Source organism: Streptomyces sp. NPDC006335 (assembly GCF_040612795.1).
GTDB lineage: Bacteria > Actinomycetota > Actinomycetes > Streptomycetales > Streptomycetaceae > Streptomyces.
Genome location: NZ_JBEXQX010000011.1, coordinates 56,817 through 168,971, shown reverse-complemented (window position 1 = coordinate 168,971; position 112,155 = coordinate 56,817). Strand labels below are relative to the sequence as shown.

The following is a 112,155-nucleotide window of genomic DNA, read 5'->3' as shown; positions in this document are numbered from 1 at the left end:
GCGTGGCGAACTGGCCGGAGAACTGGCCGGCGCCGACGATGCCGAGGGAGAACGTCATGAAGTGCGTGCCCTTCACTGGTCGCGGGATCACTGCGAGAGGATCAGGTTGATCTGGTCGTTGGTCTGGTCGAGGCCGCTCACGGACTTGCCGTTGCCGAAGATGTCCTGCATGGCGGGGTGCATCAACGCGTAGACGTCCGCCGCGTAGTTGGTGATGGGGTAGGAGAAGGTCGTGAAGTCCTTCTTGTCGGCCACCGGCTCGGTGAAGGCGGTGACGTCGATCCCCTTCTTCCTGTAGGCGGCCACGGCGGCGGCGGTGCCGTCAGGTGTGGCCGGGAAGACGACGCCGTAACCGCCGACCGTCTTCTGGCACTCGTCCGACGCCAGGTACTGCACCCACTTGCGCGCGCCCTCCTTGTTGCGGGCGTTCTTGGTGATGGAGTCGGCGAGACCGTTCATCATGGTCGCGCGCTTGCCGGTGGGGCCCTCGGGGGTGACGGCGGTGCGCATGTCGAGGCCCTTGAACCCGGCGTACGTCGAGATCATCCAGGCCCCGTCGAAAGCGGTCGCCGCCTTGCCCGCCGCGACCTGGGTGTTGGCCTGGTTGGACTGGGAGTTGTAGTCGGTGAAGGGCGCCATGTAGCCCTTCCTCGCCAGTCCGAAGTACCACTCGACGGCGGACTGGAAGACAGGACTGTCGTACCGGTACTTGGTGCCCCAGCGCTTCTTGTCGGTGTAGCTCCACCCGGCGGAGGCGGTGAAGTTGCTCCACTGGGTCTGGCCGTCGCCGTCCCCGCCGCCGTTGGTGGCGAGGCCGTACACCTTGACGTTGTTCTTGTCGAAGCCGGGTTCGTCACCCCGCTTGCCGTTCTTGTCGACCGTGAGGTGGGCGATGACCTTCTCGAAGGTGCCGCCGTCCTTCGGGTTCCACGCCAGGTCGTTCAACTGCGCCGCGGTGAGCCCGGCCGCGTCGGTCATCTTCTTGTTGTAGAAGAGGGCGACGGTGTCCCAGTCCTTGGGGGCGCCGTAGCGGTGGCCGTCCTGGCCCAACCAGTTGGCCGCGAGCCCGGGCTGGTAGGCGGAGTCGTCGATGCCCAGGTCGTCGAGGGGTTCGAGGACCTTGAGGTCGGCGAACTGGCCGAACTTCTGGATGTGGTCGGTGAACACGTCCGGCTCGGTGCCCGCGATGAAGCTCGCGGTGAGCTTGGTCCAGTAGTCGTCCCAGCCCAACTGGGTGATCTTCACGTGCAGTCCGGGGTTCCGCCGCTCGAAGTCCTTGGCGCAGGCCTGGTAGGCGGGCTGCTGGTTGGAGTCCCACAGCCAGTACGTCACCGTGTGCGAGGAGGACCCGGCGGAGCCGCTCCCGGCGCACCCCGTCAGACAGAGGGCCAGGGTGCCGGCCAGTGCCGTCAGCGTACGAAGTCGCATCACGAGTCCCTCACTTGATCCCGGTGAAGCTGATGGTGGACACGATGCGCCGCGCGAAGAACCCGAACAGCACCAGCATCGGCAGCGCGGCGATGAGCGTCGCCGCCATGAGACCGGACCAGTCGACACCCGACTGCGGGGTCTGGGCCCGGAAGATGGCCAGCGCGACGGTCAGGACGCGTGAGCTGTCGCTGTAGGACACCATCAGCGGCCAGAAGTAGTCGTTCCAGGAGGTGATGTACGTCAGCACGGCCAGGGTCAGGACCGGTGCGGACGCCATCGGCAGCAGCACCCGGAAGAAGATCCGCACCTTCCCGGCGCCGTCCAGCAGGGCGGCCTCCTCGACCTCGCGGGGCACGTTCATGAAGAACTGCCTCAGGAAGAACACCGCGAACGGCGTCATGAACATCGTCGGCAGGGCGATGCCCAACAGGTTGTCGATCAGGCCGAGTTCCTTGATGAGCACGAAGTTCGGCAGCAGCGTGAAGATGGTCGGCACCATCAGCCCGGCGAGGAACAGCGCGAACACCTGGTCGCGGCCCCGCCAGCGCAGTCGGGCGAAGGCGTACGCGGCCATCGCGGAGAAGAAGATCTGGCAGACGGTGACCAGGGTGGAGACGATCACCGAGTTGAGCAGATAGCGCCAGAACTTCAGCCCGCCGCCCGCGCCGCCCTGCGCGATGGCGTCCTTCGTGGACTCAAGGCCCAGGGCGCGGGCGAATCCGGTGCCGGTCGGGTCCACCGGCAGCGGGTCGGAAGCGTGGGCGGCGAGCCCGGAGTTGGTGGACAGCGCGGTGCGCAGGATCCAGTAGAACGGCAGCAGGGTCACGAGCACGATCGCGCCCATCGCCGTCCAGGCCAGGACGCGGCCGGGGGAGAGGGGGCGGCGCCCTGTGGGCCGTACTCGTGTCGTCGTGGGCCTGGTGGTGGTCACGGCAGCCATGTCGACTCCTTCCGGGTCAGCCGAGATCGGTCTGGCCGGCCCGGGTGAGCCGGTACTGCAGGACGGTGATCGCGCTCAGTACGACCAGGAGGGCGACGGACATCGCGGACGCGTAGCCGAACTGGAAGCGCCCGAAGGCCGATTGGTAGATGTAGAACTGGAGCACGTTGGTCGCGTTCGCCGGGCCGCCCGCGGTCGTCACCGCGACCGTGTCGAACACCTGGAACGAACCGATCACCGTCATGATCAGGACCACCGCCAGCACCGGACGCAGCAACGGCATCGTGATCCGCCAGAACATCCGCCACTCGCTCGCGCCGTCCACCTTCGCCGCCTCGTACATGTCGTTCGGGATGGCCATGAGCCCGGCGAACAGCAGCAGCGCGGTGTAGCCGACGTGCCGCCACACGTTGATCAGGGCGATCGTCGGGATCGCCCAGGTCTCGTCGGCGAGGAAAGGGATACGGTCGAAGCCGAGCCCGGCGATGATCTCGTTGCCGATGCCGAGCTGGTTGTCGAGGATCCACAGCCAGACCAGACCCGCGACGACGTTCGACATCAGATACGGCGTGAGCACGATCCCGCGCAGCAGAGGGGACTGTGTCAGGCGCTGGAGGAGCACGGCGATGGCGAGGGCGGACACCGTCTGGACGCCGATGTTGATGACCACGTACTCCACGGTGACCTTCAGCGACTCCCAGAAGATGGGGTCGTGGATCATCCGGTCGTAGTTGGCGAGGCCCACCCACTCCGCCGGGGTCAGCAGGTTGAAGCGGGTGAAGCTGAGATAGACGCCCCGCAGCGTCGGCCAGAGCAGGAAGACCACGAAGCCCACCAGGGCCGGGGCGATGAACACCGCGGCCAGGCGCCCGTCGCCCCCGCTCGACCCGCCTGCGTCCCGGTCCCTGCTCGGTTCGGTCGGTGCCCCTTCGGCGCCGCTGAGCGGCAGACGCGACGGAGGGCTGCTGGAGGCGATGGTCATCGGGAGACTCCCTCGTCTGCGTGGCTCGTCCTCGGCCACTTACTTTTGCTGCGAAAGAATCCAGGCGTCAAGAGCCCTGCAAACATCTTTTCTGGACCGCTTCCGTGGCCATAATGTGGTCACGTTGCTTTTATGGTGGAAGAAATCATGTGGGAGTCTGATCTCCATGACCGCAGTTGCCGCCAGCTGGCTACCCCTGAGCGCCGGTGAGCGCTCGGTGGCGATCGAGGTGCTCGTCCACGGCCCGCTGTCGCGCACCGAACTCGCCCGCCGCCTCGACCTCTCCGCGGGCAGCCTCACCCGGCTGACCAAGCCGCTCATCGAGTCGGGCCTGCTGATCGAGGTCCCCGAGGCGGGCACCCCGGCCGAGGTGCGCCAGGGGCGCCCGTCGCAGCCCCTCGACGTGGTCGTCGAGTCCCTGTCCTTCATCGGTTTCAAGATCACCGAGGACATGGTCTACGGCGTCGTCACCACGCTCCGGAGCGAGATCGTCGCCCGCCACGACCGGCCCCTCGCCAGCCACGACCCCGTCGAAGTCGCCGACCTGCTCGCGGAGATGACGAGCGAACTGGCCCGCGCCTACCCGCGGTTGGCCGGTATCGGCATCGGTGTCGGCGGCTTCGTCCAGGAGCGTGCGGTGGTCGGCGAGTCCCCGTTCCTGCACTGGCGGGACGTCCCCCTCGGTGAACTCGTCGAGGAGCGCACGGGATTGCCGGTGGTCGTCGAGAACGACGTCGCCGCCCTCGTCGAGGCCGAGACCTGGTTCGGCGCCGGACGCGGCCTCGACCGCTTCGTCGTCCTCACCATCGGCGCCGGCATCGGCTACGGCCTGGTCCTCGGCGGCCGGCGCGTCCCCTACGCCGAGGAGGACCGGGGCTTCGGACGGCACTGGATCATCGACCCCAACGGGCCGCTCACGCCCGACGGCAACCGCGGCAGCGCCGTCTCCCTGCTCACCATCCCCAACATCCGCTACCAAGTGCAGGCCGCCACCGGCCGCGACCACACCTACGAGGAGATCCTGGCCCTCGCCGCGGCGGGCGACCCCATGCCGGCCCGTGTCATCGACGAGGCCGGGCGTGCCCTCGGTGTCCTGGTCGCCCAGATCGCCAACTTCGCCATGCCGCAGAAGATCATGCTCGCCGGTGAGGGCGTCGGGCTGATGGACGTCGCGGGCAAGACCGTGGAGGACACCGTCCGCTCCCACCGGCACCCCCTGGCCACCCCGATCGACCTGGAGACGAGAGTGTCCGACTTTCACGACTGGGCCCGCGGGGCCGCGGTGCTGGCGATCCAGGTGCTGGTCCTGGGGACGGCCGAAGTGTGAACCGGGCCACACCCCTTGACAGCTGGACGTGATCAGTAACACGGTCCGGTATGTCCTTTTCTGGTGTGATTAACTCACGGCGCCTTCACTTCCGGAGCCGTATCATTCACACCATGTCCACCACTGTTGAACCCGTGACCGATCGATCGGCCGACGAGGTCAACGAGGAGATCCGGGCCCTGTGGCGCCGGGCGGGCGGGACACTGAGCGGCGAGCAGCGCGAGGAATACCAGCGTCTCGTCCTGGAGTGGGCCGCCGCCGCTCCGCAGCCGGTCCGGGCGGCCTGACCCCGGCGACCGCCGCGGGGCATCACCGCCCCGACCCTGGGCACCCCTGACGGAATGGGCCCTCTCCTCGCACTGGCCTCGGCGGTCTGCTACGGCATCGTCGACTTCACCGGCGGTCTGCTGTCCCGCCGCGCCCACTTCGCCGCCGTCACCCTCCTGGGCCAGATCGGCGGCCTGCTGCTCGCGACCACCGCCGCGCTCCTCCTTCCCGCCGACGCCGTACGGCCCGTCGACCTTCTGTGGGGCGCGCTCTCCGGTGTCGGGAGCGGCGCCGCCATGCACTTCCTCAACCGCGGCCTCAGTCACGGCGCGATGAGCGTCGTCGTCCCCGTCAGCGCCGTCACCGGGGTCGGCCTCTCCGTGGTGTGCGGAGTCATGCTCGGCGACCGGCCGACCGCCGTGGCCTGGCTGGGGATCGTCCTCTCGGCGCCCGCCCTCTGGATGGTCTGCGGCGGCGGCGAGGACGACGGCGGGGGTGTTCCCGACGGACTGCTGGCCAGTGCCGGCGTCGCGCTCCAGTACATCGCCCTCGCCCAGGCCGGAGCCTCCAGTGGACTGTGGCCGGTGGCCGCGGGGCGGGCGGCCGCCGTGCTCGTGCTGCTGCCCGCGGCGGCACGTCACCCTCTGCGGCTGCGCCTGCCGCCCGCGCGGGCCGTCCAGGCGGTCCTCGTCGGAGCGGGCGCCGCCCTGGGACTCATCCTCTATCTGCTCGCCGCCCAGCGGCAGTTGCTGGCCGTCGCCGTCGTCCTGGCCTCCCTCTACCCGGCCCTCCCCGTGATCCTCGGGCTCGCCCTCCTGGGTGAGCGGCTGAGCCGGAAGCAGGTGGTGGGCCTCGCGGGAGCGGGGTTGGCCACGGTTCTGCTCAGCCTGGGATGACCCCGGGTCTCAGCCCCACGTGGCCGAGTAGTACCGCTGGTACGCCTTGCGGTCCTGCTCCGAGCGGATGTACCGCGTGGCCACCAGCGCGATCAGGCTTCCCCCGACGACCAGCAGACCGGGCCCGACGTTCCGGGTGTCCGTGAGCCGGCTCAGCAGGGGCGTGCCCTGCGCCCCCTGCACCGCCGCCGCGGAGCCGGGCGAGGCGGCACCGGGAGCGACCGAGCCCTGCGCGGAGGTGGCCGACGGCGCGGGTGAGGGCCCGCCCGCGGCGGCGGCCGGGTTCGACACGATCAACTGCATGCCGAGCTCCGTCAGGGCCTTCGTCACGGGCTGGAAGAACGTCGTACCGCCCTGGGTGCAGTCACCGCTGCCGCCCGAGGTGATGCCCAGTGCGATCCCCTCGGAGAACATCGGACCACCGCTGTCCCCGGGCTCCGCGCACACGTTGGTCTCGATCAGCCCGGTGACCGTGCCCTCCGGGTAGTTCACCGTCGAGTTGACGCCCGTCACCTGACCGTCCCGCAGCCCGCTCGTGCTGCCGCTGCGGAACACCCGCTGCCCGATGGACGGATCGCCCGCGCCGGTGATCTGCACGCCCTTGCCGTTGCCGATGAACACGACGCCGGCGCCGTCGCCCGCCTTCCCGTCGGCGTACTGCACCAGCGAGAAGTCGTTGCCCGGGAAGCTCTGGGCGACCGTCTTGCCGAGTTGGTTGGTGCCTCCGGTGTCCGCGAACCAGGTCGAACCGGTGGGACCGCAGTGTCCCGCCGTGAGGATGAAGTCGCTCTGGCCGTTGGTCACGTTGAAGCCCGCCGAACAGCGTCCGCCGGTCGACAGGATCGGCTGCGCCCCGTTCAGGCGGGGGGTGAAGGTGCCCTCGGTGCGCTCCATCCGGACGAAGCCGCCGATGCCGTCCGCGACCTTCGTCATCGCGGCCCAGTCGGACGCCGAGACGGTGCTGTCGCCCTGCACCACCACCTCGTTGGTCCGGTAGTCCATGGACCAGGCGGTCCCGGCGACCCGGGGCGCCGAACGCAGCGTCTTCGCCGCCGACTTGAGCTCGTCCATGCTGTGCCCGACGACCTTCGCCTTCGCACCCGCCCTGCGCACCTCGGCGGCAGCCTGCTCGTCGGTGACCGCGACGACCGCCTTGCCGTCGGCACCGATCCAGGTGCCCGCGGTACGGGAGGTGCCGAGCCGCGACACGAGCTCCGCCCCCGTCTGGCCCGCCTTCATGGCGTAGGTGTGCGGCACGGCGGTGGCCGCGGGAGGCTCGCTCGCGACGGCCCGCGTGACCATCACACCTCCCAGGAGGAGTCCGCCGACTGCCGCCAGCCGTGTCACTCGCCGGACGACCCGTCGTCGTGCGTGCCTCATGCATGGCTCCCGAACCCGAACAAGCGGTGTCTGCACCGCGGGGCCCTCCGGTCGTTGAGCGCCCTCCTTGCATACGCGGCCGGGGGCGGGGGCGTTCACGACGGCGGGGGTTCGTGTACGACGGGATCTTGCTGAGGCGCCGGGGCCCGTTGTCTTCCGGGACCTGTCAAAGGGGCGTAGGCCGGTGAGCCGGACGACCAGGCCCGCTCTCTCTTCGGGTAAGACGCCTCACAGGTCCGGGAGTTGGTCAGGCATGCTGCATCGATGTGTGCTGACAGAATTCCCGCTGACACCGAGCGTCAAGACCGCCGTCGTTGTCCGGTGACAGGAATTGGCTGCATGTGCAGACGTAGCAGTACAGAGGGCCGCCGGGATCGTAATCCGCGTCACGCAGGCGGGCGTCGGCAGCCTCGCGTACCGAACGGCTGTGATTCTCCAACTCGGCGAAGTCGGCCTCGTTCTGCTTGAACGCTTCGCGTTGACCTTCAGTAAGGTGCGGCGGGTCCTCGGGGCTAGGCGTGTGCACCGCCCAGTGGGCCGTGTGCCGTGGAGTGAATTCAGCGTTGTGTTCGGCTGCGGCCTGGGCGGCGGCCTCCTTGGTGGGGAAGAGCATGACAACGTTGAGGTCTTCCTCCGGGCAGTACACATCCCACTTGGTTCGGGACGTCATCGGATACACCTCCGTGCAGAGCTGTGCCGAGCTGCTGGGCCGAAGGGAAGAAGTGGCAGACAGTTGCCCGGCCTGAAGGGTGGTTCGCGGAAACGCGTGACGGGCACCGAGGCGTAGCAGTAAGCCCTCGGCTGAGCCCAACTCCATTGTCCGACCAGTCATGCGGGCCTGCCACTTGGGAAGTGGTCCGCAGGAAACGGTTTGCCATGTGCAGAAGCGAGTTGGCCGGGTCTCCGCAGACTGGGGCCACGATCCCGCGGTACGGCCCAGTACGGCGGCCGCCGCCGAGCCGGTGCCCCTGTCCGGCCGGGGGCGGTTCGCGCCTCACGGCGGGCCATGCTCCGGACCGCAACTGTGCGGTGGGCGGAGGAGTCGCCAGTGGGTCGCCGGCAGGGCGGTGACGCAGTGGCCCTGGCCGTGTCTACGGTGACCGCCTCGGCAGTTCACCGGCGGTGGCCTCGCCATGGACAGCGGTCCGGGCTCATCGCGCCCCCGCTCATGGCGTGAGTCTGGCGGCCACGGCGTCGAGGATCCAGTCCAGGCCGGTCGCGAAGGAGGTCTCGGCGTCCACGTCCGTACCGTCGTGAACGGCCTTCGACAGCGCCGGGAAGCGCCCCGTGGCCAGCATCCTCGTCACATGGGGGCCGGAGGCGCGCTGCCAGTCGCGCTTGGACAGGCCCGTGGCACGCTCGGCGCGCAGGTTCGCGATCTCGCGCCTGATCGCGCCCGTGAAGTAGGCGCTGACGGTTTCCACCGCGCGCATGACGGTGTCGATGTCGGCAAGGCCGTCGAGGGCGGCCAGCGTGGCCTCGGTCACGGCGAGGCCGTTCGGGCCCAGGCTCGGGCGGCGGCCGAGCAGGTCGGCCAGCCATTCGTGACGTAGAGCGGCCTGCCTGGTGCGGTGGGCGAGGACGTGCAGCGCCTCCCGCCAGTCACCGGGCTGCTCCTCGGGGAGGATCTCGGCCTGGACCTCGTCCACCATGAGGTCGAACAGCTCCTCCTTGGTGGAGATGTATCCGTACAGCCGCATCGGGCCGGCGTTCAGCCGGGCGGCGACCTTGCGCAAGGACACCGCCTCCAGGCCACCCTCGTCGGCCAGCGCGACGGCGGCGGCGACGATCCGTTCCCGGTCGAGCGGCACGGGGCGAGCCGGCGGCTCCGGCCGGTCCCACACAGTCATGGTCACACCCGTTCAGTCATGGTCACGCCCGTTCCGTTCCGTTGCGGTACATCCTATGAGGCCAATACAGTGTATCGACATGAGACATCGTATCGCCGTAGTCGGAGGCGGCCCGGGCGGACTCACCTTCGCCCGTGTCCTGCACCGCCTCGGTCACCCCGTCACCGTGCTGGAACGCGATCCCGGCCCCGACGCACGCCCTCCGGGCGGCACTCTGGACCTGCAGGAGGGGCTGGGCCAACTCGCGCTGGACAAGGCGGGGCTGGCAGCGGAGTTCGAGGCACTGTCCCGCCCCGAGGGGCAGGCCATGCGGATCTTGGACACGGACGGGACCGTCCTGCGCGACTGGCGACCCCGCCCGGACGAGCGGGCCAATCCCGAGATCGACCGCGGGCAACTGAGGGACCTGCTGCTCGGCCCTCTCGACGTCCAGTGGGGCCGGGGCGTGGCACGGGTGGTGCCAGGGACCCGGGACGGCGTACAGGTTCATTTCGAGGACGGGCGGCAGGAGACGTTCGACCTCGTGGTCGGCGCGGACGGCGCCTGGTCCCGGGTCCGCCCGGCGGTCTCGTCCGCGACCCCGCACTACACCGGCGTCACCTCGGTCGAGACCTCCCTGGACGACGTCGACACCCGCCACCCCGACCTCGCCCGGCTGATCGGCGACGGTTCCCTGGCCGTGTATGGCGTGAACCGCTCCCTCGTCGCCCAGCGCAACAGCGGTGGCCACGTCAAGGTGTACGCCAAGTTCCGCGCACCGGTCGACTGGCACACGGACCTGGACCGGGCGGACGTCGAGGCCGTGAGGTCAAGCCTGCTGGCCCTGTTCGACGGCTGGGCCGCTCCCGTCCTCGAACTCCTCCGCCACGGCACCACTTTCGTCCACCGCCCCTTCTACGCCCTGCCCGTCTCCCACACCTGGGCCCATGTGCCCGGGGTGACGCTGCTGGGCGACGCCGCCCATCTGATGCCTCCCCTGGGGGCGGGCGCGAACCTCGCCATGCTGGAAGGCGCCGAACTCGCCGAGTCCCTCGCCACCGGCCTCGATGATCCGGACAACGCCGTCCGCGTCTTCGAGGAACGCATGTGGGCACGGGCCGGCAGATGGGCGAAGATCACGACGGCCGGTCTGGAACGCCTCGTGAGCCCCGACCCCGCCGAAGCCATCGCCCAGTTCGACCAGGTCCAGCCGTCCTGACCGCCGAGGGCGAGAGCATCGGCGCCGAACAACGCGTCCCACAGGAGCCGAGAGGCCGTCACGCCTCAGCGACCGGAGGGGGCCGCGCACCGCACGCATCCTGTTGGCACGCGTTGCCTAGACTTCCGTCATGGACGACACGCCGCTGGAGCGGCTCGGTGCGGGCAAGTACCTGCTGCTCACCAGCTTCCGCAAGAACGGTACGCCGGTCGCCACCCCCGTGTGGGTGGTCCGCGACGGGGACGCGCTCGGCGTGTGGTCGGCCGCCGACGCCTGGAAGGTGAAACGGATCCGGGCCCGCGCGGACGTCCTCGTCGGCCCCTGCGACCTGCGGGGCAACCCGACCGGCGATCAGATCCCGGCCACGGCGGAGATCTGCGACGCGGCGACCACCGCCCGCTACCGGCAGCTCCTGGCCCGGAAGTACGGCATCCTCGGTCGGCTCTCGCTCCTCGGCAGCAGGCTGCGCCGCGGGACGGACGGGACCGTCGGGATCCGCGTGACCTTGTGACGTGCGGGGCCCGGACACACCGGACCCCGCACTAGGGACTGCTCACCTGGCGCCGTACGGCGTCGTGCTCACGGCCGGTCGAGCACCGTCCCCGTCAGCACCGGCCTGTCGGGCAGCGGCTCGGCGTTCCGGTCGGTCAGCGCGACGCGCATCGACTCGGCCGACTCGGCCACCTGGTCCTGGACCGTCGGCACGACGAAGTCCACGCCGGTGCTCCCGGGCGGGATGTTCAGCCACACCCACAGGCTCGCGTCGGACAGCGGCCGCTCGGGGTCGGGCACGTCACCGGACCACTCCTGGAGCCACTGCGGGTCCACGTCCTTGGTGGACAGTTCGGTGCCCTCGGTGACCGGAAGCACCCGTACCGGCTCCCAGAGGTCCACCGCCGTCGGCGCGTCGATGGACAGCCGCCAGGTCAGCGTCTCTCCCTCGGTGACCCGGTCCGCGACCGGCGACAGGGTGATCACCGGTGCGGGATCGTCGTTCTCGACGGTGACCCCGCCCCGGTGCTGACCGACGACGGAGTTGTGCACGGCCTTGACGGCGATGTCGTGCTCCACGTCGTCGCCGTAGGTGGTGTCGCCCTTGACCTCGACCGGTACGTCGATCGCGTGGCTGCCGGGGCGCACCGTCACCAGCTTGCTCTTGGACCGGCCGCTGTCGGGGTCGAGGACGTACACGCGGACCTGGCCGCTGCCGTGCCCGGAGATCTTCACCGGGACGCGGTAGGTACGGGTGCCGGAGTCGCCTTCCTTGACGATCGTGCGGCCCACGTCGACGCGGGGGAGTGCGGCCGCCTTGACCGCGGGAGTGCCCGGCGCCCAGCCCCAGGCGTCCATCAGCCAGGCCCGCCCGGACCGCGAACGGGGCGTCAGCTCAAGGGACTTGACGTGCCGGAGATCGAGCCCGGCCCGGGTCGCCGCCGTGAGCGGGACGCGCAGTTCCTGCGCCCAGTAGGACGCGGTGCGCGCGGAGCCCGGCAGGCCCGCCATCTCGACCCGGCCCAGCTTCACCCGGCGGTTCGAGGAGTCGGTGACGGACACGTCGAACTTCGTGCCGGTCGTGTTCGGCGGTACGAAGACCCGCAGCGCGAGCTTCTTGGAGCCGTGCAGGGAGAGCGGCTTGGTGGGGGTGACGCGTGCAGCCGTGCCCGGTGCGGACCACTTCAGGTCGACCGCGCCGCGGCCGGTCTCCTTCTCCGTCTCCCACGACGCGAAGTGCGGGGACGAGCCGGGGGTCTCCGGGTCCAGACAGGCCACGGCCGGGTTCGGGTCGATCGCCGAACACAGCCGGGCGCCGGTCACCTTGGCCCCGGCGTTCGGCAGGAAGCCGCCGCTCCGGTGGCCGCCGACCGCGTGGGTGAGCACCCGCGCCGGGTCGGCGGACGGGGCCCGCCTGCCGGAACCGTCGAGCAGCGGAAGCACCCGGTCGTCGTCGGCGACGAACAGCCGGGCGGCCGCGGCGATGTAGGTGGAGCCCGCCTTGTGCTGCTGGGCGGCGGTCAGCCGGGTCGCGGCACCCGGCGAGCAGACCGGGTCGGGCTGCTCCTCGGGGTCGGTCCCGAAGTCGTCCTCGGCCGGGGCCTCGGCCTCACCCGGGGTCCACTCGCTGTTGAAGTAGTTGTGGTTGGCGCCGACCATGTAGACCGCGCTGTGCAGCGCGCTACCCCGGCTGACGCCGCGCGTGCCGTCGACGAACTCCTCGCCCTGGAGGTCCGACACATCGCCGTCGCAGCCCGGCAGCAGGGTCACCGACGGCACGTCGGCGACCGGATTCTGGCCGAAGATCGTCGGTCCGACGAGCACGGTCCCGCGCACCTTCCAGCGCACCGGCCCCCGGTAGCCGTCCTCGGCGGCGGGCGGCGGGTAGAGGCTGTCCATGGCGGCCCGGTTGACGCCCTCACCGCCGCGCGAGTGGCCGACGAGCAGGACCCGGGAGAGGTCCGCCTTGGCCGCCTGGCGTACGACGGCCGGGGCGGTGGAGCGGTGCGCGGTCCAGTCGGCCCAGCGGGCGAGGTGCTGCCGTACCAGCGAGGAACGCGCCTGCGCGCCGGCGTCCTCGGCCTGCCAGTCCTGGGCGTTGATGCCGTTGGCCGAGATCGACACCGTCACATAGCCCTGCGAGGCCAGGAGTTTCTGGTCGCGCAGGTAGCCCTTGTCGCTGGGGATCGGCTTGTAGCCGTCCGCACAGGGCCAGTCGATGGTCACGTCGCCCTCGCTGCCCGGCTTGTAGCAGGTCGCGTGACGGCCGTGCAGGAACAGCGCGAGCGGCCGGCTGCCGGTGGCACCCTTCGGCGCCACCACCTGGGCACGCATCTCGACCGGGGCGGCGAACCCCGGCAGGCGCACGGGGGCGAGGTCGTACTGGCCGCTGACCGTGCGGTACGAGCCGGGCTTCCCGGGGTCGACCCCGTTCGCCGGTGCCTGTGCGGGGAGCCGCACGCCGCGCGCGTCGGACGCGCGCGGCTCGTCGGCCGCCGCGTCCAACCGGCGTCCCGCGGCGGTGACCTGCAGGTCCGTCAGTTCCGTCGACGCGGCCTTGTCGAGGGCGAGCCGGAAGGTCCGCCCGTCCTTCGCGGGTCTCGGCACGCCGAGCAGCCGGTCCCCGGTACGGAACTCGACGCGCGCGTCCCCCATGGGCACGGCCTTCGGCGCGCGCCAGACCAGCTCACGCGCCCCGCGCTTTCCGTCGATCCGCCACCCCGGCGGAAGTCCGTTGTCGTTCGTCGCGCTCAACGGGCCCGCTTGGGAAGGCTGTTGAGCCTGTGCCAGTCCTGGCGAGCCCGCCAGAGCCGCCAGTACCGCCACGGCGGTCACACATATTCGCCGGGCACGGATCAATGGTTCTCTCCTCAAAACCCCGTGCGCAGACGTCCCGTCGGTCCCGGGCGCCTCTCGCGTCCCATAGGAGGGAGGAGGAGTGTCTGTGGGTTGTCTGTGCGGGGCCGTCGTCTTCGGGTGAGCGATGCGATCAAGCCAGTCAGGTCGCGGGGACTAGCGGATCACCCGACGGGGGAAGCGCTTTCCATGAGCCGAACTCCCCACCTCCGCGCGGTCGTCGTCGGTACCGGCCACCGCGCCCAGTTGTTCACCCGCGCCCTCGCGGCACGCCCCGGCCACCGCGTCGCGGCCCTGTGCGATCCCAGCCCCACCCGCATGGCCTTCCACAACCGCCTGCTCGCCGAGGCCGGGGAACCCGCCGCCGCCCAGTGGGAGCCCGAGAACTTCGCCGATCTGCTCGGCAAGGAGGGCATCGACGAGGTCGTCGTCACCACGGTCGACGCCGAGCACGACCGCTACATCGTCCCCGCGCTGCGGGCCGGCTGCCGGGTGGTCACCGAGAAGCCGATGACCGTCGACGCCGAGCGCTGCGCCCGCATCCTGGACACGGTCGGGGCCACCGGCAACTCCCTCACCGTCGCCTTCAACTACCGCTTCAACCCCGTGCACGAGGCGGTCCGCGCCCTGCTCGCCGACGGTGCGGTCGGCGAGGTCCTCTCCGTCCACTTCGAGTGGCTCCTCGACACCCGGCACGGAGCGGACTACTTCCGCCGCTGGCACCGCGAGAAGCGGTACAGCGGCGGCCTGATGGTCCACAAGGCGAGCCACCACTTCGACCTGGTCAACTGGTGGCTCGCCGACGAACCGCAGGAGGTCTTCGGCTACGGGCGGCTCGCGTTCTACGGCCGTGAGGCGGGCGAACGCCATGGCCTGCGCCGCGACTACACCCGGGCCCACGGCGCGGGACCGGCCGCCGACGACCCCTTCGCCCTCGACCTCGCGGCCGACGACACCCTGCGCGCCCTGTACCTCGACGCCGAGCAGGACGACGGATACCTGCGCGACCGCAACGTCTTCGACGGGCCCGTCACCATCGAGGACGACATGGCACTCCTGGTCCGCCACGCCCGGGGCACGACGATGACGTACCACCTCACCGCCTACTCCCCCTGGGAGGGCTACCGGGTCATGTTCAACGGCAGCGCGGGCCGGCTGGAACTTGAGGTCGAGGAAAGCCGCTGGCAGGCGCCCCGGACCAGGATCACCTCGGCGAGCGGCGCGCTGCACGGGGACACCGCGGCCGACCACGCGGGCGGCGCGCGCCTCACCCTGCGGCCCCTGTGGCGGCCCCCGGTCGACGTGCCGCTCGTCACCGCCCACGAGGCGCACGGCGGGGGAGACCCACGCATGCTCGACGCGCTCTTCGGGCCGGTGGACCCCGGTGCGGGACCCGCGAGCCAGGACGCCGGTGCCGCGACGCATCCGACGGCCACCGAACGGGACGGCGCACTGGCGCTGGGCGTGGGCCTCGCCGCCAACCGGTGCTTCGAGACGGGGCGGCCGGTGCGGGTGCGCGACCTGATCCCCGGGGCCTGGTGAGGGCCGGGACCCCGGGCGTCCGCCCGGGTCCGACGACGCGTCAGCTCCAGGCGCGGTAGGGCTCGTCGATCAACTGGAAGACCGGCTCGCCGCGGACCGGGTCCTTGGCCGTCGACATCCGCACCCGGTCACCGCTGTGGATCGCGGCGGGCGGGCCCATGACCCGGCCCCGGACGACGAAACCCTCGGCCAGCTCGATCAGCGACACATTGCGGGCGGCGGGGGTGTTGCGGTGGACCACCGTCGAGTGCCGGACGGTGCCCACGCCCTCGCTGCGTTCCGTGCGCAGGTCGCCGCCCTGGCAGACCGGACACAGCAGCCGGTGGTACATCGCCGTACCGCACCAGGTGCAGCGCTGGAAGAGGATCGCGTCCGTGGCCGGGGCGGCGGGCTCGAGTACGCCCGTCCCGGAGCCGGCTGCCTGACGAGCAATGCCTGAGTGGTGGTACACGCTGGTCAACTCCCTGCGCTCGGCCGGAATCCCACGTGCTCGGGTAACCGTGCACGGACGTGCGCGGCTCCCGTGCCGCCGTGCACGACCGTCAGCGTATGGCACTGAGTGTCAGTCGTAAAGGTACTGCGTACCCTCATCTTCCGTCGGAGTGAGGAACGCGTGATCCGCTGCCCTCCCGGTGGCTGTCAAAGGCCGCATCCGAACCGCCGAGCCCACGGAGCGCCGTACGGCCGGTGCGGCTCAGTCCCGGTCGAGCGTGGACTCGATCTCCTGGACCACCCGCCACAGCGGGGCGCCGCGGCGGGAGACGATCACGACCACGTCCTCGGGCGGCCCGTCGGTGGACGGCGCGCCGGGCGCCCCGAAGGCGGTCTGCACATAGCCGAGCGCGTGCTCCACCGCCTGCTCGGCGTCGCCCTTCCCGTCCGAGCGCAGCCAGGAGCGCAGGGCGTTGTTGTGGGCCGCGGCCACGGCGGCGGCGATCACGTCGGCCCGGAGCGTTCCGTCGTGCAGCCCCTTCAGGCGCCCGCGCAGGTACTCCGCGAAGGAGCGCTCGTAGCGCCACACCACGGACAGCTCGTAGGCGCGCAGGCCGGGCACCTGCTTGGTGAGGCGGTAGCGCTGCACGGAGAAGGTCGGGTTCTCGGTGTACATGCGTAGCACCAGCCGGACCGCCTCACAGACCCGTTCCAGCGGGTCGCAGCCGGGGTCGCTCGCGGCCAGGAAGGCCGTCATGTCGGCCAGGCACCGCTCGTGGTCGGGGAAGACCACGTCCTCCTTGGACGGGAAGTACCGGAAGAACGAACGGCGTCCGACCCCGGCGAGCGCGACGATGTCGTCGACGGTGGTCTGCTCGTAACCCCGTTCCAGGAACAACTGGAAGGCGGCCGCGACCAGCGCGTCCCGCATGGCGGGCTTGGTGGAGCTCATGGTCGCGAACGTAGCACCTGAACCGCCGATATGGCACTGGGTGCAGCCCATTGAGGGAACTGAGTGCCGTTCCTCGCATTGTCGGGCGACCGCCCCACCGCATACGATCGGCGCCCGCCCGCCGAGGAGTCCCGCATGCCCCACCGCCCCGCCCTGCTGTACGTCACCGACCTGGCCTACCAGGCCCGCGGGCGCCGCTACTGCGACGAGGACATCCTCCTCACCTCCCGCCTGAGGGAGGACTTCGACCTCGCCCTGTGCCACCCACGGGACGCCGCCGCGCTGGCCGGCGGCTTCGACGCCGTCGTCGTCCGCAACAGCGGGCCGGTCCTGGCGTACCAGGACGTGTACGACGCGTTCCGCGAGCGGGCACTGCGCAACGGCACGCGCGTGTACAACCCCCTGACCGGCAAGGCCGACATGGCGGGCAAGCAGTACCTGCTCGACCTCACGGCAGCGGGACATCCCGTCATCCCGACCGTCGACCGGGCCGAGGACCTGGACCGGCTGCCGCCGACGGACCGGTATGTAGTCAAGCCCCGACTCGGCGCCGACTCCATCGGCCTGCGGATCGTGTCCGCCGACGAGGTACGCGACCACATCGACGGACAGGTCCTCGTCCAGCCGTGCGTCGACTTCGCCTACGAGGTGTCCTTCTACTTCGTCGACCACGACTTCCAGTACGCCCTGTACGCCCCGCACCCCGACCGGCGCTGGGCCCTGGAGCCGTACCGGCCCACCCCCGAGGACCTGGAGTTCGCCCGGCGCTTCATCGACTGGAACGCCCTCGGCCACGGAGTCCAGCGCGTGGACGCCTGCCGGGCCCCGGGCGGCGGACTCCTGCTGGTCGAACTGGAGGACCTCAACCCGTACCTCTCCCTGGACGCCCTGGACGACACGGGCAGGGACTCCTTCGTCGCGGCAATGAAGGCATCCCTGCACGGGTTCCTCGCCTCCTCGCCCCGGTGAGCGGCAGGCCCCGGGAACAGGGCGCAAGCGCTGAACTCCCGGGCCCGCGGCGCCGTATCACTGGCTGGGGGACGGCCCAGACCCGTGTGCGCGGGGCGGAAGGAGACCAGGATGCCGACACCGTCCGACCGAGGGGCACCGCCGGACAGGACGCCCCTCGAACCCATCCGGGTGCTGCGTCCACGCCGCACCGACGCGCTGGCGGAGCTGATGAAGGACATGCCGCCCCGGGCGGCCGTCGGGTACGAGTCCTTCGCCCTGCCCGGCCCGCCGTCGGGAACGGAGGACGCGACCCAGGAACTGCCACCCGTCAGGAGCGGCCGCGACCGCACCCGGAGCTCCCGTGACATCCCCCGGGGGCGGGTGCCGGGACTGCGCCGCACGGCGATCGCGGCGGCCGTGACGGCGGCCGCGGTGATCGGCTTCGGCTCCGCGCTCCTGCTCGCCGACCGCGGACGGAGCACCGTCGAGGCCGCCCCGCAGCCGACCGCGACCGCCTCGGCGACTCCCACCACCGCCCCGCCGGCTGCCGGCGCCCCCGACCCCGACGGCTCCGGCACCCTCCGTCAGGGAGACAGCGGCCCCCAGGTCACCGACCTCCAGGAACGCCTGCGCCGCATCCCGAACGTCTACGACGACGGCCCCACCGACGGCACCTACGGCACCACCCTGACCGCCGCCGTGGCCCGCTTCCAGCTCTGGTACGGCATCCGCGGCGACGAGGACGGCGTGTACGGCGACGACACACGGCGGGACCTGGAGTCCCGAACCGGAGGCTGATGCAAGAGGATGGTGGCCATGGACGCCTTCATCGACCGGCTCGACCCCGACATGTGCGTCGTGACCGCCGCCACCGACGGCGACCGCGCGGGCTGTCTCGTCGGATTCGCCTCACAGTGTTCGATGGAGCCCGTGCGGTACGTGGTGTGGCTGTCGAAGGCCAACCGCACCTACCGGGTGGCCCGCACCGCGGACCGTCTCGCCGTCCATCTGCTCACCCGCGAACAGCACGGCCTCGCCGAGCTGTTCGGCGGGGAGACGGGGGACCGCACGGACAAGTTCGCCCGGGTCCGCTGGCGGGAGGAGGCCGGCGGGGCCGTCGTGCTGGAGGAGGCCGCGGCCTGGTTCGTCGGCACGGTCGTGCTGCGCGTCGAGGGCGGTGACCACGTCGGGTTCGTCCTGGAACCTGAGGCGTGGGGCGCGCGCGAGGACACCGAGGGCAAGCTGCTGCGGCTGTCCGACGCGACGTCCATCTCGCCCGGCCACCCGGCGGACTGACCCCGGCCGGGGGCATCGGACGCGGCCCGGCGGCTACTCCGGCGCGGACGGGACCCGGATGTCCACGACACAGACGTCGTCGCGCCGATCGCCCCCCAGCACCGAGGCGAGCAGCGGGGCCAGGGATCCGGGCTCGTCCGTGTGGTGGGCCGCGACGGCGGCGGCGAGCCGGTGAAGCCCGTTGTCGATGCCCTCCGAGGGCCTTTCGACCAGGCCGTCGGTGTAGAGCAGGACACGGTCACCCGGCTCCAGGAGACAGCGCGCCTCCTGGAAGTCCGGATCGGAGCACGCCCCCAGCAGCATGCCGAGGGGGCGGTCCAGATAGCGCACCTGTCCGTCGCGCACCAGCAGCGGTGGCGGATGGCCGGCCTGGGCCCAGATCAGGCAGTGCTCGGCGGGGTCGTAGCGGGCCAGGACCATGGTCGCGGTGCCGTGGGAGTCGCGCGAGTGCAGCAGCAGGGTGTTGAGACGCGAGAGCGCCCCGGTCAGTGACGAGCCCGTGATGACCATGCCCTTGGCGGTGAAGCGCAGTTGGGCCATCGTGGCCACGGCGTCGATGCCGTGCCCGGCGACGTCACCGACCACGAACAGGGCGTCGCCGTCGGGCAGTTCGATGGCGCTGAACCAGTCGCCGCCGACGTGGATCCCCGACTGGGCGGGCAGGTAGGCCACTTCGACGCGCAGGCCGGCGAGGCCGACCGGCCGGGTGGGCAGGGGCAGCAGCGCGTGCTGGAGACGGGCGGCCAGGGTCCGCTCGGCGTGCAGCACCCCGTGCTGCGTCACGATCGCCTGCTCGCTCTCCACGAGGGCCAGTTCGGCGCTGCGCTGCGCGGTGAGGTCCTGGACGAAGCCGTGCACCTCGACCGGTTCGTTCCCGGTGTCCGTCACGACCTCGGCGACCATCCGCAGATGGCGGACCTCGTCCCCGGCCCGGATCCGGAACGGGACGTCGAACTGGAGCCCCGAGCGCACGAGTTCCTGCACGGCCTGGGCCAGCACCGGCGCGTCCTCGGGCAGCGCGAGCCCGGCGAGGTCGGCCAGCGGGACCGGTCCGAGCGCGGGGTCCCGGTTCATGACGAGGAAGGTCTGCGAGGACCAGCTCCCCTCGCCGGTCACCAGGTTCCAGTTCGCCCAGCCCAGGGCCCCCAGCCGCTGCACGTCCGCCAGGCGCTGTTCCTGCCGGTCGGAGGAGTCGTGGCGGACCCAGGTGACGACCAGGGCGCCACCGAGGCGGGCCGCGTGCACCGCGTACGTGGACAGTTCGGCGGCGCCGTCCACGACCTCCTGGTAGGCGAACGGCTCGCCCTCGAACGGCTCGCCGGTGGCCAGCGTGCGCAGACAGCCGTGCCACAACGCCTCGTCCGCCATGCTCGGGAAGCTCTCCAGGATCCGCCGGCCGAGCAGTTGCCTGCCGGTGCGGCCCACGACGTCGATCGCCTCCTCGGTGGCGGCGTCGATGCGGTAGTCCTCGACCTCTCCGGAGGGGCCGCGCAGCGGCGTGAGCAGCATCGCCGAGCCCGGCAGCGTGTCGAACACCGGCTGCACCGCGGCGGCCGAGGCGGCGGCGCTGTGCTCGGGCCGGGTGCCGAAGGACCGCAGCCAGCCGGCACAGAGCCGGACGACGGCCCGCAGGAGCTGCCGGGCCTGCGGTGAGAAGGGCCCGCTCCGCGCGCGCAGGACCCCGAGGCAGACCTCGGCCTCGTCGCCGGCCGGCACCGGCAGCCAGGCGCGGGAAAGCCAGCGCTCGGGCGGGTCCCCTATGAGCAGGTGCCGCTCCCGGTCCGTGGCGAAGTCCTCCAGCCAGCGGGGTTCCCCCGCCCGGAGCGCTTCGAGCGCGGGGACGCCCGTCAGCGGCGGAACCCGCGTCCACTGGGCGGCCAGGGTGGCGTCGATGCCGGCGTGGCCGATCAGTTCGAGCCCTCCGGCCGGCAGCGACCGGAAGAGCAGCACCGCGTCGGCGCCGACGTCCGCCGTGAGCTCCTCCAGGAGGCAGCCGGCCAGGTCCTGGGGGGTGGCCACGTGGACGAGGGCCTTGCCGAGGCGGCCGAGCACGCTGAAGCCGTCGTCCAGCTCGCAGGTGTCAGGCCCGGAGGGGACGGCGGTGTCCGACGGGAGGGACCGAGGACCGGCCGGACCGGGGATCGCGGACAGCGGTGCGCCGGGAAGGTCGTCGCCGTCGCGGGGGTCCGTGGGGGCGCCGAGCGGGGGCAGGGCACCGAGGGTGATCCAGCACTCCTCGAGCAGGGTGCGGTTGCCGGCCTTGGCACGCTGGATCAGGTCCTCGCCGGCCGCGTCCGGGGTGCACCCGGTCAGCGCCATGACCGCGCCCTTGGCACGCTCCAGCACCGCAGAGGTGGCGGCCTGGTCCCGCAACCGGTCCATCTCGGCACGTTGTCTGGCCACGACCTTGGCCAGTGCGGCCATGTCGGGTGCGGTGCCGGCGTGCGCAGGGCCGGTCGACTCGCTTGTCACGCCTTGAGCATCGCACATGGGCCAGGTGCCGATCGCACTGTTGGGAACACGCATCCCACACACCGGTGACCCCACCGGTTGACGAAACCGGGCGGCCCACCGGTTCCTGGCGGGGTCAGTGTTCGGGCGGTGGGTAGAGCCACCTTCGCAGCAGTCGGCTCAGCAGGGGCATCACCAGGTAGGTGAGCAGCGGCAGCAGGACCACCGGGAACACCGCGGCCCGCAGCGGCAGTGGCCAGGACGCGGTGCGGGGTGCCACCAGCCACTGGATGAGCAGGGTGCAGGGGAAGGCACCGAGGAACGTGGTCAGCACCATCTTCCAGCGGACCGGGGGCCGCACGGTGGTGCCGGGCAGACTGAACCAGGTCTCCATCCCGGTCGTCGACTGCCGTTCACTGCCGAGTTCCGTGGCGATGTCGTCGATCCTGGCGTGCCAGTCAGCCCGCTCGTCCGATTCCAGCCAGGCGGTGAGCCGGCGCGCGTCGGACCAGCGCAGCACCGCGTGGAAGCGGTGGCCGTCCTCGGGACGCAGCCAGGACACGCCCTCGTTGCCGGGGAACTGTCTGGCGCAGTGGGTGATCCCTCGCGTCCAGCGCTCGAACTCCCGCTCCCGGCCGGGACGCACCTCCCAGGTGAGGACCGTGGTGACCGGGTCGCCGTGGCGTACGTCGGTGGTGCTCATGTTCACCACGGGTCCCACGTACGGCGCGGGTCATGCCCGGCGGGGTGGGTTCAGCGCCCGTGGTGGTGGTCGACCAGGGCCTGGGTGACCGCGCGGATGCTGCGGGCGATGTGCTGGAGCTGGAGCACCTCGGCCGCGTACAGCTTGATCGTGTGCTCGATGACCGACTCCGGCAGCCCGAGCGAGGGCAGGTCGGCCCGGGCCGTCTGCAGGGCGGTGCGGGCGACCCGGATCTCGTGCTGGACCTGGATCTGTGCGTGCCGGGCGAGGAGCACGGTGTGCCGCGTCAGGGCCGGATAGCTCGCGTACCGCGCCGGCACCAGCTCGCGCAGCCACTTGGCCGCGGAGCGCTCCCAGTCGTAGCTGCCGGGTGTCTTGACCTGGCACGGCCAGTCCGGGCCGAGACGGGTGGTGGTCCGCGTGGTCGTCAGGGGCATGGTGTTCGCTTCCGGGTGTGCGGCGTCGTGCGGGTGTTCCGACGGATTGGGCGGCCCCGGCCTAGGGGATGACCGGGGCCGCCATGGGCTCGCGTGCAGGCGAGGCCCTACCGAACACCCCGGGCGCCGACGCGGGTAGGTGACGACGACTGGGGATGTCCGTGAAGGAGCCCTCTCGGGCGGTGTGGGGGTGGGGACGGGGACAGGGGTGCGGACGGTCCCGGAGCGGTCCCGGGGTGATCCGTGAGCAGTATTTATATATGCCGACCGCTTGGCAAGGCGTATGAAAACATTCATGCTCGATTTATTACGGATGGCCCCGTTGTGAAGGCGTATGACCGGGGGTGGGTGGGGTCAGTCCCGCAGGAAGAACTGGTGCTGGTCGGAGATCTGCTCGTACTCCTCCAGCCGTGCCTGGGTGCGCTCCGGGTCGGCGTCGGTCATGGCCTGGAGCAGGGCGGCGGCGATCACGCCGGGCGCCGCGTAGGAGTCGAAGACCAGCCGGGAGCCGGTGCCGGTGGAGAAGAGGACGTCCGCCTCGTCGGCCACGTGCCCGAGCGCCAGATCGGTGACGAGGGCGATCTTCAGCCCGGCGCTGCGGGCGACCCGCAGGGCGGTCAGGGTTTCCTGGGCGTGCCGCGGCATCGAGAACGCGAGCACCCAGGTGCCGCCCGCCTCGCGCGACTGCAACAGGGCGTCGTAGGCGACGCTGCCGCCGCGGGTGACCAGCCGTACGTCGGGATGGATACGGCGTGCCGCGTAGGCGAAGTACTCGGCCAGGGACGCCGAGATGCGCAGGCCCAGGATGGTCAGCGGGGTCGACTCGGACAGCTTGCGGCCGAGTTCGATGACCTGGTCGGGGTCGGCGAAGTCGCGGCGCAGGTTCTCCAGGTTCTCGATCTCCGCGTCGACCGCGGCCTGGAGTTCGTTGCCGCGCGACTCGTCGTCGGTGACCGGTCCGCCGGCGAGGGTGCCGAGCGCGATGGACTGGAGCTTCTCCCGCAGGGCGGGGTAGCCGCTGAAGCCCACGGCCGCGGCGAACCGCGTCACCGAGGGCTGGCTCACGCCCACGCGCTCCGCGAGGTCGGTGATGGAGAGGAACGCCGCCTCGGTGATGTGCTCGATCAGGTACTGCGCGATGCGCCGCTGCCCGGGGGAGAGCCGGGGCCTGTCGAAGAGCGTCCTGAGCTGGGAGGCGGGCGCCGCCTCGGTTTCCGGTGCGGTCTTGCCCGAGGTGATCGCGGATGCCTGTGCGCGTGCCTGCTGCGGCGATGACACCGAGGCGCCTCCTTTGTCTGCCACGGGGAGTCAACATAGCCCACACCCCCCGGTGACCAGCGCTTGTGGGAAAGCGGTCGGCGGGCGCCGATCGGGACGGGTACGCCGCGCCCGAGCGGGAACCCGCCGCTGGGCAAGGCCTTCGACGACACCTGAGGAGCAGCCCCGTATGACGGTCCCCGAGGAAAACCGGCGCAAGACCGGCACCACCGACCGGCTCTTGGACAACCACCACGAGGAGAGCGGGGCCCCCGCCCCCGGCGGCAGCGGCCGCACCCTGCGCGAGGCGTTCGAGGAAGCGCGGGTGGAACCCGACGACTTCGCCCAGGAATGACACCGCACGGGACACCAGAGCTATCGGCAGGTGAGAGGCAATGGGTGCGCTGAGCGCGCTGGAACAGGCAATGGAGCACGGGTGGGAGGCGCTGTGGGCGCGGGTCGTCGACCGCGAACCCGTCGAACTCCTCGACGCGCTGCGCAACGAGTGCGACAGCAACGTGGTCGTGTGCAGCGAGAGCAGGGTGGTGGTCCCGAACGCGTACGACGTCGAGCTCGCCGACTTCGCCTACGACGAACTGGTGCGCCGGGACAGCGATGTGGGCCAGGAGCTCACGGACAGTCTGGCCCGGCACGGTGAGCGGCAGGGCTACGAATGGGCGGGTCCGCTCACCGTGCACATCTCCAGGTCCGACCAGGTGCCCAACGGCCGTTACCGCGTCACGAGCGCGGCGATGCCGCACGTGAGCGCCGAGGGATTCCAGCAGGCGCCGCGCTGAGCGGACGCGGGCCACGCCCGCCGCGGTGGTCATCGGCGGTAGATCGTGATCGAGTGACCGACCTCGTCGACGGGACGGCTGGTGTCGATCAACTCGGCCAGCCTGCCCTTAGCCTTGGCGACCGAGGAGTCGGAGACGACCAGCAGCCCGCGCACGTCGTCCACCGGCACCTCGCGCGGATCGCCCGCCTCGATGCCGTAGGAGGCGGGCACGCCGCTGCCCTTGTAGACGAGCCAGATCCGCTCGTCCGGGTACCGCTCGCGCAGCCGGTCGGCGAGCCGGCCGAGGTCCTGGCCCCAGTCGACGTTGGAGTCGTGCAGCCGCAGATGGGTGCGGGCCGGTCCGCCGAACGCCTCGTTGGAGTACGGCAGATAGTAGGGAAAGGTCCGCACGGAACTGACCGCGACGAACAGCACCAGCGCCCCGGTCACGACCGTCGCCCAGCGCCGACGCACCGCCAGGACACATCCGGCGGCCACCGTCAGGAACATGGGCAGGAAGAGCGTGTACCGGGTGCCGAAGTCGCGTGACCCGGTCATGGCGGCGGCGAGCAGCACCCCGGCGGGCACGAGCAGGTACGGAGCGGCGGGCCGCAGACGTCGTACCGCCAGGAGCACCACGGCGCCCGCGACCCACAGCACGAGCAGGCCCAGCGGGGTCTTCACCAGGAGCGCGGCCGGCAGGTAGTACCAGAGGTGTCCGGTGTACAGCCGCCCGAACAGGAAGCCCTCCCAGGGGTGGTTCTCGAAGCGGAACTGGACGCGCATCCCGTCCGCGTAGGCCTGCGGGAACGGCAGCAGATCGACGACGGTCCCCCGCAGCCCGCGCACCACCGGCACCTGGTCCTGTGCGGCCCCGCGCAGCCGGGGATCGACCACGAGATACGACGCCCATACGACGGCGACGGCGGTCAGTGTCAGGACCGCGGCCCCGGCGAGCACGCGCAGCAGTCGCCGGCGGGTCTCTTCACCGCGACACGCGGTCCACACCGAGAAGGCGGCCAGGCCCAGCAGGACCGGCACGGCGGGCAGCGCGCTCATCTTCGTCGCCAGGGCCGCCCCGAGCGCCAGACCGGAGAGCGGCACGTACCGGCGCGGGCGCGTGCGGGCCCGCCACAGCAGCCACACCGAGGTGAGCAGGAAGCCGGCCATGGGCACGTCGAGCGTGGCCAGCGAACCGTGGGCGACGACGTCGGGGGAGAAGGCGTACAGGGCGAGTGAGGCGAGGCCCGCCGCCCGTCCGGCGAGTTCGCGGGCGAAGGCGAACACGACCAGTCCGAACAGCAGGGTCAGCACGATCACCGGGAGCCGGGCCCAGAACATCAGCTGCCAGGGGTCGTTGCCCGACTCGTACAGCAGATGGGGGCCGAGGTCGATCTGGGGCCCGTCGAACGCGGTGTCCACGTGCGGGTCGGCGATCGCCACCCCGGCGGCGATCACGAGCTTGCCGAGCGGCGGGTGTTCGGGGTTGTAGCGGATGCCCAGACCGTGCAGGTACTCGGCGGCCGTGGCCACGTAGACCGGTTCGTCGATCGTGGGGGTCTGCTGCACGGCGGTCGTCACCATGACGGCCGCCATCTGCGCGAGCAGCACGACGACGAGGAGCGGCACCAGCCACCACCGTGCCGGTCGCGGTCGCCGCACCTCGTCGTCGCGGGTCCCGGACTCGGGGACCGTGTCCAGGACCGTCTGCTGCTCGCTCGCCATCATCCGCCCCGCGCTGAGGCCGGCACGGCGGCGGGAGCGATCCGGGGGCACCTCATGGGGGCCACTCTCGCATCAGCTCCCGCCCCGCGGGCGTCACCGCTTCAGGAGTCGTACCGACAGACCTTCCGCCGTGTAGACGGGTACGGCCCGCAGCGTGTCGGAGTTCAGTTCGACGCGGTCGAACTGGCCGCGCAGGCCGTGGGAGCCGAGAACGCGGACCGTGTGGCCGGCCTTCGGCGGCCTGTGCGCGTCCAGCTTCAGCGACAGCACACTGCCCGCGCCGAGCACCGCGCGCCGGGTCACCTCCAGGACCGGCTCCTGGCCCGAGCGCAGCGTCAGCTCCAGCGCGCCGGCCTCCTGGCTGTAGGTGCCGTGGACCTGGAGGGACTTGCCGCCCAGCGTCAGCCTGCCGCCCTGTACTCGTACGTCGCCGTGGCCGAGCGCGTGGGCCGAACCGGCGACCAGCCCGCCGTCCTTCAGCACGGTCCCGCCGGTGTACCGGTTGTGCCCCGTCAGGGTGAGCGTGCCGCTGCCCCTCTTGGTCAGACCGCCGCAGCCCTCGATGTCGTTGCGCCAGGCGTCGGCCGCGTGGAAGCCGCCCGAGGCCGCGTCCAGCGTGACGGTGACATCGGAGTCGAAGGAGCCGTAGCCGTCCGCCGCGGCGAACAGGTTGAGCCGGCCCCACTGCTCGAAGCCGTCCAGCAGGACATAGCCCGAGGGCAGTCCGGTGGTCCGCAGCACCTCACGGCGCTGCGCCGCGTCCAGGTACGGCAGCCGCGTCTCCAGCAGCACCTCGGCGCCCTTGGGCACGTCGAAGGGCTGGTTGCCGCCGTCCCGGTGCAGCACATAGGTCAAGCGGGGCTTGACGGAACGGGCGTTGGCGTCCCGGTCCGCGTACGCGTCGGCGGCGTCCGAGTGGGCGTAGGCGAAGAGCGTGTCGGCCGTGGTGCCGGTCTGTTCGGTGAAGTACTTCAGCGCCTGCGCCCGCGCCGCGGCCTTGAGACCGGCGTTCGCGGGGTCGGCCAGCGTGGCGGCGGCCAGCGCGGTGGCCATGATGCGGCCGCCCATGACGTCGACCGTCGAGTGCATGCCGGACATGATCCGGGTGTGGCTCAGCTCGAAGGCGCGCGTCACCAGTTCCTGGAAGCGCTCGGGCACGGCGTACGCGAAGGCCAGGCCCGCCAGGTGGAAGGCGTTGGTGTGACCGCTGGGGAAGCCGCCGTCGTCCACCGGGGAGGTGCTGCGCTGACGCAGGAGCTGGGGGGCGACGACCACCGCCGAGTCGTAGACCGGGTAGCCGAGCGCGTCCTTGGCGCCGGTGTCGACGACCTCGCTGTTCTCGTTCATGCGCCACGGGCGCGGGTACTGGAAGGAGTACTTGGCGGGGTTGCCGGAGGCGTACGGGCCGCGCACGGTGTCGACCAGCTTGGCCACCTGGCCGAGCGAGGAGTCGTAGGAGCCCGCGCCGAGCGCCGAGCCCGCGGGGGCGTCGGCCGGGACCGCGTCGCTGATCGTGGTCGGCGGGGTGGTGTCGGGCGCGCTGGTGATCGAGGTGACCGCCTTGGCGCCGGACCGGTAGAGGCCGGCGAGCGGACCGAGGCCGCCGATCATGGCGTAGCTCTGGTGCTGGCGGTCGTAGAGGAAGGCCTCCTTGGCCTGCGCCTCGGTGCGCGCCTGGGTGACGCGGGCGCAGTAGCGCATGTTGGCGCGGAGTATCGCGGGCCTGAGCGGTGTGCCCGTGTTCCAGGCGTCGCCGGTCTTCCACACCCGGGCGAAGCCGCCGAGGGCCCGCACCACGGCGTTGGTCTCGGCCGTCAGGTTCGCCATGACGTTGGACTTGTAGTCGTCCACGAACGCGACCGTGGCGGTGGCGGCCTTGGCGTCCGCGGCGCCCAGCCAGGAGGCGAAGGTGGGCGCGGCCAGGACACCGGCCGAGGCACCGAGGGACGTTTTGAGGAATCCCCTTCGCTTCATGGCGCGTTCGGTGAGCGGCGCGGGGGAGTGCTGCCCGGCGGATGACGGCATGGGTGTGCCTCTCTCTGGAGTTCTGCGGCCCTGCGGCCGGGGAGGGTGGTGCGGACGCGACTCATGATGCGCCTGACGGCCTGTGCGCCGAACGCGCTTTCTGAAGTCGTACGAGCGAAGATCTACGGGCGAGTCATGTCGGATCGGCGCGGACTCGGCGTCCGGCGGATGTCACAGAAGTGAACGGGCCATCGCCACCGCGCCGTCCACGGGCGGTGCCCGCAGGGGACGCGGGCGTGCCGACGGCACGCTGTCGGCCAGCGCCGCCACGAAGGCGTCGTGCAGCGAGGGCTGGGCGAGGACGGTACTGCCCGCGACCACGACGTCGTCGACCATCACCCCGCGTGCGGCGAGCCGTTCGACGAGCGCGGCCAGAGCGCGGCCCGCCTCGGCGATCACGGTGCGGGCGAGCGGGGAGCCGCCCTCGGCGGCGGCGAAGACGGCCGGTGCGTGGCGGCCCCAGTCGGCGGAGGCGGACGTGGCGTGCTCCAGTGCGGCGCCGAGCGCGGGTACTTCGGGGACGTCGAATCCGGAGAGCAGACCGAGTGCCAGCGGGTCGGGCTCCTCGCCGCGGTCGTGCGCCGCCCATACGGCACGTACGGCCTCGCGGACCAGACCGGCGGCGCCGCCCTCGTCGCCGAGGAGCGCGCCCCAACCGCCGACCTGGACCGGTGTGCCGTCGGCGAAGCGGCCCACGGCGACCGAGCCGGTGCCGGCCACCAGGCCGACCCCCTTGTCCAGTCCCGCGGCGGGGACGAGCAGTTCGGCGTCGCCCACGACCAGGGCGGGCGCGTCGAAGTGCAGTTGGAGAGCGGTGCGGATCTGCGCGCACTGGCGCGGGGTCTCACAGGCGTGCCCGCCGACGGCGAGGGCGGACGGGCGGGCGCCCGCGGGAAGCGCCGCGGCGGCCAGCGCGGCCAGCCAGCCGGCGGCGGCCACGGGGTCGTGCGGCCGCCAGCCGCTGCTGGAGCGGACGTGATCGGCCACCAGGGCGTCGCCCGCGAACGCGCGGAGCTGTGTCTTGGTGCCGCCCACGTCGATGCCGACAACCAGGGGTGCGGTGTCCTGCACGGAACCTCTTTCGTCGTTGCGCTGTGTGCTGCGACGGTGGGCGAACCGTGCCGGAGGGCAAGGAAGTTGGGCTCTAGTGAAGCCCCGGGACGGGCTTCTGACGGACCACGGCAGGCGAGTACCGTGACGTTCGTTAGGAAGTTAACTAACGAAGTACAGTGCGTGTCAATAGGCGTCACGCGCCCGGCTTCCCGGACCCCCCGTCCCGGGCGGGAACGCAGGACGCCGAAGCAACCCGTCGCCGCCTCCCGCCGAGCCGCTCGGCCCGGGAGACCGGCCTGTGACCTGGGGGAAGTGTGGAACACGACGTGGCGAGAGCCCCCCGTCTGACCGAGAGCGCAAGCGCCGTATTCGCCGTGCTCGCCCAGGCGGGCACGGCGACCCGGCCGCAGCTCGCGAGCCTGGCGCGCCTGTCCAAGCCGACGGTCTCCTCGGCCGTCGCCGAACTGGAGGGCGTCCACCTCGCGGCCCACTCCGGCACCTCCTCCGGCGGTACGGGCCGCAGCGCCGCCGTGTACCGCCTCGGCCCCGCCGCGGGCGCCGTGCTCGCCGTCGACCTCGGCCCGGCCCTCACCCGGGTCCGCGGCTGCGCCCTGGACGGCACGCTGCTCGCCGAGGCCACCGGCCCCCGGGACGAGGCCGCCGACGTGGTCCGCGACGCCCTCTCGGCGCTGCCCCCCGACGCCCCGCTGCGCACCATCGTCGTGGCCGTCGGTGACGTCACCGCGCCGCAGCGGATGCGCCCCGCCACCGCCAAGGCCGGACCCGTCTTCGACGCCATGACCGTCGCCCTGCCCGCCGGGGTCCCCGTCCACCTGGAGAACAACGTCAACTGCGCCGCCCTCGCCGAACTGCACGAGGGCGCGGCGCGCGGCCGGCACACCTTCGGCTACCTGCGGATCGGCGTCGGTATCGGTCTCGGCATCGTCGTCGGGGGACACGTGCTGGCCGGGGCCAACGGCGCCGCCGGAGAGCTCGCCAGGCTGCCCTACCCCTGGGACGACGGCCTGGAGCCCCGGCACGAGGCCCTGGAGGAGTACATCGGGTCCCGCTCCCTGCTGCGCCGGGCCGCCGAGGCCTGGCCGGACACCGACGGCAGCTGCCCCCGCACCGCCGAGCAGCTCTTCGCCCGGGCCGCGGAGGGCAGTGCCGCCGCCCGCGCGATCGTCGCCAGACACGCCGTGGACGTGGGCCGGCTGGCCGCCGCCGTGACCGCCGTACTGGACCCGGGACTGCTCGTGCTGGGCGGCAGCACCGGTGCGTATCCGCAGCTCCTGCCCGGTGTGCGGGCCGAGCTGGAGCGGCTGAGCTGGCCCACCGAGGTGGTCAGCAGCCAGGTCGGTGATCTCGGCACCGTCGTGGGCGCCGCACGGCTCGCGGTCGCCCGAGGAGTCCAAACCGTGACCCAGGCGGCGCGGACGAAGGATTGACGGTTTCGGACTCGGTCTGCCAATGTCCGGACAAGCGCTTTCTAAGTCGGCCGGGACGCCGGCTTGGGCGAGCGTCCCGCCCGTACTCGACGTACGGCAACCGCACGAGGGCGAGCCCGTGCGGTGACGGCCACAGCGGCCGGGGACCCTCACCTGTCAGGATGACGCGGCCGGGCGAGGCCGCGCCCTCGGAAAGCAAACCTCCTGCAAACTGCACCAGTGCCGCCTCGGTCGGCGCCGTGCTCCGTCCCCTACGACGAAAAAAAGGGATCGAAGATGACCACTGTGGGTGTGCGGCGCTCTAGCCGTCTCGGCCGCGGCGGCATGCGCCGCCTGGTTTCCCTCGCTGCCGCCGCCTCGGCGGGTGCCCTGCTGCTCACCGCCTGCGGGGGCGGTGGCGACTCCGGCGGGACCTCCAAGTCCCTGACGTTCTGGATCTCCACGGTTCCGGGGCAGGACGCGGGCTGGAAGAAGATGGTGGCGCAGTACAAGAAGGAAACCGGCGTCAACGTCAAGCTCGTCAACATCCCCTACGACGGCTACACCACGAAGCTGCACAACGCCGCGCAGGCCAACTCCCTGCCCGACGTGGCGACCGTGCCGGCGCTGGACCCGATCTGGTCGAGCAAGCTGATCGACCTCAAGTCCATCGCCGACAACAAGACCAACAAGATCAACGGCAACTTCGTCGCCAAGGACTCGTCCGGGAAGGTGCTGGCCATCCCCTCGGACGTCACCGCGTCCGGCATGTTCATCAACAAGTCGCTGTTCGAGAAGGCCGGCGTCTCCTTCCCGACCTCGCCGTCGAAGACCTGGACCTGGACCGACTTCATCGCCGCGGCCAACAAGGTCCGCGACAAGACCGGCGCCAAGTACTCCCTGACCTTCGACCAGTCGCCGTCCCGGCTGCGCGCCATGGTGTACGAGATGGGCGGCAAGTACGTCCACGCGGACTCCGCCGGCAAGTTCTCGGCGGACGCGGCGACCAAGAAGGCCGTGAACACCTTCGTCGGCTGGAACGACGACAAGACCATGCCGAAGTCGGTGTGGACGTCCGGCGCCGACCCGTCCGCCATGTTCCAGAGCGGTGACGTCGTCGCCTACTGGTCCGGTGTGTGGCAGGTGCCCGCCTTCGCGGACAGCATCAAGAAGTTCGAGTGGGCGAGCGTCCCGACCCCCGCCCAGCCGGTGCAGGCCAGCGACGTCAACAGCGGCGGTCTGACGGTGGGCTTCAACAACAACGGCGACGCGGCCAAGGCCGCGACGAAGTTCCTGTCCTGGCTGTACGAGCCGGCCCACTACCAGGCGCTGTGCGAGGCGTCCGGCTTCCTGCCGGTCGAGAGCGGTCTGAACCCGAAGTACCCCTTCAAGTCCGAGGCGGCACAGGCGGCGTTCAAGCTGTACAACGAGTCGATCCCGCTCTACGCCCCGATCTCCGGCTACTTCAACACCGCGCAGACCAACTGGGTGCTGAAGGGCAAGAGCCTCACCGAGGACCCGACCAAGACGGAGCTCGGCAAGGCGATCAACGGCCAGCAGTCGGCCGACAAGGCCCTGCAGAACATCGTGGACGGCTACAACCAGCAGGTCGGCGGCTGATCGCGGGCCGCAGGGCCGGGCGGCCGGGGTCGCGATCCCACCGCCCGGCCCCGGCGCCCGCGTGAGGCCGGGCTCATGGCGTGAGCCCGCAGGAATCCATTCCACCAGCACGGAGTCAGGAAGATGACAAAACGCGCCTCGGACGTGTCCGTGAGCCCGCCCAGGAGACGCAGTAAGTACACCCTTGCGCCGCTCGTCCTCATCGCGGCCAACGTCGTGCTCTTCTCGCTGTTCTTCGTCTGGCCGGCGGTGATCGGGCTCGTCTACTCCTTCACGAACTACACGGGTGTGGGGGCGTTCCAGTTCGTCGGACTGGACAACTACAGCAACCTGTTCGGGGACTCCACGTTCTACGACGCGCTGTCCCGCACGCTGCTGTACACCGTGCTCGTCGTTCCGCTGAACTTCGTGCTGTCGCTGCTCGTCGCCAACCTGGTGGTGAGCAAGCAGGCCAAGGGCGCGTCGATCGCCCGGGTCGTCTTCTTCGTGCCGTGGCTCATCTCGCCCATCGTCGTCGGTGTCCTGTGGCGGTGGCTGTTCGGTGAGAACTTCGGACTGATCAACTACGTCATCGAGAAGTTCGGCGGGAACGCCATCGCCTGGCAGTCGAACGCGGACCTGTCGCTGGGCGTCGTGGTCATGGCGGGCGCCTGGTGGGGAACGGCCTTCTCGATGCTGCTGTTCATCGCCGCGATCAAGAACGTGCCGGTGTCGTACTACGAGGCCGCCTCGCTCGACGGCGCGGGCCCCTGGCGCCAGTTCATGAGCATCACCCTGCCGAGCATCGCGCCGACCTCCTTCATCGTGATCCTGCTCAACACGATCAACGCGATGAAGGAATACCCGCTCTTCCTCGCCCTCAACAACGGCGGACCGGGCACCTCGAACAACCTGCTGGTGCAGTACATCTACCAGACCGGCTTCAAAACGGGCCAGATCGGCTACGCGAGCGCCGCGTCGTTCGTGCTCATGCTCATCCTGATGGCCGTCGCGATCATCCAGTTGATCGTCAACCGGCGGATGGAGAACCGATGACCACCACAGACCTTCCCCGCCCGGTCGACGCCGGTCCCGGACGGGCCGTCTCCAAGAAGCGGCCCCGCAGAGCGAGCAACGGTGGGCTTCGGTCGGCGGTGTCCGCGACGACACTGCTGTGGATCCTGGCGGCCCTCTACGGTCTGCCGGTGCTGTGGTTCGTCCTCAGCTCCTTCAAGCCCGCCGGGGACCTGTTCTCCCTTCCGCTGACGGTGCTTCCGCACAACCCCACCCTGTCGGGGTACAAGGCGGCCTGGGACAGTGCCAACTTCTCCCAGTACTTCATCAACACGACCATCGTGTGCGTGATCACCACGGTCCTCACCGTGGGAGCGAGCTGCTGCACCGGGTACGCGCTGGCCAAGTACGACAACAAGTGGCTCAAGGCGTTCTTCCTGTGCATCCTGGCCACCACGATGCTGCCGTCCGAGGTCATGCTCGCCCCGGAGTTCCTGGTCGTCCGTGACCTCGGCCTCTACAACTCCTTCGGCGGCATCATCCTCCCGGCCGTGCTCACCGCCACCGGATGCTTCATGTTCCGCCAGTTCTTCCTGACGGTCCCCGACGAGCTCATCGAGGCCGCCCGCATCGACGGCGCCCGCGAACTGTCGATCTTCCTGCGGATCATGGTGCCGATCTCCCGGCCCATCATGCTGACGCTCGCCATCCTGTCGTTCCAGTGGCGGTGGAACGACTACATCTGGCCGCTGCTGATGCTCAACGACCCCGACAAGTTCACCGTGCAGATCGGCATCCAGAGCCTCGTCGGCGCGCAGAACATCAACTGGTCGGTGCTGCTCGGCGGATCGGTCATCTCCATGATCCCGCTGATCCTCGTCTTCCTGGTGTTCCAGCGGTACGTCATGAACGCCGACATCAACGCCGGACTGAAGGACTGACCTTGCCCCACCCGCTCGACCACGAGTTCGTCCGGTCGGCGGCCCGCGCCGCCGACCGGTCGGCCGCACCCCTGGCGGCCGACCCGGACATGGAACCCGTCGGCGTTCCGCACCGGGGTCTGGCGCGGCGGGTGAAGACCCTGATCGCGGCGTACCGTTCCCCGGACTCGGCACTGCACGGCAGCGGACGGGCGGTCGCCGCCGCGATGACCCACCTCCGCGCCCTGCGGGCCGTGCAGACGCCCTCCGGTCTCTTCGCGGGCGGCGACAACGTCCAGTCACCGCCCGACTCCGCGTTCACCGTCAACGACGTGTGCGACGCGTACGTCCTCGCCGCCGACGCGGGACCGGGACTGGCCGAGGTGACGGCCGCGCTCGCCGAGATCGCCGGCGCTGCCACCGTCCCTCTCCTGACCGGTGGCGTGCACACCCCGAACCACCGCTGGGAGCTGAGTGCGGCCCTCGCCCGGCTGCACCGGTCCTTCCCCGACGACCGGCTCCTCGCCCGCGCCGAGGAGTGGCTCGCCGAGGGCGTCGACATCGACACGGACGGCCTGTACTCGGAACGCAGCGCCGTCTACGCGTCCATCGTGACCAACCCGGCGCTGCTGTTGCTGGCCGAGGTCCTCGGGCGTACCGACCTCCTGGACGCCGTCGAACGCAACCTCACCACGACCCTGGACCTGATCAGGCCGGACGGCACGGTGGAGACCGTCCACTCGCGACGGCAGGACCAGAATGTGTCGTTCGCGCTGTGGCCGTACCTGCCGCACTACCGGCTGCTCGCGATCCGTACCGGCCGGGGCGACTTCGCCCGCGCGGCCCGCCTGGCGGCCGCCGACGGCATCGACGACCCCGACCTGCTCGCCCAGACCCTCCTCACCCCGGATCTGTGCCGCGCGCTGCCGGCCCCGGACGCGGAGAAGCTCCCGCGCGACCGGTTCCTGTCCACCGCACGCCTGGCCGCACACGTCTCGGCCACCGCGCACACCGTGGTGTACGGCGGCTCCGACGTGCCCGAGCACCGGCGCATCCGTTCGGGCCTCGCCTGCAACCCCACCTTCCTGCGCATGTTCGCCGGTGCCGCCGTCCTCGACGCGGTCCGCCTCTCGCGGGCTTTCTTCGACCTGGGCCCGTTCCGTGCCGCCGCCATGGAGCAGCTCGCCGACAACCGGTACCGGCTCACCCAGACCCTCACCAATGCCTACTACCAGCCGCTCCCGAAGGACCGCAGGCGCGACGACGGCGCCTACCGCCTGGTGGACGAAGGCCGCTTCTCCGCGGCGATGGCCTTCCCCGACCGCCCTCAGGACGAGGTCTCCCACACGACCCGGGTCGAGGTCGACCTGCGGGACGACGGGGCCGACCTGCGGATCGACATCAGCGGCCCACCGGTGCCCTGGGCCCTCGAACTGACCTTCCGGCCGGGCGGCGAGCCGCAGGGCGCCGTACCGCTCGGCGACGGAAGCTGGTGCCTGACCACCGAGCCGTCGACCTACCGCGTCGGCGACGACGAGATCCGGGTCGAGGCCGCCGTCGAGACGGGCGAGCCGCTCGTCGGGCCGGACCGGACCGACGTACTGCGCTATGACCCGGGCCAGGACTACACGGTGGTCGGCGGCACCGACGCGACCACCGGAAACCGCGTCTACCTCGGTGGGCACGGACCGCAGACACTGACCCTCACCCTGCGCGCCACGACCGTCCCAGGCATGAAGGACTGATTCCCGTGCACCTCCCTCGTCAGTTCGGCCCGCTGCACGACCTGCCGGACACCCCGGAGGCCTACGACGAGGTCCTCGCCGACGTCACCGAGCAGGCCCTGTCCCGGCTGACGCCCGAGGGCAACCTCGAACACCCCGACTGCGTCGACGACATCGGCGACACCTCGCTGGGCATCACCTCCCTGCTCGCGTTCGCCTGGCAGCGCGGCAAGGACCCGAGGCTGCCGGAGGCGGTCGGCCGCAGTCTCGGCTTCCATCTGCGCGAGCGGGTGTACACCGACGACAACCCGGGCTACCCGAACCTGAAGGTGCGCAACTCCGGGCTGCCGTACGCCCGTTACACCCTGGCGGCGGGCGCCCACCCCGTCGGCGACTGGCCGAGTACGGTGTGGGCGCTGCTCCAGGCGGTCAACGTGCTGGACGCGGCGGAGGGACTCGTCGACGACGACCAGCGGGCCGAACTCCTCGACGTGGCGCGCGGATACTGGCGCTGGCTCACCGAGGCCACCTTCTTCAACCCCCAGGAGGCCGGCAACCAGGCGATCGGCTGCGTGGTCGGCGGCCTGATGCTGGCGGCCCATCTGCAGGGTGCGGAGGCGAAGTCGGTCCGCGCGCGGGCGCTGCGGCTCTACAGCGAGGAGATCCGCGCCCACCGGGTCACGGACCGCGGCGCGGCCCTGCCGCCCGAGCACGGCGGTGCCTACGACAACAACTACGGCCCGATCTCCCTGTCCTTCCTCGCCCAGGCCCACCGGGTCAGCGGCGAGGAGGTCTTCGCCGAGGACGGCGACACCCTGGCCCGCTACATCGACGCCCGGCTGACCAACGGCGGCTTCGACAACGGCGGCCCGCGCTACAGCGAGCAGCACTCCGCCTTCGAATCGGTCCTGGGCCTGCGCTACTTCGGCGCCCGCATCGGCGCCGACCTCGGCCGCTACCGGGGCGACTCCCGCTGGGGCCGGTACGCGGTCAAGGCGGACGGGGGAGTGGACGGCCACTTCGCGTGGATGCTGGTCTGGCAGATCCAGGACACCACGCGCTGGCACCGCGAGCCGTCCACGGCGACCTCCCGCCACCAACTGCGGGGCGGCGGTGTCTCGGTGGCCTTCGACTCCCACATGACACCCGCGGTCGTGGAGGCCGCCGGCACCTACTACCTGCCCGCGGCCGTCAACCGCCAGCACGGCTTCGGTCCGGTCGCCGACGGCTTCCTGATGTGCCGCCCCATGGGCGAGGTCCGGGTCCGTGACCTGCGCGCCGACGGCCTCGTGGCCAAGCTGGTCACCAAGCCGGTCGTCGGCCGCGACCACGTCCTGCGCCACATCCAGTCCCTGTACGTCACCGACGGCACCAGCCTGTGGACGGCGGTCGCCGTGGAACGCCTGCCCGGCACGCCCTACCTGCTGGCCGGACTGCCGTACGCCGAGGACGACGGCGACAAGGTGCGCCGGACCGCCCAGGGCGAGGTGGCCTCCGTGGGCGCCCTGCGGCTGACCCACCCCGAGGCCGAGGGCGTCGACCACTTCGACGCCCGCTCGGCCACGACCCAGGAGCAGGCCGCCTTCGCCCTGGCCGCCGACCCCCGCGGCTACGGCAACCCCGACGAGGGCTGGCGCCACCTGGTCAGCTCCACGGCCCTGGAGGCGGACCCGGTCCCGGACGCGCCGGACGACCTGCACGCCTTCGCCGTGCGCTACGGCCCCGGGGGCACCTTCTCGGCGACCTTCACCCGCGACGGCGCCGGACTGACGGTACGCACCGAGGCGTTCACGGCAAGGATCGGCGACCCGGCCGGCGACGAACACGGCGAGCCGGAGCTGACGCTGTCCGCCTGCTGAGGAACCGGGGCCGGGCCGACTTCACCTACCGGTGTCCACGCGCGGCAGCGCCGTCACCGGCACCACCAGGTCGGCCCGGTCCCGGGTCGCCGCCACCAGCTCCGCGTTGCGCTGGTCCGAGCGCGTCACCCACGCCACCGCCTCGGCGTGGGTCTTGCCGAACTCCTCGTGCCGGGCGACCAGTCGGCGCACCCGCTCACCCTCGTCGAGGGCGCAGAACCACACCTCGTCCAGGGCGGGCCGGACCCGCCTCCACGCGCCGGTGTCGAGCAGCAGGTAGTTCCCCTCGGTCACGACGAGCCGGGCCGTGGGCGGCACCGGGATGGCCCCCGCGAGCGGCTGCTCCAGCACGCGTTCGAAGCCGGGCGCGTACACGACGTCCTCGTCCGTCTCCTCGCGCAGCCGCCGCAGCAGGGCCGCGTACCCGGCGGCGTCGAAGGTCTCTGGTGCTCCCTTGCGGTCGCGCAGCCCGAGCCGGTCCAGTTCCCCGTCGGCGAGGTGGAAGCCGTCCATGGGGACGTGCGCCACCCAGGGCTCGCCCGGGCCGTTCAGGGCCCGCACCAGATGCTCGGCCAGGGTCGTCTTGCCCGCACCGGGGGAGCCGGCGATGCCGAGGACGGCCCGCCTCCCCGGCTCGGCGAGGGAACGCGCGCGGGTCACAAGGTCGTCGAAGGTCAGCGGCACACGCCGAGTGTGTCATTCGAAGACTTCGGGTCGGCCAGGCACCCTGGAGGGCGCAAGGGGGAGAAAGGAGCCCCAGCCGTGCCCCAATACCACGACGAGTCCGGCGCCCCGCACACTTCGGGCGCTTCCGACGCCTCCGACGAGGCGCAGATCCGAGCCCTCATCACCGGATGGGCCGCGGCCGTCCACCGCGGCGACCTCGCCGGTGTGAGCGCGGACCACGCCCAGGACATCGTGATGTTCGACGTGGCGTCGCCCCACCACGGCATCCGGGGCCTCGCCGCCTACCGTGCGGCCTGGCCGCCCCTCCTCGCGTGGCAGGCCCAGGGCGCCCGCTTCGACATCGAGTCCCTGCACGTCACCGCGGGCACGGACGTCGCGTACGCGCACGCCCTGGTGCGCTGCGGCACCCCGGAGGAAATCGCCGCCCACCCCGGATTCCGGCTCAGGCTCACCTTCGGCCTGCGCAAGGAGCGCGGCCGCTGGCTGGTGGCCCACGAGCACCACTCCTTCCCGCACGACTGAATCCGCCTGTTGGCGCGGCGTCTGACAGGGAACCGGGTTCTGTATGACGGAGCTCGGTCTGCCAGAAGAGATCAAGGCCTGCCTGTTCGACCTCGACGGGGTCGTCACCAGGACGGCCGTCGTGCACGCGGCCGCCTGGAAGGAGATGTTCGACGCGTTCCTGCGCGCCCGCGAGGGCGAACATTTCCGGCCATTCGACGACCACGACTACGACGAGTACGTCGACGGTCTGCCGCGGGCCGACGGTGTGCGCACCTTCCTCGCCTCCCGCGGCATCGAACTGCCGGACGGGAAACCGGACGACCCCCCGGGCGCGGAGACGGTCCACGGCCTCGGCAACCGCAAGAACGCCCTCGTCCTGGAGAAGATCCGCACGGACGGCGTCGAGGCCTACGACGACACCCTGGCCTACATCCGGGCCGCCCGCGCCCAGGGACTGCGCACCGCGATCGTCTCGTCCAGCGCCAACTGCCGTGACGTGCTGCGCGCGATCGACGCCGAGGACCTCTTCGACGTACGCGTCGACGGCGTGGTCGCGGCCGAGCGCGGGCTGCCCGGCAAGCCGCGCCCCGACACCTTCCTCGCCGCCGCCCGCGACCTGGGCCTGGACGCGCCCCGGTCCGCCGTCTTCGAGGACGCCCTCGCCGGCATGGACGCGGGCCGCTCGGGCGGTTTCGGATACGTCGTCGGCCTCGACCGGGTCGGACAGACCGACGCCCTGTACGAGCACGGCGCGGACATCGTCGTGAAGGGCCTCGCCGAGCTGGGAGGAGGCGCGTGATCTCCCAGCGTTCCTACACCGTCGAGCCCTGGGCCGTCCGCGAGACCTCCCTCAACCTCGACGTCCTGGCCCAGAGCGAGTCCGTGTTCGCCCTGTCCAACGGCCACGTCGGCTGGCGCGGCAACCTCGACGAGGGCGAACCCCACGGCCTGCCCGGCTCCTACCTCAACGGCGTCCACGAACTGCACCCGCTGCCGTACGCCGAGGCGGGCTACGGCTATCCGGAGTCCGGCCAGACCGCCATCAACGTCACCAACGGCAAGATCGTGCGGCTCCTCGTCGACGACGAGCCCTTCGACCTGCGCTACGGCCGTCTCGTCGCCCACGAACGCAACCTCGACCTGCGCCGGGGCGTCCTGGAGCGGTCCTGCGAGTGGATCTCGCCGTCGGGCTCGCGGATCAAGGTGCGCTCGACCCGGCTCGTCTCGCTCACCCAGCGGGCGGTCGCCGCCGTGGCCTACGAGGTGGAGCCCGTCGACAGCCGTACCCGGGTGGTGATCCAGTCCGAGCTGGTCACCAACGAGAGCCTGCCCGGTCCGAACGGCGACCCGCGCGCCTCCAAGACCCTGAAGTCGCCCCTGGAGCACGAGGAGGGCTTCGCCGTCGGGACCCGGCTGCGCCTGGTGCACCGTACCCGGCACAGCGGACTGCGGGTCGCCGTGGCCGCCGACCACGTGATCGAAGGACCGGAACGCACCACCACCAGCAGCGAGGAGACCGTGGACCTCGCCCGGCTGACCGTCACCTCCGTCCTGGAGCCCGGGCAGCGGCTGCGCGTGGAGAAGCTGGTCGCCCACGGCTGGTCGGGGGCCCGCTCCCGGCCCGCGATGAGCGACCAGGTGGACGCGGCCCTGGCAGCGGCGGCCCACAGCGGCTGGGACGGACTCCTGGACGAACAGCGCTCCTACCTCGACGACTTCTGGGCCCGCGCCGACGTCGAGGTCGACGGCGACGAGGAGATCCAGCAGGCCGTCCGCTTCGCCCTCTTCCACGTGCTCCAGGCGGGCGCCCGCGCGGAGCAACGGGCCATCCCCGCCAAGGGCCTGACCGGTTCCGGTTATGACGGGCACGCCTTCTGGGACACGGAGACGTTCGTCCTGCCCCTGCTCACCTACACCGAGCCCCGTGCCGTGGCCGAGGCCCTGCGCTGGCGGCAGAAGACGCTGCCCGCCGCCCGCGAACGCGCCGCGCAGCTCGGCCTGAACGGCGCCGCGTTCCCGTGGCGGACCATCGAGGGCTCGGAAGGATCGGCGTACTGGCCCGCGGGCACCGCCGCCTTCCACGTCAACGCCGCGGTCGCGGACGCCGTCGTGCGCTACACGGAGGCCACCTGCGACAGGGACTTCGAACGCGACACCGGCGTCGAACTCCTCGTGGAGACGGCCCGGTTGTGGCGCTCGCTGGGCCACCACGACCACCACGGCGTCTTCCACATCGACGGCGTCACCGGGCCCGACGAGTACAGCGCGGTCGCCGACGACAACACGTACACCAACCTCATGGCCCGCGCGAACCTCCTCGCGGCCGCCGAGGTCTGCGGCCGGTACCCGGAACAGGCCGCCGCGCTCGGCGTCGACGACGAGGAGAGCGCCGCCTGGCGGGACGCCGCCGAGGCCGTCCACATCCCCTACAACGACGAACTGGGCGTGCACGAACAGAACGCCGGCTTCACCCGCTACCAGCGCTGGGACTTCGACAGCACCCGCGCCGACCAGTACCCGCTGATGCTGCACTTCCCCTACTTCGACATCTACCGCAAACAGGTCGTCAAGCAGGCGGACCTGGTGCTGGCGATGTACCTGTGCAGCGGCTGGTTCGAGGAGTTCCACGACGAGGAGCAGATCGCCCGCAACTTCGCCTACTACGAACCCCTGACCGTGCGGGACTCCTCCCTGTCGGCCTGCGTCCAGGCGGTCGTCGCCGCCCGCGCGGGACATCTGTCGCTCGCCTACGCCTACACGGCCGAGGCGGCGCTGATGGACCTCGCCGACCTGGCGAACAACACCCGCGACGGGCTCCACATCGCCTCCCTCGCCGGCACCTGGACGGCGCTCGTCGCCGGGTTCGGCGGTCTGCGCCGCGACGGCGACTCCCTGCGCTTCGCGCCCCGTCTGCCGGAGCGGTTCAGCCGCCTCGCCTTCAACCTCCAGCTCCTCGGCCGCTGCCTGCGCGTGGAGATCGGCCCGGACAAGGCGACGTACACCCTGATGTCGGGCGCGCCGCTGACGATCCGCCACCACGGCACCCCGCTCACCGTGAACGGCGACGGGCCCGTCGTCCGCCCCGTCCCGGCGCCGGGGGACCGCCCGGCCCCGGAGCAGCCCCGGCACCGCGCCCCGCACGCCCGCTGACCGGGACGGGCGATCCGGACAGGCGCCGCTTGGCCGAACACCGTCCTGCACCCCCTCCGGCCTCGGGTTAGGTTGTCCGTGCCTTTTCAGGATCGGACCAAGTCCCCGCGGTACACGGGGTGAGGGGTGGACGATGGCCCACGGTGACAGTGCCCTGCTCGTCGGGGGCGACCGACGCACACCGTCGGTCGCCTCCGACGTCTTCCGGCGGGCCGGGGGCTCCTGGCCGCTCGCGGCGGTGGCCGCCGCCTTCACCCTGGCCCAACTCGTGCTCGTCCGCCCCGGCCTGGGTCTGGGCTGGGACGAGACGGTGTACGTCAGCCAGGTCGGCACCCAGGCTCCGGCCGCCTTCTTCAGCGCCCCGCGCGCCCGCGGCGTCTCCCTGCTGGTGGCCCCCGTCGCGAGCTGGTCGACCTCGACGGAACTCCTGCGCGTCTATCTCGCCGTGCTGTCAGGTCTCGGCCTCTTCCTGGCCCTGCGCGCCTGGCGCGGCCTCTTCCCGGTCCGCGTCCTCGCCGTCGGCGGCGCCCTGTTCGCCTCCCTGTGGATCACCGTGTTCTACGGTCCCCAGGCCATGCCCAACTACTGGGTCGCCGTCGGCGGGCTGGGCGCGGTCGGATGCTTCCTGCGGGCCCGCGAGAATCCCAGGTTCCTGTGGGGAGTCGTGGCGGGTGTCTGCCTGATGGCGTGGATGCGGCCCACCGACGCCGTGTGGGTCACCCTCCCGCTGTTCGTCGTCGCCGCCGTCGGCCGCAGCATACGGTCCGCCGTCGCCCTCGTGGCCGGGCTGGTGGCGGGCGGCGTGCAGTGGGTGATCGAGGCGTACACCAGCTACGGCGGCCTGGCCGCACGCCTGCACGAGGGCTCCCGTGTCCAGGGCGGGCTGGGCCCGCAGTTCGCCGTCGACGACCAACTGCGCAGCCTCGGCGGCCGGTCCCTGTGCCGACCCTGCACCGGGCCGCTGCCGGACCCCGCCGTCATGGCGTGGTGGGCCGTGCTCCCGCTGCTGGCCGCCGTCGGACTGGTGATCGCGGTCCGGGCCCGGCGCACACGGGTCTCCCTCGTCCCGCTGGCCTGCGCCGCGACGGCAGCCGTGCCCTACCTCTTCCTGATCGGGTACGCCGCCCCGCGTTTCCTGCTGCCCGCCTACGCCCTGCTCGCGATCCCGGTCGCCGACGCGCTGTTCCACCTGGCGACCACCCCGGCCGGCCGGTGGCGTCCCGTCGCGGCGGTGCTGCTCGCGATCGGGCTGACGGGCCATCTGGCGGTGCAGTACGTCGTCCTGGAGCGCACGGTGAAACGCGCCACGGGCCACCACCGCGACTGGGCCCGCACCGCGGCCGAACTGAACCGCCTCGGAGTGCGCCGGCCCTGTCTGCTCTCCGGTCACCTGTCGGTCCCCGTCGCGTACTACGCCGGGTGCATCTCGGCGGCGGCGGCCGGCCACAACACCAACATCACCGAGTCCGGGATCGTCGGGGCGACCCGTCGTATGCCCGTCGCCGTCCTCACCCGGCCCGGGGGCGCGCCACCCGCCTACGCCCGCGACTGGCCCACCGTGCCCGCCGCCGGGATGGACATCCACGTCGCACCGAACGTGAGCGGCCACGGGCCGACCTGACGGCTGTGCGGATCGCCGTCGCGGGCCCCCGGAGACGCGCCTTCCGGCAACTCGCCTGAGGGCCGCCGGCCTGGCCGTCGCCGTGTGCCTGGCCCGGCGCCACCGGCCCGTGCCCGGCGCTCGCCCAGCGGGGCGCTACGGCCCCTCCGCGCCCGAAGGCGAACGCGGCCGCATCTTCAGCTTCGACGTCGCAGGGGGACTCCACGAGACGATCGGCTTCCACGCCGAGGGATCCGGATCGCCGTACGCCAGGGGCGCGTTGAAGAAGTTGTTCCGCAAGGGACTCGACCGCCGTGAGGCCGCCCTCACCGCGCTCCAGGCGCTCTACGACGCGGTCGACGACGACTCCGCGACCGGCGGCCCCGACATCAACAAGATGGTCGGACAGCGCCGCAACCGGCCGGACAGGCCGAACGCGACGCCCTGACCGGGAGCTTTCCCGACTCGTGGGAAAGACCTGTCACGGGCTTTACTGCACATGACTTGCAGGTACCGGAGGATGGCACAAGGCTGCTGAACGCGGCCGTACCCACTGAAGAAGGATCCTCCGCCCGATGACGGCCGCCCCTGACTCCGCTCCGCCCCTCCTCCCCGCCACCGCCCCCGCGAGGGGCTCGGCATGGCACCGCGTCCGTGGCTCCATGACGCGGCAGGAGTGGGTCAGGGCGGGCGGCATGGCCGCGGTCGTGGTGGCGCTGCACGTGATCGGCTGGTTCACGCTCGTCGCGATCGTCGCCCCGCACCACTACGCCGTCGGCGAGAAGTCGTTCGGCATCGGCATCGGCGTGACCGCCTACACGCTCGGGATGCGGCACGCCTTCGACGCCGACCACATCGCCGCCATCGACAACACCACCCGCAAGCTGATGGGGGAGGGCCAGCGGCCGCTGTCCGTGGGCTTCTGGTTCTCGCTCGGCCACTCCAGCGTGGTCTTCGTCCTGGCACTGCTGCTCTCGCTGGGCGTGAAGGCCCTCGCGGGGCCGGTGCGCGACGACGACTCCCGCCTGCACGACGTGACCGCGTTGATCGGTACGACCGTCTCGGGCGCGTTCCTCTATCTGATCGCCGCGGTCAACCTGGTCGTCCTGGTCGGCATCTGGAAGGTGTTCCGGCGAATGCGCTCCGGCCGCTACGACGAGGCGGCGCTGGAGGAGCAGCTGAACAACCGGGGCTTCATGAACCGCCTGCTCGGCCGTGTCATGAAGTCGATCACCAAGCCGTGGCAGATGTACCCGCTCGGCCTCCTCTTCGGCCTGGGCTTCGACACGGCGACGGAGATCGCCCTGCTGGTCCTGGCCGGATCGGGCGCGGCCTCCGGGCTGCCCTGGTACGCGATCCTCACCCTGCCCGTCCTCTTCGCCGCCGGCATGTCCCTCCTCGACACGATCGACGGCTCCTTCATGAACTTCGCCTACGGCTGGGCGTTCTCCAAGCCGGTCCGCAAGGTCTACTACAACCTCACCATCACCGGCCTGTCGGTCGCGGTGGCCCTCCTCATCGGCACGGTCGAACTCCTGGGCCTGCTGGCCGACAAACTGGACCTCCACGGCCCCTTCTGGACCTGGATCAGCGGCCTCGACCTCAACCTCCTGGGCTTCGTCATCGTGGGCCTGTTCTTCGCCACGTGGATCATCGCCCTGGCGGTGTGGAAACTCGGCCGGATCGAGGAGAAGTGGACAGCGGGGCCGGCGGACGGGACAGCGACGCAGCAGGCAAGCACGCCTTGACAATTCCAAAGTGTCAAGGCGTACTTGCCTCATGCCCTTACCTGATCTGGACGACCTCATCGCCGAAGTGGACCGCACCTGCGCGACGGCCCACCGCTCCGGCGCGCATGAACAGCCCGACTGGCTCGCCCTGTTGACCAGTGCCGCGCATCTGTCCGGCCAACTCCAGGCTCTGGCCGACGACCTGGTCGAGGACTACGTCGAGCACTGTCGGATGCACGGCGTCTCCTGGGCCGACATCGGCTCGGCGCTGGGCGTCACCCGGCAGGCCGTGCAGCAGCGCTTCCACGCCCCTCACAAGCGCTACGGCCCCGAGACGATGTCCGAAGAACTCCAGGCCGCCATGACCCACGTCAAGCGGGCCGCCGTCCAGCACCGCAACAACTACATCGGCACCGAACACCTCCTGTTCGGCCTCACTGCCGAGCCCAACAGCGCCACCCGGATGCTGGAGAGCGCGGGCGTGTCCCCGAGCGCCGTCCACGAGGACGTCGGGGCCCGCCTGGCCATGGGCGCCTCCCAGGCGGCCGAGCGGATCGCCTGGACCCCCTACTCGCGCAAGGCGATCGCCCTGGCCGAGGCGCGTTCCGAGGAGGCCGGCGCCGGGCGCATCGGCTGCGACGACCTCCTCGTCGGACTCGCCCTGGTCGGCCGAGGGGCCGCGGCCGCCGTTCTGAAGGGCGCGGGATTCGAGCACTGAGCCCCTCCGGCCCGCACGCGTCGGCTCAGGCCCGCACCCTGAACTCCTTGCGCCACTTGGTGAACTGCTGTTCCGGATCGCCGGTGTACGACCACGGTGTGCGGGTGCCCCGGCGGTCCAGCATGCGCAGGAGGGGGACGGCGACCTCCGGCAGGCCCGCGTGGCAGGCAGCGTGGGCCAGGTAGTTGAGGTCCCGCAGCTCGCCGGGGGCCACGGTGTGGTCGGCGCGGCCCACGATCCAGCGCTCCCAGGTGCGCCGTACGTCACTGATCGCCCCGTCGTTCTTCCAGTGCTGACCCAGCCCGACGGACGTGCGCCTGTCCTCGGCGGCGTCCGTCGCGGTCCGGTACTCCTCGACGCGCGCGTACTGCACCAGCACCGGCAGCGCGGAACCCGGCGGCGCCACGCCGGCCGCGTCGCGGGCGAAGTCGTACATCAGGCCGTTCGAGCCGTGCCAGCGGGCCGAGTAGTAGTGCAGCACCTGGAGGTGCCCCTCGACGCTGTACGGATCCCGCCCGTGCAACTCGTCCCACCAGCGCCCCAGTTCCTGCCGCCGTACCCCGGCCGGGTACAGCCTGGCCACCGAGATGAGGGAGATCCACGGCGTCGGGTCGTCCACGAACGCCTCGGACGCCTGGAGGCAGGCCATCACCGCGGCGTCGACGCGCCGCTGGTCGATCGGCACACCCCGGCCCGCGGCGATGGCCAGGTTGAACGCCCGGGCCGTCTCGGTGGCCGCCCGCAGCACGAGCGCGTCCCCGTTGTGCGGCTCGGCCGCGAGCCACGACTCCACCGTCGAACTGCCCGCGCAGGCCTGGGCGAGCGTACGCACCCGGTGGCCCCGCGAGAGCCAGTCGGGCCCGGTGGCACGCAGCAGTTCACGCAGGCCCTGCCAGCGGCCGATGACGATGTCCTGGCGGGCACTGGTGAGCGGGAAGTCCCCGCAGTCGGGATCGAATTCGGGTGCGAAACGGTCTCTCGCCATCGCACTACCCCTCAGAAGTCGGTGGGGAGACCCTCGTGGACGAGCGCGGGCCCGGACTCCCCGCCGTCGGGCACGTAGTCCGCCTCGACCGTACGGCTCGCGTCAAGTCGCGCCGGCCGGTAGTAGTCGCTGCCCCGCCTCCAGTACCAGAACATCGGGACCAGCCCCACGGCCAGCCCGCCGACGCCGATCGTGATCGCCGCGGTGCTCAGCTCGCCCAGCGACTCGACGAAGATCCAGAACATGAACAGCGCGCCCAGCAGCGGCCACAGCCCGCCGAGCAGGAAGTCCGTCGGGGACTTCAGCAGCATCTTGCGGTACGCGACGACGACCGCGAGGCCGCTGAGGCCGTAGTAGACGGCGATCTGCAGACCGATCGCCGAGATGGCGTCGGACAGGATGTCACCCACCGAGCCGAGGGCGTTGGAGGCGATGAACATCAGCAGCGCCACCGTGCCGACCACCACGATCGCCACCCACGGGGTGTTCCAGCGGCGGTGCACCTTGCCCAGCGCGGAGGGCATCGTACGGTCCCGGCCCATCGCGAACAGGGAGCGCGTGACCTGGATCAGCGTGGTCTCCAGCGTGGCGATGGTCGACAGCATCACCGCGACGATCAGCAGCTTGCCGCCCCAGCCCGGCCAGACCTCCTCACCGAGCACGGCCAGCACGTTGGCGTCGTTGTCCTCGATCTGCCGCGAGGTGAGGATGACGTTCACCGCGATGGTGAACACCTCGAAGAGGAGGAAGACGATCCCGACCCCGATGAGCCCGGCGAGTCCCGTCGTACGGCGGCTGTTGCGGGTCTCCTCGCTCAGGTTGCTGGTGACGTCCCAGCCCCAGTAGTAGAAGGCGGCGATCAGCGCGCCCGAGGCGAAGCCGGCCATGCCGTCGAAGTGGCCGAAGCCCAGCCAGGACCACTCGAAGGAGCGCGCGTTGCCCGTGTGGAAGAGGGCGAGGACGGCGAACAGGGCCAGTATCGCGAGCTCCACGCCCGACATGACGAGCTGGGCGCGCACGGTGAGCCGGGCCCCGCCGAGCACCACGAGCAGCATCAGCACGAACCAGGCGGCGCCCACGACGGTCGACAGGGCGGTGTTGTCCGCGAGGTCCTGGTCGAAGAGGGCCAGCGTCATCGAACCGGCGGGCAGCGAACCGGCCACCATGAAGATGGTCGCCGAGATGACCAGCGCCCAGCCGGAGACGAAGCCCAGGAAGGGATGGAGGGTGCGGCCCACCCAGGAGTAACTGGCGCCGGCGTTCACGTCGATCCGGCTGAGATAGCTGAACGCGAGCGCGATGCCCAGCATGGGTATCGCGCAGTACAGCAGAGCGGCCGGACTGGCGAGGCCCACCGAGCCGACCAGGACCGCGGTGGTCGCGGCGATCGAGTACGCCGGCGCGCTGCCCGCGACGGCCATCACCACGGTGTCGAAGGTACCGAGGGCATTGGCCTGCAGCCCTCTGCCCCTGCTGATGCTCATGGTTGTGCTGCTTTCCGTAGGGCACGACGCACGGCGGAGGGGGCCGCGCGGCGCAAAGGGGTGGGGGGTGGCTCCGCCCCGGACCGTGAGAGGGATGGCCTCGGGCAGGGGCGGTGAAGACAGGAACCCGGTAAGAGAGGAACCAAGGGCGCGGAAGACCGTGCGGCCGCTGCGTGGACGACCGGTCACTCCGTGTGTGCGAGTGATGATAGTCCTATTCCTTGACCCTTCAAGATTAACTGGGGGGTAACCTTCCGGCTGTGGAATGCCTTACTCCGGCAGCCGTTTGAGGTTGGGGAGCGCATACGGGGAAACGCGGATCAGGACATCGCACCGAACCGTACGCGACGCGTGAGGGAGGCAGCCCATGGGCACCGAACCGACACCTGCCGAGCCGATGGCCGACGACGCCTACCAGCCCACCGGGACCAACGAGGAGCAGGAGGACGCGGCCCCGCTGGACCTCCAGGACGCCCTCGACGAACGGACCTACGACGACACCCTCGACGAGGGCTACTCGCCGCCCGAGAAGCCCCTCGGCGTCACCCGGCACGGCACCACCGCCGCCGAGCAGCACGAGGGCGAGACCCTCGACGAGCGCCTGGCCCAGGAGGTGCCCGAGGGGACCGAGCCCCTCGGCGACGAGATCGGCGACCTGCCCGGCGGCGAGGGCGAACCGGTCGACCCGCAGGCCGGTGCCGACCGCGCGGGACGACTCGTCGCCCCGGACGAGGGCGCCCACTCCGTCACCACGAAGGACGAGGTCGCCACCGACGTGGGCATCGACGCGGGCGCGGCCGGCGCGGAGGAGGCCGCCGTGCACGTGGTCGAGGACCCCGATGGGCTCTGACGGGAGTCAGTCCCCGATCCGGTCGATCTGGCGGAGCTTGTTCGTGGCGTCCAGGGCCGCGACCTTGTAGGACTCGGCGAGCGTCGGGTAGTTGAACACCGCGTCGACCAGGTAGTCGACCGTGCCGCCGCAGCCCATCACGGTCTGCCCGATGTGGATCAGTTCGGTGGCCCCGGTGCCGAAGCAGTGCACGCCCAGCAGGGTGCGGTCCTGCGGGGACACCAGCAGTTTCAGCATGCCGTGGGAGTCACCGATGATCTGGCCGCGGGCCAGTTCGCGGTAACGGGAGATGCCCACCTCGAACGGCACGCTGTCCTCGGTGAGTTGGTCCTCGGTGCGCCCGACGAAGCTGATCTCCGGGATGGTGTAGATGCCGATGGGTTGAAGGTGGTGCATCTGCCCGACCGGCTCGCCGAACGCGTGGTAGGCGGCCGACCTGCCCTGTTCCATGGACGTGGCCGCCAGCGCCGGGAAGCCGATCACGTCTCCCACGGCGTAGATGTGCGGCACCTCGGTGCGGTAGTGCTCGTCGACCGTGATCCGGCCGCGCCTGTCGGCGCTCAATCCGGCCTTGTCCAGGTCGAGTTCGTCGGTCATGCCCTGCCGGCCGGCCGAGTACATGACCGCGTCGGCGGGGATCTTCTTGCCGCTCTCCAGGACGGTCAGCGTGCCGCGCGGGTGGCGCTCGACCGCGGCGACGGTCTCACCGAAGCGGAACGTCACGGCGAGGTCGCGCAGGTGGTACTTGAGCGCCTCGATGACCTCGACGTCGCAGATGTCGAGCATCCCGGCCCGCTTCTCGACGACCGTCACCTTGCTGCCGAGCGCGGCGAACATGGAGGCGTACTCCATGCCGATGACCCCGGCACCGACGATGACCATGGAGCGCGGGACGCGTTCGAGGGCGAGCACGTTGTCGGAGTCCATGATCGTGCGGCCGTCGAACTCGACACTGTCCGGCCGTGCCGGGCGGGTGCCGGTGGCGATGACGATGTTCTCCGCGCTGAGCAGCCGCTCGTGACCGGTGACCTCGCGCAGGGCGACGGTGTGCGGATCGACGAAACGGCCGGTGCCGGCGTAGAGGGCGATGTGGTTGCGGGAGAGCTGGCTGCGGATCACGTCGACCTCACGGCCGACCACGTGCTGGGTGCGCGCGGTCAGGTCGGAGACGGTGATGTCCTCCTTGAGCCGGTAGCTCTGGCCGTACAGGTCGCGCTGGGTGAGGCCGGTCAGGTACAGCACCGCCTCGCGCAGGGTCTTGGAGGGGATGGTGCCGGTGTGGATGGAGACCCCGCCGACCATGTCGGGGCGGTCGACGACGGCCACCCGGCGGCCCAGCTTGGCCGCGGCGATGGCGGCCTTCTGGCCGCCCGGACCGGATCCGATGACGAGCATGTCGAAGTCGGGCACCCTCGGAAGTCTGGCAGCCGCCGGGGCTCTTCCGATAGGGCGAGCGGTGAACCGGCCGGACTCCACGTCGGCACAGGGGACGGGACGTGGCCGGAGGGGGCGGGGACGCGCGGCGGACGGCGACAGCTCAGGCGGACTTCACCGGGTTCCGGCAGGCCGTCGCCCACCGGCTCCGGCAGCACCCGGGGGCGAGAGCGAGCCGGTCGCCCGGATCGTGCCGCGCGCCCCGCTCGTTCCGCCCGGATTCCCGGACTTCATGTCCCCTGCCCGCGTGGCCCGGCCGGCACGTAGACCGCTGGAGGAGCGTGCCGGCCGGGGTCGAGTGTGGGCGGGTGACCCGGGTCGAGGCGGGCCCGGACGGGGGCGGGTGACCTGGGTCGAGGCGGGCCCGGGCGGGGGCGGGTGACCCGGGTCGAGGCGGGCCCGGACGCGGGACACTCCTGGCACGAGGCGGCACTCGAACCGGGCACCGGCCACCGCCGGGCATGACGGCGTGGGCGCTTCAACAGGCGTGCGCAACCGGGGAGTTCGCGATCTGCGCGCGGGTCGCCGACGCCGAGGGCGCATCCAGCCGCCGGCGCAGCCGTGGAATCGGGGCGGCTTCGCCACCCGTTCGCCCCTGCGGTGCCCCCGTCGTCGGGGAGCCGTCCCTCGGCGCTGGGGGCGTCCGGCCGTCCCTGGACGGCCGAACACCCGCTACCGGCTAGGGCAGCAGCTTGTCGAGTGCTGCCGCGCCCTCCGCCTCCAGCTTGCGCCGGGCCCATTCGAGCGTGCGCGGGGTGATGTCCTTGCCCGAGGCAAGGACGAGGTCCTCCGGCGACACTTCGGTGCCGGTACGGGCGTGGAGCAGGTCGTCCGGGGTGGAGTGGTCCTCGGACGGCCCGGACACGTCGGGCTGTGACGTCGGCATGATCTCTGCTCCTAGGATCCGGATCACTGTGCGGCCCCGGTGCTGTCAACGGGTCCGATATCACCATTCAACGCGCGGGCCGACCCTGCATCCCGAAGGGCCCGGAGCGGACCCCGGATCTCCGGTCGTCGTGCCCGAGCGCCCGGGATGCCCGGATGATCGGGAAAGCGTGTAATGGGAGTACTGCTCTCCCGGGTCCGGCAGGGAAGGCGATGCCATGTCCGGTACGCGAAACAAGCCCAAGGGCGGTCTGCGCGGACTGGGGGAGTGGTGCGCCCGGCACTTCGTGATCGTCCTGGTCGCCTGGCTCGTGGCACTGGTCGCCCTCCAGACCCTGAACCGGTCCTTCGGCGGGGACTACTCGGACAACTTCTCGCTGGCCGGGGTCCAGTCGCAACAGGGCCTCGACGTGCTGAAGAAGCACGATCCGGCGGCCGGCGGCTACAGCAGCCAGATCGTGCTGCACGACGGTGACAAGGCGCTCTCCTCGCTCGACTCGCAGGTCTCCACGACCGTCACCGACCTCCAGAAGCTGCCGCACGTCCTGTCCGCGCAGAACCCGCTGTCCACGCCCGCCTCGAAGACCGGGCCGCTGTCCTCGGACGGGAAGACGGCGTACATCACGGTCCGCTTCGACGTCCAGCCCTCGACCCTGGGCGACGGCTACCTCCACGGGGTCGACGACGCCGTACAGCCGCTGCGCGCGGCCGGGGCCGACGTCGAGTACGGCGGGCCCCTCGGCGAACTCGCGCGGCCCGCCGCCGACGACAGGGTGAGCGAACTGATCGGGTTCGCCGTGGCGATCGTCGTCCTGCTCGTCGGCTTCGGCAGTGTGATCGCCGCCGGAATCCCGCTGGTGACCGCGTTGATCAGTGTGATCGGAGGGCTGGCCTGCCTGGGGCTGCTGGCCTCGGCGTTCACCTTCGCGACGGTTTCGCCCACCCTGGCCACGATGATCGGACTCGGCGTCGGCATCGACTACGCGCTCTTCCAGATCACCCGCCACCGCCAGAGCCTGATGGACGGGAAGGATCCGGTGCGCGCGGCGGGCGGGGCCACCGCCACCAGCGGGCGGGCCGTGCTGGTCTCCGGCTGCACGGTGATCATCGCCCTGGCCGGCCTGTCCGCGTCGGGGGTGTCGTTCATCGGGAAACTCGGTCTCGCCGCCGCCGTGACCGTCGTCTCCGCCGTCCTGGGCGCCCTGACCCTGGTCCCCGCCCTGCTGGGCCTGATCGGCAACCGGATCGACCGCTACCGGGTGCGCCGACCGGTCGCCGAGACCGGCGCCGCCGAGGGCGAGAGCCCGCAGGGGACCTGGCACCGGTACGCCCAGCGGGTCGAGCGGCGACCGTGGCGCTACCTGGCCGCGGGCGTGGCGGCCGTCGTCGTCCTCGCCGTCCCGGTCTTCTCGCTCCAACTCGGCCACATCGGCGACGGCGCCGACCCCACCTCCTTCACCGACCGGCGGGCCTACGACCTGATGACCGACGCCTTCGGCCCCGGCTCCAACGGCCCGCTCACCGTCGTCATCGACCAGACGTCCGTACCGTCCTCCCAGCGCTCGGCCCTGTCGTCCAAGGCGCAGAAGACCCTCGACGACGTCTCCGGCGCCGCCGCGGTGACCACGCTGACGCCCACCAAGGACGGGGACGTCCTGCTCGCCACCGTCTACTCCCGGCAGTCCCCGCAGAGCGCCACCACCACCGATCTCACCAACCGCCTGGTGGACACCACCCTGCCCGCCGCGGTCTCCGGCACCGACGCCAAGGGGTACGTCACCGGCACAACCGCCGCCCAGGTCGACTTCCGGGACATCGTGTCCAGTCGGCTGCCGCTGATCATCGGCGTGGTCGTCGCCCTCGCCTTCCTGATCATCCTCGCGGTCTTCCGCGGACTGCTCGTCGCCGTGAAGGCGGCCGTCCTCAACGTCCTGTCCATCGCCGCCTCCTACGGCGTCGTCGTCGCCGTCTTCCAGTGGGGCTGGGGCGGCCCCGCGCTCGGCGTCTCCGGCAAGGTGCCCATCGAGAGCTATGTGCCGATGATGATGTTCGCGATCATCTTCGGACTGAGCATGGACTACGAGATCTTCCTGCTCTCCCGGGTGCACGAGGCCTGGCTGCGCACCGGCGACGCCAAGGCCTCCGTGGCCCACGCCCTGGAGATCACCGCCCGGGTCATCACGTGCGCGGCACTGATCATGGTCAGCGTCTTCGCCGCGTTCGTCGTCAGCGACAACATCGTGGTCAAGATGCTCGGACTGGGCCTCGCGGTGAGCGTGCTGATCGACGCGACCGTCGTACGGCTGCTCATGGTCCCCGCCGTGATGACCCTGCTGGGCCGGCACGCGTGGTGGACGCCCCGGTGGCTCGACCGCCTCCTCCCGCACATCGACGCCGAGGGGGAGCAGGAGGGGGAGGGGGCGGTCAGCGGGGTTCCGGGGCCGCGGGCGCGAGAACGAGCATCGTGACGTCGTCCTGGAGCTCCGGGGCGTAGCGGACGAGGTCGGCCCAGACCCGCTCGACGAGCTCCGGCAGGTCACCGGCGAACCCGGCGATCCGGTCGAGCAGCGGATAGAAGGCCCCGGCGGCGTTCCGGGCCTCCCAGACGCCGTCCGAGGCCAGGAAGAGCCGGTCGCCGGGCCGCAGCGGGACCGTGATCCCGGCCGGTGGCGAGGCGTCGGCCAGGCCCAGGCCCAGCGGGGTGCCCACCGGGACGTCGAGCTCCACGGCCCGCCCGTCGCGCAGCAGGACCGGGCCGGGCTGCCCGCACGCCACGATCCGCACGACCGTCGCGCCGGGGCCGAACTCCAGCACCACCGCCGTCGCGAACAGCTCCGAGTGTCGTACGCCCGCGGAGTCCACCACCAGCCTGCGGTCCAGCCGCGAAACGACCGACTCGGGATCCGGCCGGTCCAGCACCGCCTCCCGGAAGGCCCCCAGCAGGGAGGCGACGGTGGCGACGGCCGACAGCCCGTGCCCCTGCACATCACCCATCACCGCCCGCACCCCGCAGGGGCCCTCCCGCACGTCGAAGAAGTCACCCCCGACCAGCGTCCCGCGCTGCGCCGCCCGGTACAGCCCGGCACACCGCACGCCCGCCACCCGCTCGGGCAGCGGCGGCACGACGGCCCGCTGCGCGGCCTCCGCGACCGCGCGCTCCGTCACGAGCTGGGCGTCGCGCCGGCTGCGGACGAACGACACGACCACACTGAGCGCGGCGACGAAGCCGACGGTCAGCAGATCGGTGCTGCCCGGATCGTTCAGCCGGAACACCGGCACGTTCAGCACGACCAGGACGAGCCCGCCGAGCACGGCGGTCGCCAGCGGTCCGTACGACAGCACGGCCAGCGGCGGGATGGCGCCCAGCAGGAACCCGATGTCGAGCGGACTGGGGCTCACGAGGGTGGCCACGCACACCCCCGCCAGCAGCGCGGCGGGCAGCACCCGCACCCAGCCCGGCGGCGGCGCGCCCCGCAGCCAGCTCCGCCGGTCCCGGTCGCGCAGTCGGCTCACACCACCACGCTGCTACGACCGGACCGGCCCCGCACCCCGAACCGTGTCCGGAAGAGCCGTACGCCTTCTCTCACGCGGGGGGTGAGGCCGATGGTACGGACCATGGGAGCCGCGGCCCATACGTCGGACAGCGTTCGATCCGGTCTTGAGGGCTGGTCAAGTGGCGTGCGAGGAAACGGAGTTGGTTGCGAAAAGTCGGTGGACGCCGTCCCGGGGATCCCGTAGCGTGAGCCGCCACGCCCCGAGACCAGCGGAAGGAGGCGAGTGCCGTGCAGTCCACCACCCTTCAGCGCTCCCTCCCCGTCGTTCCGGCGTGCCGCGTCTGACCGGGAGCGCTCCCCGCAGTACGCATCCCGGAGGAATCCACCCATGACCGATCTGGTCATCCGCGCCCTCGACGAGCGCACCGCCCCTCTCTTCGACGCCCTTCCCGACCCCCTCGGCGCCCGCGAGTCCCACCGGCTCACGCACCACCGTCCCGACTGGAAGCGCGTCGCCCTGCGCGACGGCGAGGTCGTGGCACGCGGCGCCTGGTGGGGCGGCCCCGACGACACCGCGCCCCTGAACATCAACTGGTTCGACGTGGCCGAGGGGGAGGAGGAGGCCGGCGTCGAACTCCTGCGCACCGCCCCCTGGCAGGTCGAGCTGGAGATGAACCTGCCCGCGGGCTGGCGCGAGCACCCCGGGCTGCGGGCCGCCGCCGAGACCCGCTTCACCGCCGTGCACAAAGCCGGGTACGAGCTCCTGGTCGAGCGGAACCTGTACCGGTGGACACCCGAGCACGGGCTCCCCGAGCGGCCCGGACGGCTGGAGTTCCGGCCCGAACCGGACGACGCGGTCTTCTTCGACCTGCTGCGCCGCATCCACTCCGCCACCCTCGACGCGCACGCCCTCAAGGCCGTCGCGGAGGGCGGACTCGACCGGGCCGCGCAGGAGGAACTCGACTTCTTCCACTGGTGCCCCTCGCCCCGCGAGTGGTGGCAGGTCGCGTACACCCCGCAGGGGGACGTCGCCGGGATCCACATTCCGGCCCACAACCCCTCGGGGCCCTGCGTCGGGTTCATCGGGGTCGTGCCGGAACAGCGCGGCCACGGCTACGCCTACGACCTGCTCGCCGAGTGCACCCACTATCTCGTTGCGCAGGGCGCCGAGTTCGTCTCCGGCGCCACGGACCGGGGGAACTTCCCCATGGCCGCGAACTTCACCAAGGCGGGCTACCCGGTCGTACGCGAACGCCTCAACTTCGACCGGTCGTCGAGGTGATCGTCGACTCGGCGCGGGAGACATGGCGGGGTTCGAGGGCGAGGCCCGCCGCCGTGTGTCGCTGATCGCACCGGACGGCCCCGTGCCCGAGGTGCGTGTGCCGGGGCCGGTCCGGGAGGGGCGGCCGCTGCCTGCTCCTGTCGTCGTACGGCGGCCCGTGCCTACGCCGTCGCCGTCCCGCCGCCCAGCAGGGTCTCCGCCTCGACGAGGATCTCGGTGACCCGCAGGCCGAACGTGGCGTCGCACGGGTGGGCCAGGCCGGTGCGTGCGGCGGTGAGCAGGCCGTCGGCGGCCCGGAGCAGGGCGGGTACGACACCCTCCGAGGACTCCGGGAGCAGGGCGACTCCGCCCGCGCCCCGCAGTTCGACCCCGACTCCCGCAGCCGCGGGCGGAGCGGTGAGACTCAGCGTCAGGGTGCTCGACGCGCCGCCGCTGTGCGTGAGAACCAGGTGAACCGTGTCCCCGGGGCCGTGCGCGGCCGCCGCCACCTCACGGACCTCGCCCAGCACCGGCAGGAGCACCGACAGCGCGTGCGGCCCCACGTCCCACAGGGCGCCCTTCTCCTGCCGCCACGGGGAGTCGGCGAAGGGGCTCTCGTCGGTGAACACCGACCCCAGCCATTCGGCCCGGCCCGTGAACCAGCCCGCCACGCCCGCCTGTTCACCGATCCACGCCTCGGTCTCGGCGAGGAAGCGTGAGGTGAAGAAGACCACCGAGGCGACCCCGGTCTCCTGGACGGCCTCGACCACCGCCCGGCCCTCCTCGACCGTCGTGGCAAGGGGCTTGTCCAGCAGCAGATGGCAGCCCGCCCGCGCGGCCCGCGCCGCGAGACCGGACTGCACGGCCGGCGGCAGGGCGACGGCGACGGCGTCCACGTCGGCGAGCAGCGCGTCGACATCGTCGTAGGCGCGTGTGCCGTGCTCGTCGGCCAGTTCCTTGGCGGCTTCCGGCCGACGGCCCCACACGCCGGCGAAGTCCAGCTCAGGGTGTGCGCCGAGCGCGGGGGCGTGGGCCATCCTGGCCCAGGGACCGGTGCCGAGCAGTCCGATGCGCATGCTGCCGCCTCTCACGTCGTACCGCCGAAGCTCATGGTGACCGGTCTGGATCGGCTGCCGGTCGAGGCGAGGGTGTCACACGGACGCCGCGGACACGCAACCCCGTCTCGCCCCCGGTCCGACAGAAAGCGGCGGTCTCCGGCATTCAGCACTCCCGTCGCTGAATGCGTTCTCATTCTTCTATTGGACCTTCGGCAGGTGCGACGGCCAGGCTGGTCACAGCCCGGATCCGCGTGACAGGCGAAAGAGGTGCACGGTCATGCCCACACGCCGTATCGGTGATGTCGAAGTGAGCTCGATCGGGCTGGGCGCCATGCCCATGTCCATCGAGGGACGGCCGGACGAGGAACGCTCCATCGCCACCGTCCACGCCGCGCTCGACGCGGGCGTGACCCTGATCGACACCGCCGACGCCTACCACCGGGACGCCGACGAGGTCGGTCACAACGAGACCCTGATCGCCAAGGCCCTCGCCTCCCACGACCGGGGCGGTGACGTCCTGGTCGCCACGAAGGGCGGGCACTTGCGTCCCGGGGACGGCAGTTGGACGCTCGACGGCAGCCCCCGGCACCTCAAGGAGGCCTGCGAGGCCTCGCTGAGCCGGCTCGGTGTGGAGGCGATCGGGCTCTACCAGTTCCACCGCCCCGACCCCCGCGTCCCCTACGAGGAGTCCGTCGGCGCCGTGCGCGACCTCCTGGACGAGGGCAAGATCGTCCAGGCGGGCATCTCGAACGCGAATCCCGACCAGATCCGCCTGGCCAATGAGATCCTCGGCGGCCGACTGGTCTCCGTGCAGAACCAGTTCTCCCCGGCCTTCCGCTCCAGCGAGCCGGAACTGCGCCTGTGCGACGAACTCGGCATCGCCTTCCTGCCCTGGAGTCCCCTCGGCGGCATCACCCGGGCGGGTGAACTGGGTTCGGCGCACGCTCCGTTCGCGCAGATCGCCGAGAAGTACGGGGTGAGCCCGCAGCGGGTGTGCCTGGCCTGGATGCTCGCCAAGTCGCCGGTGGTCGTGCCGATCCCGGGCGCGAGCCGCCCCGAGACGATCCGCGACTCGCTCGCGGCTGCCGAGCTGGTGCTCGACGCGGAGGAACTCGCGGAGCTGGACGCCGTCTGACCCGCGTTCCCCCGTGCGGGCTGGCCCGGCATTCGCGGTGTCCCTAGGATGGACTCCCTGTCCTGCCAGGCCAGTTGGCGGCACAAGCTGGGGGAATGATGAGCACCGGTAAGAACCTGTCCACGTCGATCGACGCCTCGGTACCCACGGCCGCGCGCATGTACGACCACTACCTCGGCGGCAAGGACAACTACGCGGCCGACCGGGCCGCCTGCGAGCAGCTCGACAAGGTCGTGCCGAGCACCCGCAGGCTCGCCGTGAACAACCGGCGCTTCCTCCAGCGGGTGGTGCGGACCCTCTCGACGGAGTACGGCATCCGGCAGTACCTGGACCACGGCTCAGGCCTGCCCACCCAGGACAACGTCCACCAGGTCGCCCAGCGCGTCGACCCCACCACCCACGTGGTCTACGTCGACAACGACCCGATGGTCCTCGTCCACGGCCGGGCGCTGCTGCAGCAGGACGAGCGGACCACCGTCATCCACGCGGACATGCGCAAGACGGACGAGATCTTCGGTCACGAGGACACCCAGCGGCTGATCGACTTCTCGCAGCCCGTCGCCGTGCTGTTCAACTCGGTCATGCACTGCATCCCCGACAGCGAGACGGACGGGCCGGCCGCCCTGGCCCGCCGGGTACGCGAGCGCCTCGCGCCCGGCAGCTTCATGGTGATGTGCCAGCTCGTCAGCGAGGACCCCGAGGTCCGCGCCTTCGTCACCGACTTCATGGACCAGGCGACGCATGGCAACTGGGGCCGGGTCCGCCAGGAGAAGGACGTCGCCGAGTGGTTCGAGGGCCTGGAGATCCTCGACCCGGGCCTCGTGGAGGTCTCCACCTGGCGCCCCGACACCGACGTGGCCCCCCGCCAGCTCACCCACGAGTGGATCGAGTTCGGCGGCGTCGGCCGACTCGTCTGACCCGGCGCGGCGCACGCCCCTGGCAGGGACGAGAAGGTCCGCGTGCCAGGGGTGTGCGTGTGTCCGCCAGGACCCCTGCACGCTCCGCACGGGTTCGGCGAGAAAGCCAGGTCGACGAGCATGAGGAACGCCCCCGGACAAGCGCCCGGCGTGGGCGGGACCGCCGTGGGCACCGGGCCCCGGAGTTGGTCCGGGCAGCAACGCGCGGTACCTCGCCTCCCGAGGCTTCGAGGTCGACGCCGTCGATCTCTCACCGGCCGCCGTCGCCTGGGGCAGGGAGCGTGCGCACGAGACGGCGGCCGACGTCCGCTTCGTGTGCGGCGACGCCTTCTCCCTGTCGGGCACCGAACTCCGCGACACCTACGACCTGATCTGAGACTCCGGCTGCTTCCACCGTCTGCCGCCGCACCGCCGTATGAGCCACCTGGCGTTTCTCGAACGACACCTCGCGTCCCACGACCGCTTCGGCATCGTCTGCTCCGCCGACGGGGCCGTGGGATCGGGCCTGCCGGACGCGGAGTTCTACCGGCAGGGCCGACTCGAGGGCGGGCTCGCCCACCCGGCCGGGTCCTTGCGACGGATCTTCCGCGACCTGACCGAGGTCGAGCCACGGCGCATGCGCGACGAGCCGCCCGAGTCCCCCTGCTTCGGCGAACCCTTCCTGCGGGCGGGCCTGTTCGGCCGTGATGTCTGACGAGGGCTCTCAGTCGCCGTAGCGCTGCTCCATCGTCCGCTCCAGCATCCGCAGGGACTCGCGGGGTTCGAGAGCGTCGTCCGCCAGCCGGTCCAGGGCGAGCCGGTACTCCTCCGTCTCGTCCCGGTCCTCCAGGAAGTTGGCGCTCTTGATGTGCTCCAGGTAGACGACGTCCGGGAGGTCGAGCCCGCCGAAGCGGAGGTAGGTGATCGGGATGGCGGGGGCGGAGGCGTTCGTCACGTCCAGGGGGATGACCTGGACCGTCACATTGGGGCGCTGGGCCATCTTGATGAGGTGGGCCAGCTGTGCCCGCATGACATCCCGGCTGCCCAGCACCCGCAGCAGCACCGACTCGTCGATCACCGCCCACAGTTGCGGGGCGTCCTCGCGCAGCAGCAACTGCGCGCGCCGCATGCGCAGTTCGACGCGTCGCGCCACCTCGCTCGCCGCCGCGGCCGGCAGACCGCGCTCCACCACCGCACGGGTGTAGTCCGGGGTCTGGAGCAGACCGGGGACGTACTGGATCTCGAAAGTACGGATGGCCGCGGCCGCCTCCTGGAGCCCGACCAGCCGGTCGAACCACTCGGGCATCAGCCGCTTGTCGTACCGCTGCCACCAGCCCGGGTCACCGGCGCGCTGGAGCAGCTTGAGGAGCACCGAGGACTCGTAGTCCTCGGTGCCGTACAGCTCCAGGAGGGCGCGCACATCGCTCTCGGACGGGGGCCTGCGGCCCTTGCCCGACTCGATGCGGGACAGCTTCGCGGGGCTGAACCCGAGGGCCCGGGCCGCCTGGTCCTGGGCGAGCCCGGCATCCTCGCGGAAGCCCGCCAACTGCACGCCCACCAGCATCTTCAGCAGGGTGGGAGCCGGCTCGGTACGGTCCAGGTACGGTTCCAGGCGGGAGATGCGGTGGGACGCGGCAGACATCCTGACTCCCAGTAAACCGGCACAGAGACGACTCACACTATCGCACGCAGCGTGGCCGTACCGCATCATTCCGTAGACACCGGTGTCGGCACGGGAGTTGGAGCCTGGCGCGCCCCGGATGTCCCGCCCCTCACAGCAGGTGGTCGAACTCCCCGTCCTTCGCGCCGGCGAGGAACGCCGCGACCTCGGCCGGTGTGTAGACCAGCGCGGGGCCGTCGGGATCACGGGAGTTGCGCAGCGCGACGGCGCCGTCGACCAGTGAGGCCACTTCGACGCAGTTGCCCTCGGCGTTGCTGTGACGGCTCTTGACCCAGCGGGCGTCGAGCGAACTCGCCCGCACTCCGTTCTGCACTGGTGGCACTGCAGTCTCCTTGCTTTTCACGATCTGTGCCGGGCGTAGTGCCCGGCCGTGCGGGGCGGGGGCGCACGACCGCAACCTCCGTGGCCCCACCCGTCGTTCGCGCAATTTCTCGTGCAATTGCACGCGGGCGCCTTCAGCGTGGATAATAGCTCCGGCGTCAACCCCTGCGGTTGCGCCCCGTCTTGACGTCGCATCAAGGAGATGCCGTGTCGTCACCTGCGAACCAAGTGCTCCGGCCGCCGAGCCAGGCCGCGCCGGAGGTGGTTGACGCGGGCCCGGCCGGTGAGACCGCGCGGCGTCCGGGCCCGGCCGACGCGCCGCGGAAACCGCCGACGCTCGGCTCTCCCGTCTCCGCCACGCTGCTCGTCAGGTGCAGCGCGGAGGGATTCGCCCGGGCCCGCGCCTTCACGCGAGAGACGCTGAGCCGGTGGTCCCTGGACCATCGCAGCGACGACGCCACCCTCGTGATCACCGAACTCGCGGCCAACGCCGTGGCCCACGCGGTGCTCCGGCCCGCGGCGGGAGGTGCCGCCGAGGTGTGGCTGGGGTTGTCCTTCGACCCCACCCATCTGCTGGTGACCGTCTCCGACCCCGGTGACGAGCCGCCCGCGTACACCCCCTGTGACGTCACCGCCCTGCGGGAGAACGGCCGAGGCCTGTACATCGTCGACGCCCTGGCGCAGGAGTGGGGCTGGACCTCCCGGCCCCCGGCCGGCAAGACCGTCTGGGCCAAGCTGTCGACCGCCCCTCCTCCCTGACATGACCGCCGCGGAAAGGTTTCACGCCATGCGCACCGCTCCGGACCAGCCGAGCAACGAGCGCACCAGCTGCCCCGTCCCCACGACCGGGGTGGCGCGAACCACGCCCCTCGCGGCGCTGAGCCGGGTGCCCTGGGGCGAGATCCAGGACTCCACCGGCTGCGCCGCCGCCATCCCCCTGCTCCTCAACAGCGTGGCCTGGGGGGACGCCGAGACCGCCGGCGCCGCACTCGGCGACCTGCGCAGGCGCATCTGCCAGTACGGCTTCGTCGTGGAGCAGGCCACCGCCGCCACGGTCCCCTTCCTCTGGGAGCTGGCCCAACTGCCCCAGGTGACCTGCCGTGCGGAGATCATCCAACTGCTCAGGAGCATCGCCGGCGCCCGCCAGTGGGAGAGCACGGCGGCGGTCTACCCCAAGCTGCTCAACCACCGCGAGAACCCGGTGGTGTGGGAGCGCCGGGCCCGCCAGGCCGTCCGTGCCAAGAGCGGTGCCCTCAGTCGGCTGATGGCCGACGACGACAGCGAGATCGCCCACGCCACCACGGAACTCGCCCGCACTCTGGACGAGTAGGAGCGCACGCCGCCACCTGGTGTACTCCTTGCCGCCGAGGGGGAGAAAGCGCTTGCCCTCCACACGGCAACCGGAAGGACCACCGACGATGGCATCGTCGCTGGAAAGACCACTCGACCACCGCTACCGGGGCGAACACCCGATCCGCACGCTCGCCTATCTGCTCCACGCCGACCGCCGCCGACTGGCCGGTGCCGTCGCGGTGTTCACCGTCAAGCACAGCCCGATCTGGCTGCTGCCCCTGATCACCGCGTCCATCATCGACACCGTCGTCCAGCACGGGCCGATCAGCAGACTCTGGACCAGCACCGGCGTCATCCTGTTCATCCTGCTGGTCAACTACCCCCTGCACCTCCTCTACGTCCGCCTGCTCTACGGCAGCGTCCGCCGCATGGGCACCACCCTGCGCTCCGCCCTGTGCACCCGCATGCAGCAGTTGTCCATCGGCTACCACTCCCGGGTCAGCGCCGGGGTGCTCCAGGCCAAGGTCGTGCGGGACGTCGAGACGGTCGAGCAGATGGTGCAGCAGACCGCGGAGACCGGGCTGGGCGCCACCACGGTGCTGATCGGCGGACTGGTCATCATCGCCGTACGGACACCGGAGTTCGTGCCCGTCTTCCTCGTCGTCGTGCCCGCCGCCGCCCTCGTCGTGGCCCGCCTCAGGGCCCGGCTGCGCACCCACAACGAGCACTTCCGGCACGAGGTCGAGACCCTGTCGTCCCGGGTCACCGAGATGACCCGTCTCATCCCGGTCACCCGCGCGCACGGCCTGGAGGGCAAGGCGCTGCGCCGCATGGACGGCACCCTGAGTCGACTGCTGACCTCCGGGATGCGCCTCGACCTCGTCAACGGCCGCTTCGGCTCGCTGGCCTGGGTCGTCCTCAACGTGGTCGGTGTGCTGGTCCTCGCCGGCGCCGCGCTGGTGTCGTACTACGGCGTCTGGGGCGTCACCCCCGGCGACGTCGTGATGCTCAGCGCCTTCCTGACCACGCTCACCAACTCCACGACAACGTTGGCAGGGCTCGCCCCGGTCATCACCAAGGGCCTGGAGTCCGTCCGTTCCGTCGGCGAACTGCTCCAGGCGCCCGAACTGGAGGACAACGAGGGCAAGACGAAGGTCGACTCGGTGCGCGGGGCCGTCGAGTTCCAGGGCGTCGGCCACGCGTACGACCACGGGAGGCCCGCCGTACGGGACTTCACCCTCTCCGTCAGCCCCGGCGAGACCGTCGCCCTCGTCGGCGCGTCCGGCGCGGGCAAGTCGACCGTCCTCAACCTCGTCATCGGCTTCATCCGGCCCACCTCGGGACGGCTGCTGCTCGACGGGACCGACATGCACACCCTCGACCTGCGCACCTACCGGCGCTTCCTGTCCGTCGTACCGCAGGAGTCCATCCTGTTCGACGGCACGATCCGCGACAACGTCGCCTACGGCATGGACGACGCCGACGAGCAGACGGTACGCGCGGCGCTGCGGGACGCGAACGCGCTGGAGTTCGTCGACCGCCTGCCCCAGGGCCTGGACACCCTGGTCGGCGAGCGCGGGGCCAGGCTGTCCGGCGGGCAGCGGCAGCGCCTGGCCATCGCCCGGGCCCTGATCCGCGACCCGCGGGTCCTCGTCCTCGACGAGGCGACCTCGGCCCTGGACACCCGCTCCGAGGCGCTCGTCCAGCAGGCGCTCGCCCGGCTGCTGCGCGGGCGTACGACCTTCGTGGTCGCGCACCGGCTGTCGACCGTGCGGGGCGCCGACCGGATCGTGGTGATGGGGGAGGGCCGGATCCTGGAGACCGGCACCCACGAGGAACTCCTGCGCCGTGGCGGGGCCTACACCGCGCTGCACGCCGGACAGGTCGTCTGAGGCGGACCGGTCCGCCGGCTCTCAGGCCGCGCTGCTGCGCGGCACCCGGCGGGGGCACGCCGAGTCGTGGTCGGTGCCGCAACTCGTCCACCAGCGTTCACAGCACGCGGTGTTGAGCTCGGCGCGGACGATGTCGTCGGCGGCCCCCGCACCGGCCTGCCCGTCGGGGCCGCCGACCCGGCCGCGCATTTCAGCCAGAGCGCGCCGCTGGTCGCGGAGCACGCTCTCGCGCACGACCGCGATCACCGGGACCAGGCTGGCGGCGGCGAACAGACACGCGATCCACGGCGGGCCCTGGCGCAGTGCCAGGACCGCTGTCCAGGCGAGTCCGGTGCTCGTCGCGAGATAGAGGGCACTGAGGAGACCTGCGGAGCGGTTCATGGGCGTATACCGTTCATGTGCGAGGGATGCCCCTTGTTCAACGGTTTGCGGCCCTTCGGGAAGCGGGTCCGCCCACACGGTATTGCGCCAATCGCGTACCGGGGAGCGGCGGATGGGATTGGGCCGGTGCGGAGGGGGCATACGCAGCGAAAAATTCGAGAGAGGGGCGTTCGTGCTCGTTCCGGACCCGAAGGCCGTCAGAACCCTGCTGACCCGCTATGCGTCACTGCGGATCGCCCAGGCGGAGAGGGAGACGCCGGCGACGGCTCGTGAGCTGGAGGACGTCAGTTACACGCTGTGCGTCATGATGGGCACCACCGATGTCCGCGAAGCGGTCGCCAGGGCCGACGCCCTGCTGCCGGCCGTCGGATGCGTGGACGTGGAAGGTGAGAGCAGCCTGCCGCTGGCAGGGTGAACAACACGCCGGACCCGGCGGGCGGTCAGCGGCGCGCCGCCGCCGGGACGGCGTCCTTGGCGTGGAAGGCGGCGCGATAGGCCTGCGGGCTGGTGCCGACGACCCGGCGGAAGCGCTCCCTGAACGCCGTGGGGGAGCCGAACCCCGCCTGCCGCGCGATCCGCTCGACCGGGTGGCCGGTGTTCTCCAGCAGGTACTGGGCGCGCCGCACCCGGGCCCGCAGCAGCCATTGCAGCGGCGTACTGCCCGTCTGCTCGCGGAAACGGCGGCTGAAGGTGCGCTCGCTCATCCCCGAACGGGCCGCCATCGCCCCGAGGGTGATCTCGTGGGCCAAGTTGTCCTCGATCCACTCCAGCAGCGGCTCCAGCGTCGACCCCCGGGGCACGGGCGGGTGGTCGGACACGATGAACTGGGCCTGTCCGCCCTCCCGTTCGAGCGGCATCACCGACATCCGGGCGGCATGGGCCGCGACCGCCGACCCCAGGTCCCGGCGGATCATGTGCAGACACATGTCCAGGGCCGCTGCCGCACCCGCGGAGGTCAGGATCTGGCCGTTGTCGACGTACAGCACGTCCGGCTGGACCTCGACGGCGGGGAAGCGCCGCGCCAGGTCGTCCGCGGCCACCCAGTGCGTGGTGGCGCGCAGGCCGTCCAGGAGCCCGGCCGCCGCGAGCACGAACGCGCCCACGCACACGGACGCGATCCGGGTGCCGGCCGCCGCGGCCTCCCGCAGCGCCGCCAGGACGCGCGGGGAAGGCGGTGGGGCGGTGGGGGAACAGCCCGGCACGATGATCGTGTCCGCGTCCGCGAGGGCCTCCAGCCCCTGTCCGACCCGCAGGGTGAAACCGCCGTCCGCGCGGACCTCCGCGGACTCGGCGCACAGCCGGACCCGGTAGGCGGGGCGGCCGTCGGGAAGCTGGGTCCAGTCGAAGACCTGCATGGGCGCCGCCATGTCGAACGGCACCACGTCGTCGAGAACCAGGATCGCCACGGAGTGCATGACGGCCACGATAGGCGGATTCCCGCCACCGGCACGACCAGGGAACCGGACAGAAACCCCTGCCGAGGCGGTTGGCGGGAACCCGTTGGAACCTGTCGTTTCAGCCTCTGTGTGATCACCCGGCGGCTTCCTAGCGTGGACGGGCACCGCCGACCGCACCGGAGAGGGACCCGCCACCCCATGACCAAGTTCCTGCTGACCCTGCACGTCCTCGCCGCCATCGTCGCCGTGGGGCCGGTGACCGTCGCGGCCAGCATGTTCCCGCCCGCGGCCCGCCGGGCGCACGCGGAGGGGGCCGGCCTCGGCACGGTACGGCTGCTGCACCGCATCTGCCGGGTCTACGCGGGCGTCGGCATCGCGGTCCCCGTCCTCGGCGTCGCCACCGGAGCCGCGATGGGCGTCCTGGGCGACGCGTGGCTGACCGCGTCCATGGCCCTGACGGCCGCGGCCGCCGGAATCCTCGTCGCCTTCGTTCTGCCCCGGCAGGGCGAACTGCTCGACGAGCTGACCGGACAGGGGAGCGTCGAACGCCGTGCCACCGCCCAACTGGCCATGTTCACGGGCGTCTTCAACCTTCTGTGGGCGACCGTGACCGTCCTGATGATCGTCCGTCCGGGGTCCACCACCGGCGCATGACCGCCCGCGCGCCGTCAAGCCCGACACCGGAATTCGCACGTCGGTGCGTGGAGGCGCCTAGACTCGTCAGCCGTGCCCATGCGCGTGGGCCCGCGAAAACGAAAGGCGCGTTGACGGGTGTTCCAGGATTCCCCCATCTACGACCGACTCGTCGCCGAGCGCGGCGACGTCCCCGCTCTGACCCGCAGGGAGGCCGAGCGCGTACGCAGGGAACTGGAGTACGTCATGCGGCCGCTGCAGTCCCTCATGCCCCCGCCCGTCCCCGAGCGGCCGGCCTCGCCCGGCCAGGGATGGGTGCCCGCCCTGCCCCCGGCCGCCCCCCGGCCCTACTGATCCGGTCCGGTCCTACTGAGCCGGCCCGGTCCTGCTGATCCGGTCAGGACCTATTGATCCGGTCTCAGGAGACCGTGCTGCTCGCGCCGTTGGTGCGGGAGCGCGGTTCCGGGCCGGGCCAGCCATTCGGCGATGCCGCGCGCGATCGGCTGGCCCGTCTCCACCTCGACGAAGCCGAACTGCCCTGACTGGTTGCACTCCAGGAACCACCAGGTCCCGTCCCCGTCCTCGGCGAAGTCGAAGGCCCCGTAGGCCAGTTCGGCCGCCCGGAGGTAGTCCCGGACGGCCGCGGCCACCCGGGGCGGGACCTCGGCGGGCTGCCAGGACGAGGTGGGCGGGGCGAACCGTACGTCCACCTCGTCGTCCGCCCCGGTGGCCTTCCGGGCGGCCAGCAGCGTCTCGCCCACGACGGTCAGGCGTATGTCGGCCCGTTTGGCCACCCGCCGTTGCAGCAGCGTCGGGCCGAACGCGACCGCCGCGAAATCGGTGTCCGGCGCGACCCGGCTGGTCGGCACCGCCCGCGGCGGGTCCTGCGGGTGCGCCCCGGAGACCGGCTTGACCACCAGATCGGGATAGCGCTCGGCGAACTCGCGGGCGGCCTGCGGGAACGTCGTCACGATGGTGGCCGGGACGGGCAGGCCGCAGCGCTGGGCGAGCCGTAACTGCCAGGGCTTGTGACGGGCCCGGCGGGCCGCGTCGGGATGGTTCATCCAGCGGGCGTCACTGCCACGGAGCATGCCGTACAACGCCTGGGCGGACTCCTCGGTCAGCCACTCGGAGGGCGCGGCCGCCCGCGCCGCGGGGGTGCCGGGGCGGCGGACCCAGATCGAGCGCAGCCCGGAGATGCCCACCAGACGGCCGCCGACCGACAGATGGCCGCGGAAGGAGCCGTGCACGTACTCCCCGGACAGTGCCACACCGTCGGTCAGGTCGGCCGGGTCGAGCCGGACCACCGGTACCCCCGTGGCGTTGAGGTGCACCACGACCATGTCGGCCGTGACGTCCTCTTCGCAGGTAAGAATCAACACGGTCATCGAACGCCGGCCGTGTTCAGTCGTCGAAGTGAGTCTTGGAGCCCGCCGTGCTCGTGGTGGTCCCCAGTTCCCTCAGCAGCGCGTGGTCGCGGGCCGCGACCCGGCCGTCCATGAGCACGTTCAACTGCAGCCCGGAGTCGTAGACGTACGGAGTGGTCGCCTCCAACGTCGCTGCCGGACGTGCGTAGTTGAGCGCGAACGGTTGCATCGTCTCTCCCTCGCCGGTACTGCCTCTCACCGACGGCCTCTCCCCACGACGCCGTCGGGTCAGCCGACTTGCTTCGGCTTCCAGAGACTTATACGAATCGAACGAGTGATTGGTTTCCTTACACTGCGTAATCAGGGTCGGCGGACCGGCTCCCCGTCCCGTGCGTCGAACCGCAGTGCCGCCCGATCGGCGGGGGAGCCGCGCAGGGTGCGCAGGGCGAGCAGCAGGACGCCGATGTCGTCCAGGTACACCGGATCGGGCACCAGATCGGTGGGCAGGACGAAGTACAACAGGGCACCCCAGAAGACCCAGCGGGGCCCGGTGGGAAGTCCCGCCCGCCGCAGACCGCGCCGGGTCCTCACCAGCCGCACCAGCAGTCCCACGGCCACCGCCAGCGCCAGTGCCGCGAGCACCACGGCGACGACGATCAGTGCTGTGGTCGTATCCACGGGCCGACCTCCTCCTCCGGGCGCCGAACCGCCCGCTCCCTGACGGATTCCCGCATCCGGCCCCGCTATGGCTCACCGGGGCCGCACTCACACCCGTGGCTCATCCGAGTGGCACGCCGCCGTGCACCCGCTTACGAATGGGTCATCTCAATGTCGCGGTCGCACGACGGGGGCGCGTGGGAGCGACCGCCACTCTTTGTCTGGAGCACAGCATGACCACCGGCCCGACAGCAGCTCACCCGAACGAACCCGGCATACCGATGGACCGGTCGTACGGCGATCCCGTCGGCGACCTGGTGCGTGCCGCCGTGGCCGACCGTCCCCTGGAGGACGTCGTCCACCTCATCACCCTGATGGAACAGTCGCCCGAATACGCGCAGTCCACCGCCGCCGCCCTCCGTGCCGTCGGCGTGGACCGGTCCGTGGAGGACGTCACCCGGCTCGTCGCCCTGCTGACCCGGCCGCCACGGGACGCGGACAGCGCCGACGAGGCGATCCGGGCCGCCGCCGAGTCCCGTCCCGTCGAGGACGTGACCCGTCTGGTGGCTCTGTTGAACCGGTCCGAACTGCAACCCCACTGCGGACAGGAGGCGGTGCGCGCGGCGGCGACCGGCAGGCCCGTCGAGGAGCTCGTCGAGCTCATAGGGCGCCTGGCGACGGAAACGGCCCCGCAGCCGGCGCCCGAGGCGTACGAGCCGTACGACGAGGAGTGGCGGCCCGAACCGGAGACGCCGGGAGCGAGCGCCTTCCCGGCCCCGCCACCGCATCCGCCCGCGTCGGGCCCGCCCCGAAGGGCATCGCTCTGGCCGGGCAGGATCGCCGCCCTGGCGCTGCTGGTCTGCGGTGTCCTGTGCTTCCCGGCGGACCCGGACGGGGCATCCGCGCCGGTGTACGGGTTCGCACTCGCCGTGTCGCTCCTGTGTGTCCTGCTCGCCGTGCTGACCCTGTGGCCCGTCCTCCCGGTCCTGGCCCTCGCGGTCGTCGTGCCGGCCGGGGTGGCCGCGGGCCAGTTGCTGAACGGACAGTTCCGCTCGGCCGGGCTGGCCCGGGCCCTGGAACTTCCGCTGGCGCCGGCCTGGATCGCGGGGACGGCGGCCGTGTGCGCGTCACTGGCCGCGCTGACCGCCCTCGTGGTGCATGTCGCGTCGCCCCCGCCACCGGAGCGTGTCCAGGCGCGGCGACGGACGGCGGAGGCCATCCGCGAGGCGGCGGACGCTCCGCTGGCCCGCTAGTCGCTCCCCAAAAATCTGCGTGGGCCTACGAGCCGCCCCTCTCCCGGAGCCCGCTGAGCACGCGGTCCGGGGTGAGGGGCAGCTCGCGCAGGCGTACGCCGGTGGCGTGGAAGACGGCGTTGCCGATCGCGGCCGCCGTCCCCACGATGCCGATCTCGCCGATGCCCTTGCTGCCCATGGGGTTGAGGTGGGGGTCGTCCTCGTCGATCCAGTGCGCCTCGATGTCGGGCACATCGGCGTGCGTGGGCACGTGATACGCGGCCAGATCCGATTCGGTGAAGTCACCGAACGCGGCGTCCATCGTGCTGCCCTCGGTCAGCGCCATACCGAGCCCCATGGTCATGCCGCCCACGAACTGGGAGCGCGCCGTGCGGGCGTTCAGGATGTGCCCGGCGGCGTACACCCCCAGCAGCCGGCGGACCCGGGTCTCACCGGTGACCGTGTCCACGGCGACCTCCGCGAAGTGGGCGCCGAAGGCGTACCGGGCGAAGGGGCTGTCGGCGTCGGCCCGCCCGGCCGTGTCGGCCCGGACGTCGATCCCCTCCGGCGGCAGCGGCCCCTCGGCCAGGCGCTCCGCGAGCCGCGTGCACGCCTCGTGCACCGCCCAGCCCCAGGACGCGGTGCCCGACGAGCCGCCGGCCAGCGACGCGGCGGGCAGGTCGCTGCTGCCCACCTCGGTCCGAACCCGGATCACCGGTACGCCGAGCGCGTCCGCGGCGACCTGCGCGAGCACGGTCCGCGCGCCGGTGCCGATGTCGGTGGCGTTGATCCGTACGAGGAACGTCCCGTCGGGCAGCGCACGCGCCACCGCCGTGGACGGCTGCACCAGGACGGGATACATGGCGGCCGCCACCCCCGCCCCCACCAGCAGCGGGCCCTCGGTCCGGGAGCGCGGCCGTGGGGCACGCTCGGACCAGCGAAAGCGCCGGGCGCCCTCGCGCAGACACTCGACCAGATGCCTGCTGCTGAAGGGCTTGCCGCTGTCGGGCTCGGTGGCCGGCTCGTTGACGATCCTCAACTCCACCGGATCCATGCCGAGTTCGACGGCCAGCTCGTCCATGGCAGACTCCAGCGCGTACATGCCGGGCGCCTCGCCGGGGGCCCGCATCCAGGACGGGCTCGGTACGTCGAGGGGCGCCACGCGGTGTGCCGTACGGGAGTCGGGGGCCGCGTACATCACCCGTGCGGGCACCGCGGCCTGCTCCACGAACTCCTTGATCCGCGAGGTGTGGGTGGTGACCTCGTGGATGAGGGCGCTGAGCCGTCCGTCGGGGTGGGCCCCGAGGCGCAGCCGGTGCAGGGTGGGGGCGCGGTGTCCGACGACGGAGGGCAGGTAGCGGCGGGGTAGCGCCAGGGTGACCGGCCGTCCGGTATGCCGGGCCGCCACCGCGGCGAGCACCACGTCCGGGCGGGGCGTGCCCTTGGACCCGAAGCCGCCGCCCACATGCTCGGCGTGCACGGTGACGCGGTCCTCCGGGAGGTCGAACAGGCCGGCCAGGACGGTGCGGACGGTCGTGGCGCCCTGGGTGGAGGTGTGCACCGTGAGCCGGCCGTCGTGCCACTCGGCCGTCGTCGCGTGCGGTTCCATCGGATGGTTGTGCAGCGGGGGCACCCGGTAGTCGGCGTCGATCCGGACCGGGGCGGTAGAGAACGCGCCCTCGGGGTCGCCGTGTTCGCGGGTTCCTGGGTAGCCGCCGTTGGCCTCCTCGGGCGCGTACGCGTCCGGGTGCGTGGCGGTCAGGGTGACGTCGTGGTCCTCCACGGCGTAGTCGACGTGGACGGCGGCGGCACCGGCGCGGGCGGCTTCCAGGGTCTCGCCCACGACCAGGGCGACGAACCAACCGCGGTGCGGGACACGGGAGTCGCGCAGCACGGCGAGGGTCGGGTCGTCCGGGTCGGACAACCTCGGCGCGTTCTCGTGGGTGAGCACGGCCAGGACTCCGGGCAGGGCCAGAGCGGCCGCGGTGTCGACGCCGGTGACCCGGCCCCGGGCGATCGACGCGGGCACGGGCCAGGCGTGCGCGCGGCCGGGACGGGGCTGTTCGGCCGCGTAGCGGGCAGTGCCGGTGACCTTCTCGCGGCCTTCGCGGCGCTCGACGGAAGCGCCCAGGGCGGTGGCGGTGCCGTGCGCGGTCGCGGTGCCTTGCGCGGTGGCTTCCATGCGTCCTCCTCAAGCCCTGGCGGCCGTGGTGAGCCGGGTCAGGACGTCCAGGGCCAGCGAGCGTGCCAGGGGCACCTTGTAGCCGTTGTCCCGCAGCGGTTCGGCGGCGGAGAGCTCCAGGTCGACCGCGTGCTCGAACGCTGCCGCCGTGGGCGCGGCGCCCACCAGGGCCTGCTCGGCCCGGCGTGCCCGCCACGGCCGGTGCGCCAGCGCGCCGAAGGCGATCCCGGCATGGTCGACCACCCCGTCCGTCACCCGCACCACGGCGGCCACCGAGGCGAGGGCGAAGGCGTAGGACGCCCGGTCCCTGGCCTTGCGGTAGGCGGACGGCAGCCCGGCCGAGGCCGTCGGCAGCAGTACCCCGGTGATGAGTTCGCCGGGCAGGATCTCGGTGTCCCGCTCCGGATGGTCCCCCGGCAGGCGGTGGAAGTCGGCCACGGGGACGCTCCGGGCGCCCTCGGTGCCGTACAACTCGACCTGGGCGTCCAGCGCGGCGAGCGCGACCGCCATGTCCGAGGGGTGCGTGGCGATGCAGTGCGGGGAGTGTCCGAGCACCGCGTGGTCGCGGTGCACGCCCTCGCGGGCGCCGCAACCGCTGCCCGGGGCCCGCTTGTTGCACGGTTTGGAGACGTCCTGGAAGTAGGGGCAGCGGGTGCGCTGGAGCAGGTTGCCGCCCGTGGTGGCCGCGTTGCGGAGCTGCCCCGAGGCGCCCGCGAGCAGGGCCTGGGAGAGGGCCGGGTAGCGGGCGCGGACGGCGGGATGGGCCGCCAGGTCGCTGTTGCGGACCGTGGCGCCGACGCGCAGTGAGCCGTCCGCGAGTTCCTGGACCTCGTCCAGGGGCAGTCGGCTGACGTCCACGAGCAGCTCCGGCCGTTCGACGCCGAGCTTCATCAGGTCGACCAGGTTGGTGCCGCCGCCGAGGTAGCGGGCGCCGGGCCGGGCGGCGAAGAGCTCCGCCGCCTCCTCGGGGCTCGTGGCCCGTACGTAGTCGAAGGTCCTCACCGGATCACGTCCTCGACCGCGTCGACGATGCGTGGATAGGCGCCGCAGCGGCAGAGGTTGCCGCTGAGCCGCTCGCGGATCTCGTCCCGGTCCAGCGGCACCGGATCACCGGCCGGGGTGTCGCCGGTGACGCGCGAGGGGTGGCCCGCCGCCGCCTCGTCGAGCATGCCGAGGGCCGAACAGAGCTGGCCGGGGGTGCAGTAGCCGCACTGGAAGGCGTCGCGGTCCAGGAAGGCCCGTTGCAGGGGGTGCAGTTCGTCCCCGTCGCCGCCCAGGCCCTCGACGGTGCGGACCTCGCTGCCGTCCAGGGCGACGGCGAGCAGCAGACAACTGTTGACCCGGCGCCCGTCCACCAGGACCGTGCAGGCCCCGCACTGGCCGTGGTCGCAGCCCTTCCTGGCACCCCACAGGTCCAGATCCTCGCGCAGTACGTCCAGCAGGACGCGCCGGTGGCCGACGAGGAGGGTGTGGGGTTCTCCGTTGACGGTGAGCTTCGTCTCCGAGCAGGTGGCGCTGTCGTTGTTCTCGCCGCTCATGATGACGGTGACCTTCCGGACGGACCGAGGTGCTGTCCCCACCGCGTATCCACAGCGGGCCCTCCGACACCTCCGGTCACGCCGGGAAAGGACCCCTCCTAAGCTGGCCTGATGAACGCCGACGTGCTCCGCGCCGCCTACGGGGCCTTCGCGGCCGTCGTGCGCCCCCTCGGGGACGAGGAGTCCTGGCGGCCCACCGGGTGCGCGGGCTGGGCGGTGCGCGACCTGGTCTTCCACTGTGCCGGGGACGCCCAGCGGGCCCTGGTCGCCCTGCACACGCCGGCGGCCGGACCACCCGACCGGGACGCGGTGACCTACTGGCGGGACTGGGCGCCGGACCCGGTCGGCGCGGCCCACGGCCGACGCTGGAACCGGGTGAGCGCCAGCATGTTCCTCGACTTCCGCCAGTTGCGCGACCTGTACCTGGAGACCGCCGCGGCCGTCGTGAACGCCGTCGCGGACACCCGCCCGGGTCTGCGGGTGTCGACCCAGGGCCATGTGCTGACGGCCGGTGACCTCGCGCTCACCCTGGCCGTCGAGGCGACCGTCCACCACCTTGACCTCGTCGCCGACCTGCCGGAGGCGGCCGGACCGTCCTCGGCGGGCCTGGCCGCTGTGCGCGCCACCCTGGACGGCCTCCTCGGCCGGCCCGTCCCGCTCGACTGGAGCGACGAGCACTACGCCCGCGCCGCCACCGGGCGCACACCGCTCACGGACCCCGAACGCCTCGCCCTCGGCGCGGACGCGGACCGGTTCCCGCTCTTCAGCTGATCCGCCGGTCCGGGTCCTCGTCGCGGGCCGCGGGCCGCAGCGTGCCCTTCCAGCGTCCGAAGGTCTTCGTGAGCTGCTGCAACGGCGAGGTGGCCTCCGGATCCGTCCGGGGCTCCGGTGCCGGGGCGTTCTCGCGGTAGATCGCCAGCGCCTCGTTGGCCCGCTCCGCGGCCTCCCGGTACAGGTCCCGGGACTTCGTCATGGCCTCCAGCGCCTCGGCGTACATCGCCACGAGCGCGCGCTCCCGTTCGAGCTCCTCCTCCAGGGTCAACAGTTGCCACTGCTCCCGCAGCGCGGTCACGGCCGCCTCCCCACCGTCCGGCAGCGGCTTGGGCATCGCGGCGTACCGCGTCACGGCCGCGATCAGCTCGGTCGGCTCCGAGCCGTCGAGGAACACACTGCGTACGGCGAAGTCCTGGCTGTCGTACCCGGGCGGCACCGGCGTCCCGGGCAGCACCACGGCACCGCCGCGCGGCACCTCCACGCCGAAGTCCTTCACGGCCCAGTTCAGCACCCGCAACTGGTGCGGCTGCGCCCGGTGTTCGACGACCCGGTGGCGCAGGCTCGGCGGCAGCATGTCCGCCAGCGGGCGCCGGCCGCGCTGATCGGTGGTCATGGCCTCGTGGACGACGACATGCACCGCCCAGCTCCGGCGCACGGCCTGCCGGAGCACCCGCCGTACGTCCTTGTCCTCCCCGGGCAGCACGCTCAGGTCCCGCAGCCGCAGACCGGTGGCGGCGTCGCGGTCCCAGAAGACGTCGTCGCTGTCGGGCCAGAACATGGTCGCGGGAGAGGGCCACCGCAGATCCCACGGCGCTTCCGCCTCGGCCGCCAGCACCCACTCCTGTCCGCCGCTCGACACGGGGGCGAGCGAGAGCCGGGCCCGGACGGTCACCTCGTCGGCGACGCGCCAGCGGGCCTCGAAGATCCGCTCCGGAGCCTCCCCGGTCTCGGACGGCTCCTGGAAGTCGTCGAGGGCCGCACTCTCCTTCAGTCGCTCCAGGTTCCGGCGCAGGACGTCGGCCGCGTCGGATCCGAGATGGCGGCCGCGGGCCAGCCAGACGGTGGAGGGTGCCGTGGGGTCTGCCGTGGGAGTGCTTGACATGGGTCCATCTGTGAGAGGGGGTGGTGCGTGCCAGGGCCAAGTATCGTCGCCGCCGACCCGTACGGACCAGGCGGGGTCCGGCAGGCGGACACGCCCGGGGTCCGGTGCGCGACCGCACCGGACGCTCACCATGATCTGCCCCGCGCACACGGGGCGCACACGCTCCGCACCGACCAACCGCTGTTCACTCGTGCCCAGTTCGCGACCCGGCACGCCAAAATGACCTGTCGAACAGGGCCCGCCCACCATCCGCATTGGGGCGGGCCCTGTTCGCCGTCCGCACCCGATCCCGCGTTTCGGCTCGCTGAATATATCGGGAGCCGATATATTCGTGTTCATGGCACCGAGGAACATGACACAGGCGGCGTTCTTCGTACTGACCGCCCTCGCCGACCAGCCGCGGCACGGCTACGGCATCCTGCGCGAGGTCGAGGAACTCTCCGAGGGGGCCGTGCAGATGCGTGTCGGCACCCTCTACGGCGTACTGGACCGGCTCACCGCCGACGGACTGATCGTGCTGGACCGCGAGGAGGTGCAGCAGGGCAGGCTCCGGCGCTACTACCGGCTCACCGACGAGGGGACCGCGGCCCTGGACGCCGAGGCGGAACGGCTGGCCGCCGGAGCGAGCGCCGCGAAGAAGCGGATCGCCGAAGGGCGCCGCGACCCCGCGAGCGCTCCCGGAACCACCGACGTGCCCGTCACGGGGCCCGGACTCGCCGGAGGCATGGCATGACGACGCTGCTCGAAGCCCGTTACCGCACCGTCCTGCGCCTGCTGCCCGCCTACTACCGGCGCGAGCGCGAGGAGGAGATGGTCGAGACCTACCTGTGGGACATCGACCAGGACACCCAGGAGCAGAGCCGGCCCACCCTCGGTGAGGTGGCGAGCATCGTCGCGCTGGCCGTGCGCAGCAGGCTCGGCGCGGGCGGAGCGCCCCGCCGGTACGCCGTGCTCGGCTCCGCCGTCCGCCTCTTCGCGCTCTTCGCCGTCCTGCTCCAGGCGGCCTCCGCCGTGGTCGACCGGGTCCTCGGACTGACCTGGGCGTCGACCCGCGGCGGGCGCCAGTGGGACATGTTCACGGACGGATTCACCGGCCACGGGGTGTGGGCCGGCGTGGGCGCGGTCACCCAGTGGTTCCTCCCGCTGCTGTGGACGGTCGCCTACTTCGCCCTCCTGCACGACCACCGCCGCCTCGCCCAGATCTCGGCCCTGGTCGCGGCCCTGCCGACACTCTGGCCACTGGCCGATCTCTGGGCCCGCGACTTCGCTCCCTCGGACTCCGCGTACGTCGTCGCGGCCGCCGTGCTGGCCTGGGCGTCGGCGCTGGCGCTGTGCGCGGCCCACCACCGCGACGCGCCCCCGTCGGCCCTCCCCGCCGGCGCGCCCGGCCTCGTCTTCGCCGCCTGCTGTGTGCTGATGGGCGGCTCCGTCGTGGCGCTCCCCGGCGGGGTCGACACCGTCTGGGCGCTCGTCACGTGCTACCTGGTGACGGCTCTCGCCTGGCTGCTGTACCGCGTGCGGGGCGAGAGGCGCGTCCCCGCCGGAGAGGCCGCCGCCCTCGCGGCACTGGGGCTGCTCCTCCTGGCCGTCCGGATCACCGCGGTCTACCCGTGGCTCGACCTCCTGCCGGGGGCACTGCGCGTGGGTGTCCTGACCCAGGCGGCGGCCCTGGTCGCGCTGACCGCCGCGCTGGTCGTCGTGAGCGGACGTGACCTGCTCAGCCGTGGTACGTGATGTACCCGTTGCCGTCCCGGTCGTTGGCGCTCTTGGTGTACGCGTGGGTGTCGGCGTGCGCGCCCGAGGGCTTGTAGAGGTAGATCGTGTCCTTGTCGTTGTTCCACATGAAGTTGCAGTTGTTGCGGTAGACGACGTTGCTCCCGTCGGAGTCGGTGCCGCGGCCCCCGCGCAGCTTCACGTAGTCGCCGGGCTGGAGCGTGTGGTTCTTCGTGAACGTGAACTTGTTGCCGGCGGCGTCCTTGACGACGTACCCCTTGAGGTTCACGGTCGCGCTCGACGAGTAGTTCTTGATCGTCAGGTACTCCTCGTCGGTGTTGCCGGTGGCGCAGCTGTTGGAGTCCCGGCCCGGGGCGTCGTACTGGACGCCCTTGATCTTCAGCGCCGACGAGTACTCGGCGGCGTGGGCCGGGACCGCGGCCAGCACGGTCAGCGCGCCCGCGGCCGCGGCGACGGCTATGTGTCCTCTGCGCATGGAAAAGCCCCCCTGTGAAGGTCTCGTGAAGAAGACCTGGAGCGTATACGGACGCCGAGCGCCAGGGGGGCTTTTCGGTTGAATCAGTAACCGACTCGGAACGTGGCGTCCTGCTTCTCCGTGGTGGTGGAGATCGGGTCGATGCGCAGGACGTAGTTGGAGTGCCGGATGTAACGGGTCGGGTTGTTGTACGAGCGGAAGGAGGCCCAGCTCGCGTCCGCGAGGCCCGCCGTGCGGTAGAAGGTGGCGTCGCCGGCGAAGGTCGACGTGCCGTCGTTGACGTCGAGCTGGAGCGCGTAGTTGTAGTGCCGCAGGTAGCGGTCGGGGTAGTTGACGGACCGGAAGGACACGCCGGAGCTGTCGGCGAGACCCGGGACGAGGGTCCACAGGGAGTCCTTGTACGGCTCGATCGGGTACTCGTCGATGCGGCCCGCGTAGTTGGAGTGGCGGACGTAACGGGCGGGGAAGTTGTAGGACTTGAGCCGGTTCCAGGCCGGGGCGCCCCACTTCGCGAGCAGGTTGTCGTACTCGGCCGTGGTGATCGTGGTGATGCCGCAGTGCTTGGAGTTGACCGGCTGGGTGTAGGTCTTCTGGTCGAGGGCGGTCCAGGTGCCGGAGGCCAGGCTGCTGGACTGCCAGGCGTAGAAGACGCCGTTGGGGGTGTAGGTGTCTCCCCACAGCCACCAGTTGCCGGTGGTGAGGGACTTGACCACGGTGGGGGCCTCGGTGCCGCCGTGGGCCACGCCCGCGCTGTACTCGGTGAAGCTGCCCGGGTTCAGGGTGGTGGATCGGGCGCTCACCAGCGTCTGGTTCTTCTTGAAGAAGAGGTAGTTGTAGCCGTTCACGCCCACGGCCATGTCACCGTCGATGACGTCGTAGCCGGGGTCGAAGAAGACCTGCGGGGCCGAGGCGGTGACGAAGTCGCTGGTGTAGTTGACCATGATCACGTTGTGGCCGCTGGAGTTGACCGAGGAGTAGATGACCGCGTACTGGCCCCGGCCCGCGTCCCAGAACGCCTCGGGCGCCCAGCTGTGGGTGGCCATGTCGTGCAGCTTCAGGCGCCGGTAGCCGGTGAAGGTGCGCAGGTCGGCGGAGTCCCAGACGTGGATGTACTGGCTGTTGTAGTTCCAGTCGGTGCCCTTGAGGTCGGTGGCGAGCACGACGAAGGTGCCGTCCTGCTTGCGCATCAGGAACGGGTCGCGCAGACCGAGGGCGCCGGCGGTGGGGGTGACGAGCGGGTTGTTCTGGTTGAGCGGCGTCCAGTTGAGCCCGTCGGGGCTCACGGCCAGGTGGAGGCCGTAGTCGGTGCCGTCGCCGAGTTTGGTGGACTCGGTGAAGTAGACCATCGCGTACGCCGAGTCGGCGGCGTGGGCGGTGCCGGAGCCGAGGGCCAGGGCGAGCGGCACGGCGGCCGTCATGCCCAGGAGGCCGCGGCGGGACAGGTGAGGGTTTGCGCTCATCTTGCTCTCCAGGGTGGCGTGCGGGGAACGCCTCATTGACCGGTATTTCGAACGGAGTTCGGTAAATCGATCAGAAAGTAGGGCCTGGCCACGGGCGCGTCAATCGTCCTGTCACGCTTTTGTGATTCCTGTGCACCCGGGGCGCTCGGGAGCGCCCCGGGGCGGGTGGGTCAGCGCTGGGTGTAGATGAAGCCGACCTTGTCGACCGCGTCACCGGAGCGGCCGTGGAATCCGGCGATCTGCCGGCCGGCGGGGGCGGTGCGGGTCACGCAGTCGGAGGTGGTGGTGCCCCCGGCCAGCGTGCGGCCGAGGCTGGTCGTGAACTTGGCGTAGAAGATCCGCGTGTGGCCGTTGTACTCGCCCTGGCAGAGCTGGGCCTGGGTCACGTACTCCCCGCTGCCCAGCGTCAGGGAGGACGCGGTGCCGCCGGTCCCGCCGTGGGCGAGGGTGGTGCCGTTCGCCAGGGTGAGGCTCATCCGGTCGACGCGGGAGCCGCTGCGCAGCCCGATGCTGGTGGCGGCGGCCCCGGCCGGGACGGCGGTGATGTCGTTGTAGTAGTCGCCGTGCGGGCCGCCGAACTGGTCGCTGAGCTGGTAGGCGGGGTTGCGCGACCAGGTGAAGCCGACCGTGATCGGGTCGTGGTCCGAGAGCATCAGGTTGTCGCCGGTGAGGAACCTGGCGTGCTCGTTGTTGTACGAGGTCGCGTTGAGGGAGACGAGTGGGCTGCCGCGGTAGAGGACCTTGTCGACGACCTCGCAGGTGTTGGGGACGGTGGTGCCGCTCTGGTCGCAGACCAGGGCGTCGCTGCCCTTGGCGGGCGGGGTGCCACCGCGGACGAGCTGGACCCAGGGGTCGGTGAGGCCGTTGGCCGCGGCGAACTCGGCGATCGTGTCGCCGGAGCGGGTGTAACGGGTGTTGGTGTCGCCCATGACCACGACGGCGTTGCCGGCCGAGTGGGCCTTGATGAACGCGGTGAGCTGGTTGAGGTTGTCCGCGCGCGAGGCGAGGTCCCCGTCGCTGGTGCCCGCGTTGGTGTGCAGGTTGTAGAAGTCGACGTAGACGCCCTCGGCGAGGCGCTCGCGCATGAAGGTGAAGCCCTTGGGGGTGAGGCAGTCGCCCGAGTCCACCTGGCAGGAGTTCCAGCGCACCCGCTCGAAGTCGTCGGCGTCGTAGGGGATTTTGGACAGTGTGTTCAGACCGCTGCCGATGCCGGCGCCGCCGCTGGTGGGGGTGCGGTAGGCGTGGTTGGTGTCGGCCGCGTAGAGGCGGGCGTGGTAGTTGAAGTCCTCCTCCACGTGGACGATGTCGTACGGCGCGATCCGCTGGCCGATCGCCGTGGTGCTCGACTCGCGGGGTGTCGGCGCGCTGGAGATGGCCTCGGGCAGCCCGGCCACGTTGTAGCTGAGGACGCTGAAGGTGCCCGAGTCGGCGGCCGTGGCGGACGGGGCGGCCGCGGTGAGGCCACCGAGGGCGGAGGCGGTCGTCGCCAGGGCGGCGAGGAGTCTGCGCATGGGGAGTTTCTCCTGGAGGAGTGGCGGGCGGGGGTGAAGGGGCGGGGCGGGAGAGAAGTTACCGCTGGTTACCCCAAGTTGTCGCCGTCTTGCGCGCTCCCCGGTCCGCCAACCCCCCGCCGCTGGGCGCCCGTTGGGGCCATCCGTCCGCCGCCGTTCATCTCGGCTTCACGCCCGGTGGCTGATTCTCGGCCCCGCGGATGCGGTGGATTCCGGACGATACGAAGTGTGGAATTTTCGCGCGGCATATCTGTCTACGATATGAAGATCGTAGGGAGAGGGAACGCGCGTGAGTGAACCACCAGTCCTCGTCTGCCCGGAGTGCGGGGCGCCCAGGGCGGCGGACGGCACTCCCTCCTGCGCCTGCGCCCACCGTGCCTCCGAGGCCCATCTCGAGTCCCGTACTGCCGAGGCGGCTGCGGCGGAGGACTTCGACCCGGTGCGCATACGGCCCTACGTGGAGGTCGGCGAGGTGCCGGCCGACCCGGACGGGGAGCCGGAACCCCCCACCCTCAGCGCGGACTTGAGTGACGTCACCCTGGCGCCGGCGGACGCGGGGCGGGCACCTGACGCGGAGCCGCGCGCGCAGTCCCCGGTCGAGGGCGGCCCGCACGGTCGCAGGCGGCGGAACCTGGTGGTCGCCGGGGCGGGGGCGGCCGCCGCCGTGCTGGTCACGGGCGGATTCGTCAGCGGGCTCTTCACCTACGACAGCCCTTCACGGGACGGTTCCGTGGTCGGCGGAGTGCGCGCGGGCGTACCGGAGGAGACACCGTCGTCGAGCGGCCCTTCCGTCACGGCTTCCTCCCCTGCGGCGACCTCGACACCGTCGTCCGCACCGCCCTCCTCCGCGCCGAGCGCGGAGGCCGGCGACAGCGCGTCCCCGACGCCCACCGCCACCCCGACCCGGGCCCCGTCGAGCGCCGCCGCCACCATCACGGCGGTCCCCGGCCCCACCGTGTCCAACGGCCGGCCTCCCGTGCTCGGCCTCGGCGACCAGGGACCCGAGGTCGTCGAACTCCAGCTCCGGCTTGGGCAGATCGGCCTCTACGACGGGGAGGCCGACGGCGACTTCGACGAGCAGGTCCGCAGCGCCGTGCGTACCTACCAGGTCACCCGCTTCATCCTTCAGGACGAGTCCGGCGTCTACGGCACGGCCACGCGCGCTTCGCTGGAGGCCGAGACCTCGGAGCCATGACGGCCGCGGTCTACTTCCCGTGCCCGTCGCAAGGGTGTGCCCGGTCGTAGGGGCGGGGGTAGGCGGCCGGGGAGTAGGGGAGGTAACGGGCGGGTGAGGCCGGATCGGCTTCGGTGGCACGGGAGTTGAGCGCGGCGGGATCGCTGCCGCGCCAGTGGCCGCTCCTGATCCGGTCCTCCAGCGCGTGCAGGGCGGCGATCTGCTCGCCGGGGCTGAAGGTGCAGTGGCCCGCGTTGTCGACATGGCGCTGCCGCAGCAGCGGAGCCGAGCCCGCGGCCGTGGCGGCCCGGCGGTAGGCACTCTCGGACTGCACCGGGATCAGCGCGTCGCCGGTGGTGTGGATGTTCAGTTGGGGCTTGGTGAGGCGCCCGGTGAAGGAGCTCGTACGGCTCATCCGGTCGACGGCGTTCCGGTCGGCGCGGATGCGAGGAGCCCGGTCGAGGGCGTTGAGGTCGGACTTCAGGGAGAGGCCCGCCTTCGCGTACAGCTCCTCGACCTCCTTGAGGTAGGGGGAGTCGCGGAGCATCGCGCGGTAGTCGACCCCGGTGTTCCACGACGTGTTGCCGCCCGCCCTGGACTCGGCCTCCTGGCGCCAGACGAACGCGGGGAATCGCACCAGCCCGAGGACGGCCTGGTACTGGCCGGACTGCTGGGCGTTCCAGTCGGTGGGCGCGGGCCGGGGCTGCGAAGGGTCGTTCCAGCCGGGGATGTTGTGCAGGGCGGCGGCGAGCGCGATGCGGGCGCGTCCGTCGGCGGTCTGTTGAGCCCCGGTGACGACGGCCGTCATGGCGTCGGACGCCTCGGTCGCGGCGGCCGGGCCAGGCAACCCGGTCAACGGGATGCCGGAGCCGGGCGCGAGGAGCGTCTTCAGCGCGAACACCGGGTCCAGGGTGCTGTTCCAGTTGGCGACACCGCCCTGGACCAGCCCGCACATCGACAGTGAACCGGCGAGGCGGGGCGCGTGGCGTTCCGCGAGGGCGGTCGTGACGAGACCGCCGTAGGAGGTACCCCAGGCGATGGTCCGGTCGGCGCGTCCGAAGCGGGCGGTGAAGGTGTCGAGGGTGGCGAGCTGGTCGGGTACGGCCTCGGTGACGGCCCAGCCGGTGGTAGCGTACGAGGAACCGATGAGCGCGTAACCCTGCTTCAGGAGCAGGGACTTCGTGGTGTCGTCGGGCGCGTTGCGGGCCGGGTTGGGGACGCCGGGCGGTGTGTAGCCGTGGCTGTAGAGGAGGACCGTGCCGTTCCAGGCGGCCGGCACGTCCATGAGGTAGGTCGCGCCGGACGGCAACCGGCCCTCGACGTGGACGTCCTCGGCGGCGTGGGCGGCGGTCGGGAAGGGGGCGGCGAGCAGCAGGGCCGCGACGGTGACCAGCGTACGGGTGCGGATGCGGTGCATCACGAGACGTGGGCTCCTTGGGCGCGGTCCGTTTTTCCTGCGGTCGGGGGGACTGACACCGGCGAAAGTAGGCGTGTACATTGCGGGCGTCAATGATGTGCACAACATCAGGGGACGGGTCGTGAGGCGTTCTGCCGTCTCGTCAGGAGGGCCCCATGCGAAGGCGTGTGCTCGGACTTGCCGTTGCGGTGGTGACCCTCGCGGGCGCCGCCGGGTGTGGCTCGTCGGACTCCGGGAGCGGCGGCACGACGTCCGCGGGCGGAGGAAAGACGACACAGGTCACGGTCGGCGTCATCCCCATCGTCGACGTGGCACCGCTCTATCTCGGGCAGAAGAAGGGGTTCTTCGCCGACCGGGGGATCGAGCTGAGGATGGTGACCGCGCAGGGCGGCGCGGCGATCATCCCGGGAGTGGTGAGCGGTCAGTTCCAGTTCGGCTTCAGCAACACCACGTCCCTGATGCTCGCGCAGACCAAGGGCGTTCCCGTGAAGTCCGTCGTCAACGGGGCGGCTTCCAACGGCAAGGTGGGAGCCGACGTCACCGCGGTCCTGGTGAAGAAGGACAGCCCGGTGAAGTCCGCGAAGGACCTGGCCGGGCGCTCGGTCGCCGTGAACACCCTCCAGAACATCGGGGACACCACGGTCCGCGAGTCGGTGCGCGAGGACGGCGGCGACCCGGCGAAGGTGAAGTTCGTCGAAATCCCCTTCGACCAGATGCCGGCCGCGCTGGACGGCGGTCGCGTGGACGCCGCGTGGATGGGCGAGCCGGCCCAGACCGTCGCCAAGGCGCAGGGCGCCCGGGTCATCGCCTCGCCGTTCGCCGAGACCGACCCCAAGCTCACCGTCGCGACCTGGTTCACCTCGACGAAGATCGCGCAGCAGAACCCGGAGCTGGTGAAGAAGTTCACCGAAGCCATGACCGAGTCACTGGAGTACGCGACCGGCCACCCGGACGAGGCCCGGCAGATCCTCACCGCCTACACCAAGATCAGCGGCGACGTGCTGTCCGAGCTCATCCTCCCGAGCTGGCCGGCCCAGGTGGACATGGCCTCGCTGGAGAAGCTCGCCGCCCTCGGCGAGGAGGACGGCATCTTCGGCGGCAAGAAACCGGACGTCCAGGCGCTGTTCTCCTGAGAGGGGCCGGGGTCGGTGCGGGCTCAGGCCTTGGGGCGCCGGCCACTGCGCCGCGGCGCGGGATCGGAGCCGTCCAGGAGTTCACGGCGGCGCTCCTCGCCGTGCTCCTCCACCTGGAGCACGACCTGCCGCAGCCCCTCGGCGAGGCCACGGCACTCGGTGTCGCTGAGGCCGGCCGTCACGAAGGCCTCCTCCTCGTTGAACGCCGGGAACACCCGGCGCATCAGCTCCTCGCCCTCATCGGTGAGCCTGAGCAGGACGAGCCGTCCGTCGGTGGGGTGTCCGGAGCGGCTCAGCAGCCCGCGAGACTCCAGGGTCCGCGCGACGCCGGTGAGCGTGCCCTTGGAGATCCCGGCCTCCTCCGCCACGTGCCGGGTCTCCGACTCGCCCCACACCCACACGACCCACAGCACGACGAACGCCGTCCACGTCAGGTCCGAGCCGCGCAGCACGGAGTTCTCCAGGTGCTGGCGCACCGCGGAGGCGGCCCGGTAGATGTTCGCCACGGCCGCCATCTGGTCCCGCCGGATCGGGAAACCACCGAGTTTCTCGGCAGCGAGCTTCTCGGCTTGGGTGATGGATCGCTGGCCGGGCACGGGCGGCTCCTTCGTCTGGCACAGTCGTTCGGGCTCAAATTCTAGTGGGGGTGCCGCTCGGACCAGAGGTCCGCGTCCCACTCCAGGAGCCGGGCGAGGTCCTCGTCGGAGGGCCGGGAGGCGGCAGGGGGAGTGGGGGTGCCCCGGGAGATGTTGCCGCTCACGGTGATGTTGTGCTCCACGCGGGGGCGGCGGAGCGTCTCGTACAGGGTGAGCGCGGCATCCGGGTCCGGCGCGTCCCGCAGGGACTTGGCGAGGACGACCGCGTCCTCCAGCGCCATCGAGGCACCCTGGCCGGTCGCAGGCGAGGCCGCGTGGGCGGCGTCGCCGATGAGCAGGGTCCGCCCGGAGCGCCACGCGGTGCCGGTGGGGATCTCGGTGGCGTTGGTGACCATGAGGTCGTCGCCGGTGGCCGCGACGAGGTCCGCGGCCGGGGTGGCGTCCTGGCGCAGCAGCGGCAGCAGCGGTCCCGCCAGTGGGCGGCCGTGCCCTGCGCCAACTCCGCGGGGGGCAGAGGATCACCGGTCACCCGGGCGAACCAATACGCCTCGCCCTCGGGCGACACCGCGTAGCCGAAGGCGGCCCCGCTGCCGCGGACCATGGTGATGCAGGCGTCCGCGCCCGGAGGAGAGACGGCGCGGGTGTAGCCGTAGAAGACGTACTGGCCGGCGTGAAGCGGCTGCGTCCTGGGGGAGATCGACCGGCGTACCGCGGAGTTCAGGCCGTCGGCGCCGATCAGCAGGTCGCCGGTGGCGGTGGTGCCGTCGGCGAAGTGCGCGGTGACCTTGTCGGGGCCGTCCTCGACGGAGACGAGCCGTGCGCCGTGCCGGACGGGGACGCCCCGGCGCCGGGCCTCCGACTGGAGCGCGGTGTTGAGGTCGCCACGGCGCAGGCACCGGTAGTGCAGGAGCGGGTCGGAGATCTCACCCATGGGGGCGTGCGCCAGCTCCCTGCCCGTCTCGTCGAGGACCCGCAGCGAGGTCAGCGGGAAGCCGATCGCGGTGACCGCCGCGGAGGCGTCCACCTGGGCGAGGGCGCGCATGCCGTTGCTCGCGAGGGTGAGGAACGCGCCGATGTCCTCGGCCGAGTCGGGATGGGCCTCGTGCACGACAGCCTCGAAGCCCGCCTTGTGCAGCGCCAGAGCCGCCGCCGTACCGGCGATACCGCCACCGATGACCACTACGCGTGCCACACCCACCCCGTTCGTCCCGCGCCGGCCCGCACGGCCGTACGGACACGGTGAGGAACGACCGGACGCGGGCCGGGGTTCCGTCGGCGACGAAAAGCCGGTCGTGCCGCCCGTGACGGGCAGTGGCACGACCGGCTTCCCGACGGGCGGATCAGGCGCCGCTCTCCCGCAGCATGTCCTCGCGCTCGACGAGCTTCACGCGCTCGCGGCCCTGGGGCTCGCCCAGCGCCTTCTCGGCGGCGTCCAGCTTGTACCAGCCCTCCCAGGTGGTGAAGCGGACGTTCCGCTCGGCGAGGAACGCGTCCACCGCCTCCGGCTCGGGCGAACCCGGCGTCTGGAGGCGGTCGTTGGCGAAGTCGTCCAGCAGGTTCGACACCGTCTCGTTGGCGTCGCCCTTGGTGTGGCCGATCAGGCCCACCGGACCGCGTCGGATCCAGCCGGTGACGTACGTCGACTGGAGGTGCTCGCCGCTCTCCTGCATGACCCGGCCGCCCTGGTCGGGGACCGTGCCCGAGTCGATGTCCCAGGGGAGCTTGGGCAGCTTGTCGGAGAGGTAGCCGACCGCGCGGTAGACCGCGGTGACGTCCCAGTCCTTGAACTCGCCGGTGCCCTTGACGTTGCCGGTGCCGTCCAGCGCGGTGCGCTCGGTTCGCAGGCCGACGACCTTGCCGTCCTCGCCGAGGATCTCGGTGGGCGACTCGAAGAAGTGCAGGAACAGCTTGTGCGGACGGTCGCCGGCGTCGCGGATCGCCCAGTTCTCCAGGGTCTTGGCGACCATGTCGGCCTGCTTGTTGCCGCGCCGGGTCTCGATCGAGCCCGCGTCGTAGTCGATGTCCTCGGGGTCGACGATGACCTCGATGTTGGGGGAGTGGTCCAGCTCCCGCAGCTCCATCGGGGAGAACTTCGCCTGTGCCGGGCCGCGGCGGCCGAAGACATGGACCTCCAGCGCCTTGTTGGCCTTCAGGCCCTCGTAGACGTTCGGCGGGATCTCCGTCGGCAGGAGCTCGTCGGCCGTCTTGGCGAGGATGCGGGCCACGTCGAGGGCGACGTTGCCGACGCCGAGGACGGCGACCTTCTCGGCGTCCAGCGGCCAGGTGCGGGGCACGTCCGGGTGGCCGTCGTACCAGGAGACGAAGTCGGCGGCGCCGTAGGAGCCGTCGAGGTCGATGCCCGGTATGCGCAGCTCGCGGTCGGCGGTCGCGCCCGTGGAGAAGATCACGGCGTCGTAGAAGGCGCGCAGGTCGTCCAGGCTGATGTCGGTCGGGTAGTCGACGTTGCCGAAGAGCCGGATCTGCGGCTTGTCGAGCACCTGGTGCAGGGCCGTGATGATGCCCTTGATCCGGGGGTGGTCCGGAGCCACGCCGTAACGGATCAGTCCGAACGGGGCCGGCATCCGCTCGAAGAGGTCGATGGAGACACCGGGTTCGGCGGCCACATCGGACTTGAGCAGCGCGTCGGCGGCGTAGATCCCGGCGGGGCCGGCTCCGACGATGGCTACCCGCAGGGGGCGGGGCATGATCAGGTTCCCTTCGAGCGGTGACAGATCAACTCGAGGGAAGCCTAAACTGAGGCAAGCCTAAGTCGGTACGCGGGTCCGATCTATGGACTCATAAGATCACCTTATGAGCGGGCAGGGGTGGCGAACCGGGTCACGGCAGCGGCTGTTCCGCCCAGATGACCTTGCCGGCCGGGGTGTACCGGGTTCCCCAGCGCTCGCTGAGCTGCGCCACGAGGAAGAGTCCTCGACCACCCTCGTCGGTCATGGCCGCGTACCGCAGATGCGGTGACGTGCTGCTGCTGTCGAAGACCTCGCAGATCAGGGTGCGGTCGTACAGTACGCGGACGTGGATGGGGTCGCCGCCGTAACGGATCGCGTTGGTGACGAGCTCGCTGAGGATCAGCTCCGTGGTGAACGCGAGGTCGTCCAGGTCCCAGCAGGCGAGCTGCCGCGACACGGCGGCCCGTACGTCCGAGACGGCCGCCGGGTCTGCGGGGACCTGCCACTCGGCGATCCGATCGGCCGCGAGTGCCCGGGTACGGGCCACGATCAGGGCGATGTCGTCGGTGGCCCGGGACGGCGGCCGGGCGTCCAGTACGGCCCGGCAGGTGTCCTCGGGCGAGGGCCCCGCCTGCTCCAAGGAGGTGCGGAGCAGCTCCAGCCCGACGTCGATGTCCCGCTCGCGGTCCTCCACGAGCCCGTCCGTGTAGAGCACCAGGCGGCTGCCCTCGGCGAGTTCCAGGTCGGCCGTCTCGAACGGCAGGCCGCCGAGGCCGAGCGGGGGGCCTGCGGGCACGTCGGGGTACTCGACGCTGCCGTCGGGGTGGATGACGGCGGGCGGCGGATGGCCGGCGCGGGCGATCGTGCACAGCCGGGAGACCGGGTCGTAGACGGCGTACAGGCAGGTCGCGCCCGTGACGGGGGAGTTGCCGCTCTCCTCCGCCTCGTCCTGGTCGATGCGGGCGACCAACTCGTCGAGCAGTGACAGCAGTTCGTCCGGAGGCAGGTCGAGGGCGGAGAAGTTGTGCACCGCCGTGCGCAGCCTGCCCATCGTGGCCGCCGCGTGCAGTCCGTGGCCCACGACGTCGCCCACCACGAGCGCGACCCGCGCCCCGGACAGCGGCAGCACGTCGAACCAGTCGCCGCCCACCCCGGCCTGCGCGGGCAGGTACTTGTAGGCGATGTCCAGGGCGTCCTGCTCGGGCAGCCGGCGCGGCAGGAGACTGCGCTGGAGCGTCACCGCCATGGTGTGCTCTCGGGTGTAGCGGCGGGCGTTGTCGATGGAGACCGCGGCCCGGGTGACGAGTTCCTCGGCGAGGGCGACCTCCTCGGTGTCGAACGGCTGGGGCTTGTCCGAGCGCCAGAAGCTGACCGTGCCCAGGACGAGGTTGCCGGCCCGCAGGGGGACGGCGATCAGCGAGTGGATGCCGTACTCCATGACGTGGGCGGAGCGCTCCCGGTCCTGCGCGTGCCACCCGGTGGCCTCGGCGAGCCGCGGCTCCAGGACGGCCCGGCCGCTGCTGATGCCGCGGGCCTGCGGAGCCGAGTCGACCAGGGGGATGCGCTCGCCGACCTTGTACAGGGGGGCGTCCTCGCGGATGCCGCTGAGCGCGGTGCGGCGCAGGGTGGTCGCGGCCTCCGGCTGGCCGCCGCTGAGCACCGCGTCGAAGAGGTCGACGGTGGCGAAGTCCGCGAACCTCGGTACGGCGAGCTCTGCCAGTTCCTCCGCGGTGCGGGTCACGTCCAGGCTCGTGCCGATGCCCACCGTGGCGTCGTACAGCATGTCGAGGCGCTCGCGGGCCACCTCGGCGCGTCCGGACAGGGCCCGCAGCTCGGTCGAGTCGCGCAGGGTGGCGACGCTGCCCGCGGGGCCGCCCTGGATGTCGGTGGGCCGCTGGTTGACGGCCAGGAGGCGGTCCTTGACCCGGTGCACCTCGTCGGTGGCGACCCGTCCGGAGGCCAGCAGGTCGGCGGTGTCGGCGGGCAGCGCGAGGTCGAGGACGTGCCGGCCCTCGGCGTCGGCGGGCAGGTCGAGCAGCCGGTGGGCCTCGTCGTTGGCGAGCAGCAGCCGGCCCTCGCCGCCGACGATCAGCACGCCCTCGCGCACGGCGTGCAGCACCGCGTCGTGGTGCTCGTACATGCGGGTCATCTCGTGCGGGCCCAGGCCGTGCGTCTGGCGCAGCAGCCGCCTGCTGACCAGCGCCGTGCCCGCCGTGGCCAGGGCGAGCCCGACCGCGGCCGCCATCAGGAGCAGCGGCACCTGCTGGTCGGCGGTGCCGCCCACCTTGGCGGTGGTGATACCGGCCGAGACCAGCCCGACGACCTTGCCGCCGTTCGCCTTGATCGGGACGACAGCCTGCACGAGCGGTCCGATGGTGCCCGTGATGTCCTCGGTCACCACGCGTCCGGCCAGCGCGGGGGCGATGTCCCCGACGAACTTCTTGCCGATGCGGTCCTGTTTGGGGTGCGTGTACCGGATGCCGTCCGTGTTCATGACGACGATGAAGTCCACGTCCGTCGCCAGTCGGGCCGCCTCGGCACGCGGCTGGAGCACCGCCGAGGGATCGGGGCCGGCGAGGGCCTCGACGGTGCCAGGGGCGTTGGCGAAGGCCTGGGCCACGGCCACCGAACGGTTGCGGGCCTCGATGGTGCTGTCGTGCCGCACCTGGAGCACCAGGGCCACCACGGCGGCCACGACCAGCAGCAGGACGATCACGACCTGGAGGACGAACACCTGTCCGGCCACGCTGCGTCCGCCGACCGCCGCCCGCAGTGCTCCCGGCCGCCGCCGCGTCCGGCCCCCGTCGCGCTCCGCCCGCGTGGGCGAACTGCCCTTCAGCGGGGCCTCGTGCCGGTCGCGAGCGTCGTCGGGTGTCTGCGGTGGGCGGGGACCGCCGGGGCGACGGGCCGACCCGCCCCCGAAGCGGCCCAGGAGTCGGACCATGTGCCCATGTCTACACTGCCGCGCCCCAGGAGGCGAGGGGCGTCACACCCTGTGACAGAACATGAACAAACCCTCCAGACCCTGCTCATGGTGATCCGGACGGTGCCGCCCGCCGGCTGGCGAGCAGCAGCGCGATGTCGTCGGGGCGGTCCTGGGCGTGCCGGGCGGTCGCCGTGAGCCGGTCCGCGACGCCCGCCAGGAGTCGGCTGCCCGGCCGGGCAGCCGGAGCGCCGGCCTTCGCGAGGGCCACCCGCAGGGCGGAGATCCCCTCGTCGATGTCGCTGCCGGGCCGTTCCACCAGCCCGTCGGTGTAGAGCGCCAGGATCGCGCCGGGCTCCATCTGGATCTCGGTCACCGGGTAGCGGGCCCGCGGTGCCACCCCCAGGACCACCCCGCCGGGCAGGTCCAGGACCCGGGTGCGGCCGTCGGGGCTGCGCAGCAGAGGCGGAGGGTGCCCGGCGCGGGCCGCCCTGGCCAGCCCGGTGGCCGGGTCGAGCCGGATGTAGCAGCAACTGGCGAACAGACCGGGGTCGAGGTCGATGAGGAGATGGTTGGTGCTGCTCATGACCTCGTCCGGCGGCCGGTCGCCGAGCGCGAACGCCCTGACCGCGCTGCGCAGTTGGCCCATGGTGGCCGCCGCCTGCACCCCGTGCCCCTGGACGTCCCCGATGACCAGGGCCAGCCCGTCGCCGGACTCGACGACGTCGTACCAGTCGCCGCCGACCTCCATCCCCGCGGTACCCGGCAGATAACGCCCGGTGGTCTCCAGCAGCGGATGCGCCGCGAGACGGCGGGGCAGGAGCGCCTGCTGGAGGCCCCGGGCGAGCACGGTCTCCGACTCGTAGCGCTGCGCCTTCTCCATGGCGTGGGCGATGAGTCCGGCCAGCGCGGTGAGCACGGTGCGTTCCTCGGTGCTGAAGCTGCGCGGCCGGTCGAAGCCCAGGATGCAGGAGCCGACGGGGCGCCCGGAGGCGATCAGCGGCAGGAACGCCCGGGCGCCCTCGGTGGCGTCCAGGGCGATCCCGGGGTAGGCGGCCGTGAGCTGTTCCATCGAGTCGAAGAACAGCGGCCGGCCGGTGGTGAGGGTCTCCACGCCGGGCAGGTGTGCGCCCAGGTCCACGCCGTCGAAGGGTGCGAGGAAGCCCTTGGGGAAGCCGGTCTCCCATTCCAGGTAGAGATGCCGTTCCTGGAGGAGGTAGATCGCGAGCCGGCGGCCGCCGAACGCGGGCAGCAGCTCCCGCATCACGACCGCGGACACCTGTCGGGCGGTGGCCGCCTCGGTCAGGGCGATGGCCAGCGCGATCGGCCGGTACAGGGGCGCCAGCGCGCTCACACCGGCTTCGGACACCTCGGCGCCGTGCCCCGCGGGGCTGTCCGCCACCCGGCTCGCGGGCCGGACCGTACACGTCAGCCGGTCCGGCCCGGAATGCACGGAGAGCGCGAGCCAGTCGCCTTCGTACGGCTGGGGGGCGGGACCGGTGGTCGGAGCGGGCGGGGGTGGCTCGGTGTCCTGACCGGGGGTGGTGGCGGTGAGGGGGGTTGCGGTGCGGTGGGCGGCGGGTGGGGGTGGTCCGGGGTCGGGAGCGGGGCGGGGTGACTCGGTGGGGCGGGCGGGGGGCGGCGTTTGAGCGTGGTGCGCGGAGGACGGTGTGCCGGTGTGGTGGGCGGGCGGCGGGGACTCCGAGCCCTGAGGGTACGGCGGTGCCCCGGCACCCTGAAGTGACCGCGGTGACCCGGCTTCCAGCGTCCTCGGCCCCGTCTCGGGCTCCCCCACGCTCGGCCCAGCCTCGGCGTCCTGCCCGAGCGGGTTTATCTCGGGCTGCGGCTCGGTCGGCCCCGTCTCGGGGTCCCGTGCGGCCGGCCCCGTCTGCGGCTCCCGAAACATGTGCTTCGCCGAGGCGTCCCGCACGTTCGGCCCCGTCTCGGGCCCCCGTCCGGGTGGTCGTACGAGATGGAAGTGGACCGGGTCCGGGGTGAGGAGGGCCGCTCGCAGGTGGTCCTCGAACTCGGGGCGGGCCAGCCAGGGCACGGCCTCCCACAGGTCGCGGCCGACGAGCTCGGAGCGGGGGCGGCCGAGGAGCTGGGCGGCGCGCGGATTCGCGTAGACGACCAGGCCGAGCCGGTCCACGCAGAACACGCCGTCGGGCAGCAGGTCGGCCGCCGAGTCCGCCGTGGGGGCGGGCCCCGGGGCCACTACGACGCCCCGCACGGCGGGTGCGGCGGGCGGTTCGTAGGCGTTCCACAGGTCCAGCAGGCGCAGGGCGCCGTCCTCGTCGCGCAGGTAGAGGGGCAGTGCCGGAGGGCGGCCCGCGGCGGTGTCCCGCAGGGTGGCCAGGATGCGGTGTGCGTCGCTGGGGGCCACGGACTCGGCGAACGCCTCGACGGTGCCGGCGAACTCGCTGGGCGGCACCCCCAGGAGGGTGTGCAGGTCCTCGTCCAGCGTGATGGCGGCCGTCTCCGGGTCCCAGGCGAAGCGTCCGACGCGTCCCACGGACGTGGAGGCGGTCGGGGGCCGCAGACACACCGGCTCACCCTCCCAGGCGACCTGGTCCGGGTCGCCGTCCTCCAGGTCTCGCAGCGCCTCGCCCAGCTCCTGGGCGAGGCGTACGACACGGTCGCGGCCCGACAGCACCTCGGCGGCGTCGGTGACGGCCGGGCGCAGCACGGTCAGCACACCGTAGGTCGTGGAACCGGCGACGACGGGCACGTAGAGCGAGCCGAACTGGAAGGGGAGTCCGGCGGCGAACTGCGGGTAGCGCCGCATCGTCTCGGTGGCGTTCGGCAGGACCACCTGGACACCGAGCCGGTAGGCGTCGGCGACGGGGAAGGGGCGGTCGACGTGCAGGCGCCACCAGGGGCGGAACAGCGGTCCGGGCAGTCCCGACAGGACGGCGAGCCGTAGCAGTCCGGGCGTGCGGGAGCGCAGATAGACCCCTCCGGCGTGGCCGTCGGCCGCACTGACCGCCTCCGTCGAAGCGTCGATCAGCAGCGCCGTCAGCCGCCCGGCCGTCGGGTGTGCCTCCTCGACGCTCCCAGTCATCGGCCCTACCTAGTCCGAGCACCGTCCCACGGGCGACACAGCAAGAATGCGCCACAAGGACACCGGCCCGCACCCGGGCGGCTCATATGTACACCTGGCTCACTCCGCTGGACAACCGCCGGTCGCACTCTTAGGCTGAATGTTCAGAACTAGACAATCAATCTACGTGAGCCAGGGGCGGAGCGCCGGTGGTGGAAGGCGTCGTTGACGGTGGGGACGAGCACCTCATCGGTGAGGCGGAGAAGATCGCGGTCGCGCTCGGCCGGATGTTTCCGGGCCTGTGCGAGGTGGTGCTGCACGACCTGCGGGATCCGCGTCACGCGATCCGGGCGATCGAGAACAACCTCTCCGGCCGCCGGGTCGGGGACTCCGCGACCGAGCTGGGACTGGCACGCATCGCCGATCCGGAGTATCCGAGCGTCATCCAAAACTATCCCAACCGGTTCCCCGACGGCCGCCCGGCCAAGAGCACGTCCATCGGGATCAAGAACGAGGCCGGCGAGTACATCGCGGCCCTGTGCCTCAATCTCGACGTGTCGGTGCTGTCACCCGTGACGCTCGCCCTGTCCAACCTCGTGGCCACGGCCGCCGAGCACCGTGAGCAGCCCCTGGAGACCCTGCGGGACCGCACCACACGCGAACTGCGCCGCACGGTCGAGGAGTTGGCCGCGGAACGCGCCGCCACGCCCCGGTCGCTGAGCAGGGGGGACAAGAAGGAGCTCGTACGACGGCTGCACCGGGGCGGCTACTTCGACTCGCGGGACGCGGCGCAGACCATCGCGGATCTGCTCGGCGTGTCCCGGGCGACCGTCTACAACTACACGAAGTGAAGGACTCCTGGTGGCGGGAAGTCCCGCCCGAACTGTTCGCCCGCGCCCGGGAGTTCTGCGACCTGCCCGAACAGGCCCGGAGCGTGGGCGCGGCTTCGACAGCTCCGAGGTCGCAGCGCAGGACCTGTTTCTTGGGCGTGGCCCTACTCGAGAAGATGGACGTCTCCCTGTGAAGCGTGTGAGCCCTGTGACATCTGTCGGCCCTGCTCAGGCCCCTGCGAGCGCCGCCGCTCGGACCCTGGCCGATCCCGACACGCCGTTCGCCGTCGTCGACGTCCACAAGGTCAGGCGCAACGTCGAGCGGCTGGCGGCCAGGGCCGAGCGGCTCGGCGTCACCCTGCGGCCGCACGTGAAGACGGCCAAGAGCCTCGATGTCGCCGCTCTCCTGCACGAAGGCGACCGGCCCTGCCCGGTCACGGTGTCCACCCTGGCCGAGGCGGAGGCGTTCGCCGACGGCGGTCACACCGACATCACCTATGCCGTGGGGATCGATCCCCACAAACTCCCGCGTGTCCTCGCCCTGTTGCGACGTGGGATCACCCTGCGCGTACTGCTGGACAGCGTGGAGCAGGCGGAGTTCGTGGCCGAGGCCTGCCGCCGGGCCGGATCGCGCGTCCCCGCTCAGATCGAGATCGACTGCGATGGTCACCGCGGCGGTGTCAGGCCAGATGCGTCCGGACTCCTCGACATCGGCCGCATCCTGGACGAAGCGGGCTGCCTGGACGGGGTGTTGACCCACGCGGGCGAGTCCTACTTCGCCTTCACGGCCGAGGAGCAGCGCCTGGCCGCGAGGAACGAACGGGACAGTGCCGTCGCCGCGGCCGAGCGGCTGCGCGCGGCGGGCCTGCCCGTGTCCACCGTCAGTGTGGGATCCACCCCCACCGCCCACGCCGCCGAGGACCTCACGGGGGTCACCGAACTGCGCGCGGGCAACTACGTGTTCTTCGATCTGGTGATGGCCGGTCTCGGTGTCTGCCGCGTCGACGACCTCGCCCTGTCGGTCGTCGTCACCGTCATCGGCCACCGCCCCGAGTACGGGTGGATCCTCACCGACGGCGGCTGGATGGCCATGTCCCGCGACCGCGGCACCGCAGCCCAGCCCCGGGACCAGGGGTACGGCCTGGTCGCGGACCTCGACGGCACGGTGATGCCGGGCCTGGTCATGACGGCCGCCAGTCAGGAGCACGGAACCCTCACCGCCCGCGACGGCACCCTGTTGCCGGACCTGCCCATCGGCACCCGCCTGCGCGTCCTGCCCAACCACGCCTGCGCCACGGCGGCCCAGCACCACGGCTACCACGTCGTCGACGGCTCACGGACGACGGCGGGCGTGCCGGTCGTCCAGGCCTTCTGGAGCCGCGTCAGCGGATGGTGATCGGTTCGGCAGGCCCGGGCGCAGGGCGTTATGATCCCGGCTTCCCCGCGATCTCCGTCAAGTGGGGGGTTCCGCAGGGCATTTGAGGGGATCACGGATCAAGACGGCTTGCCCCGCCGCGGCGACACGCCGGGGTGGTGACCGAAGTCGCTCCGTCACGCGGGCGTAAAGTGCCGCGTGGGAGGGGAATCACCCTTGTGCAGATCGTGGCTTGTGGTATTAGAGAGGCCGTTTAAGGGGTAACTACCACCATGCCCGGCTGTTCAATCGTGGTGATGATCATGATGTGATCAGAGGGCGCCTAGGGCTACGTTGCGGCTGTGATCACCTCTCAACTCCCCGTCACCACACCCCCACTGACCGAGACGGCCGCGATCCGGCACCTCCTCTTCGGCGCGCAGGCAGAGATCCACGAGCCCTGGCGCCGCCTGTTCAGCTCCGACGTGTTCGCCTTCCATGAGGGGCTGACCCATCAGGAGCGCACGGAACTGTCCTATCAACGCCTACGCACAGTGAACGCGGCGGTGCCCGATCCCCAGGCCCTGGCGCGGGACCCGGTCGCCCTGAGCGCCCTGCACGAGTGGGCGGGGGTGGTGGACGCCGGTATGACCACGCTCGCCAGCATCCACTACAACCTGTTCCTCGGCAGTCTGCTCGAACACGACCACGAGGGGCGGGACTTGGGCCCCTATCTCCGGATGGAACGCATCGGCACGTTCCTGTGCACCGAGCAGGCGCACGGCAACGACGCCCCCCAACTGGAGACCACCGCGACCCTGGACCGGGAGACGGGCGGATTCGTGCTCACCACTCCGACGCGGGGGGCGCGCAAATGGATGCCCAACACCTCCGTGGCCGGCGGCCCGAAGGACGCCCTGGTGGCCGCCCGTCTGGTGATCGACGGCAAGGACCAGGGCGTCTTCCTCTTCCTGACCTCGCTGACCGACGCGAACGGCCGCCATCTGCCGGGCGTGGAGGTGGAGCTGCTGCCCCAGACGGCCAGCAGTCCGGTCGACCACTGCGCCACCTCCTTCCACGGGGTGCGGCTGCCGCGGACGGCCATGCTCCAGGGGGAACACGGCCGGCTGACGGACGAAGGTGAACTCGTCTCCTGCCTGGGCAGCCCGCGCAAACGCTTCCTGCGCTCCATCGGCCGCGTGACCATGGGCAAGCTGTGCATGAGCGCCTACAGCCTCGGGGTGACGCGGCACGCCCTGACCGTCGCCGTGCGCCACGCCCACCAGCGGGTCACCTCGGGCATGACCAGCGGGCAGCGGGTGCCGCTGTTCTCCCATCGCACCCACCACGCCCCGCTCGTGGAGGCGCTCGCGACGACCTACGCCGCCACCCTGCTCCAGCGGGAGGTCGTACGGCGATGGGCGCGGGCGGCGGAGGGCGAGCGCGAGGAGGCCGAGCGGCTGGTGGCCGTCGCCAAGGGCTGGATCACCTGGCAGGCCCGCGCCGTGATGACCGAGTGCCGGGAACGCTGCGGTGCGCAGGGCCTGTTGCTCTCCAACGGGATCGCGGGACAGCTCGCGGCCAACGAGGGCACGATCACCGCGGAGGGCGACAACACCGTCATCTGGGTCAAGGCCGCCGGAGAGATGCTGCTGGGCGGTTTCACCCCGCTGCCCTCCAGTGAGGTGCCCCCGGCCACCCGGAGCCTGCACGATCCGGCCCACCTGCACGACCTGATGGGAGATCTGGAGCGAATACGTCACGAGCGGGCCCGGGTGCGACTGCGCGCGAAGCGGGTCGGCTCGCCTCTCGACCGCTGGAACGGTGCCTCCGGAGCGGCGCTGTCCCTGGTCGACGCCCACGTCCACCGGCTGGCCGCACAGGAACTCCTCGCCGCGGCCGCGCAGGCCGCCGACCCGCAGGTGGCCCTCCTGCTGGAACACCTCCACCGGCTGTTCGCCCTGCGGTACGTGGCCGCGCACAGCGGTGAGCTGCTCGCGCACGAGCGGCTGACCGCCGAGCAGGTCCGGTACCTGCCGGAGGTCCTGGAGGCCACCGTCGCCGCGCTGGTGCCGCACGCCCTGACACTCACCGACGCCTTCGCCGTGCCGGACGAGATCTCGGCGCGCCATCCCATGCTGCGACCCGAGGCGGCGCCGGCCTGACCGTCGCTCCTCCTTCCCGCAGTGGGGGCCGCGGAACACTCCGCGGCCCCCACTGATGCATAAGCCTTGGCTTATATAAGCGCTGGGTGGCATAGTGGGGCGCGTGCACGCGTTCGACGTACTCGGGGACCCGGTCAGGCGCCGGATATTGGAACTGCTCGCCTCGGGCGAGCAGGCGTCGGGCGAGGTCAGTGCCGTGATCCGGGACGAGTTCGGGATCTCCCAACCGGCCGTCTCGCAGCACCTGAAAGTGTTGCGGGACAGCGGCTTCGCCTCCGTGCGCGCCGACGGCAACCGGCGGCTGTACGCCGTCGAGGCCGCCCCGCTCAGGGAGGTGGACGCCTGGCTGGAGCGCTTCCGGGGTTTCTGGGACCAGCGGCTCGACGCGCTCGGAACGGAGCTCGCGCGGGGACAGCGCGAGCGCAGGCTGCAAGGAGAGGTGAGCGAGCATGAGTGAGATCGCCGACGCGATCAACCGTATGCACCGGCGGGTCGGCACCCGGCAGGTCGAGTCCGGCGAGGCCCGGACGGTCCTGCTGCGCCGCACGTACGACGCCGAGATCGCCGACGTGTGGGACGCGGTGACCTCCGCCGAGCGGATCGCACGCTGGTTCATGCCGGTCACCGGCGAGCTCAAGGTCGGCGGCCGCTACCAGCTGGAGGGCAACGCAGGCGGCGAGATCCTCGAGTGCGTGGAACCCGAACGGCTGCGGGTGAGCTGGCTGTACGGCCCCGACCCGGGCTTCAGCGAGGTCGAGGTGCGTCTCACACCCGAGCAGGGGGAGCGCACGGTCCTCGAACTGGAGCACGTGGCCGTCGTACCGGACGACTTCTGGGACCAGTTCGGGCCCGGGGCCGTCGGAGTCGGCTGGGACCTGGGGCTCTACGGACTCGCCCTGCACCTCGCGGGCGGTGGCCTCGGAAAGGAGGAGGCCGCGACCTGGCACACCACGCCCGAGGGCAGCGCGTTCATCACCGGCTCGGGCGAGGGCTGGGGCGAGGCGTACGCCGCCTCCGGAGCGGACCGGGAGACGGCGACGAGGACGGCGGCCGCGACGATCGCGTTCTACACGGGAACGGAGGCCTGACGCCGGGCCCCCGGCTCAGGCGGTGCGCAGGGTGCGCCGCGCGAGCTCGTACGCCGGGAGCATCTCCTCGTGCTCGTCGGTGTCGAGCCCGCCGAGGTGCACCACCACCGGCCCGTCCGCGGTGGCGACGGCGAAGGCGCTCTCCTTCTTCGTCTCGTCCAGGAGCTCACTGGCGTACAGGTACTCGACCTTCACCCCCGACAGGCCGCCGGACGTGAAGGTGCCGTACTTCTCCTTGCTCACGCCGTCCTCGGCCGCGAGGAATGCCTTCAGCACGGTCCGGGCGTCGGCGTCACCCGGCTTTCCGGCCCATACGCGCAGGAAGCCGATGTTGCCCGCGGGCTTCGCGTCGATCTCGCACGCCAGGGTGACGGGCCCCTGGCTCAGCTCCGCCTTCACCGCCTCCGCCTTCCAGCCCTTCGCCGTGTCGAAGGTGACGGGCAGTTCGCACGCCGAGCCGGCGGCGCCGATCGTGCCGCCACTGCTGACGGCCGTGTCGTCCGGGCCGGAGGGCTTCGCGGTCGCCGTCGTCGACGACGGGCGCGCGGACGCCTCCGAGTCGTCCCCCTCGGCGGCCTGCGAACAGCCTGTCAGCACACTCGCGAGCAATGCCACATGGGCCATCCGAAGCCAAGTGTTCCCCGCCCTGACCAGCATGGCCGTGTCTCCCTCTATTCAGTGGTGGTGCTCGAGGGAGTCAGGTTAAGTGGCAGGGATGACGAATCGTGCGGCGATGGGGGAAGCGTTGTTGACCTTCGACGAGTACTGCGACGCGATCGTCGCCCAGACCGACCTGCTCGCCCTTCACGTCAAGGGCGCCGATCCGACCGTTCCGGTGCCCACCTGCCCCGGCTGGGACCTCGGCCGGCTCCTGCGGCACGTGGGCGGTGACCACCGGTGGGCGGAGGACGTCGTACGGACCCGGGCCACTGAGCCGATCGACGACGACATGGTCAACGACCCGGCCGCCTACGCCCACCTCGACGGCTCAGGGCTCGGCGGCTGGCTCGTCGAGGGCGCCACGAGGCTGGCCGGCACCCTGCGCGCGGCCGGGCCGGACGTGCCGGTGTGGACCCCCGCCGACGAGCAACTGGTCCAGCAGTCCGCGATGTTCTGGGCCCGGCGCATGACGTACGAGACCCTCCTGCACCGGGCCGACGCGGCCCTCGTGACCGGGGCTCGGTTCGTGGTCGAGGAGCCTCTCGCGGTGGACGCCGTGGAGGAGTGGCTGGAGTTCTCCACCGTGCCCGAGGCCTACGAGCCCCTGGCGGGCGTGCCTGAGCTGCTCGGGCCAGGCCGGACCGTCGCCTTCGACGCGGGAGCGGCGGGGGAGTGGCTGCTCGACCTCACCGGGGAGCGGCCGGCGTGGCGGCGCAGGACCGGCGAGGCCGCCGTGATCGTGCGCGGACCGGTGACGGACCTGCTCCTTTTCCTCTACGCCCGCCCGGCCCCCGGCGTCGAGATCCGAGGGGACTCGGAGCTGCTGGAGCTGTGGCTGAAGCGCACCCGGTTCTGGCTGGAGGCGTAGGCGCGCGAAGGGAGCCGGTGTGGCCGAAGCCACGTGCCGGGTGAGGCCGGAGCCATGTCCTCCTGGCGGGGGCGCGGGCTACCGTTTCGCGCAGTCCCCTGTCCCACCGGCACCTCGGGCGGCCCGGCAGTGCAAGCAGATCTCTCCCCGGTCATCGCGGCGACCGCCCACTGGCTGACCCGCGCCTACCCGCCGGCCGGCGGCGCGCTGGCCGCCGCGCTGTGCGAGGTGCAGGCACGGCAGGCCGTGACGGTCGCCGCGTGGCTGCGTTATCCGACGGCGATGGACGCCGCGCTCGTCGGCATGGCAGGCCCGGGCGGCTCCGCCCGCCTCGACTGGGTGACCGGCGCGGACACCGCAACCGACCAGGACGCCGAGGAGCACGCCTGGCGCACCTGGGTGGACGAGGTGGTGGCGAGCTGGGCGGCCTGTCTGCTCACCGACCCCGAACTGGCCGAACGGGCGGTCGCCGACATCGCGGGTGGTGAACACACGACGGGCTCACCGGCCGCGTTCCGCCGTCTGCTGGCCCCGGACACGACGGACCGCGATGCCGCCGCCCTGCTCCGCCACCCGGACCTGCTCGCGACGGTGGCCGAGCTGCACCGGGGCGAGCTCCTGGACCGACTGGGGTCGGACGAGACGCTCGCCGCCTGAGGAGGGGGACGGGTGGTTCGGGGGGGCGGATGCGCCGGGAACTTCCTGAGCGCAGGAAGCTCCTCCGTCGAGCAGGCCGGTCGCACGTCCTGCTCGACCGACACCGTGCCGTGCCGTCATCGACGGCGCCGGACAGCTCCTGGAAGCCTGTGATCGGGTGCGACGACGCGGTCGGTCGGCCGGTGCCGACCGACCGCGTTCCCGGCCGGGCCGAGTCGTGCCGTCGCTCGCTGACGAGACCGAGGTCGGCATCCGCCGGGGTCGGCCCTACTCTGGCGACGCTCGTCAGTCCTCCTTGCCCCGGCCCGAGAGAGCGTCCCGGAGTCGGTCGACCAGGCCCGTTCCCGGAGCGAGAAGCTTGTTCGCCGGAGGAGTGTCCGGGGCCGACGGATGCGGGCGGGTCGGGGCCAGCTTCTTGGCGCGGCGCACCTTCTCGCCCAGGTCGTTCAGCTCCTGCTCCGAGCACGCGACACGCAGCTGCGGGAAGAGGGTCTCCTCCTCCTCGGCGATGTGCGAGCGGACCTCGGTCATCAGCTCGCCGACGATCCGGTCGAACTCGGGATCGTCCGCCTCGCAGCTCTCCAGGTCCTTCATGAGCTGCTCGGCCTTGGAGTGGTCGTCGATCTCCCGGTCGGCCATGGTGTTCCCGTTGACCAGGTGTTCCCGCACCGCCGGGTAGAGGTACTCCTCCTCCGCGACCGAATGCCGGATCAGCTCCATGGTGGCCTGGTCGGCGAACACCTTCCGGTTCTTCTCACCGGGTGCCAGTGCCTCGATCTTCCCGAACAGTTGCTCGACCTCGCGGTGATCGGTCACCAGCTCGTCGATGACGTTTCCTCCGTGTCCCATGTTCTTTCACCTCCGCCCCCCGGGTGCCCTCTGCCGCACCCTCTATGCCTGGTCACAGGCTTGTCAGGACTTGCGGGGACAACTGTTTGATCAGCGTGTCGCTCCAGCGCATCTGGCGCAGCGTCCGTGGGTGGCACGCGGACGCCAGTTCCAGCAGGTGCTCGTCCCGGGTCGCCTGGGCGACCTGCGCGAGCATCTCCCAGTGCAGTGAGTTCTCCGTGGCGGCCAGATGCAGGGCGCGCAGGTCGTGCAGGAGCAGCAACTCCGACGGCCCCTCGCCGGAAAAGGGTTCGGGTGTGTCGTCGTCGAGGCGCAGCCCCTCGCCCGCGGCGAACTCGGCGAGCCGCCCGGCATGCTCGTGCGACCAGTCCGCGAGGTCGGTGGCCACGTGGTGGACCTCGTGTTCCTCGGGGTGCCGCTCGGAAACGGCCACCAGGTCCCGCGCCAGCCGTCGCTCCCCGCGGTGCAGGGCCCGCAGGATGTGGGCGATGCCGTCCTTCATGGCGTGCCTCCCGGCTCACTGTCCTGTGTCGCGTACGCCTGCCGCCCGCCGGTCGTGACCGGCACGGAGCCGGGGTCCGACGGCGCCGAGGCCGTGGTGGTCGGCGCCGGCGCGTACCGTCCGTCCGCGCGGGCGACCAGGGTGAGCGCGGCTGCCGCGGTCTTGAACAGGGGCTGCTTGGAGGCCGGGTCCCAGTCGGTGATCGTCGTCTCGTTCGCGGCGCGGCCGGGCCCGCCGCCGTCCGGGCCGTCGCCCTCCTTGGTGTCCCAGTAGCCGTAGTGGAAGGGCACGAACAGCAGCCCCGGCCGGATGTCGGTGACTCGCAACCGCGCCTCCAGCGCCCCGCGCGGGGTGGCCACCTTGACGAGATCGCCCTCGCCGAGACCGAGCCGCGCCGCGTCCGCCGCGCAGGCCTCCACCCACACCTCGGGCGCGGCCTCGTCGAGCTGCGGCACGCGGCCGGTCTTGGTCCGGGTGTGGAAGTGGTAGAGCGTACGGCCGGTCGAGAGCTGGAACGGATACCGCTCGTCCGGCATCTCGTGCGGCTCGACGTACGCGGCCGCCTTGAGCACGGCCTTGCCGTGGGGGTTGAGCGAGCGGTACTCCACCGGGTCCACGGTGGCCCCGGTCTCCAGGTCCTTGCCGTAGCTCTCGCAGTCGTCGGGGTGGGCCCAGGTGATGCCGTCCGTGTACAGCCGCGCGGTGCCCCGCGGGTTCGCCTCGGTGCACGGCCACTGGATGCCACCAGCGGCGCGCAGCCGCTCGTAGGTAAGGCCCGTGTAGTCGCAGGGGCGGCCCGCGCTGCACCGCTTCCAGGCCTCGAACGCCTCCTCGGGCTCCCGCCAGCCGATCAGCGGGCCGCCGTCCTTGTCGCGGAAGTCCATGCGGCGCGCGAAGTCGAGGAAGATGTCCAGGTCGGACCTGGCCTCGCCGGGCGGCTCGACCGCCTTCTCGCACAGGTGGACGGTCCGGTCGGCGTTGGTGATCGTGCCGGTCTTCTCGCCCCAGGTGGCGGCGGGCAGGACGACGTCCGCGAGCCGGGCGGTCTCCGTCAGGAACAGGTCCTGTACGACCGTGAAGAGCCGGTCCTGTGCCAACAGGGCGCGGATACGGGCCAGTTCGGGCAGCGACACGGCCGGGTTGGTGCCGCTGATCCAGAGCATCCCGATCGAGCCCTGCTCGGCGTAGCGGAACATCTGCATCGCGTGCGTGGGCGGGGCGAAGTGCGGGATCCGGGCCGGCTCGACGTTCCACACCTTCGCCAGGTCGGCGACATGGGCGTCGTTCTGCCAGTTGCGGAAGCCCGGCAGATCGCCGTCGGCACCGCACTCACGGGCGTTCTCCGCGCTGGGCTGGCCGTTCATCTGGAGCACGCCCGCGCCCGGGCGGCCCAGCATCCCGCGGATCAGGTGCAGGTTGTCGACCTGCACGGCCGCGGCGGTGGCCTGGTGCGCCTGGTAGACGCCCTGGAGGACCGTGGACAGCAGGGCGTCCGCCGTACCGACGAGTTCGGCCGCCTCGATGATCCGCGACACGGGCACGTCGCAGATCTCCGCCGCCCACTGGGGCGTGCAGGGAGCGACTTGCTCGGACAGCTCCTCGAAGCCGACCGTGTGCGCCTCGACGAAGTCGTGGTCGACCCGGTCGTGCCGGATCGTCTCGTGCAGCAGGGCGTTCAGCAGCGCCACATTGGTGCCGGCCCGCGGTGCCAGATGCACGGTCGCGTGCCGGGCCACTTGGGTCGGGCGGGGGTCCACACACAGCAGCCGCGGCGGATCGCCGCCCGCCAACCGGTCCAGGACGCGCGTCCACTGCACGGTCTGCGTCTCGGCCATGTTGTGGCCGAACAGGGCGATCACGTCGGCGTGGTCGAGGTCGTCGAAACTGCCCGGCTGGCCGTCGCAGCCGAAGGACTCCTTCAGCGCCTCGGCCGCGGTCGCGGTACACAGGCGGGTGTTGCCGTCGAGATGGTTGGTGCCGACGCCCGCCCGGGCGAGCACGGCGAGCGTGTAGTACTCCTCCAGGAAGAGCTGCCCGCTGGTGTAGAAGCCGATCGAGCCGGGCCCGCGCTCGTCGAGCAGTTCCCGGGTACGGGCCGCCACCAGCTCCATCGCGGTGTCCCAGTCCGTCTCCACGAGATGGCCGTCGCGCCGTACGAGCGGCCTGGTCAGCCGGTCCGAGGAGGCGTTCGCCTGCCAGCCGAACAGGTCCTTCGGCCCGAGCCTGCCCCGGCTGACACGGTCCGTCGCCCGTCCCCGTACGCCCGCCATACGACCGTCCACGACGGCGATGTCCATGGCGTCACCACCGGAGTGCAGCAGCGACGCCGCCGCCACCCACCTCTGCACGGCTCCCGGCTCCACGCCCTCCGCGAGATACGCGTCCACCCTGGAGGGCCAGGTCCCGTGGCGCCCGTACGGCGTCCGGTCGCCCCATGGATCCGCAATCCGGTCCGCCTTCATGGAGGCCTCCTCGAGAACTCCCGCCGACCGCTCCTGAGTACCCGCGCCGAGCGGCCGGTAACGGTGCCCGGGTGTAAGGCGGGCCGCTCGAAGGAACCCGCACCAGGACGCAGGCGTACGACGCTCTTGGGGAGGCCGATGTGACCGACGCCGTGGACGAGGTGCTGGCGCGAGTGCGCGGAGAGGTGGCCGCACGGGCGGACCGGCTGTGGGACATGGCGCGGATGCTGCACTCCGACCCGGAGTACGCCTTCGAGGAGCACCGGGCGGCCGCACTGCTGTGCGGGGAACTGGAGTGGGCGGGTTTCGAGGTGCGGCGGGACGTCGCCGGACTCCCCACCGCCTTCACCGCACGCTCCGGCACCCGGACCCGCCCCGCGGTGGCCCTGATGCTGGAGTACGACGCCCTGCCCGGCCTGGGCCACGCCTGCGGCCACAACCTGATCGCCGCGGCGGGCCTGGGCGCGGCTCTGGCCGCCCGGGCCGTCCTCGACCGGGACGCCGGCACCGTATGGGCCATCGGCACACCGGCGGAGGAGGGCGGCGGAGGCAAGGTCGCCGAGACCGACGCCGGGGTGTTCGACGACCTCGACGCGGCGCTGATGTTCCACCCCGGGGTGCACAACTGGCAGTGGGCGCCGCTGACCGCGCAGGCCCAGTACCGGGTCGGCTTCCGCGGACGCGCCGCCCACCCGACCGGGAACCCCACCGAGGGCATCGACGCGCTCGCCGCGCTCATCCAGTTGTTCAACACACTGGCCGTGATCGGGCGCAGGCTGCCCGAGGGCTCACATGTGCAGGGGATCGTCACGGACGGCGGCAGGGCGACCAACATCGTCCCCGAGTACGCGGAGGGCCTCTTCGGGCTGCGTGCGGTGACGACGGCAGCCCTGGAGGACCTGGCGGGGGAGCTGCTGACCTGCGCCCAGGGGGTGGCGCGGGCGACGGGCACGACCGTCACGGTGGAACGGGCCACGCCGCGCTACGAGCACTTCCGGGACAGCACGGTGCTGTCGTCCCGGTTCGCCAAGCACCTGGCGGGGACGGGCATCGCGATGACACCTCCCGCTCCGGGCGTCTACCTGGGCTCTTCCGACGTCGGCAACGTCAGCGGGCGGGTGCCCGCCATCCACCCCTTCGTGGCGATCATGGAGGAGGACGGCTCCGACCACACCCCCGAGTTCGCCGTCGCGGCCGGTTCCGAGCGCGGTCGGCAGGTGATGCTCGCGGCGGCCGAGGCGCTGGCCTGCACGGCGGTGGAGGTCCTGCTGCGCCCCGAGCTGCGGGACGAGGCCTGGGAGGACCACGACCAGGCGTCCGTCCGCGGCTGAGGAGGACCCTTGGCCGGAGGACTCTCAGCCGCGGACGGACGCCCTCGGTCGGCGCGCGGTCGGTGTGCCGGGGGGACCGTCAGTCGGCGTGCAGGTGGTACACGTTGAACGCCCGCCGGATCACCGGCTGGGCCACGTTCCGCACCCGCACGCCGCCTGCCGTCACGCCGTGCTCGGTGCCCGCGTGGGCGTGGCCGTGCACGCTCAGGTCGGCCCCCGCGGTGTCGATCGCCTCGGCCAGCAGATAACTGCCGAGGAACGGATAGATCTCCGGGGGCTCGCCGGCGAGCGTGTCGGCGACGGGGGAGAAGTGGGTGAGCGCGACCCGCGTTCCGCAGCCCTGCCGCTCCAGTTCCTCCAGCGCGGTGCGCAGTCCGTCGGCGCAACGCCGTGAGTACCGTACGAACTCCTTCATCAGCGGCTCGCCGAACTCGCCGGCGCTGCGGCCCACGAACCCGCCGCCGAACCCCTTGGTGCCGGCGATGCCCACGCGCGTGCCGCCGCACTCGACGACCGTCCCCTCGCCCTCCAGCACCCGCACACCGGCGTCCTCCAGGAGGGCGGTGACCTTCTCGGGCTGCTCGTCGTGGTGGTCGTGGTTGCCGAGGACCGCCACGACCGGTACGGGGAGGTCCCGTACCTCCTGGGCCACTATCCGCGCCTCCTCCGGCGTGCCGTGCCGGGTGAGGTCGCCGGCCAGCAGGAGCAGATCGGCGCAGTCGGGCAGGGTGTCGAAGGCGGGACGCAGCACACCCTGGCTCTCGAGTCCCATGTGGATGTCCCCCACGGCGGCGACGCGGATCACGGCAGCTCCTCCGCATGATCGGGCGTGGCGGTCTCCGCCACCACCACGTCGGTGTGCACGGACAGCCCGGCCAGTTCCTCGCGGACGGTGCGCAGCACGGTCTCCCGGCACTGCGCGGACGGCACCGTGCCGGTGACCACGACCGCCCCCGCCCGCACCTCGGCGCGGACTCCCAGCTCGCCGAGTTCCTCGGCGGCGAGGCGGTCGCGCAGGTGGGCGACGCGGTACTCGATGTTCTCCTCGGCAGCTTCCGCGTGTTGTCCCGGGGACCCGCTCATGGCCGTTCCTCCCTCGTCCTCGGCTCGATGACCTCCAGCCGTTCCAGGAAGTAGAAGAACGCGTCCGGCATCGGCGCGTCCCCGCAGCCCCGGCGTACGGCGTCCCAGTCGACCTTCTCCCGCAGCGCGCGGGCGATGGGCAGGACGGCGCCGAAGTCGCAGTGGTGCTCGGAGAACGCGGAGAGCAGGCTGTGCAGCAGGTCGGTCGGGGCGAGCACGGGCATGAACACCGAGTCCACCGAGAGTTCGTCGGCCCGCGCCAGCAGTTCCCTGGTGACCGGCTGGTGGGCCAGCTCGAAGATCAGGTCGACCTGCTGGCCCATGCAGTCGGCCTTCAGCAGCCAGTCCTCCGGAGGGGTCCGGACCTCCAGACCCGCCTCGCGGAGGGTCTCGGCCACGGACTGCGCGTCCTCGGGGAGGATGGCGAAGTCGACGTCGTGCTGAAGATTCTGGGCGCCGCCGTGGGCGTACACGGCGACACTGCCCGCGAGCGCGAACGGGTGCCCTTCCCGTTTGAGGATCGCGCCGACCTGCTTGGCCGCCTCCAGGATCGCCTGGTTGCGGTCGACAGGCAGACTCACGGCGAGCGCGTCAGCGGCGCTCCCCGTGGCGAGTCGCAGTCCGGCGGCGCCCCCGTGGCGGTTGACGTCGTCGTCGGCGTGCTGCGTCATCAGTGCCCCCTTCCTGGCCGGCCCGCACCCGAGGGGCCGTGACGGCGAGGCCCGAGTACCCGGGGTGGGGGCTTCGACACGGTGGTACATCGGGCGGGGGAGGTGGGGGTCTGGAGATCGGGGATCGGGGGCGTTTGGGCTTCGGGGCGGGGGTGGGGCTGTTGTGGGGGTCGGTAGAGGGGTCGGCCTGCCGCCAGGGCGAGGGCGAGGGCGATAGGGAGCGTCGGTCGTCGGCGAGGGGCGGCAGGTCAGCCTTGGGCTGGTCGTGGCGTCGTCTTTGGCGGGTAGGGGTAGGGGGCGGCGGTGAGCGTGTCGCCTTCCACGGCAGGAGAGGTGAGCGAGTCAAGCGCGTACCCGGTTGAGGCGTTCGCCTGTGGCCGGGGACGGGTCTGCCACGGATGACCGCGGCGGCGGCCACGGCCGGGGCGTACTCGGGTCCGCTGAAGCGGTCCCTCAGTCAGACGGCCAGCCGTCCCGGTCCGCCAGGTGCAGCACCAGGGCCGCGATGTTCCACGCGTCGTCCTCGCCGCGATGATGCCGCCCTTCAAGAGGCAGCCCGGCGATGTCCAGGGCCTGCGCCATCCCGGGGCGCTTGCGCAGGCCGTGCACCTCGGTGAAGACCGCCTTGGCGTTGGTGTGGCGGTGGCCGAAGGGGTACGGCGTCCTGGTGGCCCCGCACTGCCGGGTGAACTGGTGGCGGTCGTAGTCGCCCCAACTCGCCCACGGGCGCGCCCCGGAGGCGTGCTCGGCGGCCAGCAGTCGGCAGGCATCCCCGAACGGCAGCCCGCCGTCGACCTCGTCCTGGGTCAGGCCCGTCAACTCCGTGCAGAACGCGCTGACGTCGGACCGGGCGGGCCGCACCAGGATCCGGTGCCGCGCGACGCGCTCGGCGGCCGTCAGGTCCACGACCGTCAGCCCGATCTCGATGATCTCGGCGACCGTTCCCGGGGGAGGGGAGCCGGGCCAGCAGGTGGCTTCGACGTCCACCACGTTCAGGAGGCGTTCGGCGCCCGTGCCGTTCATGACGAGAACCGTAGGGGTGCAGATGTGCGCGAGTCACCTCGTTTTCCCTGCGCGGGAGTTCGGCGAGGGTGGTGGAACCCCGTGTTCCGTATGAGAGTGCTGTGAATTTCCGGGACGTTTGAACGCGGACGGCCCGCCGTCCGTATGGGGCGAGGGATTTGCATGCCCGGAGAGCCGACACGTGCAGGAGTACTTCCGTGGGACGCAGCAATCGCAGACGACCGACAGGCGCACGACGTGCGACCTTCGCCGCAGTGGCGCTCATGCTCGGAGGTGGTGGGCTGGTCGCGGTGAACGTGTACGCCTCCGCCACGGAGAGCGGCACGCCGCAGCAGACGTCGTGGGGAGCCGTCACGATCGACTGCCCGGACGTCGGTGACACGCTCACCAGCGTGCCGGACGGGTCGAGGGCGGAGGTCGACAAGGAACTCGCCCTGCTGGACCAGCAGATAGCCGAGGCCTACCAGCAACTCCAGGACCCGTCGGTACAGGACCGCGAGTCCGCGCAGAGCCGTATCGTCGACCCGCTCCAGGAGAACCGCGCCGCCACCATCGAGCGCATCACCGCCGCCCTCGAACGCGCTGGCGGCCGACCCGACGGCCTCGGTGACATGGCCGGCTGCACCCTGCGCCAGACCGAGAACCAGAACGGCGACGGCCAGGACCAAGGCGGTGACCAGCAGGGCGATGGTCAGCAAGGGGACGGCCAGGACCAGCAGGGGCAGAACCAGGACGGTCAGGGCGACGGCCAGCAGGGCCAAGGACAGCAGCAGGGCAACGGCGGGCAGGCCGGCAACGGCCCCGTGGCCGCCGACTACGCCGACATCAACAGCGCTCCCCCCGCCGCACAGGCGCCGCCGGCTCAGGGCGACGCCTCCCGCGGTACCTTCGTCACCAGCTGCGGTGTGAACGCGAACGGCCTGTTCAACTCGGACAACGTCATCGTCGCCCCGGGTGTCTCCAACGGCGCCCACCACTTCCACGACTACATCGGCAACCAGTCCAACACCGCCTTCGCCAGCGACCAGGACCTCGCCAACGCCGAGACGAGCTGTGTCGACCAGGGCGACAAGTCGACGTACTACTGGCCCGTGATCCGGCTCCAGAACGGAACCCAGGAACAGGACGCCGCCAAGCCCGGCGGCGGCATCGAGGGCAACGCCGGTCAGATCGTCACCCCGAAGGAGGTGACGCTGACGTTCGTGGGCAACCCCCGCAGCAAGGTCACCGCGATGCCGCGGCTGCTGCGCATCATCACCGGTGACGCCAAGGCCTTCGTCAACGGCACCGCCAACGCCAACGCGTCCTGGAGCTGCACCGGGTTCGAGGACCGGCAGCTGAAGGACAAGTACCCGCTGTGCCCGCAGGGCAGTGACGTGGTGCGCACCTTCAAGTTCCAGAGCTGCTGGGACGGTCGCAACATCGACAGCGCCAACCACCGCACCCACGTGGCGTTCGCCCAGAACGACGGCACCTGCCCGGACGGCTTCCAGGCCATCCCGCAGCTCGTCCAGCGGATCGTCTACGACATCGACGCGCCGAGCCTGAACGACGGCGGCCGCACGACTCCGCTGTTCGCGGTGGACTCCTTCCCGGAGCAGCTCCACAAGCCCGTCACGGACCACGGCGACTTCATCAACGTCTTCGACGAGAACCTGATGAACGAGATGGTCGGCTGCATCAACGACGGCCGTGAGTGCGGCGCGGGCACGGGCCAGGACGATCCGGGCAACGGCGACAACGACGGAGACAACGGCAACGGCGGCAACGGCAACGCCGGCGGCGACAACGGCAACGGCGCCACCCAGGCCCCCGGCAACGGCGACGACGACGGCAACGGCAACGGCGCCACCCAGGACCCGGGCACCGGGAACGGCAACGGCAACGGCAACGGCTCCGAGGACACCCCCGGAAACGACGACGAGCCGCAGCAGCAGCCGACGCCTACCGCCGAGGCCCCCGCCGACGACCAGACGACCGCCCCCGCGGACAACGAGCCGAAGACCTACAGCTCACCCACCGCCCACAGCACCACCGCGCCGTCACCCGGGGCGGGGACCGGCAACGAGACCGGGAACGGCACCGGGACCGGAGACAACCAGGCGAACCAGCCCGACCCGCAGGGCGACACCGCCCCCGAGGCCCCCGGCGCCGCCTCTCAGCCCCCGCTCGCCGCGCAGCCCGCACCTCAGGGCAGCCAGAGCAGCCTCGCCGAAACCGGCACCCAGCTGTGGCCCGCCGCGCTCGGCGCGATCCTCCTGATCTCCGGCTTCGTTCTCCTGCGACGCACCAGCCGCCGTTCCATGTGACACGGACCGGCACGAGCGAGAAGCGAAGTGGCTGTCCGCCGCGCGATTACCCCGGCGGACAGCCACCC

100 protein-coding genes and 3 pseudogenes (1 of these 103 cut by a window edge) are annotated in these 112,155 nt (G+C 71.7%); 51 read left to right on the top strand and 52 right to left on the bottom strand.

Features of this window, described 5'->3' with window-relative positions:
* The 4 genes in view from ABZ098_RS28570 to ABZ098_RS28555 are tightly spaced (at most 29 nt apart) and all read right to left on the bottom strand, a layout consistent with a single transcriptional unit that may run on beyond the window.
* Window positions 1–58 carry the beginning of a Gfo/Idh/MocA family oxidoreductase gene (locus ABZ098_RS28570; RefSeq protein ID WP_356596079.1) on the bottom strand. Its footprint begins 1,145 nt before the window's first position, so 58 of the gene's 1,203 nt are visible here — the first part of the coding sequence; the start codon lies at window positions 56–58; its stop codon lies beyond the left edge, outside the window.
* Between the two features lie 29 nt (window positions 59–87).
* A complete protein-coding gene (locus ABZ098_RS28565) occupies window positions 88–1,428 on the bottom strand; it encodes a sugar ABC transporter substrate-binding protein (RefSeq protein WP_356595894.1) in 1,341 nt (446 codons plus the stop codon).
* Window positions 1,429–1,438: 10 nt separating this feature from the next.
* A complete protein-coding gene (locus tag ABZ098_RS28560) occupies window positions 1,439–2,371 on the bottom strand; it encodes a carbohydrate ABC transporter permease (protein WP_356595892.1) in 933 nt (310 codons plus the stop codon).
* A 16-nt stretch (window positions 2,372–2,387) separates the two neighbouring features.
* Window positions 2,388–3,353, bottom strand: a complete 966-nt coding sequence (locus tag ABZ098_RS28555; protein WP_356595891.1) for a sugar ABC transporter permease — start codon at window positions 3,351–3,353, stop codon at window positions 2,388–2,390.
* A gap of 166 nt (window positions 3,354–3,519) precedes the next feature.
* Here ABZ098_RS28555 and ABZ098_RS28550 point away from each other — a divergent pair, with 166 nt between their 5' ends.
* The 3 genes from ABZ098_RS28550 (at window position 3,520) to ABZ098_RS28540 (ending at window position 5,843) form a co-directional block, all read left to right on the top strand.
* A complete protein-coding gene (locus tag ABZ098_RS28550) occupies window positions 3,520–4,680 on the top strand; it encodes an ROK family transcriptional regulator (protein WP_356595889.1) in 1,161 nt (386 codons plus the stop codon).
* Window positions 4,681–4,781: 101 nt separating this feature from the next.
* Window positions 4,782–4,967, top strand: coding sequence for a hypothetical protein (locus ABZ098_RS28545; protein ID WP_356596077.1), 186 nt, complete (start codon window positions 4,782–4,784; stop codon window positions 4,965–4,967).
* A gap of 54 nt (window positions 4,968–5,021) precedes the next feature.
* Complete coding sequence (locus ABZ098_RS28540) at window positions 5,022–5,843, top strand: EamA family transporter (RefSeq protein WP_356595887.1); 822 nt, start codon at window positions 5,022–5,024, stop codon at window positions 5,841–5,843.
* Window positions 5,844–5,852: 9 nt separating this feature from the next.
* On the opposite strand, the gene ABZ098_RS28535 is transcribed toward ABZ098_RS28540, so the two are convergent.
* The 3 genes from ABZ098_RS28535 to ABZ098_RS28525 all read right to left on the bottom strand — a co-directional run bounded on the left by ABZ098_RS28535 (window position 5,853) and on the right by ABZ098_RS28525 (window position 9,073).
* Window positions 5,853–7,223, bottom strand: a complete 1,371-nt coding sequence (locus ABZ098_RS28535) for a S1 family peptidase (protein ID WP_356595885.1) — start codon at window positions 7,221–7,223, stop codon at window positions 5,853–5,855.
* 247 nt (window positions 7,224–7,470) lie between these two features.
* A complete protein-coding gene (locus ABZ098_RS28530) occupies window positions 7,471–7,893 on the bottom strand; it encodes a hypothetical protein (RefSeq protein ID WP_356595883.1) in 423 nt (140 codons plus the stop codon).
* A gap of 496 nt (window positions 7,894–8,389) precedes the next feature.
* A complete protein-coding gene (locus ABZ098_RS28525; RefSeq protein ID WP_356595881.1) occupies window positions 8,390–9,073 on the bottom strand; it encodes a TetR/AcrR family transcriptional regulator C-terminal domain-containing protein in 684 nt (227 codons plus the stop codon).
* Between the two features lie 79 nt (window positions 9,074–9,152).
* On the opposite strand from ABZ098_RS28525, the gene ABZ098_RS28520 reads away from it, so the two are divergent.
* A complete protein-coding gene (locus tag ABZ098_RS28520; RefSeq protein WP_356595879.1) occupies window positions 9,153–10,271 on the top strand; it encodes an NAD(P)/FAD-dependent oxidoreductase in 1,119 nt (372 codons plus the stop codon).
* Window positions 10,272–10,401: 130 nt separating this feature from the next.
* Entirely contained in the window at window positions 10,402–10,782 is a 381-nt protein-coding gene (locus tag ABZ098_RS28515) for a PPOX class F420-dependent oxidoreductase (protein WP_356595877.1), read from the top strand.
* A 68-nt stretch (window positions 10,783–10,850) separates the two neighbouring features.
* Here ABZ098_RS28515 and ABZ098_RS28510 read toward each other — a convergent pair whose 3' ends face one another.
* Complete coding sequence (locus tag ABZ098_RS28510; protein ID WP_356595875.1) at window positions 10,851–13,598, bottom strand: hypothetical protein; 2,748 nt, start codon at window positions 13,596–13,598, stop codon at window positions 10,851–10,853.
* Between the two features lie 210 nt (window positions 13,599–13,808).
* On the opposite strand from ABZ098_RS28510, the gene ABZ098_RS28505 reads away from it, so the two are divergent.
* The gene (locus ABZ098_RS28505; protein WP_356595873.1) at window positions 13,809–15,161 is read left to right on the top strand and encodes a Gfo/Idh/MocA family oxidoreductase; all 1,353 of its coding nucleotides are present in this window, start codon (window positions 13,809–13,811) and stop codon (window positions 15,159–15,161) included.
* 40 nt (window positions 15,162–15,201) lie between these two features.
* On the opposite strand, the gene ABZ098_RS28500 is transcribed toward ABZ098_RS28505, so the two are convergent.
* Entirely contained in the window at window positions 15,202–15,612 is a 411-nt protein-coding gene (locus tag ABZ098_RS28500; protein WP_356595871.1) for an OB-fold domain-containing protein, read from the bottom strand.
* A gap of 243 nt (window positions 15,613–15,855) precedes the next feature.
* A complete protein-coding gene (locus ABZ098_RS28495; protein ID WP_356595869.1) occupies window positions 15,856–16,545 on the bottom strand; it encodes a TetR family transcriptional regulator in 690 nt (229 codons plus the stop codon).
* Window positions 16,546–16,680: 135 nt separating this feature from the next.
* Here ABZ098_RS28495 and ABZ098_RS28490 point away from each other — a divergent pair, with 135 nt between their 5' ends.
* From ABZ098_RS28490 to ABZ098_RS28480, 3 genes are all read left to right on the top strand, one after another.
* Window positions 16,681–17,514: a hypothetical protein gene (locus tag ABZ098_RS28490; protein WP_356595867.1), complete on the top strand. Its 834-nt coding sequence runs from the start codon at window positions 16,681–16,683 to the stop codon at window positions 17,512–17,514.
* Window positions 17,515–17,625: 111 nt separating this feature from the next.
* Entirely contained in the window at window positions 17,626–18,294 is a 669-nt protein-coding gene (locus ABZ098_RS28485) for a peptidoglycan-binding domain-containing protein (protein WP_356595865.1), read from the top strand.
* A 9-nt stretch (window positions 18,295–18,303) separates the two neighbouring features.
* Entirely contained in the window at window positions 18,304–18,792 is a 489-nt protein-coding gene (locus ABZ098_RS28480) for a flavin reductase family protein (RefSeq protein ID WP_356595864.1), read from the top strand.
* A 33-nt stretch (window positions 18,793–18,825) separates the two neighbouring features.
* Here ABZ098_RS28480 and ABZ098_RS28475 read toward each other — a convergent pair whose 3' ends face one another.
* The 4 genes from ABZ098_RS28475 to ABZ098_RS28460 form a co-directional block, all read right to left on the bottom strand.
* Window positions 18,826–21,216 carry a SpoIIE family protein phosphatase gene (locus ABZ098_RS28475; protein WP_356596075.1) on the bottom strand — a complete coding sequence of 797 codons (2,391 nt, stop codon included), beginning with the start codon at window positions 21,214–21,216 and terminating at the stop codon, window positions 18,826–18,828.
* Window positions 21,217–21,379: 163 nt separating this feature from the next.
* Window positions 21,380–21,946 (bottom strand): antibiotic biosynthesis monooxygenase, encoded by a 567-nt coding sequence (locus ABZ098_RS28470; protein ID WP_356595862.1) that lies wholly within the window; start codon window positions 21,944–21,946, stop codon window positions 21,380–21,382.
* A 50-nt stretch (window positions 21,947–21,996) separates the two neighbouring features.
* Window positions 21,997–22,383, bottom strand: a complete 387-nt coding sequence (locus ABZ098_RS28465; protein WP_356595860.1) for a hypothetical protein — start codon at window positions 22,381–22,383, stop codon at window positions 21,997–21,999.
* Between the two features lie 354 nt (window positions 22,384–22,737).
* A complete protein-coding gene (locus tag ABZ098_RS28460) occupies window positions 22,738–23,661 on the bottom strand; it encodes a MurR/RpiR family transcriptional regulator (RefSeq protein ID WP_356595858.1) in 924 nt (307 codons plus the stop codon).
* Window positions 23,662–23,830: 169 nt separating this feature from the next.
* Between ABZ098_RS28460 and ABZ098_RS28455 the strand changes: the two genes are divergently transcribed.
* Window positions 23,831–23,995 (top strand): hypothetical protein, encoded by a 165-nt coding sequence (locus ABZ098_RS28455; protein WP_356595856.1) that lies wholly within the window; start codon window positions 23,831–23,833, stop codon window positions 23,993–23,995.
* Between the two features lie 40 nt (window positions 23,996–24,035).
* Window positions 24,036–24,437, top strand: coding sequence for a DUF3662 domain-containing protein (locus ABZ098_RS28450; protein WP_356595854.1), 402 nt, complete (start codon window positions 24,036–24,038; stop codon window positions 24,435–24,437).
* A 29-nt stretch (window positions 24,438–24,466) separates the two neighbouring features.
* Here the strand turns inward: ABZ098_RS28450 and ABZ098_RS28445 are convergent, their stop codons facing one another.
* The 3 genes from ABZ098_RS28445 to ABZ098_RS28435 form a co-directional block, all read right to left on the bottom strand.
* Complete coding sequence (locus tag ABZ098_RS28445) at window positions 24,467–26,146, bottom strand: phospholipid carrier-dependent glycosyltransferase (RefSeq protein WP_356595852.1); 1,680 nt, start codon at window positions 26,144–26,146, stop codon at window positions 24,467–24,469.
* A 90-nt stretch (window positions 26,147–26,236) separates the two neighbouring features.
* Window positions 26,237–28,168: a phosphatase PAP2 family protein gene (locus tag ABZ098_RS28440; protein ID WP_356595850.1), complete on the bottom strand. Its 1,932-nt coding sequence runs from the start codon at window positions 28,166–28,168 to the stop codon at window positions 26,237–26,239.
* A gap of 171 nt (window positions 28,169–28,339) precedes the next feature.
* Window positions 28,340–29,239 (bottom strand): BadF/BadG/BcrA/BcrD ATPase family protein, encoded by a 900-nt coding sequence (locus tag ABZ098_RS28435; protein WP_356595848.1) that lies wholly within the window; start codon window positions 29,237–29,239, stop codon window positions 28,340–28,342.
* A 308-nt stretch (window positions 29,240–29,547) separates the two neighbouring features.
* Here ABZ098_RS28435 and ABZ098_RS28430 point away from each other — a divergent pair, with 308 nt between their 5' ends.
* The 6 genes from ABZ098_RS28430 (at window position 29,548) to ABZ098_RS28405 (ending at window position 37,764) form a co-directional block, all read left to right on the top strand.
* Window positions 29,548–30,669, top strand: a complete 1,122-nt coding sequence (locus ABZ098_RS28430; RefSeq protein ID WP_356595846.1) for an ROK family protein — start codon at window positions 29,548–29,550, stop codon at window positions 30,667–30,669.
* A gap of 276 nt (window positions 30,670–30,945) precedes the next feature.
* The gene (locus tag ABZ098_RS28425) at window positions 30,946–32,268 is read left to right on the top strand and encodes a sugar ABC transporter substrate-binding protein (protein ID WP_356595845.1); all 1,323 of its coding nucleotides are present in this window, start codon (window positions 30,946–30,948) and stop codon (window positions 32,266–32,268) included.
* A 123-nt stretch (window positions 32,269–32,391) separates the two neighbouring features.
* Window positions 32,392–33,303, top strand: coding sequence for a sugar ABC transporter permease (locus tag ABZ098_RS28420; RefSeq protein ID WP_356595843.1), 912 nt, complete (start codon window positions 32,392–32,394; stop codon window positions 33,301–33,303).
* A complete protein-coding gene (locus ABZ098_RS28415) occupies window positions 33,300–34,202 on the top strand; it encodes a carbohydrate ABC transporter permease (protein ID WP_356595841.1) in 903 nt (300 codons plus the stop codon). The genes ABZ098_RS28420 and ABZ098_RS28415 overlap by 4 nt, the downstream gene beginning before the upstream one ends.
* 2 nt (window positions 34,203–34,204) lie before the next feature.
* Window positions 34,205–35,926, top strand: coding sequence for a hypothetical protein (locus tag ABZ098_RS28410; protein ID WP_356595839.1), 1,722 nt, complete (start codon window positions 34,205–34,207; stop codon window positions 35,924–35,926).
* Between the two features lie 5 nt (window positions 35,927–35,931).
* Window positions 35,932–37,764, top strand: a complete 1,833-nt coding sequence (locus ABZ098_RS28405) for a hypothetical protein (protein ID WP_356595837.1) — start codon at window positions 35,932–35,934, stop codon at window positions 37,762–37,764.
* A gap of 21 nt (window positions 37,765–37,785) precedes the next feature.
* Here the strand turns inward: ABZ098_RS28405 and ABZ098_RS28400 are convergent, their stop codons facing one another.
* Window positions 37,786–38,448 (bottom strand): nucleoside/nucleotide kinase family protein, encoded by a 663-nt coding sequence (locus ABZ098_RS28400; protein ID WP_356595835.1) that lies wholly within the window; start codon window positions 38,446–38,448, stop codon window positions 37,786–37,788.
* Window positions 38,449–38,526: 78 nt separating this feature from the next.
* Here ABZ098_RS28400 and ABZ098_RS28395 point away from each other — a divergent pair, with 78 nt between their 5' ends.
* From ABZ098_RS28395 to ABZ098_RS28365, 7 genes and pseudogenes are all read left to right on the top strand, one after another.
* On the top strand, window positions 38,527–38,973 hold the full coding sequence (locus tag ABZ098_RS28395; RefSeq protein ID WP_356595834.1) for a nuclear transport factor 2 family protein: 447 nt from the start codon (window positions 38,527–38,529) through the stop codon (window positions 38,971–38,973).
* A gap of 43 nt (window positions 38,974–39,016) precedes the next feature.
* Complete coding sequence (locus ABZ098_RS28390) at window positions 39,017–39,754, top strand: beta-phosphoglucomutase family hydrolase (protein ID WP_356595832.1); 738 nt, start codon at window positions 39,017–39,019, stop codon at window positions 39,752–39,754.
* On the top strand, window positions 39,751–42,105 hold the full coding sequence (locus ABZ098_RS28385) for a glycosyl hydrolase family 65 protein (RefSeq protein ID WP_356595830.1): 2,355 nt from the start codon (window positions 39,751–39,753) through the stop codon (window positions 42,103–42,105). Before ABZ098_RS28390 ends, ABZ098_RS28385 begins: the two co-directional genes overlap by 4 nt.
* A gap of 133 nt (window positions 42,106–42,238) precedes the next feature.
* Window positions 42,239–43,726 (top strand): hypothetical protein, encoded by a 1,488-nt coding sequence (locus tag ABZ098_RS28380; protein ID WP_356595828.1) that lies wholly within the window; start codon window positions 42,239–42,241, stop codon window positions 43,724–43,726.
* A 145-nt stretch (window positions 43,727–43,871) separates the two neighbouring features.
* Window positions 43,872–44,153 (top strand): annotated as a pseudogene (locus ABZ098_RS28375) (proteasome subunit beta); the annotation flags it as partial.
* A 127-nt stretch (window positions 44,154–44,280) separates the two neighbouring features.
* Window positions 44,281–45,453 (top strand): HoxN/HupN/NixA family nickel/cobalt transporter, encoded by a 1,173-nt coding sequence (locus ABZ098_RS28370; protein ID WP_356595826.1) that lies wholly within the window; start codon window positions 44,281–44,283, stop codon window positions 45,451–45,453.
* Between the two features lie 31 nt (window positions 45,454–45,484).
* Window positions 45,485–46,153, top strand: a complete 669-nt coding sequence (locus ABZ098_RS28365) for a Clp protease N-terminal domain-containing protein (protein ID WP_356595824.1) — start codon at window positions 45,485–45,487, stop codon at window positions 46,151–46,153.
* Window positions 46,154–46,178: 25 nt separating this feature from the next.
* Here the strand turns inward: ABZ098_RS28365 and ABZ098_RS28360 are convergent, their stop codons facing one another.
* Both ABZ098_RS28360 and ABZ098_RS28355 read right to left on the bottom strand, forming a co-directional pair.
* Window positions 46,179–47,138, bottom strand: coding sequence for a hypothetical protein (locus ABZ098_RS28360; protein ID WP_356595822.1), 960 nt, complete (start codon window positions 47,136–47,138; stop codon window positions 46,179–46,181).
* An 11-nt stretch (window positions 47,139–47,149) separates the two neighbouring features.
* The gene (locus ABZ098_RS28355; protein WP_356595820.1) at window positions 47,150–48,622 is read right to left on the bottom strand and encodes an APC family permease; all 1,473 of its coding nucleotides are present in this window, start codon (window positions 48,620–48,622) and stop codon (window positions 47,150–47,152) included.
* 367 nt (window positions 48,623–48,989) lie between these two features.
* On the opposite strand from ABZ098_RS28355, the gene ABZ098_RS28350 reads away from it, so the two are divergent.
* On the top strand, window positions 48,990–49,472 hold the full coding sequence (locus ABZ098_RS28350; RefSeq protein ID WP_356595818.1) for a DUF5709 domain-containing protein: 483 nt from the start codon (window positions 48,990–48,992) through the stop codon (window positions 49,470–49,472).
* A 6-nt stretch (window positions 49,473–49,478) separates the two neighbouring features.
* Here ABZ098_RS28350 and sthA read toward each other — a convergent pair whose 3' ends face one another.
* Entirely contained in the window at window positions 49,479–50,882 is a 1,404-nt protein-coding gene (gene sthA, locus ABZ098_RS28345) for a Si-specific NAD(P)(+) transhydrogenase (protein WP_356595816.1), read from the bottom strand.
* A gap of 703 nt (window positions 50,883–51,585) precedes the next feature.
* The gene (locus tag ABZ098_RS28340; RefSeq protein WP_356595814.1) at window positions 51,586–51,792 is read right to left on the bottom strand and encodes a hypothetical protein; all 207 of its coding nucleotides are present in this window, start codon (window positions 51,790–51,792) and stop codon (window positions 51,586–51,588) included.
* A gap of 217 nt (window positions 51,793–52,009) precedes the next feature.
* Between ABZ098_RS28340 and ABZ098_RS28335 the strand changes: the two genes are divergently transcribed.
* Complete coding sequence (locus ABZ098_RS28335; protein ID WP_356595812.1) at window positions 52,010–54,259, top strand: MMPL family transporter; 2,250 nt, start codon at window positions 52,010–52,012, stop codon at window positions 54,257–54,259.
* On the opposite strand, the gene ABZ098_RS28330 is transcribed toward ABZ098_RS28335, so the two are convergent.
* Window positions 54,216–55,295 carry a PP2C family protein-serine/threonine phosphatase gene (locus tag ABZ098_RS28330; protein ID WP_356596073.1) on the bottom strand — a complete coding sequence of 360 codons (1,080 nt, stop codon included), beginning with the start codon at window positions 55,293–55,295 and terminating at the stop codon, window positions 54,216–54,218. The two genes, ABZ098_RS28335 and ABZ098_RS28330, sit on opposite strands and share 44 nt — an antisense overlap.
* A gap of 378 nt (window positions 55,296–55,673) precedes the next feature.
* On the opposite strand from ABZ098_RS28330, the gene ABZ098_RS28325 reads away from it, so the two are divergent.
* Window positions 55,674–56,567, top strand: coding sequence for a GNAT family N-acetyltransferase (locus tag ABZ098_RS28325; protein WP_356595810.1), 894 nt, complete (start codon window positions 55,674–55,676; stop codon window positions 56,565–56,567).
* Between the two features lie 161 nt (window positions 56,568–56,728).
* On the opposite strand, the gene ABZ098_RS28320 is transcribed toward ABZ098_RS28325, so the two are convergent.
* Window positions 56,729–57,622, bottom strand: coding sequence for a Gfo/Idh/MocA family oxidoreductase (locus tag ABZ098_RS28320; RefSeq protein ID WP_356595808.1), 894 nt, complete (start codon window positions 57,620–57,622; stop codon window positions 56,729–56,731).
* A 259-nt stretch (window positions 57,623–57,881) separates the two neighbouring features.
* Here ABZ098_RS28320 and ABZ098_RS28315 point away from each other — a divergent pair, with 259 nt between their 5' ends.
* The 3 genes and pseudogenes from ABZ098_RS28315 to ABZ098_RS28305 all read left to right on the top strand — a co-directional run.
* Window positions 57,882–58,739: an aldo/keto reductase gene (locus ABZ098_RS28315; RefSeq protein ID WP_356595806.1), complete on the top strand. Its 858-nt coding sequence runs from the start codon at window positions 57,882–57,884 to the stop codon at window positions 58,737–58,739.
* Between the two features lie 98 nt (window positions 58,740–58,837).
* A complete protein-coding gene (locus tag ABZ098_RS28310; protein WP_356596071.1) occupies window positions 58,838–59,656 on the top strand; it encodes an SAM-dependent methyltransferase in 819 nt (272 codons plus the stop codon).
* A gap of 181 nt (window positions 59,657–59,837) precedes the next feature.
* Window positions 59,838–60,350 (top strand): annotated as a pseudogene (locus ABZ098_RS28305) (class I SAM-dependent methyltransferase); the annotation flags it as partial.
* Between the two features lie 9 nt (window positions 60,351–60,359).
* On the opposite strand, the gene ABZ098_RS28300 reads toward ABZ098_RS28305, so the two are convergent.
* Window positions 60,360–61,277, bottom strand: a complete 918-nt coding sequence (locus ABZ098_RS28300; protein ID WP_356595804.1) for a helix-turn-helix transcriptional regulator — start codon at window positions 61,275–61,277, stop codon at window positions 60,360–60,362.
* A gap of 130 nt (window positions 61,278–61,407) precedes the next feature.
* Window positions 61,408–61,638 (bottom strand): DUF397 domain-containing protein, encoded by a 231-nt coding sequence (locus tag ABZ098_RS28295; protein ID WP_284435992.1) that lies wholly within the window; start codon window positions 61,636–61,638, stop codon window positions 61,408–61,410.
* Window positions 61,639–61,844: 206 nt separating this feature from the next.
* Between ABZ098_RS28295 and ABZ098_RS28290 the strand changes: the two genes are divergently transcribed.
* The 3 genes from ABZ098_RS28290 (at window position 61,845) to ABZ098_RS28280 (ending at window position 64,822) form a co-directional block, all read left to right on the top strand.
* Window positions 61,845–62,396 (top strand): ATP-binding protein, encoded by a 552-nt coding sequence (locus ABZ098_RS28290; protein WP_356595802.1) that lies wholly within the window; start codon window positions 61,845–61,847, stop codon window positions 62,394–62,396.
* A gap of 28 nt (window positions 62,397–62,424) precedes the next feature.
* Window positions 62,425–62,967, top strand: coding sequence for a hypothetical protein (locus ABZ098_RS28285; RefSeq protein ID WP_356595800.1), 543 nt, complete (start codon window positions 62,425–62,427; stop codon window positions 62,965–62,967).
* An 88-nt stretch (window positions 62,968–63,055) separates the two neighbouring features.
* Window positions 63,056–64,822 carry an ABC transporter ATP-binding protein gene (locus ABZ098_RS28280; RefSeq protein WP_356595798.1) on the top strand — a complete coding sequence of 589 codons (1,767 nt, stop codon included), beginning with the start codon at window positions 63,056–63,058 and terminating at the stop codon, window positions 64,820–64,822.
* 21 nt (window positions 64,823–64,843) lie between these two features.
* On the opposite strand, the gene ABZ098_RS28275 is transcribed toward ABZ098_RS28280, so the two are convergent.
* Window positions 64,844–65,203: a hypothetical protein gene (locus ABZ098_RS28275; protein ID WP_356595796.1), complete on the bottom strand. Its 360-nt coding sequence runs from the start codon at window positions 65,201–65,203 to the stop codon at window positions 64,844–64,846.
* 172 nt (window positions 65,204–65,375) lie between these two features.
* Between ABZ098_RS28275 and ABZ098_RS28270 the strand changes: the two genes are divergently transcribed.
* Window positions 65,376–65,618 carry a DUF5133 domain-containing protein gene (locus ABZ098_RS28270; protein WP_356595794.1) on the top strand — a complete coding sequence of 81 codons (243 nt, stop codon included), beginning with the start codon at window positions 65,376–65,378 and terminating at the stop codon, window positions 65,616–65,618.
* A 25-nt stretch (window positions 65,619–65,643) separates the two neighbouring features.
* Here ABZ098_RS28270 and ABZ098_RS28265 read toward each other — a convergent pair whose 3' ends face one another.
* Window positions 65,644–66,618, bottom strand: a complete 975-nt coding sequence (locus ABZ098_RS28265) for a helix-turn-helix domain-containing protein (protein ID WP_356595792.1) — start codon at window positions 66,616–66,618, stop codon at window positions 65,644–65,646.
* A 180-nt stretch (window positions 66,619–66,798) separates the two neighbouring features.
* Here ABZ098_RS28265 and ABZ098_RS28260 point away from each other — a divergent pair, with 180 nt between their 5' ends.
* Window positions 66,799–67,254: a hypothetical protein gene (locus tag ABZ098_RS28260; RefSeq protein WP_356595790.1), complete on the top strand. Its 456-nt coding sequence runs from the start codon at window positions 66,799–66,801 to the stop codon at window positions 67,252–67,254.
* 117 nt (window positions 67,255–67,371) lie between these two features.
* Window positions 67,372–67,587, top strand: coding sequence for a hypothetical protein (locus ABZ098_RS28255; protein WP_037713967.1), 216 nt, complete (start codon window positions 67,372–67,374; stop codon window positions 67,585–67,587).
* A gap of 50 nt (window positions 67,588–67,637) precedes the next feature.
* Here ABZ098_RS28255 and tgmB read toward each other — a convergent pair whose 3' ends face one another.
* The 3 genes from tgmB to ABZ098_RS28240 form a co-directional block, all read right to left on the bottom strand.
* Window positions 67,638–68,621 (bottom strand): ATP-grasp ribosomal peptide maturase, encoded by a 984-nt coding sequence (gene tgmB / locus ABZ098_RS28250; RefSeq protein WP_356595788.1) that lies wholly within the window; start codon window positions 68,619–68,621, stop codon window positions 67,638–67,640.
* A 16-nt stretch (window positions 68,622–68,637) separates the two neighbouring features.
* Entirely contained in the window at window positions 68,638–68,829 is a 192-nt protein-coding gene (gene tgmA / locus ABZ098_RS28245) for a putative ATP-grasp-modified RiPP (RefSeq protein ID WP_356595786.1), read from the bottom strand.
* Window positions 68,830–68,960: 131 nt separating this feature from the next.
* Entirely contained in the window at window positions 68,961–69,278 is a 318-nt protein-coding gene (locus ABZ098_RS28240; protein WP_356595784.1) for a YkvA family protein, read from the bottom strand.
* Between the two features lie 212 nt (window positions 69,279–69,490).
* Between ABZ098_RS28240 and ABZ098_RS28235 the strand changes: the two genes are divergently transcribed.
* Window positions 69,491–70,510: a hypothetical protein gene (locus ABZ098_RS28235; RefSeq protein ID WP_356595782.1), complete on the top strand. Its 1,020-nt coding sequence runs from the start codon at window positions 69,491–69,493 to the stop codon at window positions 70,508–70,510.
* Window positions 70,511–70,535: 25 nt separating this feature from the next.
* Here the strand turns inward: ABZ098_RS28235 and ABZ098_RS28230 are convergent, their stop codons facing one another.
* The 3 genes from ABZ098_RS28230 to ABZ098_RS28220 are packed head-to-tail and all read right to left on the bottom strand — an operon-like array spanning window position 70,536 to window position 74,209.
* Window positions 70,536–72,671: a xanthine dehydrogenase family protein molybdopterin-binding subunit gene (locus ABZ098_RS28230; protein ID WP_356595780.1), complete on the bottom strand. Its 2,136-nt coding sequence runs from the start codon at window positions 72,669–72,671 to the stop codon at window positions 70,536–70,538.
* A gap of 9 nt (window positions 72,672–72,680) precedes the next feature.
* The gene (locus tag ABZ098_RS28225; protein ID WP_356595778.1) at window positions 72,681–73,673 is read right to left on the bottom strand and encodes a xanthine dehydrogenase family protein subunit M; all 993 of its coding nucleotides are present in this window, start codon (window positions 73,671–73,673) and stop codon (window positions 72,681–72,683) included.
* Entirely contained in the window at window positions 73,670–74,209 is a 540-nt protein-coding gene (locus tag ABZ098_RS28220; RefSeq protein WP_356595776.1) for a 2Fe-2S iron-sulfur cluster-binding protein, read from the bottom strand. The genes ABZ098_RS28225 and ABZ098_RS28220 overlap by 4 nt, the downstream gene beginning before the upstream one ends.
* A 111-nt stretch (window positions 74,210–74,320) precedes the next feature.
* On the opposite strand from ABZ098_RS28220, the gene ABZ098_RS28215 reads away from it, so the two are divergent.
* Window positions 74,321–74,980, top strand: a complete 660-nt coding sequence (locus ABZ098_RS28215) for a maleylpyruvate isomerase N-terminal domain-containing protein (RefSeq protein WP_356595774.1) — start codon at window positions 74,321–74,323, stop codon at window positions 74,978–74,980.
* Here the strand turns inward: ABZ098_RS28215 and ABZ098_RS28210 are convergent.
* Window positions 74,973–76,085, bottom strand: coding sequence for a hypothetical protein (locus tag ABZ098_RS28210; RefSeq protein ID WP_356595772.1), 1,113 nt, complete (start codon window positions 76,083–76,085; stop codon window positions 74,973–74,975). The two genes, ABZ098_RS28215 and ABZ098_RS28210, sit on opposite strands and share 8 nt — an antisense overlap.
* A gap of 352 nt (window positions 76,086–76,437) precedes the next feature.
* Here ABZ098_RS28210 and ABZ098_RS28205 point away from each other — a divergent pair, with 352 nt between their 5' ends.
* Together ABZ098_RS28205 and ABZ098_RS28200 are read left to right on the top strand one after the other, a co-directional pair.
* Window positions 76,438–76,818, top strand: coding sequence for a PadR family transcriptional regulator (locus ABZ098_RS28205; RefSeq protein WP_356596069.1), 381 nt, complete (start codon window positions 76,438–76,440; stop codon window positions 76,816–76,818).
* Entirely contained in the window at window positions 76,815–77,819 is a 1,005-nt protein-coding gene (locus ABZ098_RS28200) for a hypothetical protein (protein WP_356595770.1), read from the top strand. The genes ABZ098_RS28205 and ABZ098_RS28200 overlap by 4 nt, the downstream gene beginning before the upstream one ends.
* Here the strand turns inward: ABZ098_RS28200 and ABZ098_RS28195 are convergent.
* From ABZ098_RS28195 to ABZ098_RS28185, 3 genes are all read right to left on the bottom strand, one after another.
* Window positions 77,803–78,294 carry a lamin tail domain-containing protein gene (locus ABZ098_RS28195; RefSeq protein WP_356595768.1) on the bottom strand — a complete coding sequence of 164 codons (492 nt, stop codon included), beginning with the start codon at window positions 78,292–78,294 and terminating at the stop codon, window positions 77,803–77,805. The genes ABZ098_RS28200 and ABZ098_RS28195 overlap by 17 nt on opposite strands.
* An 83-nt stretch (window positions 78,295–78,377) precedes the next feature.
* A complete protein-coding gene (locus ABZ098_RS28190) occupies window positions 78,378–79,754 on the bottom strand; it encodes a glycoside hydrolase family 43 protein (protein WP_356595766.1) in 1,377 nt (458 codons plus the stop codon).
* 170 nt (window positions 79,755–79,924) lie between these two features.
* A complete protein-coding gene (locus ABZ098_RS28185; RefSeq protein ID WP_356595764.1) occupies window positions 79,925–81,265 on the bottom strand; it encodes a jacalin-like lectin in 1,341 nt (446 codons plus the stop codon).
* A 289-nt stretch (window positions 81,266–81,554) separates the two neighbouring features.
* Here ABZ098_RS28185 and ABZ098_RS28180 point away from each other — a divergent pair, with 289 nt between their 5' ends.
* On the top strand, window positions 81,555–82,460 hold the full coding sequence (locus tag ABZ098_RS28180; RefSeq protein WP_356595762.1) for a peptidoglycan-binding domain-containing protein: 906 nt from the start codon (window positions 81,555–81,557) through the stop codon (window positions 82,458–82,460).
* Between the two features lie 10 nt (window positions 82,461–82,470).
* Here the strand turns inward: ABZ098_RS28180 and ABZ098_RS28175 are convergent, their stop codons facing one another.
* Window positions 82,471–83,856 (bottom strand): hypothetical protein, encoded by a 1,386-nt coding sequence (locus ABZ098_RS28175; RefSeq protein ID WP_356596067.1) that lies wholly within the window; start codon window positions 83,854–83,856, stop codon window positions 82,471–82,473.
* Window positions 83,857–84,011: 155 nt separating this feature from the next.
* Between ABZ098_RS28175 and ABZ098_RS28170 the strand changes: the two genes are divergently transcribed.
* A complete protein-coding gene (locus ABZ098_RS28170; protein WP_356595760.1) occupies window positions 84,012–84,989 on the top strand; it encodes an ABC transporter substrate-binding protein in 978 nt (325 codons plus the stop codon).
* Window positions 84,990–85,012: 23 nt separating this feature from the next.
* Here ABZ098_RS28170 and ABZ098_RS28165 read toward each other — a convergent pair whose 3' ends face one another.
* The 5 genes and pseudogenes from ABZ098_RS28165 to ABZ098_RS28145 form a co-directional block, all read right to left on the bottom strand.
* A complete protein-coding gene (locus tag ABZ098_RS28165; RefSeq protein ID WP_356595758.1) occupies window positions 85,013–85,585 on the bottom strand; it encodes a MarR family transcriptional regulator in 573 nt (190 codons plus the stop codon).
* 41 nt (window positions 85,586–85,626) lie between these two features.
* Window positions 85,627–86,777, bottom strand: a pseudogene (locus tag ABZ098_RS28160) (FAD-dependent monooxygenase).
* Between the two features lie 148 nt (window positions 86,778–86,925).
* On the bottom strand, window positions 86,926–88,290 hold the full coding sequence (locus ABZ098_RS28155; protein WP_356595756.1) for an FAD-dependent oxidoreductase: 1,365 nt from the start codon (window positions 88,288–88,290) through the stop codon (window positions 86,926–86,928).
* A 133-nt stretch (window positions 88,291–88,423) separates the two neighbouring features.
* The gene (locus ABZ098_RS28150) at window positions 88,424–91,216 is read right to left on the bottom strand and encodes a SpoIIE family protein phosphatase (RefSeq protein WP_356595754.1); all 2,793 of its coding nucleotides are present in this window, start codon (window positions 91,214–91,216) and stop codon (window positions 88,424–88,426) included.
* A gap of 85 nt (window positions 91,217–91,301) precedes the next feature.
* On the bottom strand, window positions 91,302–94,256 hold the full coding sequence (locus ABZ098_RS28145) for a SpoIIE family protein phosphatase (RefSeq protein WP_356595752.1): 2,955 nt from the start codon (window positions 94,254–94,256) through the stop codon (window positions 91,302–91,304).
* Window positions 94,257–94,444: 188 nt separating this feature from the next.
* Between ABZ098_RS28145 and ABZ098_RS28140 the strand changes: the two genes are divergently transcribed.
* The 5 genes from ABZ098_RS28140 to ABZ098_RS28120 all read left to right on the top strand — a co-directional run bounded on the left by ABZ098_RS28140 (window position 94,445) and on the right by ABZ098_RS28120 (window position 99,672).
* Complete coding sequence (locus ABZ098_RS28140) at window positions 94,445–95,086, top strand: PAS domain-containing protein (protein WP_356595750.1); 642 nt, start codon at window positions 94,445–94,447, stop codon at window positions 95,084–95,086.
* 187 nt (window positions 95,087–95,273) lie between these two features.
* Window positions 95,274–96,461: a DSD1 family PLP-dependent enzyme gene (locus ABZ098_RS28135; protein ID WP_356595748.1), complete on the top strand. Its 1,188-nt coding sequence runs from the start codon at window positions 95,274–95,276 to the stop codon at window positions 96,459–96,461.
* A gap of 320 nt (window positions 96,462–96,781) precedes the next feature.
* Window positions 96,782–98,584: an acyl-CoA dehydrogenase gene (locus tag ABZ098_RS28130; protein WP_356595746.1), complete on the top strand. Its 1,803-nt coding sequence runs from the start codon at window positions 96,782–96,784 to the stop codon at window positions 98,582–98,584.
* Window positions 98,585–98,678: 94 nt separating this feature from the next.
* Window positions 98,679–99,041, top strand: a complete 363-nt coding sequence (locus tag ABZ098_RS28125) for a metalloregulator ArsR/SmtB family transcription factor (protein WP_356595744.1) — start codon at window positions 98,679–98,681, stop codon at window positions 99,039–99,041.
* Complete coding sequence (locus tag ABZ098_RS28120; RefSeq protein WP_356595742.1) at window positions 99,034–99,672, top strand: SRPBCC family protein; 639 nt, start codon at window positions 99,034–99,036, stop codon at window positions 99,670–99,672. Before ABZ098_RS28125 ends, ABZ098_RS28120 begins: the two co-directional genes overlap by 8 nt.
* Before the next feature lie 15 nt (window positions 99,673–99,687).
* On the opposite strand, the gene ABZ098_RS28115 is transcribed toward ABZ098_RS28120, so the two are convergent.
* The gene (locus ABZ098_RS28115; RefSeq protein ID WP_356595740.1) at window positions 99,688–100,329 is read right to left on the bottom strand and encodes a lipoprotein; all 642 of its coding nucleotides are present in this window, start codon (window positions 100,327–100,329) and stop codon (window positions 99,688–99,690) included.
* 76 nt (window positions 100,330–100,405) lie between these two features.
* On the opposite strand from ABZ098_RS28115, the gene ABZ098_RS28110 reads away from it, so the two are divergent.
* Entirely contained in the window at window positions 100,406–101,200 is a 795-nt protein-coding gene (locus tag ABZ098_RS28110; protein ID WP_356596065.1) for a maleylpyruvate isomerase family mycothiol-dependent enzyme, read from the top strand.
* Window positions 101,201–101,329: 129 nt separating this feature from the next.
* Complete coding sequence (locus tag ABZ098_RS28105) at window positions 101,330–101,857, top strand: hypothetical protein (RefSeq protein ID WP_356595738.1); 528 nt, start codon at window positions 101,330–101,332, stop codon at window positions 101,855–101,857.
* A 285-nt stretch (window positions 101,858–102,142) separates the two neighbouring features.
* Here ABZ098_RS28105 and ABZ098_RS28100 read toward each other — a convergent pair whose 3' ends face one another.
* The 3 genes from ABZ098_RS28100 to ABZ098_RS28090 are packed head-to-tail and all read right to left on the bottom strand — an operon-like array spanning window position 102,143 to window position 105,670.
* Complete coding sequence (locus ABZ098_RS28100) at window positions 102,143–102,706, bottom strand: hemerythrin domain-containing protein (RefSeq protein ID WP_356595736.1); 564 nt, start codon at window positions 102,704–102,706, stop codon at window positions 102,143–102,145.
* A gap of 52 nt (window positions 102,707–102,758) precedes the next feature.
* On the bottom strand, window positions 102,759–103,208 hold the full coding sequence (locus ABZ098_RS28095) for a hypothetical protein (RefSeq protein WP_356595734.1): 450 nt from the start codon (window positions 103,206–103,208) through the stop codon (window positions 102,759–102,761).
* Window positions 103,205–105,670: a nitrate reductase gene (locus tag ABZ098_RS28090; RefSeq protein ID WP_356595732.1), complete on the bottom strand. Its 2,466-nt coding sequence runs from the start codon at window positions 105,668–105,670 to the stop codon at window positions 103,205–103,207. Before ABZ098_RS28090 ends, ABZ098_RS28095 begins: the two co-directional genes overlap by 4 nt.
* A 140-nt stretch (window positions 105,671–105,810) precedes the next feature.
* Between ABZ098_RS28090 and ABZ098_RS28085 the strand changes: the two genes are divergently transcribed.
* A complete protein-coding gene (locus ABZ098_RS28085) occupies window positions 105,811–107,001 on the top strand; it encodes an amidohydrolase (protein WP_356595730.1) in 1,191 nt (396 codons plus the stop codon).
* 79 nt (window positions 107,002–107,080) lie between these two features.
* On the opposite strand, the gene ABZ098_RS28080 is transcribed toward ABZ098_RS28085, so the two are convergent.
* The 4 genes from ABZ098_RS28080 to ABZ098_RS28065 form a co-directional block, all read right to left on the bottom strand.
* Window positions 107,081–107,806 carry a metallophosphoesterase gene (locus ABZ098_RS28080; protein WP_356595728.1) on the bottom strand — a complete coding sequence of 242 codons (726 nt, stop codon included), beginning with the start codon at window positions 107,804–107,806 and terminating at the stop codon, window positions 107,081–107,083.
* Window positions 107,803–108,084 carry a BON domain-containing protein gene (locus ABZ098_RS28075; RefSeq protein WP_356595726.1) on the bottom strand — a complete coding sequence of 94 codons (282 nt, stop codon included), beginning with the start codon at window positions 108,082–108,084 and terminating at the stop codon, window positions 107,803–107,805. Before ABZ098_RS28075 ends, ABZ098_RS28080 begins: the two co-directional genes overlap by 4 nt.
* Window positions 108,081–108,755, bottom strand: a complete 675-nt coding sequence (locus ABZ098_RS28070; RefSeq protein ID WP_356595724.1) for a hypothetical protein — start codon at window positions 108,753–108,755, stop codon at window positions 108,081–108,083. The genes ABZ098_RS28075 and ABZ098_RS28070 overlap by 4 nt, the downstream gene beginning before the upstream one ends.
* Before the next feature lie 453 nt (window positions 108,756–109,208).
* On the bottom strand, window positions 109,209–109,778 hold the full coding sequence (locus tag ABZ098_RS28065) for a 3'-5' exonuclease (protein ID WP_356595722.1): 570 nt from the start codon (window positions 109,776–109,778) through the stop codon (window positions 109,209–109,211).
* A gap of 263 nt (window positions 109,779–110,041) precedes the next feature.
* Between ABZ098_RS28065 and ABZ098_RS28060 the strand changes: the two genes are divergently transcribed.
* On the top strand, window positions 110,042–112,087 hold the full coding sequence (locus ABZ098_RS28060) for a DUF1996 domain-containing protein (RefSeq protein ID WP_356596063.1): 2,046 nt from the start codon (window positions 110,042–110,044) through the stop codon (window positions 112,085–112,087).
* Window positions 112,088–112,155: the final 68 nt, after the last annotated feature.

What these genes read in the sequence shown, in the direction of transcription:
- ABZ098_RS28565 (WP_356595894.1), bottom strand. Translation starts at nt 1,428, where the DNA reads ATGCGACTTCGTACGCTGACGGCACTGGCCGGCACCCTGGCCCTCTGT.
- ABZ098_RS28560 (WP_356595892.1), bottom strand. Translation starts at nt 2,371, where the DNA reads ATGGCTGCCGTGACCACCACCAGGCCCACGACGACACGAGTACGGCCC.
- ABZ098_RS28555 (WP_356595891.1), bottom strand. Translation starts at nt 3,353, where the DNA reads ATGACCATCGCCTCCAGCAGCCCTCCGTCGCGTCTGCCGCTCAGCGGC.
- ABZ098_RS28550 (WP_356595889.1), top strand. Translation starts at nt 3,520, where the DNA reads ATGACCGCAGTTGCCGCCAGCTGGCTACCCCTGAGCGCCGGTGAGCGC.
- ABZ098_RS28540 (WP_356595887.1), top strand. Translation starts at nt 5,022, where the DNA reads ATGGGCCCTCTCCTCGCACTGGCCTCGGCGGTCTGCTACGGCATCGTC.
- ABZ098_RS28535 (WP_356595885.1), bottom strand. Translation starts at nt 7,223, where the DNA reads ATGAGGCACGCACGACGACGGGTCGTCCGGCGAGTGACACGGCTGGCG.
- ABZ098_RS28530 (WP_356595883.1), bottom strand. Translation starts at nt 7,893, where the DNA reads ATGACGTCCCGAACCAAGTGGGATGTGTACTGCCCGGAGGAAGACCTC.
- ABZ098_RS28525 (WP_356595881.1), bottom strand. Translation starts at nt 9,073, where the DNA reads ATGACTGTGTGGGACCGGCCGGAGCCGCCGGCTCGCCCCGTGCCGCTC.
- ABZ098_RS28520 (WP_356595879.1), top strand. Translation starts at nt 9,153, where the DNA reads ATGAGACATCGTATCGCCGTAGTCGGAGGCGGCCCGGGCGGACTCACC.
- ABZ098_RS28515 (WP_356595877.1), top strand. Translation starts at nt 10,402, where the DNA reads ATGGACGACACGCCGCTGGAGCGGCTCGGTGCGGGCAAGTACCTGCTG.
- ABZ098_RS28505 (WP_356595873.1), top strand. Translation starts at nt 13,809, where the DNA reads ATGAGCCGAACTCCCCACCTCCGCGCGGTCGTCGTCGGTACCGGCCAC.
- ABZ098_RS28495 (WP_356595869.1), bottom strand. Translation starts at nt 16,545, where the DNA reads ATGAGCTCCACCAAGCCCGCCATGCGGGACGCGCTGGTCGCGGCCGCC.
- ABZ098_RS28490 (WP_356595867.1), top strand. Translation starts at nt 16,681, where the DNA reads ATGCCCCACCGCCCCGCCCTGCTGTACGTCACCGACCTGGCCTACCAG.
- ABZ098_RS28485 (WP_356595865.1), top strand. Translation starts at nt 17,626, where the DNA reads ATGCCGACACCGTCCGACCGAGGGGCACCGCCGGACAGGACGCCCCTC.
- ABZ098_RS28480 (WP_356595864.1), top strand. Translation starts at nt 18,304, where the DNA reads ATGGTGGCCATGGACGCCTTCATCGACCGGCTCGACCCCGACATGTGC.
- ABZ098_RS28475 (WP_356596075.1), bottom strand. Translation starts at nt 21,216, where the DNA reads ATGGCCGCACTGGCCAAGGTCGTGGCCAGACAACGTGCCGAGATGGAC.
- ABZ098_RS28470 (WP_356595862.1), bottom strand. Translation starts at nt 21,946, where the DNA reads ATGAGCACCACCGACGTACGCCACGGCGACCCGGTCACCACGGTCCTC.
- ABZ098_RS28465 (WP_356595860.1), bottom strand. Translation starts at nt 22,383, where the DNA reads ATGCCCCTGACGACCACGCGGACCACCACCCGTCTCGGCCCGGACTGG.
- ABZ098_RS28455 (WP_356595856.1), top strand. Translation starts at nt 23,831, where the DNA reads ATGACGGTCCCCGAGGAAAACCGGCGCAAGACCGGCACCACCGACCGG.
- ABZ098_RS28450 (WP_356595854.1), top strand. Translation starts at nt 24,036, where the DNA reads ATGGGTGCGCTGAGCGCGCTGGAACAGGCAATGGAGCACGGGTGGGAG.
- ABZ098_RS28445 (WP_356595852.1), bottom strand. Translation starts at nt 26,146, where the DNA reads ATGATGGCGAGCGAGCAGCAGACGGTCCTGGACACGGTCCCCGAGTCC.
- ABZ098_RS28440 (WP_356595850.1), bottom strand. Translation starts at nt 28,168, where the DNA reads ATGCCGTCATCCGCCGGGCAGCACTCCCCCGCGCCGCTCACCGAACGC.
- ABZ098_RS28425 (WP_356595845.1), top strand. Translation starts at nt 30,946, where the DNA reads ATGACCACTGTGGGTGTGCGGCGCTCTAGCCGTCTCGGCCGCGGCGGC.
- ABZ098_RS28420 (WP_356595843.1), top strand. Translation starts at nt 32,392, where the DNA reads ATGACAAAACGCGCCTCGGACGTGTCCGTGAGCCCGCCCAGGAGACGC.
- ABZ098_RS28415 (WP_356595841.1), top strand. Translation starts at nt 33,300, where the DNA reads ATGACCACCACAGACCTTCCCCGCCCGGTCGACGCCGGTCCCGGACGG.
- ABZ098_RS28390 (WP_356595832.1), top strand. Translation starts at nt 39,017, where the DNA reads ATGACGGAGCTCGGTCTGCCAGAAGAGATCAAGGCCTGCCTGTTCGAC.
- ABZ098_RS28380 (WP_356595828.1), top strand. Translation starts at nt 42,239, where the DNA reads ATGGCCCACGGTGACAGTGCCCTGCTCGTCGGGGGCGACCGACGCACA.
- ABZ098_RS28370 (WP_356595826.1), top strand. Translation starts at nt 44,281, where the DNA reads ATGACGGCCGCCCCTGACTCCGCTCCGCCCCTCCTCCCCGCCACCGCC.
- ABZ098_RS28365 (WP_356595824.1), top strand. Translation starts at nt 45,485, where the DNA reads ATGCCCTTACCTGATCTGGACGACCTCATCGCCGAAGTGGACCGCACC.
- ABZ098_RS28360 (WP_356595822.1), bottom strand. Translation starts at nt 47,138, where the DNA reads ATGGCGAGAGACCGTTTCGCACCCGAATTCGATCCCGACTGCGGGGAC.
- ABZ098_RS28355 (WP_356595820.1), bottom strand. Translation starts at nt 48,622, where the DNA reads ATGAGCATCAGCAGGGGCAGAGGGCTGCAGGCCAATGCCCTCGGTACC.
- ABZ098_RS28350 (WP_356595818.1), top strand. Translation starts at nt 48,990, where the DNA reads ATGGGCACCGAACCGACACCTGCCGAGCCGATGGCCGACGACGCCTAC.
- ABZ098_RS28340 (WP_356595814.1), bottom strand. Translation starts at nt 51,792, where the DNA reads ATGCCGACGTCACAGCCCGACGTGTCCGGGCCGTCCGAGGACCACTCC.
- ABZ098_RS28335 (WP_356595812.1), top strand. Translation starts at nt 52,010, where the DNA reads ATGTCCGGTACGCGAAACAAGCCCAAGGGCGGTCTGCGCGGACTGGGG.
- ABZ098_RS28325 (WP_356595810.1), top strand. Translation starts at nt 55,674, where the DNA reads ATGACCGATCTGGTCATCCGCGCCCTCGACGAGCGCACCGCCCCTCTC.
- ABZ098_RS28320 (WP_356595808.1), bottom strand. Translation starts at nt 57,622, where the DNA reads ATGCGCATCGGACTGCTCGGCACCGGTCCCTGGGCCAGGATGGCCCAC.
- ABZ098_RS28315 (WP_356595806.1), top strand. Translation starts at nt 57,882, where the DNA reads ATGCCCACACGCCGTATCGGTGATGTCGAAGTGAGCTCGATCGGGCTG.
- ABZ098_RS28310 (WP_356596071.1), top strand. Translation starts at nt 58,838, where the DNA reads ATGAGCACCGGTAAGAACCTGTCCACGTCGATCGACGCCTCGGTACCC.
- ABZ098_RS28300 (WP_356595804.1), bottom strand. Translation starts at nt 61,277, where the DNA reads ATGTCTGCCGCGTCCCACCGCATCTCCCGCCTGGAACCGTACCTGGAC.
- ABZ098_RS28285 (WP_356595800.1), top strand. Translation starts at nt 62,425, where the DNA reads ATGCGCACCGCTCCGGACCAGCCGAGCAACGAGCGCACCAGCTGCCCC.
- ABZ098_RS28280 (WP_356595798.1), top strand. Translation starts at nt 63,056, where the DNA reads ATGGCATCGTCGCTGGAAAGACCACTCGACCACCGCTACCGGGGCGAA.
- ABZ098_RS28275 (WP_356595796.1), bottom strand. Translation starts at nt 65,203, where the DNA reads ATGAACCGCTCCGCAGGTCTCCTCAGTGCCCTCTATCTCGCGACGAGC.
- ABZ098_RS28265 (WP_356595792.1), bottom strand. Translation starts at nt 66,618, where the DNA reads ATGCACTCCGTGGCGATCCTGGTTCTCGACGACGTGGTGCCGTTCGAC.
- ABZ098_RS28260 (WP_356595790.1), top strand. Translation starts at nt 66,799, where the DNA reads ATGACCAAGTTCCTGCTGACCCTGCACGTCCTCGCCGCCATCGTCGCC.
- tgmB (WP_356595788.1), bottom strand. Translation starts at nt 68,621, where the DNA reads ATGACCGTGTTGATTCTTACCTGCGAAGAGGACGTCACGGCCGACATG.
- tgmA (WP_356595786.1), bottom strand. Translation starts at nt 68,829, where the DNA reads ATGCAACCGTTCGCGCTCAACTACGCACGTCCGGCAGCGACGTTGGAG.
- ABZ098_RS28235 (WP_356595782.1), top strand. Translation starts at nt 69,491, where the DNA reads ATGACCACCGGCCCGACAGCAGCTCACCCGAACGAACCCGGCATACCG.
- ABZ098_RS28230 (WP_356595780.1), bottom strand. Translation starts at nt 72,671, where the DNA reads ATGGAAGCCACCGCGCAAGGCACCGCGACCGCGCACGGCACCGCCACC.
- ABZ098_RS28220 (WP_356595776.1), bottom strand. Translation starts at nt 74,209, where the DNA reads ATGAGCGGCGAGAACAACGACAGCGCCACCTGCTCGGAGACGAAGCTC.
- ABZ098_RS28215 (WP_356595774.1), top strand. Translation starts at nt 74,321, where the DNA reads ATGAACGCCGACGTGCTCCGCGCCGCCTACGGGGCCTTCGCGGCCGTC.
- ABZ098_RS28210 (WP_356595772.1), bottom strand. Translation starts at nt 76,085, where the DNA reads ATGTCAAGCACTCCCACGGCAGACCCCACGGCACCCTCCACCGTCTGG.
- ABZ098_RS28205 (WP_356596069.1), top strand. Translation starts at nt 76,438, where the DNA reads ATGACACAGGCGGCGTTCTTCGTACTGACCGCCCTCGCCGACCAGCCG.
- ABZ098_RS28200 (WP_356595770.1), top strand. Translation starts at nt 76,815, where the DNA reads ATGACGACGCTGCTCGAAGCCCGTTACCGCACCGTCCTGCGCCTGCTG.
- ABZ098_RS28195 (WP_356595768.1), bottom strand. Translation starts at nt 78,294, where the DNA reads ATGCGCAGAGGACACATAGCCGTCGCCGCGGCCGCGGGCGCGCTGACC.
- ABZ098_RS28190 (WP_356595766.1), bottom strand. Translation starts at nt 79,754, where the DNA reads ATGAGCGCAAACCCTCACCTGTCCCGCCGCGGCCTCCTGGGCATGACG.
- ABZ098_RS28185 (WP_356595764.1), bottom strand. Translation starts at nt 81,265, where the DNA reads ATGCGCAGACTCCTCGCCGCCCTGGCGACGACCGCCTCCGCCCTCGGT.
- ABZ098_RS28175 (WP_356596067.1), bottom strand. Translation starts at nt 83,856, where the DNA reads ATGCACCGCATCCGCACCCGTACGCTGGTCACCGTCGCGGCCCTGCTG.
- ABZ098_RS28170 (WP_356595760.1), top strand. Translation starts at nt 84,012, where the DNA reads ATGCGAAGGCGTGTGCTCGGACTTGCCGTTGCGGTGGTGACCCTCGCG.
- ABZ098_RS28155 (WP_356595756.1), bottom strand. Translation starts at nt 88,290, where the DNA reads ATGCCCCGCCCCCTGCGGGTAGCCATCGTCGGAGCCGGCCCCGCCGGG.
- ABZ098_RS28150 (WP_356595754.1), bottom strand. Translation starts at nt 91,216, where the DNA reads ATGGTCCGACTCCTGGGCCGCTTCGGGGGCGGGTCGGCCCGTCGCCCC.
- ABZ098_RS28145 (WP_356595752.1), bottom strand. Translation starts at nt 94,256, where the DNA reads ATGACTGGGAGCGTCGAGGAGGCACACCCGACGGCCGGGCGGCTGACG.
- ABZ098_RS28120 (WP_356595742.1), top strand. Translation starts at nt 99,034, where the DNA reads ATGAGTGAGATCGCCGACGCGATCAACCGTATGCACCGGCGGGTCGGC.
- ABZ098_RS28115 (WP_356595740.1), bottom strand. Translation starts at nt 100,329, where the DNA reads ATGCTGGTCAGGGCGGGGAACACTTGGCTTCGGATGGCCCATGTGGCA.
- ABZ098_RS28110 (WP_356596065.1), top strand. Translation starts at nt 100,406, where the DNA reads ATGGGGGAAGCGTTGTTGACCTTCGACGAGTACTGCGACGCGATCGTC.
- ABZ098_RS28100 (WP_356595736.1), bottom strand. Translation starts at nt 102,706, where the DNA reads ATGGGACACGGAGGAAACGTCATCGACGAGCTGGTGACCGATCACCGC.
- ABZ098_RS28095 (WP_356595734.1), bottom strand. Translation starts at nt 103,208, where the DNA reads ATGAAGGACGGCATCGCCCACATCCTGCGGGCCCTGCACCGCGGGGAG.
- ABZ098_RS28090 (WP_356595732.1), bottom strand. Translation starts at nt 105,670, where the DNA reads ATGAAGGCGGACCGGATTGCGGATCCATGGGGCGACCGGACGCCGTAC.
- ABZ098_RS28075 (WP_356595726.1), bottom strand. Translation starts at nt 108,084, where the DNA reads ATGAGCGGGTCCCCGGGACAACACGCGGAAGCTGCCGAGGAGAACATC.
- ABZ098_RS28070 (WP_356595724.1), bottom strand. Translation starts at nt 108,755, where the DNA reads ATGACGCAGCACGCCGACGACGACGTCAACCGCCACGGGGGCGCCGCC.
- ABZ098_RS28065 (WP_356595722.1), bottom strand. Translation starts at nt 109,778, where the DNA reads ATGAACGGCACGGGCGCCGAACGCCTCCTGAACGTGGTGGACGTCGAA.
- ABZ098_RS28060 (WP_356596063.1), top strand. Translation starts at nt 110,042, where the DNA reads ATGCTCGGAGGTGGTGGGCTGGTCGCGGTGAACGTGTACGCCTCCGCC.